Annotated in this window: 88 protein-coding genes, 1 tRNA gene and 2 pseudogenes (1 of these 91 running past the window's edge); 47 read left to right on the plus strand and 44 right to left on the minus strand. The window is 72.6% G+C overall.

Annotated elements, in window-relative coordinates; genetic code table 11:
• Positions 1-371 precede the first annotated feature (371 nt).
• From ACFWBY_RS06350 to ACFWBY_RS06405, 12 genes are all read left to right on the plus strand, one after another.
• A complete protein-coding gene (locus tag ACFWBY_RS06350) occupies positions 372-956 on the plus strand; it encodes a cysteine hydrolase family protein (protein ID WP_385341579.1) in 585 nt (194 codons plus the stop codon).
• Between the two features lie 43 nt (positions 957-999).
• Positions 1,000-2,025 (plus strand): hydrogenase expression/formation protein HypE, encoded by a 1,026-nt coding sequence (hypE, locus tag ACFWBY_RS06355; RefSeq protein ID WP_214948524.1) that lies wholly within the window; start codon positions 1,000-1,002, stop codon positions 2,023-2,025.
• A 20-nt stretch (positions 2,026-2,045) separates the two neighbouring features.
• Positions 2,046-4,415 (plus strand): carbamoyltransferase HypF, encoded by a 2,370-nt coding sequence (gene hypF, locus ACFWBY_RS06360; protein ID WP_385341581.1) that lies wholly within the window; start codon positions 2,046-2,048, stop codon positions 4,413-4,415.
• A gap of 4 nt (positions 4,416-4,419) precedes the next feature.
• The gene (locus ACFWBY_RS06365) at positions 4,420-5,754 is read left to right on the plus strand and encodes a diaminobutyrate--2-oxoglutarate transaminase family protein (RefSeq protein WP_385341583.1); all 1,335 of its coding nucleotides are present in this window, start codon (positions 4,420-4,422) and stop codon (positions 5,752-5,754) included.
• Positions 5,755-5,828: 74 nt separating this feature from the next.
• Positions 5,829-6,536, plus strand: a complete 708-nt coding sequence (locus ACFWBY_RS06370; protein ID WP_385341584.1) for a hypothetical protein — start codon at positions 5,829-5,831, stop codon at positions 6,534-6,536.
• Positions 6,523-7,893, plus strand: a complete 1,371-nt coding sequence (locus ACFWBY_RS06375; protein ID WP_385341586.1) for an MFS transporter — start codon at positions 6,523-6,525, stop codon at positions 7,891-7,893. Before ACFWBY_RS06370 ends, ACFWBY_RS06375 begins: the two co-directional genes overlap by 14 nt.
• 10 nt (positions 7,894-7,903) lie before the next feature.
• Entirely contained in the window at positions 7,904-9,232 is a 1,329-nt protein-coding gene (locus ACFWBY_RS06380; protein ID WP_385341588.1) for an amidohydrolase, read from the plus strand.
• Entirely contained in the window at positions 9,229-10,500 is a 1,272-nt protein-coding gene (locus ACFWBY_RS06385; RefSeq protein WP_385341590.1) for an acetyl-CoA carboxylase biotin carboxylase subunit family protein, read from the plus strand. Before ACFWBY_RS06380 ends, ACFWBY_RS06385 begins: the two co-directional genes overlap by 4 nt.
• 110 nt (positions 10,501-10,610) lie before the next feature.
• Positions 10,611-13,223: an ATP-grasp domain-containing protein gene (locus tag ACFWBY_RS06390; RefSeq protein ID WP_385341593.1), complete on the plus strand. Its 2,613-nt coding sequence runs from the start codon at positions 10,611-10,613 to the stop codon at positions 13,221-13,223.
• Positions 13,220-14,560: an MFS transporter gene (locus ACFWBY_RS06395; protein ID WP_385341596.1), complete on the plus strand. Its 1,341-nt coding sequence runs from the start codon at positions 13,220-13,222 to the stop codon at positions 14,558-14,560. The genes ACFWBY_RS06390 and ACFWBY_RS06395 overlap by 4 nt, the downstream gene beginning before the upstream one ends.
• Positions 14,557-15,822: a PLP-dependent aminotransferase family protein gene (locus ACFWBY_RS06400; protein ID WP_385341598.1), complete on the plus strand. Its 1,266-nt coding sequence runs from the start codon at positions 14,557-14,559 to the stop codon at positions 15,820-15,822. Before ACFWBY_RS06395 ends, ACFWBY_RS06400 begins: the two co-directional genes overlap by 4 nt.
• A 158-nt stretch (positions 15,823-15,980) precedes the next feature.
• Positions 15,981-16,355 (plus strand): nuclear transport factor 2 family protein, encoded by a 375-nt coding sequence (locus tag ACFWBY_RS06405; protein ID WP_385341601.1) that lies wholly within the window; start codon positions 15,981-15,983, stop codon positions 16,353-16,355.
• 126 nt (positions 16,356-16,481) lie between these two features.
• On the opposite strand, the gene ACFWBY_RS06410 is transcribed toward ACFWBY_RS06405, so the two are convergent.
• Complete coding sequence (locus ACFWBY_RS06410) at positions 16,482-17,018, minus strand: DUF937 domain-containing protein (protein WP_385343777.1); 537 nt, start codon at positions 17,016-17,018, stop codon at positions 16,482-16,484.
• A gap of 322 nt (positions 17,019-17,340) precedes the next feature.
• On the opposite strand from ACFWBY_RS06410, the gene ACFWBY_RS06415 reads away from it, so the two are divergent.
• Both ACFWBY_RS06415 and ACFWBY_RS06420 read left to right on the plus strand, forming a co-directional pair.
• The gene (locus ACFWBY_RS06415; RefSeq protein ID WP_385343780.1) at positions 17,341-19,584 is read left to right on the plus strand and encodes an ATP-dependent RecD-like DNA helicase; all 2,244 of its coding nucleotides are present in this window, start codon (positions 17,341-17,343) and stop codon (positions 19,582-19,584) included.
• Between the two features lie 182 nt (positions 19,585-19,766).
• Entirely contained in the window at positions 19,767-21,056 is a 1,290-nt protein-coding gene (locus ACFWBY_RS06420; protein WP_385343783.1) for a citrate synthase, read from the plus strand.
• Between the two features lie 412 nt (positions 21,057-21,468).
• On the opposite strand, the gene ACFWBY_RS06425 is transcribed toward ACFWBY_RS06420, so the two are convergent.
• The 3 genes from ACFWBY_RS06425 to ACFWBY_RS06435 form a co-directional block, all read right to left on the minus strand.
• A complete protein-coding gene (locus tag ACFWBY_RS06425; protein WP_385343786.1) occupies positions 21,469-23,787 on the minus strand; it encodes a heavy metal translocating P-type ATPase in 2,319 nt (772 codons plus the stop codon).
• A gap of 105 nt (positions 23,788-23,892) precedes the next feature.
• On the minus strand, positions 23,893-24,126 hold the full coding sequence (locus ACFWBY_RS06430; protein WP_385343789.1) for a heavy-metal-associated domain-containing protein: 234 nt from the start codon (positions 24,124-24,126) through the stop codon (positions 23,893-23,895).
• Positions 24,127-24,303: 177 nt separating this feature from the next.
• Positions 24,304-25,026: a TetR/AcrR family transcriptional regulator gene (locus ACFWBY_RS06435; RefSeq protein WP_385343792.1), complete on the minus strand. Its 723-nt coding sequence runs from the start codon at positions 25,024-25,026 to the stop codon at positions 24,304-24,306.
• A 130-nt stretch (positions 25,027-25,156) separates the two neighbouring features.
• Between ACFWBY_RS06435 and ACFWBY_RS06440 the strand changes: the two genes are divergently transcribed.
• Positions 25,157-27,397, plus strand: a complete 2,241-nt coding sequence (locus ACFWBY_RS06440) for an MMPL family transporter (RefSeq protein WP_385343795.1) — start codon at positions 25,157-25,159, stop codon at positions 27,395-27,397.
• Positions 27,398-27,534: 137 nt separating this feature from the next.
• Here ACFWBY_RS06440 and ACFWBY_RS06445 read toward each other — a convergent pair whose 3' ends face one another.
• The 3 genes from ACFWBY_RS06445 to ACFWBY_RS06455 form a co-directional block, all read right to left on the minus strand.
• Positions 27,535-27,735, minus strand: coding sequence for a MerR family transcriptional regulator (locus tag ACFWBY_RS06445; protein WP_358896182.1), 201 nt, complete (start codon positions 27,733-27,735; stop codon positions 27,535-27,537).
• A gap of 276 nt (positions 27,736-28,011) precedes the next feature.
• Positions 28,012-29,025: a Gfo/Idh/MocA family protein gene (locus ACFWBY_RS06450; protein ID WP_385343798.1), complete on the minus strand. Its 1,014-nt coding sequence runs from the start codon at positions 29,023-29,025 to the stop codon at positions 28,012-28,014.
• A 105-nt stretch (positions 29,026-29,130) separates the two neighbouring features.
• Positions 29,131-30,045, minus strand: coding sequence for a sugar phosphate isomerase/epimerase family protein (locus tag ACFWBY_RS06455; protein WP_385343801.1), 915 nt, complete (start codon positions 30,043-30,045; stop codon positions 29,131-29,133).
• A gap of 66 nt (positions 30,046-30,111) precedes the next feature.
• Here ACFWBY_RS06455 and iolC point away from each other — a divergent pair, with 66 nt between their 5' ends.
• Genes iolC through ACFWBY_RS06475 form a run of 4 tightly spaced genes read left to right on the plus strand, consistent with a single transcriptional unit; the run spans position 30,112 to position 35,456 of the window.
• Positions 30,112-31,140, plus strand: a complete 1,029-nt coding sequence (gene iolC / locus ACFWBY_RS06460) for a 5-dehydro-2-deoxygluconokinase (RefSeq protein ID WP_385343804.1) — start codon at positions 30,112-30,114, stop codon at positions 31,138-31,140.
• 7 nt (positions 31,141-31,147) lie between these two features.
• Positions 31,148-32,074, plus strand: a complete 927-nt coding sequence (iolB, locus tag ACFWBY_RS06465) for a 5-deoxy-glucuronate isomerase (protein ID WP_385343815.1) — start codon at positions 31,148-31,150, stop codon at positions 32,072-32,074.
• Entirely contained in the window at positions 32,071-33,945 is a 1,875-nt protein-coding gene (iolD, locus tag ACFWBY_RS06470) for a 3D-(3,5/4)-trihydroxycyclohexane-1,2-dione acylhydrolase (decyclizing) (RefSeq protein WP_385343807.1), read from the plus strand. Before iolB ends, iolD begins: the two co-directional genes overlap by 4 nt.
• An 11-nt stretch (positions 33,946-33,956) precedes the next feature.
• On the plus strand, positions 33,957-35,456 hold the full coding sequence (locus tag ACFWBY_RS06475; RefSeq protein ID WP_385343809.1) for a CoA-acylating methylmalonate-semialdehyde dehydrogenase: 1,500 nt from the start codon (positions 33,957-33,959) through the stop codon (positions 35,454-35,456).
• Between the two features lie 117 nt (positions 35,457-35,573).
• Here the strand turns inward: ACFWBY_RS06475 and ACFWBY_RS06480 are convergent, their stop codons facing one another.
• From ACFWBY_RS06480 to ACFWBY_RS06495, 4 genes are all read right to left on the minus strand, one after another.
• Complete coding sequence (locus ACFWBY_RS06480; RefSeq protein WP_385343812.1) at positions 35,574-36,593, minus strand: WxL protein peptidoglycan domain-containing protein; 1,020 nt, start codon at positions 36,591-36,593, stop codon at positions 35,574-35,576.
• A 234-nt stretch (positions 36,594-36,827) separates the two neighbouring features.
• Positions 36,828-38,120: a hypothetical protein gene (locus ACFWBY_RS06485; protein WP_385344531.1), complete on the minus strand. Its 1,293-nt coding sequence runs from the start codon at positions 38,118-38,120 to the stop codon at positions 36,828-36,830.
• Between the two features lie 454 nt (positions 38,121-38,574).
• Positions 38,575-39,828 (minus strand): S8 family peptidase, encoded by a 1,254-nt coding sequence (locus ACFWBY_RS06490; RefSeq protein ID WP_385344534.1) that lies wholly within the window; start codon positions 39,826-39,828, stop codon positions 38,575-38,577.
• A 541-nt stretch (positions 39,829-40,369) separates the two neighbouring features.
• Entirely contained in the window at positions 40,370-40,783 is a 414-nt protein-coding gene (locus tag ACFWBY_RS06495; protein WP_385344536.1) for a GNAT family N-acetyltransferase, read from the minus strand.
• A gap of 21 nt (positions 40,784-40,804) precedes the next feature.
• Between ACFWBY_RS06495 and ACFWBY_RS06500 the strand changes: the two genes are divergently transcribed.
• Positions 40,805-40,951, plus strand: coding sequence for a hypothetical protein (locus tag ACFWBY_RS06500; protein ID WP_385344539.1), 147 nt, complete (start codon positions 40,805-40,807; stop codon positions 40,949-40,951).
• A gap of 502 nt (positions 40,952-41,453) precedes the next feature.
• On the opposite strand, the gene ACFWBY_RS06505 is transcribed toward ACFWBY_RS06500, so the two are convergent.
• Positions 41,454-41,978 carry a hypothetical protein gene (locus tag ACFWBY_RS06505; RefSeq protein ID WP_385344542.1) on the minus strand — a complete coding sequence of 175 codons (525 nt, stop codon included), beginning with the start codon at positions 41,976-41,978 and terminating at the stop codon, positions 41,454-41,456.
• A 924-nt stretch (positions 41,979-42,902) separates the two neighbouring features.
• On the opposite strand from ACFWBY_RS06505, the gene ACFWBY_RS06510 reads away from it, so the two are divergent.
• A complete protein-coding gene (locus tag ACFWBY_RS06510; RefSeq protein ID WP_385344550.1) occupies positions 42,903-43,376 on the plus strand; it encodes a phospholipase in 474 nt (157 codons plus the stop codon).
• 204 nt (positions 43,377-43,580) lie between these two features.
• On the opposite strand, the gene ACFWBY_RS06515 is transcribed toward ACFWBY_RS06510, so the two are convergent.
• Positions 43,581-43,653 (minus strand) — tRNA-Arg (locus tag ACFWBY_RS06515).
• Positions 43,654-43,985: 332 nt separating this feature from the next.
• On the opposite strand from ACFWBY_RS06515, the gene ACFWBY_RS06520 reads away from it, so the two are divergent.
• From ACFWBY_RS06520 to ACFWBY_RS06540, 5 genes are all read left to right on the plus strand, one after another.
• Positions 43,986-45,602, plus strand: coding sequence for a dynamin family protein (locus tag ACFWBY_RS06520; RefSeq protein WP_385344552.1), 1,617 nt, complete (start codon positions 43,986-43,988; stop codon positions 45,600-45,602).
• Between the two features lie 4 nt (positions 45,603-45,606).
• Complete coding sequence (locus ACFWBY_RS06525) at positions 45,607-47,430, plus strand: GTPase (protein WP_385344544.1); 1,824 nt, start codon at positions 45,607-45,609, stop codon at positions 47,428-47,430.
• Positions 47,431-47,567: 137 nt separating this feature from the next.
• Positions 47,568-47,975 carry a single-stranded DNA-binding protein gene (locus ACFWBY_RS06530; protein WP_385344547.1) on the plus strand — a complete coding sequence of 136 codons (408 nt, stop codon included), beginning with the start codon at positions 47,568-47,570 and terminating at the stop codon, positions 47,973-47,975.
• Between the two features lie 188 nt (positions 47,976-48,163).
• On the plus strand, positions 48,164-49,459 hold the full coding sequence (locus ACFWBY_RS06535) for a thioester domain-containing protein (protein ID WP_385409632.1): 1,296 nt from the start codon (positions 48,164-48,166) through the stop codon (positions 49,457-49,459).
• Positions 49,460-49,716: 257 nt separating this feature from the next.
• Positions 49,717-51,216: a bifunctional phosphatase PAP2/diacylglycerol kinase family protein gene (locus ACFWBY_RS06540; protein ID WP_385341090.1), complete on the plus strand. Its 1,500-nt coding sequence runs from the start codon at positions 49,717-49,719 to the stop codon at positions 51,214-51,216.
• A 61-nt stretch (positions 51,217-51,277) separates the two neighbouring features.
• Here ACFWBY_RS06540 and ACFWBY_RS06545 read toward each other — a convergent pair whose 3' ends face one another.
• From ACFWBY_RS06545 to ACFWBY_RS06555, 3 genes and pseudogenes are all read right to left on the minus strand, one after another.
• Positions 51,278-51,823: a hypothetical protein gene (locus tag ACFWBY_RS06545; protein ID WP_385341092.1), complete on the minus strand. Its 546-nt coding sequence runs from the start codon at positions 51,821-51,823 to the stop codon at positions 51,278-51,280.
• Between the two features lie 764 nt (positions 51,824-52,587).
• Positions 52,588-53,833 (minus strand): annotated as a pseudogene (gene xerC, locus ACFWBY_RS06550) (tyrosine recombinase XerC).
• Positions 53,834-53,924: 91 nt separating this feature from the next.
• A pseudogene (locus tag ACFWBY_RS06555) lies at positions 53,925-54,155 on the minus strand (helix-turn-helix transcriptional regulator); the annotation flags it as partial.
• A 217-nt stretch (positions 54,156-54,372) separates the two neighbouring features.
• Here ACFWBY_RS06555 and ACFWBY_RS06560 point away from each other — a divergent pair.
• The 4 genes from ACFWBY_RS06560 to ACFWBY_RS06575 all read left to right on the plus strand — a co-directional run bounded on the left by ACFWBY_RS06560 (position 54,373) and on the right by ACFWBY_RS06575 (position 58,017).
• Complete coding sequence (locus tag ACFWBY_RS06560) at positions 54,373-54,921, plus strand: SMI1/KNR4 family protein (RefSeq protein WP_385341094.1); 549 nt, start codon at positions 54,373-54,375, stop codon at positions 54,919-54,921.
• A gap of 232 nt (positions 54,922-55,153) precedes the next feature.
• Positions 55,154-56,818, plus strand: coding sequence for an energy-dependent translational throttle protein EttA (ettA, locus tag ACFWBY_RS06565; RefSeq protein WP_385341096.1), 1,665 nt, complete (start codon positions 55,154-55,156; stop codon positions 56,816-56,818).
• Between the two features lie 18 nt (positions 56,819-56,836).
• The gene (locus tag ACFWBY_RS06570; RefSeq protein WP_385341097.1) at positions 56,837-57,304 is read left to right on the plus strand and encodes an acyl-CoA thioesterase; all 468 of its coding nucleotides are present in this window, start codon (positions 56,837-56,839) and stop codon (positions 57,302-57,304) included.
• Positions 57,301-58,017: a hypothetical protein gene (locus ACFWBY_RS06575; protein ID WP_385341099.1), complete on the plus strand. Its 717-nt coding sequence runs from the start codon at positions 57,301-57,303 to the stop codon at positions 58,015-58,017. The genes ACFWBY_RS06570 and ACFWBY_RS06575 overlap by 4 nt, the downstream gene beginning before the upstream one ends.
• A 36-nt stretch (positions 58,018-58,053) precedes the next feature.
• Here ACFWBY_RS06575 and ACFWBY_RS06580 read toward each other — a convergent pair whose 3' ends face one another.
• Positions 58,054-58,458, minus strand: a complete 405-nt coding sequence (locus tag ACFWBY_RS06580) for a globin (RefSeq protein ID WP_385341100.1) — start codon at positions 58,456-58,458, stop codon at positions 58,054-58,056.
• A 123-nt stretch (positions 58,459-58,581) separates the two neighbouring features.
• On the opposite strand from ACFWBY_RS06580, the gene ACFWBY_RS06585 reads away from it, so the two are divergent.
• Entirely contained in the window at positions 58,582-59,565 is a 984-nt protein-coding gene (locus ACFWBY_RS06585; RefSeq protein ID WP_385341102.1) for a methyltransferase domain-containing protein, read from the plus strand.
• Positions 59,566-59,593: 28 nt separating this feature from the next.
• On the opposite strand, the gene ACFWBY_RS06590 is transcribed toward ACFWBY_RS06585, so the two are convergent.
• From ACFWBY_RS06590 to ACFWBY_RS06655, 14 genes are all read right to left on the minus strand, one after another.
• A complete protein-coding gene (locus ACFWBY_RS06590; protein ID WP_385341104.1) occupies positions 59,594-60,691 on the minus strand; it encodes an FHA domain-containing protein in 1,098 nt (365 codons plus the stop codon).
• Between the two features lie 85 nt (positions 60,692-60,776).
• On the minus strand, positions 60,777-62,102 hold the full coding sequence (locus ACFWBY_RS06595; protein ID WP_385341106.1) for a VWA domain-containing protein: 1,326 nt from the start codon (positions 62,100-62,102) through the stop codon (positions 60,777-60,779).
• 26 nt (positions 62,103-62,128) lie between these two features.
• A complete protein-coding gene (locus ACFWBY_RS06600) occupies positions 62,129-63,835 on the minus strand; it encodes a protein phosphatase 2C domain-containing protein (protein ID WP_385341107.1) in 1,707 nt (568 codons plus the stop codon).
• Between the two features lie 3 nt (positions 63,836-63,838).
• Positions 63,839-66,700 carry a tetratricopeptide repeat protein gene (locus tag ACFWBY_RS06605; RefSeq protein WP_385341143.1) on the minus strand — a complete coding sequence of 954 codons (2,862 nt, stop codon included), beginning with the start codon at positions 66,698-66,700 and terminating at the stop codon, positions 63,839-63,841.
• A gap of 5 nt (positions 66,701-66,705) precedes the next feature.
• On the minus strand, positions 66,706-67,998 hold the full coding sequence (locus tag ACFWBY_RS06610) for a hypothetical protein (protein ID WP_385341145.1): 1,293 nt from the start codon (positions 67,996-67,998) through the stop codon (positions 66,706-66,708).
• Positions 67,999-68,069: 71 nt separating this feature from the next.
• Positions 68,070-69,155: a glutamate ABC transporter substrate-binding protein gene (locus ACFWBY_RS06615; RefSeq protein ID WP_385341109.1), complete on the minus strand. Its 1,086-nt coding sequence runs from the start codon at positions 69,153-69,155 to the stop codon at positions 68,070-68,072.
• A 5-nt stretch (positions 69,156-69,160) separates the two neighbouring features.
• Positions 69,161-70,567 carry a hypothetical protein gene (locus tag ACFWBY_RS06620; protein ID WP_385341111.1) on the minus strand — a complete coding sequence of 469 codons (1,407 nt, stop codon included), beginning with the start codon at positions 70,565-70,567 and terminating at the stop codon, positions 69,161-69,163.
• 265 nt (positions 70,568-70,832) lie between these two features.
• Complete coding sequence (locus ACFWBY_RS06625; protein ID WP_385341112.1) at positions 70,833-71,855, minus strand: N-acetylglucosamine kinase; 1,023 nt, start codon at positions 71,853-71,855, stop codon at positions 70,833-70,835.
• The gene (locus ACFWBY_RS06630; RefSeq protein ID WP_385341114.1) at positions 71,846-73,111 is read right to left on the minus strand and encodes a 6-phospho-beta-glucosidase; all 1,266 of its coding nucleotides are present in this window, start codon (positions 73,109-73,111) and stop codon (positions 71,846-71,848) included. Before ACFWBY_RS06630 ends, ACFWBY_RS06625 begins: the two co-directional genes overlap by 10 nt.
• A 6-nt stretch (positions 73,112-73,117) precedes the next feature.
• Positions 73,118-74,032, minus strand: a complete 915-nt coding sequence (locus ACFWBY_RS06635; RefSeq protein WP_385341116.1) for a carbohydrate ABC transporter permease — start codon at positions 74,030-74,032, stop codon at positions 73,118-73,120.
• A 1-nt stretch (position 74,033) separates the two neighbouring features.
• Positions 74,034-74,915: a carbohydrate ABC transporter permease gene (locus tag ACFWBY_RS06640; protein ID WP_385341147.1), complete on the minus strand. Its 882-nt coding sequence runs from the start codon at positions 74,913-74,915 to the stop codon at positions 74,034-74,036.
• Positions 74,916-75,041: 126 nt separating this feature from the next.
• The gene (locus ACFWBY_RS06645) at positions 75,042-76,376 is read right to left on the minus strand and encodes an ABC transporter substrate-binding protein (protein WP_385341118.1); all 1,335 of its coding nucleotides are present in this window, start codon (positions 76,374-76,376) and stop codon (positions 75,042-75,044) included.
• Positions 76,377-76,543: 167 nt separating this feature from the next.
• The gene (locus ACFWBY_RS06650) at positions 76,544-77,794 is read right to left on the minus strand and encodes an ROK family transcriptional regulator (RefSeq protein WP_385341119.1); all 1,251 of its coding nucleotides are present in this window, start codon (positions 77,792-77,794) and stop codon (positions 76,544-76,546) included.
• Positions 77,795-77,973: 179 nt separating this feature from the next.
• Positions 77,974-79,068, minus strand: coding sequence for a mechanosensitive ion channel family protein (locus ACFWBY_RS06655; protein ID WP_385341121.1), 1,095 nt, complete (start codon positions 79,066-79,068; stop codon positions 77,974-77,976).
• A 262-nt stretch (positions 79,069-79,330) separates the two neighbouring features.
• Here ACFWBY_RS06655 and ACFWBY_RS06660 point away from each other — a divergent pair, with 262 nt between their 5' ends.
• The gene (locus ACFWBY_RS06660; RefSeq protein WP_385341123.1) at positions 79,331-79,876 is read left to right on the plus strand and encodes an HNH endonuclease; all 546 of its coding nucleotides are present in this window, start codon (positions 79,331-79,333) and stop codon (positions 79,874-79,876) included.
• Positions 79,877-79,914: 38 nt separating this feature from the next.
• Here ACFWBY_RS06660 and ACFWBY_RS06665 read toward each other — a convergent pair whose 3' ends face one another.
• Positions 79,915-82,938, minus strand: coding sequence for a beta-N-acetylglucosaminidase domain-containing protein (locus ACFWBY_RS06665; protein ID WP_385341125.1), 3,024 nt, complete (start codon positions 82,936-82,938; stop codon positions 79,915-79,917).
• 200 nt (positions 82,939-83,138) lie between these two features.
• Here ACFWBY_RS06665 and ACFWBY_RS06670 point away from each other — a divergent pair, with 200 nt between their 5' ends.
• The 3 genes from ACFWBY_RS06670 to ACFWBY_RS06680 are packed head-to-tail and all read left to right on the plus strand — an operon-like array spanning position 83,139 to position 85,747.
• The gene (locus ACFWBY_RS06670; RefSeq protein ID WP_385341129.1) at positions 83,139-83,387 is read left to right on the plus strand and encodes a hypothetical protein; all 249 of its coding nucleotides are present in this window, start codon (positions 83,139-83,141) and stop codon (positions 83,385-83,387) included.
• A 12-nt stretch (positions 83,388-83,399) separates the two neighbouring features.
• A complete protein-coding gene (locus tag ACFWBY_RS06675) occupies positions 83,400-85,487 on the plus strand; it encodes a 4-alpha-glucanotransferase (RefSeq protein WP_385341131.1) in 2,088 nt (695 codons plus the stop codon).
• Between the two features lie 20 nt (positions 85,488-85,507).
• The gene (locus ACFWBY_RS06680; RefSeq protein WP_385341133.1) at positions 85,508-85,747 is read left to right on the plus strand and encodes a hypothetical protein; all 240 of its coding nucleotides are present in this window, start codon (positions 85,508-85,510) and stop codon (positions 85,745-85,747) included.
• Between the two features lie 85 nt (positions 85,748-85,832).
• Here the strand turns inward: ACFWBY_RS06680 and ACFWBY_RS06685 are convergent, their stop codons facing one another.
• A complete protein-coding gene (locus ACFWBY_RS06685; protein ID WP_385341135.1) occupies positions 85,833-86,390 on the minus strand; it encodes a MarR family winged helix-turn-helix transcriptional regulator in 558 nt (185 codons plus the stop codon).
• A gap of 116 nt (positions 86,391-86,506) precedes the next feature.
• Here ACFWBY_RS06685 and ACFWBY_RS06690 point away from each other — a divergent pair, with 116 nt between their 5' ends.
• The 3 genes from ACFWBY_RS06690 to ACFWBY_RS06700 are packed head-to-tail and all read left to right on the plus strand — an operon-like array spanning position 86,507 to position 89,345.
• The gene (locus ACFWBY_RS06690; RefSeq protein ID WP_385341137.1) at positions 86,507-87,454 is read left to right on the plus strand and encodes an EamA family transporter; all 948 of its coding nucleotides are present in this window, start codon (positions 86,507-86,509) and stop codon (positions 87,452-87,454) included.
• A gap of 48 nt (positions 87,455-87,502) precedes the next feature.
• Positions 87,503-88,432 carry a DMT family transporter gene (locus ACFWBY_RS06695; protein ID WP_385341139.1) on the plus strand — a complete coding sequence of 310 codons (930 nt, stop codon included), beginning with the start codon at positions 87,503-87,505 and terminating at the stop codon, positions 88,430-88,432.
• Between the two features lie 10 nt (positions 88,433-88,442).
• Positions 88,443-89,345, plus strand: a complete 903-nt coding sequence (locus ACFWBY_RS06700) for a LysR family transcriptional regulator (RefSeq protein WP_385341141.1) — start codon at positions 88,443-88,445, stop codon at positions 89,343-89,345.
• Positions 89,346-89,566: 221 nt separating this feature from the next.
• Here ACFWBY_RS06700 and pepN (ACFWBY_RS06705) read toward each other — a convergent pair whose 3' ends face one another.
• Complete coding sequence (gene pepN, locus ACFWBY_RS06705) at positions 89,567-92,143, minus strand: aminopeptidase N (RefSeq protein ID WP_385340789.1); 2,577 nt, start codon at positions 92,141-92,143, stop codon at positions 89,567-89,569.
• A gap of 138 nt (positions 92,144-92,281) precedes the next feature.
• Between pepN (ACFWBY_RS06705) and ACFWBY_RS06710 the strand changes: the two genes are divergently transcribed.
• On the plus strand, positions 92,282-92,779 hold the full coding sequence (locus tag ACFWBY_RS06710) for a DUF1203 domain-containing protein (RefSeq protein WP_385340791.1): 498 nt from the start codon (positions 92,282-92,284) through the stop codon (positions 92,777-92,779).
• Positions 92,780-92,865: 86 nt separating this feature from the next.
• Here the strand turns inward: ACFWBY_RS06710 and ACFWBY_RS06715 are convergent, their stop codons facing one another.
• The 3 genes from ACFWBY_RS06715 to ACFWBY_RS06725 all read right to left on the minus strand — a co-directional run bounded on the left by ACFWBY_RS06715 (position 92,866) and on the right by ACFWBY_RS06725 (position 98,296).
• Complete coding sequence (locus tag ACFWBY_RS06715) at positions 92,866-93,894, minus strand: aspartate-semialdehyde dehydrogenase (RefSeq protein WP_385340793.1); 1,029 nt, start codon at positions 93,892-93,894, stop codon at positions 92,866-92,868.
• A 244-nt stretch (positions 93,895-94,138) separates the two neighbouring features.
• Positions 94,139-97,456, minus strand: coding sequence for a S8 family serine peptidase (locus ACFWBY_RS06720; RefSeq protein ID WP_385340795.1), 3,318 nt, complete (start codon positions 97,454-97,456; stop codon positions 94,139-94,141).
• Between the two features lie 273 nt (positions 97,457-97,729).
• The gene (locus tag ACFWBY_RS06725; RefSeq protein WP_385340797.1) at positions 97,730-98,296 is read right to left on the minus strand and encodes a CGNR zinc finger domain-containing protein; all 567 of its coding nucleotides are present in this window, start codon (positions 98,294-98,296) and stop codon (positions 97,730-97,732) included.
• A gap of 150 nt (positions 98,297-98,446) precedes the next feature.
• Between ACFWBY_RS06725 and ACFWBY_RS06730 the strand changes: the two genes are divergently transcribed.
• Together ACFWBY_RS06730 and ACFWBY_RS06735 are read left to right on the plus strand one after the other, a co-directional pair.
• Positions 98,447-98,905: a VOC family protein gene (locus ACFWBY_RS06730; RefSeq protein ID WP_385340798.1), complete on the plus strand. Its 459-nt coding sequence runs from the start codon at positions 98,447-98,449 to the stop codon at positions 98,903-98,905.
• Complete coding sequence (locus ACFWBY_RS06735) at positions 98,905-99,819, plus strand: pyridoxamine 5'-phosphate oxidase family protein (protein ID WP_385340800.1); 915 nt, start codon at positions 98,905-98,907, stop codon at positions 99,817-99,819. The genes ACFWBY_RS06730 and ACFWBY_RS06735 overlap by 1 nt, the downstream gene beginning before the upstream one ends.
• Before the next feature lie 23 nt (positions 99,820-99,842).
• Here ACFWBY_RS06735 and ACFWBY_RS06740 read toward each other — a convergent pair whose 3' ends face one another.
• Together ACFWBY_RS06740 and pepN (ACFWBY_RS06745) are read right to left on the minus strand one after the other, a co-directional pair.
• Positions 99,843-100,802 carry a hypothetical protein gene (locus tag ACFWBY_RS06740; protein ID WP_385340802.1) on the minus strand — a complete coding sequence of 320 codons (960 nt, stop codon included), beginning with the start codon at positions 100,800-100,802 and terminating at the stop codon, positions 99,843-99,845.
• A gap of 154 nt (positions 100,803-100,956) precedes the next feature.
• The gene (gene pepN, locus ACFWBY_RS06745; protein ID WP_385340804.1) at positions 100,957-103,521 is read right to left on the minus strand and encodes an aminopeptidase N; all 2,565 of its coding nucleotides are present in this window, start codon (positions 103,519-103,521) and stop codon (positions 100,957-100,959) included.
• Positions 103,522-103,630: 109 nt separating this feature from the next.
• On the opposite strand from pepN (ACFWBY_RS06745), the gene ACFWBY_RS06750 reads away from it, so the two are divergent.
• On the plus strand, positions 103,631-104,278 hold the full coding sequence (locus tag ACFWBY_RS06750; protein ID WP_385340806.1) for a DsbA family protein: 648 nt from the start codon (positions 103,631-103,633) through the stop codon (positions 104,276-104,278).
• A 155-nt stretch (positions 104,279-104,433) separates the two neighbouring features.
• Here ACFWBY_RS06750 and ACFWBY_RS06755 read toward each other — a convergent pair whose 3' ends face one another.
• Together ACFWBY_RS06755 and ACFWBY_RS06760 are read right to left on the minus strand one after the other, a co-directional pair.
• Positions 104,434-105,090 (minus strand): superoxide dismutase, encoded by a 657-nt coding sequence (locus tag ACFWBY_RS06755; protein WP_385340807.1) that lies wholly within the window; start codon positions 105,088-105,090, stop codon positions 104,434-104,436.
• A gap of 94 nt (positions 105,091-105,184) precedes the next feature.
• Entirely contained in the window at positions 105,185-106,615 is a 1,431-nt protein-coding gene (locus tag ACFWBY_RS06760) for an amino acid permease (RefSeq protein WP_385340809.1), read from the minus strand.
• 165 nt (positions 106,616-106,780) lie between these two features.
• On the opposite strand from ACFWBY_RS06760, the gene ACFWBY_RS06765 reads away from it, so the two are divergent.
• Positions 106,781-107,563, plus strand: coding sequence for an SDR family NAD(P)-dependent oxidoreductase (locus tag ACFWBY_RS06765; protein ID WP_385340810.1), 783 nt, complete (start codon positions 106,781-106,783; stop codon positions 107,561-107,563).
• A 63-nt stretch (positions 107,564-107,626) separates the two neighbouring features.
• Here ACFWBY_RS06765 and ACFWBY_RS06770 read toward each other — a convergent pair whose 3' ends face one another.
• Complete coding sequence (locus ACFWBY_RS06770; RefSeq protein WP_385340812.1) at positions 107,627-109,024, minus strand: amino acid permease; 1,398 nt, start codon at positions 109,022-109,024, stop codon at positions 107,627-107,629.
• A gap of 282 nt (positions 109,025-109,306) precedes the next feature.
• Here ACFWBY_RS06770 and ACFWBY_RS06775 point away from each other — a divergent pair, with 282 nt between their 5' ends.
• A complete protein-coding gene (locus ACFWBY_RS06775) occupies positions 109,307-109,891 on the plus strand; it encodes a biotin transporter BioY (RefSeq protein ID WP_385340814.1) in 585 nt (194 codons plus the stop codon).
• Positions 109,892-110,005: 114 nt separating this feature from the next.
• Here ACFWBY_RS06775 and ACFWBY_RS06780 read toward each other — a convergent pair whose 3' ends face one another.
• Positions 110,006-111,445: an amino acid permease gene (locus ACFWBY_RS06780; protein WP_385340815.1), complete on the minus strand. Its 1,440-nt coding sequence runs from the start codon at positions 111,443-111,445 to the stop codon at positions 110,006-110,008.
• A gap of 228 nt (positions 111,446-111,673) precedes the next feature.
• On the opposite strand from ACFWBY_RS06780, the gene ACFWBY_RS06785 reads away from it, so the two are divergent.
• Both ACFWBY_RS06785 and ACFWBY_RS06790 read left to right on the plus strand, forming a co-directional pair.
• Positions 111,674-112,159 carry a ribose-5-phosphate isomerase gene (locus tag ACFWBY_RS06785; protein WP_385340816.1) on the plus strand — a complete coding sequence of 162 codons (486 nt, stop codon included), beginning with the start codon at positions 111,674-111,676 and terminating at the stop codon, positions 112,157-112,159.
• Between the two features lie 68 nt (positions 112,160-112,227).
• The gene (locus tag ACFWBY_RS06790) at positions 112,228-113,037 is read left to right on the plus strand and encodes an Fpg/Nei family DNA glycosylase (RefSeq protein ID WP_385340818.1); all 810 of its coding nucleotides are present in this window, start codon (positions 112,228-112,230) and stop codon (positions 113,035-113,037) included.
• A 22-nt stretch (positions 113,038-113,059) separates the two neighbouring features.
• Here ACFWBY_RS06790 and ACFWBY_RS06795 read toward each other — a convergent pair whose 3' ends face one another.
• Positions 113,060-114,295, minus strand: a complete 1,236-nt coding sequence (locus tag ACFWBY_RS06795; protein WP_385340819.1) for a GNAT family N-acetyltransferase — start codon at positions 114,293-114,295, stop codon at positions 113,060-113,062.
• 116 nt (positions 114,296-114,411) lie between these two features.
• Here ACFWBY_RS06795 and ACFWBY_RS06800 point away from each other — a divergent pair, with 116 nt between their 5' ends.
• A protein-coding gene (locus ACFWBY_RS06800; protein ID WP_385340821.1) for a PP2C family protein-serine/threonine phosphatase crosses the window boundary here: on the plus strand, positions 114,412-115,343 show its 5' portion. Its footprint extends 211 nt past the window's final position; the window shows 932 of its 1,143 coding nt (coding positions 1-932); it begins with the start codon at positions 114,412-114,414; the stop codon falls past the right edge of the window.

Here is a 115,343-nt window from a genome sequence, read left to right on the forward strand (position 1 = left end):
GCACCGCACCGCACCGCACCGCACCGCACCGCACCGCACCGCACCGCACCGCACCGCACCGCACCGCACCGCACCGCACCGCACCGCACCGCACCACCTGAACGTACGAGCACGCCCTCGCGCCGCCCTCGCAGCGCACTCGCACCGCACCTGACGCGCCTCAGAGCGCCCCTCCCCGCCGTCGGCGCCCCATCGGGGCCGCCCGGCACGGTGTCACCGTTCACGCCCCGCCACCGGCGGGCGGACCTCCCCTCCTGAAGACGGGCAGCGGCCCCACGGCCGCGCGGCGCCCGCACACACCCCGGCAGAGCGTGCTCCGGCGCGCCGCGAGCCGGGTCCATCCGACGCACCAGTCACCGAAGGGCACAGCCATGTCCAAGATCGCCGTCCTCACCAACGACCTCCAGTACGAACTGGTCGAGAAGAACCCCGAGCGCGTCGCCGCCGTCGACGCCGCCACCCCGCACTTCACCGGCTTCCTCGACGAGATGCGCCGCCGCGGGCACCACATCTTCCACCTGCAGCTCGTCAACGACCCGGAGGACCCGAACGCCGAGCGCTACGACGGCTACCTCCCGGTCCAGCGCGGCACCCACGGCGCCGACATCATCGAGGCGTTCCTCGCCCCCGAGGACGTCGTCATGGAGAAGAGCAAGGACTCGGGCTTCTACGAGACCGACCTGCACGACCGCCTCCAGGCCCTCGGCGTGGACACCGTCCTGATCACCGGCATGCAGACGCAGATCTGCGTCCAGACCACCGCCGCCGACGCCTTCTTCCGCGGCTACAACATCTGGGTCCCGACCGACTGCGTCGTCTCGGCCCGCCTCGACGACAAGCAGCGCGCCCTGGACTGGCTCGAGGGCTACTGCGCCACCGTGACCGACTCCGACGAGGTCCTGCGCGTCCTCGACGCCGAGGGCGGCCTGCCCCGCAAGAACATCAAGACCCCGTGACCGCGCCCCTCCCGGCGAAGCCCCTCTCCGCAAAGGAACCGGCATGACCACGAGCGTGGACCCCACCCAGTACATCGTTCTCGACCACGGCACCGGCGCGAAGCTGAGCCAGGACCTGGTGCAGCTCATCGCGCAGACCCTCGGCGACGTGTACGTCGGCATCATGGAGGACAGCGCGGTCCTCAAGATCGAGGGCGACCGCATCGCGATGACCACCGACTCCTTCGTGATCGACCCGCCGTTCTTCGGCAACGGGGACATCGGGAAGATCGCGGTCTGCGGCACCGTCAACGACCTGGCCGTGGCCGGCGCCCGGCCCAAGTACCTCACCCTCGGCATGATCCTGGAGACCGGGCTTCCCATACCCCGGCTGGTCCAGGTCCTGGAGTCGATCCGCGACACCGCCCGCGAGGCCGGCGTTCAGATCGTCGGCGGCGACACCAAGGTCGTCCGCAAGGGCGAGGCCGACCAGATCTACCTCAACACCGCGGGCGTCGGAGTCTTCGAGCGCGAGCCGCTCACCATGACCGACGTGCGCCCCGGCGACCGGGTGATCCTCAGCGGCCCCATCGGCAACCACACCGTCCACCTGCTCTCCATCCGCGAGGGCCTCGGCTTCGAACAGCGCGTGGACAGCGACTGCGCTCCGCTCAACGGCCTGGTCGACACGCTGCTCTCCAACGTCCCCGCCGGCGCCGTCCGCTCGATGCGCGACGTCACCCGCGGCGGCCTGACGGCCGTGCTCCACGAGTACGCCCACAAGCTCGGCCGCACCATCAGGGTCGCCCAGGACGACCTGCCCATCCAGCACGAGACCGCGATGGCCGCCGACATGCTGGGCATCAACCCCCTCCACTGCGCCAACGAGGGCTGCCTGGCGATCTTCGTGGACCCGGCCGCGGAGGCCGACGTACTGGCCGCCCTGCACTCCACCCCCTACGGCAAGCACGCCGTCGCCATCGGCGAGATCGCCGAGGACACCGAGGGCCTGGTGCTGCTGCGCGACAAGGAGGGTCGCGAGACCCAGCTGGAAGAACTGCTCGGCGCCGAACTGCCCCGGCTCTGCTGAGAAGGACCGAGGAGACCGCCATGAGCACCGAGCAGACCGCAGAGCCCGCAGTGGGGGCAGAGGAGTGGCGCATCCGCGTCACCGGCGTGGTCCAGGGCGTCGGCTACCGGCCGTTCGTCTACAAGCTGGCCCGTGAACTCGGCCTCTCCGGCTGGGTTCGCAACGACCCCGAGGGCGTGCTGGTGGAGGCGTCCGGACCGGTCGCCGCCCTCACGGAGTTCGCGGCCGGCCTGAGCGGCCGCGCCCCCGAACTCGCCCGGGTGGACGACGTACGTCCCACCCGGGGCCTGGCTCCGGGGAGCGTGCCCCCCGGCCCGTTCACCATCGTGCACAGCGAGCACACCGGAGCCCGGTCCGCACTGCTCCCGGCGGACACCCACGTGTGTGGCGACTGCCAGGCGGAACTTCGGGACCCGAAGGACCGCCGGCACCGCTACCCCTTCATCAACTGCACCAACTGCGGGCCCAGGTACTCCATCATCCAGGACCTGCCGTACGACCGTCCGATGACCACCATGGCCACCTTCACCATGTGCGCGGACTGCAAGAACGAGTACGAAGACCCCATGGACCGGCGCTACCACGCGCAGCCCAACGCGTGCCCGGAGTGCGGCCCCCGGCTGCTGCTCCAGGACCGCGAGGGGAACACGGCCGAAGGGGACGAGGCACTCGTCAGGGCCGCCCGGGTCCTGGCGGACGGCGGGATCGCGGCGATCAAGAGCGTCGGCGGCTTCCACCTCGCGGTGGACGCGACCAACGCGGAGGCCGTGGCCCTGCTGCGCGGCCGCAAGCGCCGCGACTCCAAGCCGTTCGCGGTGATGGTCCGCGACCTGGCCACGGCGCAGCGCCTGGTGGAGCTCTCCGAGGAGGAGATCGACATCCTGCGCTCGCCGGCCCGGCCGATCCTCCTGGCGCGCAAGCGCCCCGGCTCCCTCCCGGAGTCGGTGGCGCCCCGCAACCCCAACCTGGGGATCATGCTGCCGTCGGCACCGCACCACCACCTGCTGCTGGACGAGCCCGGCCTCGAAGCCCTCGTCGCCACCAGCGGCAACATCTCCGGCTACCCCATCGCCTACCGCAACGAGGAAGCGCTGGAGCAGCTCTTCGAGATCGCGGACGTCATCCTCTACCACGACCGCGACATCGAGATCCGCGTGGACGACTCGGTGGTCCGCCTCTCGGACCACCCCGAACTCGACAAGCCGCTCCTCCAGTTCATCCGGCGGGCCCGCGGCTACGCGCCCTACCCGGTGGACGTCGGCCGCGAGGTGGCCCCGGTGGTCGCCCTCGGAGCCGAACTGAAGACGACCGTCGCCCTCACCAACGGGTCCCAGGTCTTCCTCAGCCAGCACATCGGCGACCTCAAGAACGACGAGACCTTCGCCGCGCACCACCGCACCGCCCGGCACCTGGCGCAGCTCTACGCGCTGAAGCCGGAGATCACCGCGCACGACATGCACCCGCAGTTCCGCTCCACCCGCGCCGCCCTCGACGACGACGGCACAGGCCCGGCCCTGCCCACCGTCGAGGTACAGCACCACCACGCGCACATGGCCTCCTGCATGGCGGAGAACCACGTGAGCGGCACGACCCTCGGCGTCATCTTCGACGGCTTCGGCTACGGCGAGGACGGCACGGTCTGGGGCGGGGAGTTCCTCCTCGGGGACTTCGCCTCCTACCGCCGGGTCGGCCGGCTGCGCAGGCTGCCGCTCATCGGCGGGGACCAGGCCGTGCGCGAACCCATCCGCACGGGATACGCGCTCGCCCTGGACGCCTTCGACGGCGACCCGGACCTGGCCCTGGCGGGGTTCCCCGCCCTCGCCGACCTCGACGGGCAACGGCGCCAGGTCTTCGCCAGGATGGCCGCCCGCGGCATCAACTCCCCGCCGACCTCCAGCATGGGCCGGCTCTTCGACGGGGCCGCCGCCCTGGCCGGAGTGTGCTCCAAGGCCGAGTACGAGGCACAGGGCCCGATCGAGCTGGAAGGCCTGCTGGGCCGCGACGCCGCCCGCGAGGTGGCGCCCGACTACCGCTTCGGGGCCTACGAGGCGGACGGCCTGACCGAGGTCGACCCGCGGCCCGTCATCCGGGCCATGGCCGCCGACGTCGCCGCCGGGCTCCCCACGGAGCGGATCAGCCGCAGGTTCCACACGGCCGTCGTCGAGATGGTCCGGGAACGCTGCAAGGCCCTGCGGGAGGAGACCGGGGTCAACCAGGTCGCCCTCTCCGGAGGCGTGTTCCTCAACGAATTCCTGCTGCTCAACTGTCTGACCGGGCTGACCGCCGACGGTTTCGACACCTACGTCCAGCGGCTCGTCCCGACCAACGACGGGGGGATCGCCCTCGGCCAGGTCATGGTCGCCGACGCCCGCTCACACCTGAGGAAGTGAAGACGTGACCACCCTCACGCCGGACGACATGTACACCTTCGTCAAGGACCGCGAGTCGGGCGCCAGGACCTACGCCAACGCCTTCGGCCAGATCCTCACCGAGGGCCGCGGCGCGCGGATCCGCGACGGACACGGCCGCGAGTACCTGGACTGCCTCGCGGCGGCGGGCACCCTCGCCCTGGGGCACAACCACCCCGAGGTGCTGCGCGCGGTGGCGCAGTACCTCGCCTCCGGTCAGGTCCAGCAGGCGCTGGACCTGACCACCCCCGCCAAGTACGAGTACCTCCACGCCCTGTACGCACGGCTGCCGGGCACCATGTCCGACCACTTCAAGACGCAGTTCTGCGGGCCGGCGGGCACCGACGCCACCGAGGCGGCCATCAAGCTCTTCAAGACCGCCACCGGCCGCCGGACCGTGATGTCCTTCCACGGCGCCTACCACGGGATGACGGCGGGCGCGCTCGCCCTCACCGGCAACCTGGGCGCCAAGGAGTCCGTGCCCTCCCTCATGCCGGACGTCCACCACCTGCCCTACCCGTACGACTACCGGTGCCCGTTCGGGATCGGCGGGGAGCAGGGCGTCCAGGCCGGCCTGACCTACCTGGAGCGCCTGCTCACCGACCCGGAGAGCGGCATCACCAAGCCGGCCGCCATCTTCGTCGAGGCGGTCCAGGGCGAGGGCGGGGTCATCCCCGCACCGCCGGCCTGGCTGCGGGGGCTGCGCGAGATCACCGCCCGGCTGGACATCCCGCTGGTCCTCGACGAGATCCAGGCGGGCTTCGGGCGCACCGGCACCATGTGGGCCTTCGAGGAGTCCGGGATCGAGCCGGACGCCGTCCTGGTGTCCAAGGCGGCCGGCGGCGGCTTCCCGCTGTCGATGCTGCTCTACCACGGCAAGTACGACTCCTGGTCTCCCGGCGCCCACGCGGGCACCTTCCGCGGCAACCAGATCGCCCTGGTCGCGGGACTCGCCGCGATGCGGGTCACGGAAGCCGAGGGCCTGATCGAAAAGGCCGCCGCCAAGGGCGAGTTGATCGCCGAACTGCTGGGCCGGCTGGCTGCGGGCCACCCCGAGATCGGGCAGGTGCGCGGCCGGGGCCTGATGTGGGGCATCGAGATCGTCGACCCGCTCGGCCAGGCCGACGCGCTCGGCACGCTGCCCGCCGACGGAGCCCGCGCCAAGCGCCTCAAGCGGGCCTGCCTGGACCACGGACTGCTGCTGGAGAGCGGCGGCCGCCACGGCGCCGTGCTCCGCCTCCTGCCGCCACTGATCATCACCGAGGACGAGATCCACGAGATGGCGGCGGCCCTGGAGAAAGCTCTGATCGACTGCGCCTGAACCGCAACGGCCGGTTCGGCACGGAAGAGCACGGATCCGCGAGCGACGGATCCACGAACGCGAGGACAGGGAACATGACCACGGGAACGAGCAGCGGTCAGTGGCGGGTCGACTTCGACGCGGAGGTCGTCTTCAGCAACGGCGGCGCCTTGCAGACCCAGGGATTCCGGCTGGACATCCCCGGTGACGACATCGGCGACGGCGAACTGGGCGAACTGCTGGTGCGCCACCTCGGACTGCTGATGGTCGGCAGTACGAAGATCACGCGCCGGGAGCTGATCCAGGAGCCCCACAAGGGCTCCCGCAACACCGTCGCCCCCGGCGCGGGCCGCCGCACCGTCGACCTGACCGGCCCCGCGACCAAGCCCGCCTGGCCCGGGGCACCCGGCGGCGCACCGGGCCTGGCCGGCCTGGTGGACCTGCCCGTGGTCCTGCTGCGGCTGCTCGGAGCAGGGCAGCCGGTCGCCGACCGGCTCGCGCTGGCCCCCTTCGACCTCGCCGGACACGCGGTGGTGGTGCAGACGGGCCGCGCGGCCGGCCCGTACCTCACCGAGGACGCGGTGGCCCTGCTCGCCGCACAGGGCGCGGCCCTCGTGGCCACCGACAGCCGCCACGGCGAGGGACCCGCGGCCCGGGCACTGGCAGCCGCCGGCCTGCCCGCCCTCACGGGCCTGACCGGCCTGGAGGCGCTCCCGGCGACCGGGGCCCGGCTGCACGCCGTGCCGTTCCCCGGCGACCACACATTGATCAGGGTCTACGGAGTGACAGATGACCAGCACTAAGCAAGCCGGCGTCCCGGCGGCCGGCGCGGTGGGCACCACCGCGCCGGGCCGGCGCCCCCGCAGGGAACTGGCCGCGGCCACCGTCGGCTCCGTCGTCGAGGCCTATGACTGGACCATCTACGGCATCCTCGCCCCCTACTTCGCCGAGGCCCTCTTCCCCGGCTCCTCGCCCACCGCCAAACTCATCGCCGCCTACCTCGGCTTCGCCCTGGGCTTCCTGGTCCGGCCCCTGGGCAGCGTGCTCATCGGCCGCCTCACCGACACCCGCGGCCGGCGCTACGGACTGACCCTCACCGTCGGCCTCATCGCGGCCGGCTCCCTGTTCCTGGCGGTCATACCGGGCTACGCCTCCATCGGCCTGGCCGCTCCGCTCCTGGTGGTCGGCGCCCGGCTGGTGCAGGGCCTCTCGGTGGGAGCGGAGAACCCGAGCGTGGCCGCGTACGTCACCGAGACCGCCCCCGCCGGACGCCGCTACTTCTACAGCGCCGTCTCCTACGGGGGAGTGGTCCTGGGCAGCGCCCTGTCCTTCATCGTCATGAACGTCCTGCTCGGGGTGTTCGGGGAGGGCGGGGTCGAGGACGGCGGCTGGCGCTTCGGCTTCGTCTTCGGCGGACTGCTCGGCCTCACCGCCCTGTGGATCCGGCGCGGCGCGGCGGAGAGCGCCGTCTTCACGGCCGCCGCCCGCGACTCCGGGCACACCCCCGTGGCTCCGGTCGGCGCGGCGGCCCCTCCCGCCGCCGCGAAGGCACCGAGCCCCTGGCCCGTCCTGAAGTCCCATCTCGGCCGTCTCGCCGTGGTCTTCGCCATCACCTCCGGCGCCACCACCGCCTTCTACTTCGTCACCGTCGACTTCCCCTCCTACGCGGACAGCGTCGGCGCCGCCACCAAGGAGGAGACCTCCGCGGCCCTGCTCCTCGGCATGGTGGCCCTGCTCGTCACGATGCTCGGCGGCGGCAAGGCAGCCGACCGGTTCGGCGCGCTGCCCGTCCTGCGCACCGGATTCGCCGGGCTCGCCCTGGGCACCGTGCCGCTGCTGGCGGCCATGGAGTCCGGCCGGGTGCCCGTCCAGCTCGTCACCGTGGTCCTGCTCTTCCTGCTGGGCCTGCCGCTCGCCGTGAGCAACGTCTTCGCCGGGCAGCTGTTCCCGCCGGCCGTGCGCGCCGTGGCGGTGGGTCTGCCCACCGCGGCCGCGATCAGCCTCTTCGGCGGCACCTTCCCGATGCTCGCGGAGCTGCTGCGGTCGGCGGGACTGGGCGGGTGGCTTCCGTGGTGGCCCGCACTGACCGCCGCGGCGGCGCTGGCCGCCTCATGGGGTGTACGCGAGCACCCCATGTCCTCCGTAACCCCTCATGCCTGAGAAGGACGACATGACTGCACTGCTCGAAGGTCTCGACTCACTGCTGCCGGCCCTGGAGGCCGACTACCGCGAACTGCACGCCCACCCCGAACTCGCCTTCCAGGAGAAGCGGACCGCCGCCCTCGTCGCCGAGCGGCTCGCCGCACAGGGCGGCTGGGAGATCACCACCGGCGTCGGCCGCACCGGCGTGGTCGCGGTCCTGCGCGGCGGCGAGGGCCCCGTGGTGATGCTGCGCGCCGACATGGACGCGCTGCCCGTCAAGGAGGCCACCGGACTGCCGTACGCGAGCACGGAGACCGCCACCGACGAGACGGGCGCCGAGGTCCCCGTGATGCACGCCTGCGGTCACGATCTGCACGTGGCCGCCCTGATCGGGGCCTGCGACCTGTTCGCCCGCAACAGGGACGCCTGGCGGGGCACCGTCGTCGCGGTGTTCCAGCCGGGTGAGGAGAGCGGCTACGGCGCCCGGGCGATGGTCGACGACGGCCTCTTCGAGCGCTTCCCGCGCCCCGACGTGATCCTCGGCTCGCACGTCGGACCGGGCCCGGCCGGGCTCATCGCCACCTGCCCCGGCACGGTCATGGGCGCCACCGACTCCATCACGGTCAAGCTCTTCGGGCGCGGCGGCCACGGCTCCAAGCCCGAGGCGGCGGTGGACCCCGTGGTCATGGCGGCCTCGCTGGTCCTGCGGCTCCAGACGGTCGTCTCCCGCGAGATCGCCGCCCAGGAACCGGTGGTGCTCACCGTCGGCAAGCTGCAGGCCGGCACCACCGCCGCGGTCATACCCGACACCGCCGAGCTCGGCATCAACGTCCGCACCAGCTCCGCGCCGGTCCGCGAGAAGGTCATCGCGGCCATCGAGCGCCTCGCGCGCGCCGAATCGGCGGCCGCCGGCGCGACGGCCGACCCGGAGATCACCTCCGTCTACCACCTGCCGATGACGGTCAACGACCCGGCGAGCGCCGAGCGCGTCGCCCAGGCCCACCGCGACCACTTCGGGGCCGGCGCCGTGATGACCATGGGGCCGACCACCGCCAGCGAGGACTTCGGCCTCCTCGCCACCGCGGCCCAAGTTCCCTCTGTGTACTGGTTCTACGGCGGCCTCGACCAGCAGGCGTTCGGGGAGGCCTTCGCGGCCGGCCGGCTGGAGGACCTCCCGCAGAACCACTCGTCCACCTTCGCGCCCGTCGCCGGGCCCGCGCTGTCCGTGGGCGTCCGCACGATGGCGACGGCGGCCCTGCCCTGGCTCGCCGCCGGAGCCGCGGACGCGACCGGCGCCGCCGGCGCGGTCGACGGAGCCGGCCCGGACGCGGCGGGAGAGGAGGGCGAGCGCGCGTGAACGGCGACCGCCCCCACATCCTCGTCCTGCACCGCTGGCGGGACACCCACGCCCACTACACCGACTACCTCGACCACGGATCCGCCCACGTCACCTACGTGAGCACCGAGCTCGGCCGCGCCTCGCTGCCGCCCGCCGCCGCGGCGGTGACCACCGTGGGCCTCACCGACGACCTGCCCGCCGTCCGCGCGGCCGTCACGGCACTCGTCGCCCGCTTCGGCACCCCGGCGCGGCTGGTCGCCCTCAACGAGGGGGACCTCGACACGGCCGCGCTGATCCGCGAGGAGTTCGCGATCCCCGGCCAGACCACCGCCGAACTGGCCGTCTTCCGCGACAAGCTGACGATGTGCCGCACCGCGGCGGCGGCCGGCCTGCCCGTACCGGCTTTCGCCCCGGCGCCCGACCGGGCCGCCGTGCTCGCCTTCGGCGAAGCCCACGGCTGGCCGCTGGTCGTCAAGCCGCACCGCGGCACCGCCAGCCGGGGGGTCGTCCGGGTGGACTCCGCCGCGGAGGTCGCCGCCGTCCCGGGACTGGCCGCCGCGCTGGCCGGCGAGCCGTACCTCGTGCAGAGCTACGTCGACGGGCCGATCCTGCACATCGACGGCCTGTGGGAGGGCGACTCGCTGGGCAGCTGGACGGTCTCGCGCTACGTCGGCGGCACCTGCGCCGACTTCACCCAGGGCACCTGGCTCGGCTCCGTCGAGGAGGACGACCCGGCGCTGCTGGAGGCGACGGAGGCCTTCGCCGCGGCCGTGGGCGCGGCCCTCGGCGGCTCCCGGCCGTGGGTCTTCCACCTGGAGGCCTTCGTCACCCGGGCCGCCGACGGCGGGCCCGCGCTGGTCTTCCTCGAATGCGGGGCCCGGGTGGGCGGCGGCGAGATCCCCTTCACCTGGCGCGACGTCCACGGCGTCGACCTGATGGCCGCCGCCGTCGACATCCAGCTGGGTCTGACCCCGGTCCTGCCTCCCCTGAAGACCGGCGAGGTCGGCGGCTACCTGCTGCTGCCGCTGCCGGTCCCCGCCCCCTGCCGGGTGGAAGCCGCCGGCTGGGCGGCGGCGCCGCCCGAGCCCGCCCGCCTCCCGTACGCCGTCCTGCACACCCCGGTCGGCGCGGTGGCCCCCGCGATCAGCGGCTACGAGCACGTGGGCACCCGTTTCCGCTTCCGGGGCCCCTCCACCCGCGAGGTCGAGGCGGCCATCACCGAAGCCGCGAACGGTTTCCGGCTGACCTGCGTACCGGCCGCGGAGCCGCCCGCCCCGCAGAACTGACACACGACGCGCCGCGCGGAACAGCCCGCGGCGCGTCCCTCCCCGCACCCCCTGTCTTGCCGGGGCCAAGGCACCACGCCCCGCACCGAAAGGAACCCACCGTGGTCTTCATGAGCACCGAACGCCGACGCGTCATCCTCGTCGGCAGCCGCATACGCCAGTACCGCGAATACGCCCTGGCCTCCCTCGCCCGGCACTACGAGGTGACGCTCGTCGCGCCGGAGGCGCCCACCTGGCAGTCCCGCTACGTGGAGACCCACCGGATCGCCGACACCACCGACGCGGCCAAGCTGTACGCACCCGTCGCCGACCTGCGGGGCGAGGTCGCGGACGCCGCGATCGTCACCTGGGACGAGTGGTCGCTGGTCGCCGTCTCCTCGGTCGCCAAGAAGCTGGGCATGCGGGCCATGGACCCGGCCGCCGCCCGCGTCTGCCGGGACAAGTACGCCACCCGCCAGGCCCTGGAGGCGGCCGGCATGGCCGCCGTCCGCTACATCCCGGCCACCACCGAGGACGAGGCCGTCGCCGCGGCCGAGGCCATCGGCTTCCCCGTGGTCGTCAAGCCCCGCACCCTCGGCGGCAGCTTCGGCGTGATGATGGCCCGCGACGTGGACGGCCTGCGCAAGGCCTTCCGGCTCGCCTCCACCAGCCGCCTGCGCGGCGCCGGCACCACCGCCTCGGTACTGATCGAGGAGTTCGTCGAAGGCCCCGAACTCAGCGTGGACAGCGTCGTCGTGGACGGCGTCGCCACCCCCGTGGCCGTGGCCCGCAAGCGCCTGGGCGCCCACCCGTACTTCGAGGAGGTCGGCCACCTCGTCACCGACTGGCGCGACGAGCCGTGGGCCGGGGCCGTCACCGAACTGGTCCAGGGATCCCACCGCGCGGTCGGCGTCGACTTCGGCGTCACCCACACCGAACTGCGGGTCGCCGCGGACGGCCCGCGGCTGATCGAGCTCAACGGCCGCCTCGGCGGCGACCTCATCCCGCACTTGAACCACCTGGCCACGGGCGTGGACCTGCCGCTGGCCGCCGCCCGGATCGCCTTCGAGGAGATCCCCGACATCACCCCGACGCGTGCCAAGAGCGCCGAAGTCCGCTTCCTCTACCCGGCCTACGACGGAGCCGTCGACCGTGTCGTGCTGCCCGCCCCCGAGGACGTCGAGGACCTGGTCGAGGCGGTCGCGCTGGTGGAGCCCGGCGACGAGCTGCTGCTCCCGCCGCGCGGCCTGACCCCGCGCTCCGCCGCGCTCATCGCGGTGAGCGACACCCCCGCCAAGACCCGCCGCGCCCTGGACCGGGCCGAGGAGCTCTCCCGTACCGAGGTCTCCGGGGTCGCCGCGCACCGGCTGGGCGCCCGCGTGGAGAACGCCGTGACCCGCCGCTTCTTCGACCACGAGCGCACCGCCCGGCGGATGACCGTCTCCGGTGTCCGGGGCGTGGAGCGGTTCCGCACCGGCGCCGGCGGCGGCGAGGGCCTCAACCGTCCCGTCTTCCTCAGCGCGAGCGACGTCGCCACCCTGGAGCGCGACCTCGGCGGCCTCTTCGAGCTGCTGAAGGCGGTGCCCGCCCGGCTCTTCGACGGCGACCTGCGCGCCTTCGCCCGGGCCGTCGGAATGTCCCCGACCCAGGCCGACCTGGTCCTGCGCGGCTCCTCCGACGAACTCGCCCCGCTCTCCCGCGCCGATCTGTACCGCGAGACCGGCGGTTTCCGCGTCATGGAGCTCAACACGGGTTCCTCGCTCGGCGGCTGGCAGATGGGCGAGTTCGCACGGGCCCTGGTCCAGGACGAGGAGTTCGTGAAGTTCGCGGACGCCGAGGGCCTGGTCTACCCCGACCCGCTCGCCCGCATCACCGAGGTGCTCCGCCGCCAGGCACCCTCCCTGGAAGGAGTGGAGCGCCCGCTGCTCGCGATCACCGACTGGCCCGAGGGCTTCGAGAAGTCCAAGTGCTGGATGGATTTCGTCGTCCCCGCCTTCGAGCGGCTCGGTTTCGAGCCCGTCGTCTGCCACCTCGGCGACTTCACGTACGAGGCCGGCAACGTCCTGCACCGGGGCCGCAAGGTCGATGTGGTCTACCGGATGTTCCTGCCCGGTGAAATGCCGGACGAGCCCCGCACCTACGACCTCGTGAACCCCCTGCTGGACGCCGTCGAGGCGGGCGGCGTCGAGCTCTTCGCCCCGCTGGACTGCGAGCTGTACGGCAACAAGGGCAGCCTGGCCATGCTCAGTGACGAGCGCAACCGCGGTGTCTTCACCGAGGAGGAGCGCGAGCTGATCGACCGGATCCTGCCCTGGACCCGGTTCGTGCGCGACGAGAAGGTCACCTTCGACGGCGAGAAGATCGACCTGCTGCCCTACGCCATCGCCAACAAGGACCACCTGGTCCTCAAGCCCACCCTCCTCTACGGCGGCGTCGGCGTCACCCCCGGCTGGACCACCGACCAGAAGGAGTGGGTGGCCAAGCTCCGCCAGGCCACGGACGGCCCGTACGTCCTGCAGCACCGCCTGCTGCCGACCACCGAGCGCTTCCTCTCCGAGGACGGCGAGAGCTGCGAGGACATGGCCGTCGCCTACGGGACCCTGATGGTCGACGGACGGTACGCCGGCACCCTCGCCCGTGGCGTCACCGACCCGGCCGTGGGCATCGTCAGCATGCTGCGCGGCGCCCAGATCGGCTGTGCCTTCCACGTCGACCCGGCCGCCGGGGTGGTGGACGCGAAGTGACCGACATCGGGAACGGGGCCGCCGAGGCGCTGGAGGAGGCTCCGGCCGGCCCCCCGGCCGGCGCCGGCGGCTCCACGCTCTGGCGGGACCCGGAATTCCTCAAGTTCTGGTCCGGGGAGGCGATCTCACAGGTCGGGGCCCAGGTCACGACCCTGGCGCTGCCGCTCACCGCGGTCCTCACGCTCGACGCCAGCTCCTCCCAGGTGGGCTTCGTCAACGCGGCCTCCTACGCCCCGTTCCTGATGGTCACCCTCCTGGTCGGCGTGTGGGTCGACCGGGTGCGGCGCAGGCCGCTGATGATCATGGCCAACGTGGGGCGGGCACTGCTGGTCAGCGCGGTGCCGCTGCTGGCCGTGCTCGACCTGCTCCGCATCGAGTACGTCTACGTCGCCGCGCTGCTCGTCGGCACCCTGACGGTGGTCTTCGACGTCTCCTACCAGTCGTACTTACCGACCCTGGTCGGCAAGGAACACTTGGTGGAGGGCAACAGCAAGCTCCAGGGCACCAGTTCGCTCGCCCAGATCGGCGGCCCCGGACTCGCCGGCCTGCTCGTCGGCTGGGTCACCGCCCCCTACGCGCTGCTGATCAACGGGATCTCGTACCTGGTGTCCGTGCTCACCCTGCTCGCGGTACGGCGCGCCGAACCGGCGCCGGTGCCCCAGCAGGAGCGGACCGGCATCCGGACGAGCATCAACCAGGGCGTCCGCATCATCTGGGACAGCGCCCACCTGCGGGCCTGCGCCCTCCAGTCCGGGCTGTACAACCTGTGCTGGATGTCGCTCCAGACCGTCTTCGTGCTGTACGCGGCCCGCACGCTCGGCATCTCGCCCGGCGGCATCGGCCTGCTGCTCGGCACCGGCGCGGTCGGCTCCCTGGTCGGCTCGATGTTCGCGCAGTGGCTCAAGCGCAGGATCGGGCTCGGCCCGGCCATCCTGGCGGCCTTGCTGCTGTGCTGCCTGGCCCCCGCCGCCATCCCGGCCGCTCCGGCGAACGGCGGCGCGCTCTCGCTCGCCCTGTTCGTCGCAGCCTTCGCGCTGATCGGCGCCGGCGGCACCATCGCCAACATCCACATCATCAGCCTGCGCCAGTCCATGACCCCGGACCACCTGCTGGGCCGGATGAACGCCGGCTACCGGTTCGTCTCCTGGGGCACCCTCCCGCTCGGCGCCCTGCTGGGCGGCTGGCTCGGTGACCTCATCGGGCTGCGGGAGACCTTGTTCGTCACGGCCGCGGTCTTCCTGACCGCGGTCCTGGTGGTCCTGAAATCGCCGGTGTGGCGGCTGAAGGACTTCCCGGCGCAGATCGGCGCGCAGCCGAGGAAGGTGGAGGCAAGGTGACCCCCGTGACCCCGGTGACCCCGGTTCCGTCCGTGACCCCCGTGGCGCGGCCGGGCACGGCCGGCGGCGGCATCGAGAGCCTGCTCGCCCGCCGGACCGGCTGGGGCCGCTCCGACGCGGTGAGCCGGATCCTGGCGGCCGCCGCCGCGCCCGGTGTGCTCTCGATGGCCGGGGGCATCCCGGCACCCGACAGCTTCCCCGTGGCCCGGCTCGCCGAGGCCGCGGAGCGGCTGTTCGCCGGCTCCGCCGTGCGGGCGCTCCAGTACGCCCCCACCGACGGCATCGCCCCGATGCGCGAGGTGATCGCGGCGCGGGCCACCGCGACCGGCGCCCCCGTCACGCCCGACCGGGTGATGGTCACCGCCGGCAGCCAGCAGGGCCTGGACCTCGTCGCCCAGACCCTCATCGACGAGGGCGACGAGGTGGCACTGGACGACCCCAGCTACCTGGGCGCCGTCCAGGTCTTCCGGCGGGCCGGAGCCCTGCTGCTGCCGGTGCCGGGGGACGCGGACGGCATGCGCACCGACGTACTGGAGCAGCGTCTCGCCGCCGGTGCCCGGCCCAAGCTGGTCTACGTCGTACCGCACTTCCACAACCCGACCGGCGCGGTGCTCTCCGAGGAGCGGCGCCGCCACCTGGCCGCGCTGGCAGAGCGGTACGGCTTCCTGGTCGTCGAGGACGACCCGTACGGCGACCTCGCCTTCGAGGGCCGCCGACTGCCGTCCACGGACGTCCACAGCGACCGGGTCGTCCGTCTGATGAGCCTGTCCAAAACGGTCTGCCCGGGACTGCGCGTGGCCGGCCTGGTCGCCCCGGCCGGGCTGATCGGGGAGCTGATCGCCGCCAAGCAGTGCGGTGACCTGCAGACCAACACCTTCGGCCAGTACCTGCTCGTCGACCTGCTGGGAGACCCGGAGTTCCTGCCGGCCCACCTGGCCGGGCTGCGCACGCTCTACGGCGGGCGGGCGCGCGACATGGAGGCGCTGCTGCGCGAGCGCCTGCCCTGGCTGGACTTCGAGCGCCCGCGCGGCGGCCTCTTCTTCTGGTGCCGGCTGACCGACCCCCGCGTCGGCTCGGACGCGCTGTACGAGCACGCGCTGGCGCAGGGCGTGGCCATCGTGCCGGGTACTCCCTTCTGCATCGAGGAGGACGGCTCGCGCGTGCTGCGGCTGTCCTTCGCCTCCCTGGACGACGCGCAGCGCCAGGAAGGCGTCGCCCGCCTGGCCACGGCCTGGGAGAAGGCCCTGGCCGACGGCTCCTGACGACCGCCCCGCCTCCGGCGGGGGCCCATGGACGTTTCCGCACGCGCAGTACCCACGGGTGACCCCCGGCCGCACGACCCGCACCGCGTGACAACCCGCCCGGTGCGCATCCGCACAGTCCGCATCCCGCACTGTCCGCACCCTGAAGGAGCATGGCCGTGACAACCACGTCCCCCGCACCGGTGACCGCCGACTTCCTGGTGGCCCGGCTGTTCCAGGTGATCGACACCCGCTCGTGGGACCGGCTCGGCGAGGTCTTCTCGCCCGACGCCGTCTACGAGCGCCCCGGCTATCCGCCGCTGGAGGGCCTGGAGCGCATCCGCCGCTTCTACGAGCACGAACGCATCATCACCTCGGGCGCTCACGAGGTGAGTCAGGTGACCGGCGGGCTGGCCGCGGCCGCCTGCTGGGGGCGCTTCAGGGGAGCCGACAAGGACGGCACCGCCCTGGACGAGGCCTTCGCCGACACCTACCTCGTCCGCGACGGCAGGATCGAGCACCGCAAGACCTTCTTCTACCGTCCCGCGATCTGACGCAGGGCCGGGTGGGTCCGGCTCTGCGTCGGGTCCGGACCGCCGGGGGGCGGCCCGGACCACCGCGCCCGACCCGGCCCCGACGCTCGGGGCCGGGTCGGCCGCAGGGGTGAACGCGCGGCGGTACTACTTCCTGCCGCCGCCGAGGATCTGGCCCAGCAGGTCGCCGAGGCCGCCACCGGAGGACGCCGCTCCCGGGGCCGCGCCCGCCGCTCCCGGGGCCGCGCCCGCCCCGGCCTTGCTTGCGGCCGCGCGCTTGGCGAAGACGGCCAGCAGCACGGGGATGAGCATCTCGATGACGCGGGCCACGGTGGGCGCGGGAATGCCCGTCTTCTTGGAGACCGCGTTGGCCACGGGCTTGCTCACCTTGGCGAGCACCCCGGCCATCATCCCGCCGCCGAGCAGGCCGCCCAGGCCGCCGCCGAGGGTGGCCACGCCTTCCAGCGGGGGCTCGGCCACTTCGGCGAAGGCCTGGCGGACCTCGTTGCCGTCGTCGTCATCGGCGCCGGCCTTCTGGCGGAGGTCACCGGTCATCGCTCCGACCGTGGTCGCCACGGTGTCACGGGCGCCGTTCGCGTCGGTACCGAGGAGTCCGGCGATCTCGGTCAGCCGGTCGTCGCCGAGTTCGCTCAGCACGTCGTCCTGGATCGAAGGTTCGCTCATGCCGGAAACGCTACTTCTGAGGTGATTCACCGGCACCTCGGGTAGCGCCGGGATCACCCTTGGGTAATGGAGGAGTAAAGGTGTGGATCCGCGTGCAACCACGGGCGGTGGTCGCGGGTCGTATGGTGCGTCGGCACTTCCGGGGAGGGATCTGGGGGGATCGGGAAGTCCGACGAGGGAGGGGTAACCGTGAGGGGGTCCGGCCGGAAGGCCGGACCCCCTTTCGGTTCTCCGGAGCCTGGAAAGGACCGGCGCGGCGCCCGCCGGGGGGAGTTGTCCCCAGGTCCGCCGGGCTGTCGGCACCGGACGGTAGCGTCGTGCCATGACTACCAACGCGACGACGTCGTCGGCCGTGGTCGAAGGGGTGCTCGAGCGCATCACCTACGCCAACGAGGAGAGCGGGTACACGGTCGCCCGGGTCGACACCGGCCGCGGCGCCGGCGACCTGCTCACCGTCGTCGGGTCCCTCCTGGGGGCCCAGCCGGGCGAATCGCTGCGCATGGAGGGCCGTTGGGGCTCGCACCCGCAGTACGGCAAGCAGTTCACCGTCGAGAACTACTCCACGCTCCTTCCCGCGACCATCCAGGGCATCCGGCGCTACCTCGGATCCGGCCTGATCAAAGGCATCGGACCGAAGATCGCCGACCGGATCGTGGAGCACTTCGGCACCGACACCCTGGACGTCATCGAGGAGCAGCCGAAGCGGCTGATCGAGGTGCCCGGCCTCGGCCCCAAGCGGACCAAGCTGATCGGCGCAGCCTGGGAGGAGCAGAAGGCCATCAAGGAGGTCATGGTCTTCCTCCAGGGAGTGGGCGTCTCCACCTCCATCGCGGTGCGCATCTACAAGAAGTACGCCGACGCCTCCATCTCCGTGGTGAAGAACCAGCCCTACCGGCTCGCCGCCGACGTCTGGGGCATCGGCTTCCTCACCGCCGACCGCATCGCGCAGGCCGTCGGCATCCCGCACGACAGCCCGGAGCGGGTCAAGGCCGGCCTCCAGTACGCCCTGTCGCAGTCCACCGACCAGGGGCACTGCTTCCTGCCCGAGGACCGGCTCATCGCCGACGGGGTCAAGCTGCTCCAAGTGGACACCGGGCTGGTCATCGACTGCCTGGCGGAGCTCGCCGCCGACCCGGAGGGCGTCGTACGGGAACGGGTGCCCGATCCGCAGGGCGGCCCGGACCTCACCGCCGTGTACCTGGTGCCCTTCCACCGGGCCGAACTGTCACTGGTCGGCCAGGTGCGCCGGCTCCTCCACGCCGACGAGGACCGGATGCCCGCCTTCCAGGCCGTGGACTGGGACAAGGCCCTGGGCTGGCTGGCCGGACGGACCGGCGCCAAGCTGGCCCCCGGGCAGCGGGACGCCGTCCGCCTCGCCCTCACCCGCCGGGTCGCCGTCCTCACGGGCGGCCCCGGCTGCGGGAAGTCCTTCACCGTCCGCTCGATCGTGGAGCTGGCCCGTGCCAAGAAGGCCAAGGTGGTCCTCGCGGCCCCCACCGGCCGTGCGGCCAAACGGCTGGCCGAGCTCACGGGGGCCGAAGCCTCCACCGTGCACCGGCTCCTGGAACTCAAACCGGGCGGGGACGCGGCCTACGACCGGGAGCGGCCGCTCGACGCGGACCTGGTGGTCGTGGACGAGGCCTCGATGCTCGACCTGCTGCTGGCGAACAAGCTGGTCAAGGCGGTGGCGCCGGGCGCGCACCTGCTGCTCGTCGGGGACGTGGACCAACTGCCCTCGGTCGGCGCCGGCGAGGTGCTGCGCGATCTGCTCGCCGAGGGCGGACCGGTTCCCGCCGTCCGACTGACCACCATCTTCCGCCAGGCCCAGCAGTCCGGTGTGGTCACCAACGCGCACCGCATCAACACCGGTCTGCCGCCGATCACCGACGGGCTCCCCGACTTCTTCCTCTTTCCCGAAGAGGACACGGAGGAGGCGGGGAAGCTTGCCGTCGATGTCGCCGCACGACGAATTCCAGCCAGATTCGGGCTCGACCCGCGGCGCGACATCCAGGTCCTGGCACCCATGCACCGCGGCCCGGCCGGCGCCGGCAACCTCAACGCCCTGCTCCAGCAGGCCATCACCCCGGCCCGGCCGGACCTGCCCGAGAAGCGTTTCGGCGGCCGTGTCTTCCGAGTGGGTGACAAAGTCACCCAGATCAGGAACAACTACGAGAAGGGCGCCAACGGCGTCTTCAACGGCACGGTCGGCGTGGTCACGGGCCTGGACCTGGACGAACAGCGCCTGACGGTGTGCACGGACGAAGACGAGGAGGTGGCCTACGAGTTCGGCGAGCTCGACGAGCTCGCCCACGCGTACGCCGTGACCATCCACCGGTCCCAGGGAAGCGAATATCCAGCGGTCGTGATCCCGGTCACCACCGGCGCTTGGATGATGCTCCAGCGGAATCTGCTCTACACGGCGGTGACCAGGGCGAAGAAACTGGTCGTCCTGGTCGGGTCCCGCAAGGCTCTCGGCCAGGCGGTGCGTACCGTTTCCGCAGGCAGGAGGTACACAGCCGTGGCTCCCCGGCTCTCCGGACGCATACCGGTGGGAAACATCACCTAAATGATCGATCATTTGGGGTATCCGCCGCCGTGCGCAGCGGGCAGGATGAGCAGGCTGAAGGCACTCAGTGCCGTCAAAAACACCAAACCCCGACCCCGAGTGCACTCACCCGTGCCAAATGGGGGAAGGTAGAGGCAGTCAGGGCACCTCGAAGAAGAGGCACTACGTCGGTGAGGGATGACGTGAGCGACAACTCTGTAGTACTGCGGTACGCGGACGGTGAATACACCTACCCGGTGGTCGAAAGCACCGTGGGCGACCAGGGCTTCGACATTGCGAAGCTCCGGGCTCAGACCGGGCTGGTCACCCTGGACAGCGGCTACGGAAACACCGCCGCCTATAAGTCCGCCATTACCTACCTCGACGGTGAGCAGGGCATCCTGCGCTACCGCGGATACCCGATCGAGCAGCTGGCGGAGCGCTCGACCTTCATCGAGGTCGCCTACCTGCTGATCAACGGGGAGCTGCCGACCGTCGACCAGCTCGCGTCGTTCCGCAACGAGATCACCCAGCACACGCTGCTGCACGAGGACGTCAAGCGCTTCTACGACGGCTTCCCGCGTGACGCGCACCCGATGGCGATGCTGTCCTCCGTGGTCAGCGCCCTGTCGACGTTCTACCAGGACAGCCACAACCCCTTCGACGAGAAGCAGCGCAACCTCTCGACGATCCGGCTGCTGGCCAAGCTCCCGACGATCGCTGCGTACGCGTACAAGAAGTCGGTCGGCCACCCGGTGGTCTACCCGCGCAACGACCTCAGCTACGTCGAGAACTTCCTGCGCATGACCTTCTCCGTGCCGGCCCAGGAGTACGACCTGGACCCGGTCGTGGTCGCCGCGCTCGACAAGCTGCTGATCCTGCACGCGGACCACGAGCAGAACTGCTCCACCTCCACCGTGCGTCTGGTCGGCTCCTCGCAGGCGAACATGTTCGCCTCGATCTCCGCCGGCATCTCGGCCCTGTGGGGCCCGCTGCACGGTGGCGCCAACCAGTCCGTTCTGGAGATGCTCGAGGGCATCAAGAACGACGGCGGCGACGTCGACGCCTTCATCCGCAAGGTGAAGAACAAGGAAGACGGCGTCCGCCTCATGGGCTTCGGGCACCGCGTCTACAAGAGCTTCGACCCCCGGGCGAAGATCATCAAGGCGGCGGCGCACGATGTCCTCTCGGCGCTCGGCAAGGACGACGAGCTGCTCGACATCGCGCTCAAGCTGGAAGAGCACGCGCTGGCCGACGACTACTTCGTCGAGCGCAACCTCTACCCGAACGTCGACTTCTACACCGGCCTGATCTACCGGGCCATGGGCTTCCCGACCGAGATGTTCACCGTGCTCTTCGCGATCGGCCGCCTGCCCGGCTGGATCGCCCAGTGGCACGAGATGATCAAGGAGCCCGGCTCCCGCATCGGCCGCCCGCGCCAGATCTACACCGGCGAGGTCCTGCGCGACTTCGTCCCGGTCGAGGCCCGCTGACCCGAGGCTCTCGCCGCGGCGCCCCCCGGCGCCGCGGGAACGCGGCATCCGCGGTCCAAGGAAAAGCGCCCCGCCATCGATCCCCCCACGGGTCGAAGGTCGGGGCGCTTTCCTTACCCCGGAACGGATTCCCCCCACGGGACCCGGACCGGGTGTCTGTGTGGAGCGCGCGCGGCGCGCTCCGGTGTCTGCCGGGACCCGTACGGGTCGGGAGGGCCGCTCCAGGCTTCCCCGGGGCACGCGTCCCGGCCGGCTGATGCCACGGGTGTCCCCCAAGACCCCCGCGAAACGCCCCCAGACGTTCCCTTGCACCGCACCATTAGACCCACTGGGCTGCCCGATGGTTACGTTGCGATCACTGTGATCTGCGTCTCCCGTGAAGGAACTGTGCGCGATGTGCGAAGGGGGCTCACTAGCGGAACGAGCGCAGCCGCAGGCTGTTGGTCACCACGAAGACCGAGGAGAAGGCCATCGCGGCCCCCGCGATCATCGGGTTGAGCAGCCCGGCGGCCGCCAGCGGCAGCGCCGCGACGTTGTAGCCGAAGGCCCAGAACAGGTTGCCCTTGATGGTGGCCAGGGTCCGGCGGGAGAGCCGGATCGCGTCCGCCGCGACCCGCAGGTCGCCCCGTACGAGGGTCAGGTCGCCCGCCTCGATCGCGGCGTCCGTTCCGGTGCCCATCGCGAGGCCCAAGTCGGCCTGGGCCAGCGCGGCCGCGTCGTTGACGCCGTCGCCGACCATGGCGACCGTACGGCCCTGCGCCTGCAGCCGGCGTACGACGTCCACCTTGTCCTCGGGCAGGACCTCGGCGATGACCTCGTCGATGCCCACCTCGCGGGCCACGGTCTCGGCGACGGCCTTGTTGTCGCCGGTCAGCAGGACCGGGGTCAGTCCTAGGGCCCGCAGCCGGGACACCGCCTCGGCGCTGGTCTCCTTGACCGCGTCGGCCACGGTCAGCACCCCGCGCGCCTCCCCGTCCCAGGCCACCAGGACGGCGGTGGCGCCCGCGGCCTCGGCGGCGGCCTTGGCGGCGGCGAGGGGGGCGGGCAGCGGGATCGACCGGTCGGCCAGCAGTTTCTCGCGGCCCACCAGGACGGCGTGTCCGTCGACGACGCCCTGGACGCCGAGGCCGGCGAGGTTCTCGAAGCCCTCGGGGACGGGCAGTTCCCCGGTCCTTCCGGCGGCGCCGGCGGCGATGGCACGGGCGATCGGGTGCTCGGAGGCGTGCTCCAGGGAGCCGGCCAGGCGCAGCAGCTCGGTCTCGTCGACGCCCTCGGCGGCGTGCACGCCCGACAGGGTCATCCGCCCGGTGGTCACGGTCCCGGTCTTGTCCAGGACGACGGTGTCCACGCGGCGGGTGGACTCCAGCACCTCGGGGCCCTTGATCAGGATCCCGAGCTGAGCCCCCCTGCCCGTGCCGACCATCAGCGCGGTCGGCGTGGCCAGGCCCAGGGCGCAGGGGCAGGCGATGATCAGGACGGCCACGGCGGCGGTGAAGGCGGCCGTGGGGTCGTCGGTGAGCAGCAGCCAGGTCACCCAGGTGCCGAGGGCCAGGACGAGCACCACCGGTACGAAGATCCCGGAGATCCGGTCGGCGAGGCGCTGTACCTCGGCCTTGCCGTTCTGCGCGTCCTCGACGAGCTTGGCCATCCGGGCGAGCTGGGTGCCGGAGCCGACGCGGGTGGCCTCGACGACGATGCGGCCGGAGGCGTTGACGGTGGCCCCGGTGACGCCGTCGCCGACGGTGACCTCGACCGGGACCGACTCGCCGGTCAGCATGGAGGCGTCCACGGCGGAGCTGCCCTCGACGACGGTCCCGTCGGTGGCGATCTTCTCGCCGGGCCGGACGACGAACCGGTCGCCGACGGCGAGCGAGCTCACGGGGACGCGCACCTCGGCGCCGCCGCGCAGGACGGCCACGTCCTTGGCGCCGAGGTGCATCAGCGCCTTGAGGGCCGCGCCGGCCTTCCGCTTCGAGCGGGCCTCCAGGTACCGGCCGAGCAGGATGAAGGCGACGACGCCCGCCGCCACCTCCAGGTAGATCGCCGAGGCGCCGTCGGTGCGCGAGGCGGTGAGGTCGAAGCCGTGCCGCATGCCGGCCATTCCGGCGTGGCCGAAGAACAGGGCCCACAGTGACCAGGCGAAGGCGGCCAGGGTGCCGACGGAGACCAGTGTGTCCATGGTCGCGGCCCCGTGCCGGGCGTTGGTCCAGGCGGCCTTGTGGAAGGGCAGCGCCCCCCAGACGACCACGGGGGAGGCGAGGGTGAGCGAGAGCCACTGCCAGTTGTCGAACTGCAGGGCCGGGACCATCGCGAGCAGGACGACGGGCAGCGCGAGGGCGGCGGAGACCAGGAGGCGCTGGCGCAGCGCGGCGAGCTCGGGGTCCGGTACCTCCTCGTGCCCTGCTTCCCGCCCGCTCTCCGGCTCGGGCCCGGGCTCCGGCGGCGGCGGGGGCTCCTCGGCCGTGTAGCCGGTCTTGACGACGGTCGCGATGAGGTCGGCGACCCGGACGCCTTCGCCGTAGGAGACCTTCGCCTTCTCGGTGGCGTAGTTCACCGACGCGCTGACCCCGTCCATCCGGTTCAGCTTCTTCTCGATGCGGGCCGCGCAGGAGGCGCAGGTCATCCCGCCGATGGTCAGCTCGACCTCGGCCGGGGCCGCGGTGGCCGTCGCCTCGTCCGCGGCCGTGCCGGGCGCCGCTATGGGTCCGTCGTGCACTGTGCTGCTGCTCATGATCCGGGCTCCAGGGGGTGGGCCGGGCCGTACGGGACCAGTATGAGCCGGCCGGTACGGCCCGGCGGGGCTGTGCCGAAGACAGGCGTGCCGAAGAGGAGGTGCTCAGGCCTGGCCGGTGAGCTCGTATCCGGCCTCGTCGACGGCGGCGCGCACCTCGGCCTCGTCGAGCGGGGCGGCCGAGACCACGGTGACCTCGCCGGTGGCGGCGACGGCCTTGACCGAGCTGACGCCCGCCAGGGCGGAGAGCTCGGAGGTCACCGCACCCTCGCAGTGCCCGCAGGTCATGCCCGTCACCCGGTAGACGGTGGTGGTCTGGGTGTCCGTGTCGGCGCTCATGTCGTTCTCCTCTTCAAGGGCGTTTCCGGGCGCCGGAAGGCGGCGGATCGCTCCACCGTCCTCCCGACACTCGAAGACTATACCCCTAGGGGGTATCAACGCGAGCGTCGTCGGGCCTTCTTCGGGCGCGGGTCGCAGTCCGGCCGGCCGAAGGCGGGAGCCGAATGGGCGAGAGGGTCAGTCGGGAAGGGGTGTGGTGATCATCGGGTCCAGGTAGCGGAGCAGGACGGTCTTCAGCTCCGCGACGTAGGCGGCCCGCTCGGCGCCCTCGCTGGCCAGGATCAGCTCGAGCGAGGTTTTGACGATGCCGAGGACCATGTGCGCGACATGGGTGAGATCGGCGGGGGCGGTGGCTGAGGCCTGCGCGGCTCTGCCGGCCGGGGTGGCGGTCCCGGAGGCGACGCAGGCGCGCAGCACCTCCTCGACGCGGGTCAGCATCCCGGTGTGGAGCTCGTCGTGCTCCTGGGCGATCCCGGGGACGCCCGAGCCGTGCATGAGCGCCCAGAAGGCCGGGTTCTCGCAGTTGAAGGCGATGACGGGGTCCAGGACCGCGTCGAGCAGCTCGGGCAGCGGCCGGTCGAGGTTCTCGGGGAGGAAGGCCTGGCCGTGCGCCTCGTGGGCGCGCTGGAGCAGTTGGCCGCCCAGCTCGACGGCGATGGCCTCCTTGTTCGGGAAGAACTGGTAGAGCGTGCCCGGGGACACGCCGGCCTCGCGGGCGATGGCGTTGGTGCTGGCGGCGGCGTAGCCGGTGCGGCAGAACACCCCGGCGGCCGCCGCCAGGAGCTGGGCGATCCGGCGCTCCCCGCGGGCCTGGCGGCGGCGGGGCGCCGTTCCGGCGGCCGCTTCCGGGGTCCGTTCGTCCGCTTTGTCCGCGCTTTTGGTCCGCGAGGTCTCCCGCATGTCCAATCCCTTGCTCCCGTGGGTGATTGACAAACGCGAGTACTCGCTCGCATTCTTGGAAAACGCGAGCGACTGCTCGTGTTTGCCAGTCTAAGTGGCCTGGCAATCACGGTGAAGGGGACACCGAGTCATGTCCGAAGTCAAAAAACCGCCGCCGCCCGGGGAGGGCGGCCGGTGGACCCGGCTCGTCACCGCGCGCCCGAGGCTCTCGCTGCTCCTCGCGCTGCTGGTCACGGCACTTGCCGTCTTCGCGGGCGGCGGCGTCGCCGATCGTCTGGGCAGCGGAGGTTGGGAGGACCCGGGAGCCCGGTCCACCTATGCCACCGAGGCCCTGGAGCGAGAGTTCCCGGGCTCGCAGTCCAATCTGCTGCTGCTCGTCGACGCGGGAGCCGGGGTGGGGCCGGCCGGGGTGGACGACCCCGCCGTGGCGGCCGAGGCGCAGCGGCTGGCCGCGGAACTCGCCGCCGAGCAGGGGGTGATCGGCGTCGGCTCCTACTGGCAGACCCAACTGCCCGCCCTGCGCTCCACGGACGGCAGGCAGGCCCTCGTCGTGGCCCGGATACCCGGCGACGACAAGGCGGTCAATGCCGTCCTCGACCGGATCGCCCCGCACTACCGCGGCGAGCACGGTCCGGTGGAGGTCTCCCTCGGAGGGCCGGCCGCCGTCCAGCGCGAGGTGACCACCACCATCCAGGAGGACCTGCTGCGCGCCGAGCTGATCGCCCTGCCGGTGACGCTGGTCCTGCTCGTCCTCGTCTTCGGCAGCGCCGTCGCGGCCCTGCTGCCCCTCGGTGTCGGCATCGTGGCCATCATCGGGACCAATGCCGTGCTGCGCGGTCTCACCGAGTTCACCGACGTCTCCGTCTTCGCGCAGAACCTCACCACCGCGCTCGGCCTCGGACTAGCCGTCGACTACGCCCTGTTCATCGTGCGCAGGTTCCGCGAGGAGCTCGCCGCCGGACGCGACCCGGTGGCCGCCGTCGGGGCCACCCTGCGCACCGCCGGACGCACGGTGCTGTTCTCCGCTCTGACCGTCGCCGTCTCCCTCTCGGCCATGCTCTTCTTCCCGATGTACTTCCTGCGCTCCTTCGCCTACGCGGGGGTCGCGGTGGTGCTGCTCGCCGCGGCGGCAGCGCTGATCGTGCTGCCCGCAGCGCTGGTACTGCTCGGACACCGGGTCAACTCCCTCGACCTGCGGCGGCTGTGGCAGCGGGGCGGCGCGGCCCGGAAGACCGCGACCCCGGTCGGGGACGGGCAGGGCTGGGCCCGGCTGACGTCTCTGGTGATGCGTCGGGCCCCGGTGTTCGCCCTGGCCACCACGGCCGCGCTGCTGCTCCTCGGGATGCCGTTCCTCGGAGTGCAGTTCGGCACCGTGGACGACCGGCAACTGCCGAAGACCGCCGAATCGCATGTGGTGCAGCAGCAGATCCGCGAGGGCTTCGCGGGCGCCCCCGGAGGCGCGCTCACCGTGCTGACCGAGGGCGCGTCCGGCGCCGCTCTCGACGGCTACAAGCGGGAGGTGGAAGCCCTGCCCGGAGTCGTGAGGGTGGACGGACCGGTGAGCGCGGTGTCCGGCGAGGCGTACGCCTACTTCTCGGTGCTCACCGAGGGGGAGGCGGTGGGCCAGGGTGCCCAAGACCTGGTCGGCCACGTCAGGAAGGTGGAGGCCCCCTTCGAGACCTCCGTGACCGGACAGGCCGCCGTGCTCGTCGACGCCCGCAATGCCATAGCCGAGAAGCTGCCCCTGGCCCTGGCCCTCGTGGTGGCGGCGACTCTGCTCCTGGTCTTCCTGCTCACCGGCAGCCTGCTGATACCGCTCCAGGCGGTACTGCTCAACGCGCTGAGCCTGACGGCGATGTTCGGGGCGGTGGTCTGGGTCTTCCAGGAGGGGCACCTCTCGGGACCGCTCGCCTTCACCTCCACGGGGGACATCGAGACCACCCTGCCCGTGCTGATGTTCTGCATCGCCTTCGGGCTCTCCATGGACTACGGAGTGTTCCTCATATCCCGGATCAAGGAGGAGTACGACCGGACCGGGGACCACGAGGGCGCGGTGCGCACCGGCTTGGCCCGCACGGGCGGTCTGATCACCGCGGCGGCCGTGATCCTGGCCGTGGTGATGGTCGCCATCGGCAGCTCGCGGGTGACCAACACCAAAATGCTGGGCCTCGGGATCGCGCTGGCCGTGCTGATGGACGCGATGGTCGTCCGGAGCCTGCTGGTACCGGCGGTCATGAAGCTGACCGGCAAGGCCACCTGGTGGGCGCCGGCGTCTCTGCGCAGGGCGCACGAGCGGTTCGGTCTGAGCGAGGGGGAGCCGGCCGTCCCGGCGGCCGTAGTGCCGGAGCCGATACCCGCGGCCGGCCGTTGAGTCGCCGGTCCTCCGGCCCGGTGGGCCCTTCCGGTCACAGCACTGGCCGCCGGCCGGGAGCCGCCGGCCGGACAGCATGGTCGGAGCCTGTGCGGACGGGCCCGGGAGGGTCCCGTCCGTGGTCCGCAAGCCGGGGGTCACTCCTCGCGGCGTCCCCGGTTGCCGGGCCGGCGGGCCACCCAGGCGCGGATGGTGTCGGCGTACCAGTAGGGCTTGCCGCCCTCCACGTGGTCGGGCGCCGGCAGCAGCCCGTGCTTGCGGTAGGAGCGCACGGTGTCCGGCTGGACCCGGATGTGAGCGGCGATCTCCTTGTACGACCACAGCTGTCGGTCGCTCATCCTCGACACCTCCTTGTCCACGCCGCGGGGCCGGCCGGGAGGCCGTCGGGGGAGCCGGTGCGTGGACACTGACGATCACTCGGTTGTGCCCGGAGAACGACCGACGGTGAGGGCGGGGGAGGGCCTGTCGACCGGCTGTGACGGAAAACCCGTGTAATGCGGATATGCGTGACACGAAGGCGACCCCTGTGACACACACGGCACACAACGCGCATGCGTAGGTACCAGGAACAACCGGCACATATGGAACACGCGGCACCGCCGGGCAGGCCGGGCTCAGCGGTAGAGGACCGGCCGTTCCACCTGCTCCACGAGGGTCCGTACACCGCTGCGCGCCGCGGCGAGGCCCGCCTCGGAGACGGCCGCCGCCGCGTAGCCGTCCCACGCGTCGGGGCCGTCCACCCGGCCCCGCGCGGCCGCCGTGATCCAGTTCCGGAGCTGGCGGTCGTAGGCGTCGGCGAACCGCTCCGTGAAGTCCTGGTCGATCTTCCCGCCCCACCGGCCCGCCGACTGGACGACCATCGCGTGGCCGTCGCCGATCCGGGCGCTGCCGGACTCGCCGACCGCCTCGCACTGCACCTGGTACCCGAAACCGCAGTTGACGAAGATCTCGACGTCCACGACGGCGCCGCCCGAGGTCTCCAGGAGGACCAGGCGCGGATCGCGCAGCCCCTCGGGGGCGGCGGAGGTGGGCGTCGGGGAGAGCACGGTCACGGCCGTGATCTCGTGGCCGAGCAGCCAGCGGGCCGCGTCCACCTCGTGCACGACCGAGTCACTGATCAGCATGTCGCTCGTGAAGAAGGAGGGGGAGGAGGCGTTGCGGTGCCGGCAGTGCAGGAAGAGCGGCCGCCCGATGCCGCCCGCGTCGAGCAGCTCCTTGAGCCGGGTGTACTCGGCGTCGTAACGCCGCATGAAGCCCACCTGGACGAGCCTGCGGCCGTGGCGCGCCTCCGCCTCCATGATCCGCAGGGCTCCCGCCGGATCCGGGGTGAGCGGCTTCTCGCAGAGCACCGGCAGCCGCCGTTCCAGCGCGAGCATGATCGCCTGCTCGTGTGCGGGCCCGGGCGAGGCGATGAGTACGGCGTCCACCCCGGGCGCGGCTATCGCGGCCGCCGGATCGGTGTGGGCGCTCGCCCCCTCCAGCCCGGCCGCGACCTCCTTGACCCGGTCCCCGTCCGGGTCGGCCAAGGCCACCACCCGGGCTCCGCCCACCGTCCGCCCGAACCGGCGGACGTGGTCGGAGCCCATCTTCCCGGTGCCGATGACGGCGATGCCGAGCGTGCTGGTCATGTTCTGTTCCTCCGTGATGAGTCGGTCGGCGGGGCTTCGCAGGGCTTCGGGCAGGGCTTCGGACGGCTGGCCCCGGCCGACAGGCTTCGGACGGCGGGACTTCGGTCAGCGGGCGCCGCAGGAGCGCAGGTAGTCGCGGGTGCGGCGGGCGATCGGCAGCGGGCGCTCGGGCGGGCACGGGTACATGTCCTGCTCGACGATCGCGAACAGGTCCACTCCGAGCCGCTGGGCGGCCGCCAGCACCGGTTCCAGCGCGGGCACCCCCGCCGGCGGCTCGCACATCACCCCGCGCGCCACGGCCGGCCCGAAGGGCACCTGGCCCGCGACGACTTCGGCGAGGATCCGGGGATCCACCTGCTTGAGGTGGAGGTAGCCGATCCGCTCCGCGAAGGTCTCGATGGCCTGGACGCTGTCGCCGCCGCAGTACGCGTAGTGACCCGTGTCCAGGCAGAGGGAGACCAGGGCCGGATCCGTCGCGTCGAGGAAGCGGGCCACGTTCTCGGGGGTGTCGATGTGTGTGTCGGCGTGCGGGTGCACGACGATCCGCAGCCCGTACCGGTCCTGGACCTGCCGCCCCAGCCGCTCGGTCTGAGTGGCGAGTTCACGCCAGGCGGCGGGCGTGAGCGTACGGTCCTCCAGCACCTCGCCGGTCTTGTCGTCCCTCCAGAAGGCCGGGATCACGACGAGGTGCGCCGCCCCCACGGCGCGGGTGAGCTCCGCGATCCGCGACACGTGCTCCCAGGTGTCCTCCCACACGGCGGGCCCGTGATGGAGTCCGGTGAAGACGGTTCCGGCCGAAACCCGCAGGCCCCGCTTGGCCACTTCGTCGGCGAGCCGGGCGGGATCGGTGGGGAGGTATCCGTACGGGCCGAGCTCGATCCACTCGTACCCCGCGTCCGCGACCTCGTCGAGGAACCGCTCCCACGGGGTCTGCGCCGGATCGTCGGGGAACCAGACCCCCCAGGAATCCGGAGCCGAACCGATGCGGATACGGGTCAACGCGGGCGGTGAGGACGTCATGCGGCCACCTTAAAGTGCGAGGCTCGAAGGGACGGGGAGCGTGCGGTCGGCAGGAAGGGTGTGGTGATGGCTACGGATCCGGTGGCGTTCGACCTGATCACGATGGGGCGCATCGGGGTGGATCTCTACCCCTTGAAGACGGGCGTACCGCTCGGGGAAGCCGACACCTTCGGAAAGTTCCTGGGCGGTTCGCCCGCCAACGTGGCGGTCGCGGCGGCACGGCTGGGGCGGCGGACGGCTCTGATCAGCCGGACCGGCGCGGACCCCTTCGGGGCGTACCTCCGCTCGGAGCTGCGCGGTTTCGGTGTGGACGACCGGTGGGTGGGGGAGGTGGCGGCCTACCCGACGCCGGTGACCTTCTGCGAGATCTTCCCGCCGGACGACTTCCCGCTGTACTTCTACCGCTACCCGAAGGCCCCGGACCTGGAGATCGGCGCCCCCGAGCTGGACCTCGACGCGGTCCGGGCCGCCCGCGCGTTCTGGATGACGGGTACGGGGCTCAGCGCGGAGCCGAGCCGCACGGCCACGCTGGCCGCGCTGGAGGCACGCGCGAAGACCGGGATGACGGTGTTCGACCTGGACTGGCGGCCGATGCTGTGGCCCTGCGAAGCCGGGGCCGGAGCGGGGTCCGGAGAAGGGGCCGGGTCCGGAGAAGGGGCCGGGTCCGAGGCGGCGGGGGCGGGCGAGTGGTACGGCCGGGCGCTCGGGCTGGCCACGGTGGCCGTGGGCAACGCCGAGGAGTGCGCGATCGCCACCGGCGAGACCGAGCCGTATGCGGCCGCGCGGGCCCTGCTCGCGGCGGGGGTGGAGCTCGCGGTGGTGAAGCGGGGCCCGCGGGGGGTCCTGGCCGTCCACCGCGACGGAACGGTGGCGCAGGCGCCTCCGGTGCCGGTGACGGTCGTCAACGGGCTCGGCGCGGGCGACGCGTTCGGCGGAGCCCTGTGCCACGGACTGCTCGCGGGATGGGAGTTGGAGCGGACGATCCGCTACGCGAACGCGGCCGGGGCGATCGTGGCCTCACGGCTGGCGTGCTCGACGGCGATGCCGTTCGCGCACGAGGTGGAGGAGGTGCTGGGCCGTGCCGGTGGTGTCTGAGCGGGCGATGGAGTGGACGGGACTGCTCGTGCTCGACCTCGAGCCGGGGGAGGTGTACGCGCACACGTGCGGGGAGTCGGAGTGGATCGTCCTCCCGCTGGCCGGCGCCTGCGCGGTCCGCTGCACGGAGCCGTTCCCCCAACGCCGAGATCCGGCCCCGCCGGTGTCCGGGGCGGAGGATCCTGGGGGCGCCAACCCCGCCAACCCCGCCAACCCCGCCAACCCCGCCAACCCCGCCAACCCCGGCAGCGGACCGCAGGTCTTCGAACTGCACGGGCGGACCGGGGTGTTCGACGCCGTCACCGATTTCGCCTACCTGCCCCGGGACGGACACGCCGAGATCACCTCTCCCGGAGGGGGACGCTTCGCGCTCGCCGGGGCGCGGTGCGAGCGGCGACTGCCCGCCCGGTACGGTCCCGCCCGACAGGTCCCGGTGGAGCTCAGGGGCGCCGGTCAGTGCTCCCGCCAGGTCAACAACTTCGCCGCCGCCGACGCCTTCGTCTGCGACCGGCTCATCGCCGTCGAGGTACTGACCCCCGGCGGGAACTGGTCCTCGTACCCGCCCCACAAGCACGACGAGCACCGGCCCGGTGAGGAATCCCGGCTGGAGGAGATCTACCACTACGAGATCCGCGGGCACGCGGGAGCGCCCGGACTCGGATATCAGCGTGTCAGCCCCTCCCCGGCGGGGAAGACCGACATCCTCACCGAGGTGAGGACCGGGGACACCGTGCTCATCCCGGACGGCTGGCACGGTCCGTCCATCGCCGCGCCCGGACACGACATGTACTACCTCAACGTCATGGCGGGGCCCGGCCGCACCCGGGAGTGGCTGATCAGCGATCACCCCGATCACGGCTGGATCCGCTCCACCTGGACCGGTCAGGACATCGACCCCCGGCTGCCCTTCTACCGCGCGGAGGACCCCGTATGACGATCAGGCTCACCGTCGCGCAGGCCCTCGTCCGCTTCCTCGCCCGCCAGTACACCGAGCGCGACGGACGACGGCAGCGGCTGATCGCCGCCACCTGGGGGATCTTCGGTCACGGGAACGTCGCCGGCATCGGGCAGGCCCTGCTGGAGACCGGCCCTGAGGAGATGCCGTTCCTGCAAGGGCGCAACGAACAGGCCATGGTGCACGCCGCCGTCGGGTACGCACGGCAGAGCGGGCGGCTGTCCGCGCACGCCGTCACCACCTCCATCGGGCCCGGGGCGACCAACCTCGTCACCGGGGCCGCCCTCGCCACCGTCAACCGGATCCCGGTCCTCCTGCTGCCCGGGGACGCCTTCGCCACCCGGCCCGCCGACCCCGTGCTCCAGCAGCTCGAGGTGCCCTACGCGGGCGACGTGTCCGTCAACGACACGCTGCGCCCCGTCTCCCGCCACTTCGACCGGATCACCCGTCCCGAGGCCCTGATCCCCGCCGCCCTCCAGGCCGTGCGGGTCCTCACCGACCCCGTGCAGACCGGCGCCGTCACCCTCGCGCTGCCGCAGGACGTGCAGGCCGAGGCGTACGACTGGCCGGAGGAGTTCTTCGCCGAGCGCGTGTGGGGCGTACGCCGGCCCCGGCCCGACCGTACGGAGCTCGCGCGCGCGGCCGAGGCCCTACGGGGCTCCGCGCGGCCGCTGGTCATCGCCGGTGGCGGGGTCCGGCACAGCGGGGCGCAGGCGGCCCTGGCGGAGTTCGCGCGGGCCACGGGGATTCCGGTGGCCGTCACGCAGGCGGGCAAGGGGGTGCTCCCGTGGGACCACCCCGCCGACGTGGGCGGGATCGGGCACACGGGCACGGCCACCGCGGCCCGCCTGGCCCGCGAGGCCGATCTGGTGATCGCCGCCGGGACCCGGCTCACCGACTTCACCACCGCCTCCTCGACGCTCTTCCAGCACCCGGACGTGCGGTTCGTCGGACTCAACCTGGACCCGTACGACGCCCACAAGCTCGCCGCCCACCCCTTGGTCTGCGACGCGCGTGCGGGCCTGGACGAGCTCCGGGCCGAGGTCACCGGGTACCGGGTGGACCCCCCGTACGAGGCGGCGTACAAAGAAGGGAAGGGGGCGTGGGAGCGGCGGGTCGACCGGGCCTTCGCGGCTCCCGACGAGGACGCCGTACCGACCCAGGCGCAGGTGCTCGGGCTCCTCGACGCCCTCGTCGACGGCGACGACATCCTGATCAACGCCGCCGGCTCGCTCCCCGGAGACCTGCACAAACTGTGGCGGGCCCGCTCCGCCGACCAGTACCACGTCGAATACGGCTACTCCTGCATGGGCTACGAGATCCCCGCCGCGATCGGAACCGCCCTCGCCGCGCCCGGCCGCCCGGTGTGGGCCCTGGTCGGCGACGGGACGTACCTGATGAACCCGACCGAGATCGTCACCGCCGTGCAGGAGGGGATCCCCATCAGGGTGGTGATCCTCGACAACCGCGGATACGCCTCCATCGGGGGCCTCTCGGACGCGGTGGGCGGTGAGGGGTTCGCGACCGCGTACCGCTTCCGAGCGGCGGACGGTTCGTACGGCGGCCCGCCGCTGCCGCTGGACCTGGCAGCCAACGCCGCCTCCCTCGGGATGGCCGTGATGCGCGCCCACACCATTGGTGACCTGCGGAAAGCCCTCGCCGAGGCGCGAGTGGCGGACCGTCCCACATGTGTCTACGCGCAGACCCGAACACCCGACACTGTGTCGGGCCCACCCCCGGCACAGGCGTGGTGGGATGTTCCTGTGGCTGAGACCGCGACCCGTGTGTCGGCGGTGGAAGCCCGCGAAGAGTACGACCGGCAAGCCGCGCATCGACGTCGCCATCTGTGAAGGAGCAAGGCATGAAGACCGTCAACCACTGGATCGGTGGCAAGACCGTCGAGGGCGCTTCGGGCAACTACGGCCCGGTCACCGACCCGGCCACCGGCGAGGTCACCACGCAGGTGGCCCTCGCGTCCGCCGCCGAGGTGGACGCCGCCGTACAGGTCGCCAAGGAGGCGTTCCTGTCCTGGGGCCAGTCCTCGCTGGCCGCCCGCACCAAGGTGCTGTTCGCCTACCGCGCCCTGCTGGACGCCAACCGCGACGCCATCGCCGACCTCATCGTCGCCGAGCACGGCAAGGTGCACTCGGACGCGCTGGGCGAGGTCGCCCGGGGCCTGGAGATCGTCGAGCTGGCCTGCGGGATCACCGTGCAGCTCAAGGGCGAGCTGTCGACGTCCGTCTCCAGTCGCGTCGACGTCTCCTCGATCCGCCAGCCCATCGGCGTCGTCGCGGGCATCACCCCCTTCAACTTCCCGGCGATGGTGCCGATGTGGATGTTCCCGCTGGCCGTGGCCTGCGGCAACACCTTCATCCTCAAGCCGAGCGAGAAGGACCCGTCGGCCGCCGGCCTGCTCGCCCGGCTGGCCTCCGAGGCCGGTCTTCCGGCGGGCGTGCTGAACGTCGTCCACGGTGACAAGGTCGCCGTCGACGCCCTGCTCTCGCACCCCGACGTCGCGGCCGTCTCCTTCGTGGGCTCGACCCCGATCGCCCGCCACATCCACACCACCGCCTCCGCCAACGGCAAGCGCGTCCAGGCCCTGGGCGGCGCCAAGAACCACATGCTCGTGCTGCCCGACGCCGACCTGGACGCCGCCGCCGACGCGGCCGTCTCGGCCGCCTACGGCTCGGCCGGCGAGCGCTGCATGGCCATCTCCGCCGTCGTGGCCGTCGGCTCGATCGCCGACACGCTGGTGGAGAAGATCCGCGAGCGCGCCGAGAAGATCAAGATCGGGCCCGGCAACGACCCGCTCTCCGAGATGGGCCCGCTGATCACCGCGGCCCACCGCGACAAGGTCGCCTCGTACGTGAAGGGCGCGGCCGCGCAGGGCGCCGACGTGGTCCTGGACGGCACCGGCTACACGGTGGAGGGCAACGAGAACGGCCACTGGATCGGCCTCTCGCTGCTGGACCACGTCAAGACCGACTCCGACGCCTACCGCGACGAGATCTTCGGCCCCGTGCTGTGCGTGCTGCGCGCCGAGACCTACGAAGAGGGCCTGGCGCTCATCAACGCCTCGCCCTACGGCAACGGCACCGCCATCTTCACCCGCGACGGCGGCGCCGCCCGCCGCTTCCAGCTGGAGGTGGAGGCGGGCATGGTCGGCGTCAACGTGCCGATCCCGGTGCCGGTGGGCTACCACTCCTTCGGTGGCTGGAAGGACTCGCTCTTCGGCGACCACCACATCTACGGCAACGACGGCATCCACTTCTACACGCGGGGCAAGGTCGTCACGACCCGCTGGCCCGACCCGGCGGACGCCCCGACCGGCGTGGACCTCGGCTTCCCCCGCAACCACTGACCGGGCGCACGCCCCGTTGGCCCGGGGGCACCACAGCGCCCCGGGCCCGCTGAGACACTCGCCCCCCGCAACCCTCACCGCGGGGGGCGAGCACGTTTGCGTCCCGGGCCCTGCCGGTCAGCGCACTTCAGCCAGATCTTCGGTTCCCTCCGGCTGCTCGGAGCCGCTGCGGCGGCGTCGGCGCAGCACCCAGCCGGTGATCGCGGCGCCCGCCAGCACCAGGAGCACGCCCAGCGCGGGCCACGGCACGGCGAGGAACTCCGCATCGGATACGGAGACGAGGTCGGGGTAGGCCGAGGCGCCGGCGGTGATGTCGACGGTGACCCAGTCCGACTGCGGCGCGTCCGCCCAGTCCTCCGTCAGCTCGATCCGCTGGCCCGGCAGCAGCACCAGCTTCAGCTCGCGGGCCGGCCGGTCCAACACCCGGCGGCCGAACAGGCCCTCGGCGGAGACCGCCACCTTCGGCTCGACGACCACGTTGCCCCGGTTGACCAGGGAGTACGAGATCCTGGCGCGGGCGTCCTTGACCCAGGGCAGCAGCGGCGCCGCCCGGCTCACCCTCACGTCCTCCACGCTCAGCCCGGGAGTCACCGGCCCCGGAACCCGGAAGTAGAGCCGGGCGCCGACCTGGCGCTTGACCCCGACCTTGACCTTGCCCTCTTCCTGGACACCCTCCACGGCGGTGTTGAGGGCGACGATCCCGCCCACGTGGTCACCGGGCGTCGCGTCCGCGGGGACCTTCACGGAGAACGGGAAGTCCTTGCGGCCCTTGGGCGGCACGGTCACGGTCGTCTTCGTCTCGGGCGGCAGCGCGATCCAGGTGCCGACGTCCGCGGGCTTCGTCTCGACCGGCAGCAGCGCGAAGGCGCCGCCCACCGGGGTGTTCACGGCATCGGTGGCGAATATCCGGAACGTCAGCTCCTTGTCGGAGGAGTTCACGATCGTCGCGCTGTCGCTGACCGTGGTGCCGGCCGAGCCCTGGTGGAAGAAGTACGCGCGGTCGGTCATCGCCGCGCCGGCGGGCGGGGTCGGGAAGACGCCCCAGGTGCCGTTGTCCGCGGCCGCCGCGGGCAGGGCCGGGAGCAGCAGGGCGGCGAGGCCGAGGAGCAGGCCGAGGAGGAGGGTGCGGGTGCGCATGGGCGGTTCTCCAGTCGGGCCGGACGGGGGAGGGCGGAAGGGCGTGGGTCCCGGGGGTGCGCGGAAGGGTGGGGGGGGGGGGGGGGGGGGGCCCCCCCCCCCGGGGGGGGGGGGGGGGGGGGGGGGGGGGGGGGGGGGGGGGGGGGGGGGGGGGGGGGGGGGGGGGGGGGGGGGGGTGGGGGGGGGGGGGGGCGGGCGCCCCCCACCACCCGGGGTTGGAGCGGGGCCGTGCGGTCAGGCGATCGAGAAGGTGACGACCGACTGGTAGGTGTCCGCGAACATGAACGGCGGGAGCTGGATCATTCCGGCTCCGCCGATCTCGAACTCGCCACCGGTCAGGTTCTCGCCGCCCGCACTCTGGGAGGCGATCTTCATCGGGGTGTCGGAGATCGCGCCGGGCGCACCGGCGGTGCAGGTGCTCGGGCTGTCTGCGTTGGTCACCTTGCAGGTCGGCTGGATGCCGATCTGCGCCTTGGTCATCGAGTGACCGGTGACCTCGTTCAGGAACGGCGTACGGGTCGCCGAGACGTCCCAGCCGAGGGTGCCGCCGCGGAAGTCCTGTACGGCCATGGCGGTGAACTGGCCCACCACCGACTGGGCCTTGCCGTTGATGGTGACCTTGCCGAAGTCCACGGCCGGGTTGCCGGCCTGCGGGCCGATGGCCAGCGGACCGGGCAGGACCTCGACGTCGACCGGGTTCTTCACGCCGGGCTGGTCGACGACGAAGACGAAGGCCTTGTACGGGGTGATCGAGCCGTCGATCCTGATCTCGTCGGCGGCCTTGGTGACGACGAGGTCGCAGGTCGCGGCGCCGGCCGCGGTGGCCGTGCCGGTACCGGCGTCACCCGTCGCGACGCCGCCCTTGAGCGCGGAGCAGGTGACCGCGCCGGCCGGGAAGTTGGCGCCCGTGACGGTGACCGCAGTGCCGGCCTTGCCGCTGTTGGGCGTCAGCTTGGTGGTGATCGGGTCCTTCGGCAGGGCCTCGACGACGACCGATCCGAGGGAGGCGCTCGGGCGCGGATTCGGGGTGCAGGTGGTGGTGAAGACCGAGCCGCCGAGGTTCGCGTCGGTCACCGACAGGTTCAGGGCCACGTTCACCGTGGTGCCCTCGGTGCCGTCCGGGATCTTGATGGTGCCGGAGAAGGCGGAGGGGTCGAGCGGCTGCCCGGCGACCACAGTGACCGTCTCGGGCGGGCTGACGACCGTCTGCAGGGTCGAGCCGACCGCGAGGGTGATCTTGGACGTGTTCACCGTGGTGACGGAGAAGCCCGGAATGACCGGGCTCGCACCCGGGTCGATGGTGATCGGGACCACGTCGCCGGCCTTGGCGCCGTCGGGCAGGGTGATCGTGTAGGGCTGGATGCCCGAGGCGCCGGCCTGGGGCGGCGGTGCGACGCAGTCCACCTGGACGGGCGTCGTCTTGGTCGCGGCCTGCGCGGTACCCGACAGACCCACCACGGCGCCCGTCAGGGCGAGGGACAAAGCGCCCGTCCCGGCCAGAACTCTTCGTCGAAACGTTGTACTCACTGGGTCGCGACTCCTTCGTCATACGAACCCTCCCCCCACCCGCTGTGTGGGGGAGGCCGAGCCGGTGCGGTGGCCGACATTGACGCGTCGCGGTGATGAGAAGTCAATGGCTTGCTTTCGCCTGAAGCACACAGAAATTGATGTGCCATCAGACCGGGTGGGCGGGGGGACCGGAAACCGACCGGCCGGTGGGTTGTGCGGGTGGGGCGGGTGGGTTCGCCGGAGGGGTTCGCTCCGGCTCTGAGCTGGGATTTTGACGCCGACCGGGCGGGCGGCGGGTGGGGCCGCCCGCCGCCTTCACCGGCCCGTCCCGGCCGCCTTCGGCCGGCTCCTACCGTGCCCCCGCGGTCGCCCCGCCGCCGCGTCGTCGTCTCCCGTGGCCTCCCGTTGTCTCCGGTTGTCTCCCGTTGCCTCCCACCGACGGACGGGCACCGCCGGCGGGTTCGCCGCGCCGCTACAGGCCGCCGGCCGGGACGTGGAGCAGCAGGTTCGGCGTCCCGGCCGGCAGGGCGGCGATCCGGTCCCGTACGGAGTCCCGTAGGAGGATTTCGGCCACCTGCGCCGGGGTCTTGCGCGGGCCGCCGGCCGCCAGACCCTGCGCGAGGACCAGCGCGGCGGCGCCCGCCGCGTGCGGAGCGGCCATCGAGGTGCCGGAGGCCCGCGCGGTGGCCGTGGCGGAGCCCTTCCAGGCCGAGGTGACGGCGACGCCCGGGGCGGAGATGTCCACGCAGGAGCCGTAGTCGGAGAAGGAGGGACGCCGGTCCTCGGCGTCGGTCGCTCCCACCGTGAGCGCCTGGGGGACGCCCGACGGGGAGCCGGTGCAGGCGTTCTCCGCGGAGTTGCCGGCGGCCACGGCGAAGGTGATGCCTGCCGCGACCGCCCGCGTCACGGCCCGGTTCAGGGCGAAGCTGTAGCTGCCGCCCAGGCTCATGTTCGCGACGGCCGGGGTCGCGGGCGACTTGAGGGAGTCCTTCACCATCCAGTCGATACCGGCCGTCATCGCCGACAGGCGTGCATCGCCGCGGCAGTTCGCGACCTTCACGGCGACGAGCGAAACGGCCTTCGCGACCCCGTAGGAGGCCCCGCCGACGGTTCCCGCGACGTGCGTGCCGTGTCCGTTGCAGTCCGTGGCGCCTTCCAGGAACACCGCGTTGGCGCCCCAGCGGGCCCGGCCGCCGAACTCCTGGTGCAGGGTGTTGATCCCGGTGTCCAGAATGTACGCGGTGACCCCCTGCGCCGTGGCCGGGTACGTGTACGAGCCGTCGAGCGGGAGTGCTCGCTGGTCGAGCCGGTCCAGCGACCAGGGCGCGGACGCCTGCACGAGGGGCTGCGCGTCTGCGGCGCCGGTCGGGGCGCCGCCGATCCGGAACAATGCGTCGGGCTCCACGGAGGCCACCCTGGGGTCGGCGGCGAGTTCGGCGGCGCGGGCGGCGGTGGTGCGGACGGCGAAGCCGTTGAGGGCGGCGTCGTAGACGGTCCCCACGCGGTCGCCGGCGGCCTCGGCCTCGGCGGCGAGGATGTGGGTGGAGGCGAGGGCGGCGGCGCGGGACGCCTGGTCCTTGAGGACGACGACGTAGGCGTCGGTGGCGGCGCTGGCGGTGGCGGCGGCGGTGGCGGTGGCGGCGTTGGCTTCGGCGGCGTACGGCGGCAGGGCGGTGGCCACCGCCAGCAGGGCGGCAGCCGGGAGCAAGGAGGTGAATGCGGTCATGCGGCCGATGCTCGGCGAGGCGCGGGCCGACCGCGCGGAGGGTGCGCCGACTGGCCCCACGACACGCCGCCGCACGAGCGACGGGGCCGGAGCCCGGTGCGCCGGGCCGGGCCGCGGTCGGGCTGGGGAGGGGCGGGCCGGTCGGGCGGGTCGGGCGGGTCGGGCGCTGAGTTGGGGTGGGCCGGCCCCGGTCGGGCGGGTCGGCTGGGCCGGTCGGTCGGGTCGGCTGGGCCGGTCGGGCTGGGTTGGCCTGGTCTAGCCAGGCCGGGCGCGGCGGGTGGGACGGCTGGGCTGAGGCGGGGCGGGTCGGGCGCGGGGCCGGCCCGGGGCTGAGCGGGCCGGGCCCCGGGCCTAGTGCCGTGCCGGGAAGGTGTGCCGGGTCCGGTGTTCAGTGCGGTACATCTCCTCCAGCTACCGCTGGGAGGTGCCCCGGGGCTGAGGGCCGTGGCTCGTACCGGACGTACTTGCGTGGTCCGACACCGCCGCGAGGTGCCGTGCCGGGCGCCGCGACCCGGACCTCCCGGTCACAGCACCAGGCCGTCTAGGGGGCGATGGGCCAGCCGCGCATGGCGAAGAGGCCCTCGTCGCTGGCGCCGGCCGCCTCGTAGGTGGCCAGCGCGGCATCGTTGTCCGTGTCGACGCCCACCCACATGCCGTAACAGCCGCGCGACTGCGCCTCGGCGGCGAGTGCCTTCGTCAGCGCGCGGCCGATGCCGCGCCGGCGGTAGCCCTCGTCCACGGAGAGCTCGTACAGGCACATCTCGGTGCCCTTGTCGGGGTGGCTCATCTCGATGCCGGAGACCATCCCGGCGGGTACTCCGTCCACGTAGGCGATGAGCATCAGGTGCCCGGGGGCGTCGAGGAACCGCTGCGACCAGTCGGGGCGCACGGGCCCGTCGAAGAGTCCTTCCGCGGCCTGGAGTTCGGCGGGGGTGCGGGCGGGGCGGATGTCCATGGCGGTGACCATAACGGCCCGATGGCCAGCGGCGAGCATGATGTCGACACGGCGTGGCGGGGTACGCCGGAGCCGCTCCGCAGGGCACTCGCACTCGCACTCGCCCTCGCCCTCGCCCTCGCCCTCGCCTATGCGTCGCCGGCGGCCTGGCGGTGGCGGCGGTCCTGACGGATTGCGACGGCAAGGTGATCGCCGAGGGCCGTAACAAGGCGTACGGGGACGGACCAGGAACCTGCCCCCCGCGGTACACCGCTCGTCCCCGCCGTGATGAACGCCCTGGCGGCCACGCGCACCGACTGAGACCCGAGCGCGGCGAGGCTCTGGAGCACCCAGGAGCCGTGCGCCAGGTGCGCGGCGGCTGCCGGGTTCACGGGCGTTGGCCGGATCCGCTACCCGGCCCCGAAGCCGTGGGCCCTGGCGACCGGCTTCGGCGAGGATCCGCCCCGGGAGCCGGGGCGCGGCTTCGCCCGTCGGCAGGGCTGTCCGCGGCGGCCTCGGTGCAGGATCGGCTGCGCCCGCTCCGGGTCGGCGTCACGGGACTGGCGGCGACACGCGAGCTGCGTACGGGCAGAGCCCGCCCCTGAGCCCTGCCGCGGTTGCCGGCCGCGGTTGCTCCGGAGCCCGTGCCCGGCCGTGGCCTTGGCCTTGGCCGCGGGGCCCGTACTCCGGATCAGCGGGCGCCGCGCGACGCCTGCTGGACCGGGGTAACGTCCCGCATCCTCGCTCCGGGGGACGGGGTGCCGTCGGACCACGCGTAGACCTCCTTGCCCCGCACCGTGACCTGGTACTGGTAGTGGTCGCGGCACTCGGGCCGCTCCTCCTCCTGCGTACCGGCCGGCCACCATTTGGCGGCGAGCTTCCTTTCCGACGGCTTCTTCGTTATGCCCGCCGGGCACTGCGGGCCGTTCAGCGGGGTGGCGCCCAGACTGAACCGGATCAGCCGGGCCTTGCCGTCCGTCCGCGCCTTTATTCGCACGGCGGTCGCGTCCTTCGGCACCCACTCCGGCAGCATCCATCTCGGCTCCCCGCGGGTCGGGGCGTCGGCCGCCGTCGCGAAGCGCATGCCCTTCTCCTTGAACACGCGGTCGTCGATCGTGTCGGTCAGGGGATTGGGCGGGAGGTTGGGCAGGGCGATGGCGGCGGTGGCGAGGACTCCCACGGTGGCGGCGGCGATGACGAGAGGGCGGCGGTTCATGTGTACGAGTATTCGCGGTGCGGGTTGTAACCCGCGTCCCTCCCGGGTACGAGCCGGAACTCTGCCGGAAGGGTGACATCGACTCATACCTGAGTCCTGTCTCGGTTCTGCGGCAGAGGGGGCGTGATCGCTCGCACGAGCTCACATCCGACCCCTCCAACCTCGATTCGGGGGAGTTGCTCGGCGCGATGTCCTGTGGGCCGGGCTTCGGCTCCTGTCAGCCGGGGCTCACCGCCTGCGGGGTGTCGCGGCGGTCGCCGTCCTTGTACCAGGGCGCTCGGGTCAGCCGGGGAAGATCCAGGGCAGGCGAGCCGGTGACTCTCAAGTCCCTTGCGAATCAGACGACCTGAGGGTGACGACGACGAGACGGGTGCGCGCGGACGATGGATTCATGTTCCTTCCCGCCTTGCGCAACCTCCGCGTCCACAGAATCCGCCTCCTCATGACCGCCCTCGCCGCCCTGCTCGCCGCCGCGTCCGCCTCCGCCACCGAGGTCTCCCCAGAGGCGGGCCGCCGCGCCGGACAAGGACGAACACCCCTCAGGAGGCCGCAATTGGGCGCGCTCCGCCGGCAACTGAGCACCTGGGAAGGCCTGCACGGACCAGCTACACCTCAGCACCGAGGCCGCGACCCGGCCGCCGGGTGCGAGGTGGACCAACGTGCTGGACGCGACCAACGCCCAGTAGTACCCGTAGGCTTCCGCCCTCGCCCCGGCGCCGGACGGGCGCATGTCCTGCCCCGGCACCCGCGGTGGCGCGCGTCGTTAGACGGTGCGTGCGCCGACGCCCCACCCCAACCGCCGCCCCTGCCCAGGCCGTCAACGTGGCCTCGGCCCCTGCCCAGGCCGTCACCCTGGCCTCGGCCCCTGCTCAGGCCACCACCCCAACCGCCGCCCCTGCCCGGGCCGTCACCCTGGCCTCCGGCCTGGCCCCTGCCCGCGCGCTCTCCCTCACGCGCGCCGCCGCTGCCACGGTGCTCGCGGTCTCCGCTGCCCTGGCCTTCGCTCCGCCCGCGTCCGCCGCCGCCGCGGTCCCGGCCGACAAGCCGCACGTGCTGACCGGCTGGACCCAGGGGAGCGGCGCCAGTTACGAGTCCTGGACCGCGGCGCGCGAGCACCGGGACGGGTGGCAGGCGTACGGCTTCGACTGGTCTACGGACTACTGCACGACCTCCCCGGACAACCCCTTCGGCTTCCCCTTCCGTATGGCATGCGCCCGCCATGACTTCGGTTACCGCAACTACAAGACGGCGGGGGAGTTCACAGCCGTCAAGTCCCGGCTGGACGGCATGTTCCACGCGGACCTGAAGCGGGTCTGCGCCCACTACTCCGGCGCCCGGAAGGTCTCATGCGACGGCACCGCGTGGACTTACTACCAGGCGGTCAAGGCCTTCGAGTAGCCGGCCGCGCCCCGAACGCCCCGCGCGCCTCCAACGCCCCGCGTGCCCCGGCAAGCCCGTCGTGCCGGGTGCGTGAAAGCCGACCCGACGGGCCGGACCGGTGGCCGGATGCGCTTACGCCGTCGCTACCGCAGCCTCGCTAGGTTGCCCTGACCTGCACAAAAGCCCTCCCCGGAGGGAGGGCTGGGAGTGGGACGTGAAGAGTGCCCCCGGCAGGACTCGAACCTGCGGCCAAGTGCTTAGAAGGCACCTGCTCTATCCACTGAGCTACGGGGGCCGGAAGGTGGCCGTGGTGGCCTGGAGCCCCTGGGTGGGGGTGGGACTGTGGTCCGTGCCGGGTCAAGGATAGGGCTCCGGTTGCCTTGTCCCGGTTGCTTCACTCGCGTGCCACGATGTGGAGGTTCGGTGAAGCGGTCCCGATAATCGCAGGCAGGTGCGATTCTCGCACCGCTTTTGCGTCGTGGCGCGCTGGGTGTTGTGCACTCGTTATGCCTGCGCCCCACTCGTCCGCACTGTCCAGGATGTCCCGCTGGAGTCGCGGTCGGCGCGCAGAGGACGTATAAGCTTCAAAAATGGTCCTAAATTGGGCATTCTTCGCATGTGGTGACCTTGGATGTTCGGCCTCAGCTGCTCGATGCCCTGTCCGCCCTGCGCGACCGGGTCGCGTCCGTGCGTCTGCCGCTGCCCTTGCCCGGCGCTCCCCGCGCCCGCCAGACCAGAGCCGAGCTGCTCGCGCAGCTCGACGACTACCTCGTACCCCGGCTGAAGGCGCCGGAGGCGCCGCTGCTCGCCGTCGTCGGCGGGTCCACCGGAGCCGGTAAGTCCACCCTCGTCAACTCCCTCGTAGGGCGCCAAGTGAGTGAGGCCGGGGTACTCCGGCCCACGACGCGCACCCCCGTGCTTGTCTGCCATCCGGATGATCATCACTGGTTCGCCGGGATGCGCATCCTGCCCGATCTGATGCGCGTCTGGGCTCCGCAGGGCGAGGAGGAGCCCCTGCCGAACACCCGCAGGATCCCCCGCAAGCAAGCGAACGGCCACGGGTCCGCCACTCGTGAGGTACGCATCGAGACCGTGTCCACCCTGCCCCGCGGCCTCGCCATCCTCGACGCCCCCGACATCGACTCCCTCGTCGTCGACAACCGGACGCTCGCCGCCGAACTCATCTGCGCCGCCGACGTCTGGGTCATGGTCACCACCGCCTCGCGGTACGCCGACGCCGTGCCCTGGCACCTCCTGCGGACCGCCAAGCAGTACAAGGCCACCCTCATCACCGTCCTCGACCGGGTCCCGCACCAGGTGCTCGCCGAGGTCTCCCGGCAGTACGGGGCCCTGCTCACGCGGGCCGGGCTGGGCGACGTACCCCGCTTCACCGTTCCCGAGCTGCCCGAATCGGCCGGCGGCGGCGGGCTCCTGCCCGCGAGCGCCGTCGCGCCGCTGTTCGCCTGGCTCGCCCACCACGCGCAGGATCCGGCCGCCCGCCAGTACGCCGTCGGGCGGACGGCGCTCGGCGCGCTCGATTCCCTCGGGCGCAGGATGCCGGAGCTCGCTTCGGCGGTCGCCGCCCAGCACGCTGCCGCCGTACGGCTGACTTCCGCGGTCGAAGACGCGTACAAGAGGGAGGGCAAGAGGGTCCGCAACCGGCTCGACCGGGGCGCGGTACTCGCCGGCGACGCGCTGACCCGCTGGCGCGGCTACCCGCTCGACACCAGCGCCGACGAACTCCTCGACTCGCTCGCCGAATCCCTCGCCGCCCTCCTCCAGTGCGCCGTGGCAGCCGCCGACGAGCGGATCGCCGACGCCTGGCGGCGCGAGCCCGCCGCGGGCGCCGTCGTACTGCCCGCCCCCGATCGGGAGGCGGCGGAACGTATCGGCATGGCGGTACGGCGCTGGCGGCGCGTGCTGGAGGAACTCGCCGAGGAGGAGGTGGCGCGGCTGGAGAAGCAGCCCGCGCCCGACCCGGACGGGGTCGCCGCCCTGCTGGTCGCCGCCCTCCTCGGAGGCAAGCGGGCCCGCCCGGCGGGGGAGAAGCTCGCCGAGCGGATCGGCGTACAGGCCGCCGTACGCCTGCGCGACCGGGGCGGCGAACTCGTCGGCGAACACCTCGACCAGGTGTTGCGTGCCGAACGCGACCGCCGCCTCGCCCCCATCGAGGCGCTCGAAGTGAGCCCCGAACCCCAGGCCGAGCTGATCGCCGCCCTGTCCCTATTGCAGAAGGAGAGGTGACGCGGTGACCGCCCTGACCGACCGCACCGACGACCGCTGGGACGACGGACTCATCGCGCGCTCACGCCCCCCGGCCGCCGACGAGGGGCCCGTGAGCGGCGAAGATGAAGAAGGGGACGACGCACTCGTTCGGGCGGTCTCCGGCGCCGCGAACGACAGCGGCAAGGCGCCCGCTCCGCCGCTCAGCCCCGAGAACCAGGCGCTGCGCACGCGCCTCGAGGCGCTGCGCCAGCTCGTCGGGCTGTCCAGGACCCGGCTCGACGGCAAGACCCTCGCCGAGGCCGGACGGGTGCTGGACGAGGCGGCGGCGCGCCGCGGACTGTCGGCGCAGCACACGGTCGTCGCCATCGCCGGCGCCACCGGAAGCGGCAAGTCCACCCTCTTCAACTACCTCGCCGGAGTGCAGATCTCCGAGACCGGCCTGCGCAGGCCGACGACCGCCGCACCCATCGCGTGCAGCTGGTCCGACGGCGCGGCGGGCCTGCTCGACCGGCTGGAGATCCCCGGACGGCTGCGCCGCCGTCCCCGCGAGACCGCGGAAGCCGAGGCCCTGCGCGGCATGGTCCTCGTCGACCTGCCCGACCTGGACTCGGCGGTCGGTGCCCACCGCGACCACGTGGACCGGGTGCTGGCGCTGGTCGACGCCGTGGTGTGGGTGGTGGATCCGGAGAAGTACGCGGACGCGGTGCTCCACGAGCGGTACCTGCGACCGCTGGCGGGGCACGCGGAGGTGACCTTCGTCGTGCTGAACCAGGTGGACCGGCTGCCCGGAGAGGCCGCGGACCTGGTACTGGACGACCTGCGCCGGCTCCTCGACGACGACGGGATCGCCCTCGGCGAGCACGGCGAACCCGGAGCCACCGTCCTTGGGATTTCCGCTCTTACGGGTGAAGGAGTCGCGGAACTGCGCGAGCTCCTCGGACAGTTCACCCAGGAGAAGGGCGCCGCGACCCGGCGGATCTCCGCCGACGTCGACAAGGCCGCCGCGCGCCTGCGCCCGCTCTACGTCGCCGACGGCCACCCCGGGCCGGAGATCGGCGAAACGGCGCGCGCCGAGTTCGAGGACCGGCTCGCCGAGGCCGTCGGGGCGTATGCGGCCGGACTCGCCGCCGAGCGGGCATGGCGGCGCAATGCCGGAAGGGCGTGCGGGACACCGTGGTTGCGCCTGTGGCGCTGGTACGAGAGCCGGCGCGCCCCGCGCACGCTGGCCGGCCTGGCCGCCCTCGCGGCGATCGGACGCTCGCCGTTGGCCGCCGAACCACCGGTCGAGGAGGAGGTGACGGCCCGCCAGCGCGTCGAGCAGGCCGTGCGGACCGTTGCCGACGAGGCGGTCCTCGGCCTGCCCGACCCGTGGGCACAGGCCGTACGGGAGACCGCGGTCCGCGGCGCCGAGGGGCTCCCGGAGGCGCTGGACGAGATCGCGGTGACCCTGGGCACCGCGGTCACGCTGCCCAGCGCCAAGCCGCCGCGGCCCTCCTGGTGGCCGGCGGCCGTGCTCGCGCAGGCGGCCATGACGCTGCTCCAGATCTACGGCGGGCTCTGGCTGGTCGGACAGATCGCCGGGGTCCTGGAGCCGTGGCTGATGCCGCCGGTGCTGCTGATGGTGGCGGGCATCGTCGGCGGACCGCTGGTGGAGTGGGCCTGCTCGATCGGGGCCCGGGGCCCGGCGAGGCGGTACGGGCAGGACGCGGAGCGGCGGCTGCGGCAGGCGGCGGCCGGCTGCGGCCGGGCCCGGGTGCTGGAGCCGGTGGCCGCCGAGCTTCTGCGCTACCGGGAGGTGCGCGAGCAGTACGCGACGGTGGCGAGGTTGTCCACAACCCGCCAGTAATCCACAGGCTCCGGCGGACTCCGGCGGACCGGTCCAGCATGGTCGTACCTCGTGCGGATGGTCCGGACGGGTACGGAATGCGGGTCGGGCCGGCGCTTCGTCGAGCGCGCGGCCGCGGCTCCGGGAGGACGGCCGGGATGAATGACACCCAGGTGACGCTGGTCGGTTACGTGGCCACGCAGATCGACTACAAGGAGACGGCGAGCGGTCCCGCCGCCCGCTTCCGCTTCGCGGTGACCCCGAGGTACTTCGACCGGAAGAAGGAAGCCTGGGCGGACGCGCCCACCAGCTTCTACACGGTGTGGGCCCGACGCGGCCTCGCGGTGAACCTCGCGGGATCCGTTTCCGTCGGCGAACCGCTGGTGGTGCACGGGCGGCTGCGGGTGCGCGAGGACCCGCCCGACGGGGAGGGAAACAAGCGGTTCTCGGCGCAGATCGACGCGACCGCCATCGGGCACGACCTGAACCGCGGCACGGCGGCCTTCCGGCGGGTCGTCAGGACGGACACGCCGCTGATGGGTACTCAGAAGGCGGCGGTGGTCTGAGTGTTCGAGGAGGCTAGGATTCCCCGGTACTCACGGGCACCTGGGCCTTCGGCCCGAAGGGGAAGACTGTGTCGATTGCCGTTCCCGCACCCTCCGTTCCTGCTCCCGCTCCTGTTCCGGCTCCTTTCACCGATCCTGTTACCGCTGTCGCTCCCGCTGTTGCTCCTGCTATCGCTCCCGGTGTCGCCGTGCTCGTCACCCCGGCCGTCGTCGCCGCCGCGGCGCCGGCTCCCGGTACGGACTTCGCCTCCGCCCGGGCTCCTGCGCCCCCGCGCGCCACGGCCGGCACGGCCGTACGAGGCGCCGCGCGGCGCCCGCTCACGATGGCGCTGCTCGCCGCCGCGCTGGCGGCGGCGCCGGGAGCCGGGGCGGCCGCCGCCGGAGGCCCGGCCGCGTCACGGGCGCCGGAGGGCGCGAGCGCCGTGCTGGACGGGCTGAAGACGTACGGACAGGCGGTCCTGCGCGGCGCGGACGGCTCGGTGCGGCAGATTCCTGCCGGGCTGTACGAGATGCGGGTCGACGGCGGCGGGATGCTCCAGACGTACGGCGTCGGGGTCGCGGGCAACGCGCAGCCCCAGACCCGGTACACGGAGAGCGGGTGGAGGGGTACGCCGCTCGCCGGGAACGACGAGGCGGGCCGGATCCGGTGGGTCCTGGAGCACTCCTACCCCCAGCTGAACGATCTGGCCGGGCTCGCCAAGGCGGCGGGGGCGGCCTCGCTCACCGCGGAGAGCGCGGCGGCCGGCACCCAGGTGGCCATCTGGCGGCTGGCGGACGGCGTGCGCGTGGAGGCGGCCGACCCGCAGGCGGAGAAGCTGGCGGACTACCTCCAGCGGGAGGCGGGCCGGCTGCCGGAGCCGCCGGCGTCGCTCGCGGTGGACCCGGGCGAGGTGTCGGGGCCGCTGGGCACCCGGATCGGGCCCGTCACCGTGCGGACGAGCGCGCACGGCGTGAGCGTGACCCCGGACGCCGCGGCCGCGGCCATGGGCGTGCGGGTGGTGGACGCCGAGGGACGGCCGGTCTCCGTCGCCGCCAACGGCAGCGAGCTGTACTTCGAGGTGCCGGTGGGGACGCCGGACGGCACCGCCTCGGTCACCGTGCGCGGCTCCACCCGGGTACCGGTGGGGCGGGTCTTCACCAGCGGGGTCCCGGCCCAGGTCCAGATCGTCGCCGGGTCCAGCGAGTCCGCCGCCGCGGCCACGGCGACGGCGCGTTGGCCGCAGCCGCCCGCCGTCAAGCCGGACGGTGCCCCGGCCACGGGCGCGGCGGTGACAACGCTCGGCGGGCTGTCCGCACCCGCCCCGGCGGCGGGCCCGGACACCTCGGAGGAGCGGCTGGCCTCCAGCGGCAGCTCGGCGGCCACGCCGGTGATCGCCTCCCTGGCGGTGGGCCTCGTGGTCTTGGGAGGCCTGGTCGTCCTGCTCCTGCGCAAGCGCCCCCTGGAGGAGGACCTCGCCCCCCGGCGGGGTCAGGCACCCGAGTAGCGAAGGCTGACGGCCGGGACGGTCACGGTCACGGTGGCGGAGGCAGGACGGGGACGGGAAACGAGGGCTAAGAGCGGGAGCGGTGACGGCACCGGGAGCGGTGGCGGAACAAGAAACGGGAACAAGACCACGAACGGGCACGGGTACGGGCACGGGTACGGGCACGGGTACGAGTACGGACACGGGCACGGGCACGGCCTGAGGGCCGGGTGGCGGCGGAGCCGGTTCGGATGCCGACGCGCGGGTAGGGGCGGTAAATGGCTGATCAAGAGCTGACATGGCAAGGAGCGGTCGTGCGGGGGGACCGCTGGCTGTTCGACGTGGTGGCCCGGCGGCACTGGCCGGGGGCCGACCGGGTGCTCCCGCGGCTAGGGCGGGCCGCGAACCACGGGGTGCTGTGGGGCGGGACCGCCGCGGCCATCGCCGTCCTGGGCTCGGCCGGAGCCCGCAAGGCCGCCGTGCGGGGGCTCGCCTCCCTGGCGCTCGCCTCCGCCACCATCAACACCGTCGGCAAGTGGTCCGTACGTCGGCCGCGCCCCCTGCTGGACGGGGTGCCCGCCGTGCGGCAGCTCACCACGCAGCCGCGGACCACCTCCTTCCCCTCGGGGCATTCGGCGTCCGCGTTCGCCTTCACCGCCGGGGTGGCCCTGGAGTCCCCGGTGTGGGGCGCCGCGCTGGCGCCGGTCGCCGCCTCCGTCGCCTTCTCGCGGGTGTACACGGGGGTCCACTACCCCTCCGACGTACTCGCCGGCGCCGCGCTGGGGGTGGCGGCCGGACTCGTCGTACGCCGCCTCACACGGGAGGCCGAACAGGCCCGGATCGTGCCGGGTGACGAGCGTCCGGCCCCCGCCGCGCCGGCGCTGCCCGACGGCTCCGGGCTCACGATCGTCGTCAACACCGGATCGGGCACGGCTGCCGCCGCGGGGCTCGATGTGGTGCGGGAGCGGCTGCCCAAGGCCGAGGTCGTCGAGTGCCAGGGGTCGGAACTCGCCGCCGAACTCGCCTCGGCTGCCGCCCGGTCCGCCGTGCTCGGCGTGTGCGGCGGCGACGGTACGGTCAACGCCGCCGCCACCGCCGCGCTGCGCGCCGGGATCCCGCTGGCGGTCTTCCCCGGCGGCACGCTCAACCACTTCGCGATCGACCTCGGCCTCGTCGGCGCCGAGGACACCTGCCGGGCCGTGGCGGCCGGACACGCCGTCCACATCGGCGTCGGCCGCTTCACCCCGGGCCCCGGCACGGGCGGCCCGGACGCCGAGGACACGAGGGCCGGGTACTTCCTGAACAACTTCAGCATCGGGGCCTACCCGGAGCTGCTGGGACACCGGCTCCGCTGGGCGCCCCGGATCGGCGGCGGCCCCGCCGCCCTGCTGGCGGCCTGGCGGGTGCTGCGCGCCCAGCGCCCCGTGCGGCTCACGCTGGCCGGTCGCCCGCGCAGTGTCTGGCTGCTCTTCGCGGGCAACGGCACTTACCAGGGGACGGGTCCGGCGCCCCGCTACCGCAAGAGCCTGGGGGAGGGCCTGCTCGACGTCCGGCTCGTCTACGGCGGCGGCCGCCCGGGCCCCCGCATGCTCGCCGCCGCGTTCGCGGGGCCGCTGAGCCGCTCACCCGTCCATGCCGCGACCCGGCTGCGCAGCCTGCGCGTCGGTGACATCCCGGCCGGGACCCCGCTCGCCTACGACGGCGAATACGCGCGCGCCCCGCGAGCCCTCGTCCTGGACGAGCTGCCGGACGCCCTCACGGTGTACCGCCCGCGCTGACACCCCGCGCCCCGGCCCCCGGAGCGCCTCCCGAACGAGGCACCGGCCCGGGCCGCACCCCTCAGGCCTCCACACCCAGATCGGCCCGCATCGCACCCCGCATGCCCTCCCAGCGTCCGGTGAGCGCGATGAGCTCGGCGTGGAGCTCCTCGAACGAACCGTGCGGCTCGGGTTCCCCCTCCGCCAGGCGCATCGTGCGGGCGTAGGTCCCCGCCATGGCCCTCGTCATCAGGTCCAACTCCACGAGCACGGCGGCCGAAGCGATCATCTGGGCCTCCGCGAAGGCGGCGTGGTGGGCGTTGCGGGCCTCCTCCACCGCCTCCCGCTCCTGCGGGTCGACCTGCTCCCGGTGCACGACCCACAAGAAGTACATGAGGGCGATCCGGTAGCGCCGGTACGCGGCGTTCGCCGCCGTGTAGCACTCGCGCCGACGGTCCAGGTCCGCCAGTTCCCGCTCCCGCACCCACCGTGTGTGGGCGACCTGCTGCTCCCGCTCGAACTGCGCGGCCTGCACGCGGCCCAGCATCCGCTGGGACAGCAGCGTCGCCAGCAGCGTCCCGGCCACGCCGACGACGGCGGCGCCGAGCGCGATCAGCCCGTTGCCCATGGTTCCCCCTCGGCCGCGGCGCCCGGCGACTCCCCGTCCCACGTCATCCTGCCGTGCCGTACGGGGCTCCGGGGGCCCTTTCGCGGACCCGGTCCGGGGGAGCGGGCGGCGGGTCCCGTCCACCCCGGCCCAGGCGGGGTGCCGGGTGAGGAGCCCCGAGCGGACGTGCGCCGGACGGCACGCGCCCGGTGCGGCCCCGCGTCGCGGGAGCCCCGCGGCCGGTGCCCAGGTCAGGGCCCCGGGACCATACGGGTTTCCCCCGAGGTGTGTACGTCAGGCAATGTGGGGTGTTACTGGCCACTGGATCACGGAAAACTGCCCCGCACCTGCGGCGGAACCGCGATCGGGGGGCCGTCTGATGCCGCCTGGGCCGTCTGTGGGCCGTCGGAGGAGACCATCTGCGCCTCGGCAAAGGAAGCGTGCATCGAGTGACGTGCGTCTTCCAAGGCCGTCCGTGCCTGCACAGTGACCTCCCCCTTGTGAACAAGCCACAGATACTTCATGAGTTCGATGCGGTAGCGGCGGTAGCCAGAGTTTGCGGTCACGTAGCAGTCACGCCGCTTGCCTAGTTCTACGACCTGTTGCTTGCGGGCCCACCGGGTAGTGGCCGCACGTTCTTGACGTTCGAAGCGGTTCGATTCGGCGCGTGTGACAAGCCGCTGCGACAGGATGGGGGCGAGGAGAGTGCCCGCTACAGCGATTGTTGTGCCTGCGAGTGCACCAAGGTGCTGTCCACGATTCCCTCCGAAGGGTCGGCCCTGCACTCAGCGCAGCGCCATCGGTTCTTCTGCCTCTGAGAGGACGCTGTCGACCGCCCTCCGGGTTCGGCCCTGACTGCTTGGCATCAAGTGCGTACAGACCTTGAGTGTGAACCCGGGATCGCTGTGCCCCAGGTACGTACTGAGCGCCTTGATGCTCTCCCTAGCGTCCAGGAGCACGGACGCGTAGAAGTGCCTTAGGGCGTGCATCCCGTGCTCGCGGGCCGACGCGTACCGCTCGCCCTTCTCGGGCTCCGGGATGATGCCGGCCGCCGCGAGCGCGGGCTTCCATGTCTGGTCGTTGAAGGCGCTCCGCCAGACCGCGTTGCCCGCCGTACTGGTGAAGACCAGCTCCTTGGTCAGCGGGGGCCCGTCCGGCGTTAGCCACGGAAGGGTGACCTTGACCGGAGGGAAGCACCGCATGTGCTCCGTGAGCGCGTGCGTGACCGTCTTGGGCAGGGGAACGTCACGGACCTTCCCGCGCTCCGGCGGAGCGAAGACGAGCGTCCCGTGCACGCGCTTGACCTGGAAGCCGACGTCAGCCAGCCCGTGAGGAAGCCGATCTCATCGAGGGGCAGTCCGAAGATCTCTCCCTGCCGCAGCCCGGAGCCGCTCCCGAGGGCCGCCATGGCGCGGTACTGAGCAGGCAGTCCGGTCCGCACCCGAACAACTGCTCCGCTGTCCAGGGCTTCACTCGGGAAGCACGGCTTGGGGCGACTTGACCGACGTGGCTCGGCACGGGTTCTGCCGGAGGATCCCGTCGTCCACGGCCGCGTTCAGGACCGAGGGCGCGTTCTCGAAGATCGCCCGCCGGTAGTTCGCGGACAGCGATGCTCCGGGCAACTCGCCGAGCCAGTCGCGGATGTGCGCGGGCTGGAAGGAACCGAGTGGGCGGGTGCCGATGTGGGGGTAGGCGTGCAGCCGGAGCCGCGACTCAACCGCCGTACGGCTGACCTCGTCCGAAGTCAGCTTGGACACCCGCTTCTCGGCGAGCTGCTGGAAGGTGATGCGGCCAGCACGAGGATCGCACGTACTGCCCGCGCGCCATGTCCGCCTCGACCTGGGCGAGCCACTGGTCCGCCAGGCGCTTCTCACGGTCACGGAAGGACTTGCTCTTCTCGGTGCCGTCGGGACCGATGTATCGGGCTCGGTAGCGCAGTCCGGTGCCGTGGCGGTCGGTCTTGATGCGGACGGGCTTGCCGCTGGCGTTGACTTCGGTCTTGTACCAGCGGTCTTGGATGTGGCCTGCCACGTTGGTGTGCCTTTCCGGGTGTACGGAGCGAGGGCGGGCACGCGTGGGCCCGCCCTCGGCGGTTGTGGTGGGGGTAAGCGGCTTGGCTGAGGTCCGCCCGTTTCTGTTCAGCGATCCAGGCGTAGACCTCGGCGGGGTCGTACCGAACGTGCTTGCCGATCCGGAATCCGGGCGGTCCGGTGCGCTTCTTGCGCCACTGGTAGACGGTCTCCAGTGGGACGTCGAAGAGTTCGGCGATGTCGTCGGGTGTGAGGTACAGGTCGGGGAGTCCGCCGCGCAGCGTGGCGCGGGGGTCGGGTTGATCGGCCACGGTGCTCTCCACACGGATGTCAGCGGGGCGTGGGCATTGGGAGATGCGGGCGGTGGCGGATGCTTTGGCCTCGCTCGGGCCGTCGGATCGCCAGGCGTAGGGCGTCTCTTTCGGATCTTGAGGCTCCGGAGGTGGAGCCCCGGAGATTCGCTGCAGAGCCTGGCTTCGTAGGTTGGGCCCTCGGATACGACGCGCCGCACGATGCGGGCGGCGGGACGAAGGGTGGGACATGCGCGGGACGGACGCGGTGGCGGCGCTTGCCGAGCTCATGCCGGTGACTCACGGGGTTGACGAGCGGGTCGACTGGGGTGAGGTCGAGGCGGCCTGGGGGACCCGATTCCCCTCGGACTACGTCTGCTTCATGGAGGTGTACGGGTCTGGCGTGATCAGCGACGGGATCAGCGTTCTGCTGCCGTCACTGCAGGCTGACGGGTACCCGTACACGGCAGGCCCAGGCCTGCAGGACGAGACGGAGATCGCTCGCGAGACCTGGGAGATGTGCTGCGACGACGCCGACTTCGAGGTGGACCCCGGGTCCATTCTGGCGTGGGGCGTGACGTCGGGCGCGGACATCTACTGCTGGGTGACCACGGATGACGACCCGGATCAATGGCCTGTCCTGATATGCGGAAGGCACACCAGCCCCGAGATGCAGTTGCACCCCCTCGGGATGGCCGAGTTCCTTCGTAGGCTCCTGAGCGATACGGCCTTTCGACAGGGGAAGATCAGCATGGACCTGCAGGACGAGGCGTCCTTCGTCAATTGGCGGAACCGCTAGGGCCGCCACCTGCAAGAACGGGCCGTCGGCCGCTTGCCGCCGGGCCGTCCCCGGGCCGTCAGAGGGGGGCCGGAGACGGCCAAGGGCGACGAATGACGGCCACGACCGTCAGGTCCCCCTCCGGTCGGTGCCCAGGTCAGGGCCCCGGGACCGTACGGGTTTCCCCCCGGGGATGGACGTCAGGCAAGATGGGGTGTATCTGCCCACCCATCGATCTGCCGGACGGTTTCTCTTGGCTGAGTTCATCTACACCATGCGCAAGACGCGCAAGGCGCACGGCGACAAGGTGATTCTTGATGACGTCACCCTGAACTTCCTGCCCGGCGCGAAGATCGGTGTGGTCGGCCCGAACGGCGCCGGTAAGTCCACCGTGCTCAAGATCATGGCGGGTCTGGAGCAGCCGTCCAACGGCGAGGCCTACCTGTCTCCCGGCTTCACCGTCGGCATCCTCATGCAGGAGCCCAAGCTCGACGAGTCGAAGACGGTCCTGGAGAACGTCCAGGACGGCGCTGCCGAGATCATGGGCAAGCTGAGGCGCTTCAACGAGGTCGCCGAGGAAATGGCGACCGACTACACCGACGCGCTCATGGACGAGATGGGCAAGCTCCAGGAGATCCTGGACCACGCCAACGCCTGGGACCTCGACGCCCAGCTCGAGCAGGCCATGGACGCCCTGGGCTGCCCGCCCGGCGACTGGCCCGTCACCAACCTCTCCGGTGGCGAGAAGCGCCGTGTCGCGCTCTGCAAGCTGCTGATCGAGGCCCCGGACCTGCTCCTCCTCGACGAGCCCACCAACCACCTCGACGCCGAGTCGGTGAACTGGCTGGAGCAGCACCTCTCGCAGTACAAGGGCGCCGTCGTGGCCGTCACCCACGACCGGTACTTCCTGAACAACGTCGCCGAGTGGATCCTCGAGCTCGACCGCGGCCGCGCCCACCCGTACGAGGGCAACTACTCCACCTACCTGGAGAAGAAGGCCACCCGCCTCAAGGTCGAGGGCCGCAAGGACGAGAAGCGCCAGAAGCGCCTCAAGGAAGAGCTGGAGTGGGTCCGCTCCAACGCCAAGGGCCGTCAGACCAAGTCCAAGGCCCGCCTCGCCCGCTACGAGGAGATGGCTGCCGAAGCGGACAAGATGCGGAAGCTGGACTTCGAGGAGATCCAGATCCCGCCGGGCCCGCGTCTGGGCTCGATCGTGGTCGAGGTCAACAACCTCTCCAAGGCGTTCGGTGAGAAGGTCCTGGTCGACGACCTGTCCTTCACGCTGCCGCGCAACGGCATCGTGGGCATCATCGGCCCGAACGGCGCCGGCAAGACCACGCTCTTCAAGATGCTCCTGGGCCTGGAGGAGCCGGACTCCGGCTCGGTCAAGGTCGGCGAGACCGTCAAGATCTCGTACGTCGACCAGAGCCGCGCCAACATCGACCCGAAGAAGTCCCTCTGGGCCGTCGTGTCGGACGAGCTGGACTACATCAACGTGGGCCAGGTCGAGATGCCGTCGCGCGCGTACGTCAGCGCCTTCGGCTTCAAGGGTCCGGACCAGCAGAAGGCAGCCGGCATCCTGTCCGGTGGTGAGCGCAACCGCCTGAACCTGGCGCTGACGCTCAAGGAGGGCGGCAACCTGCTGCTCCTCGACGAGCCCACCAACGACCTCGACGTCGAGACCCTGTCCTCGCTCGAGAACGCGCTCCTGGAGTTCCCGGGTGCGGCCGTGGTCATCTCCCACGACCGGTGGTTCCTGGACCGGGTCGCCACGCACATCCTGGCGTACGAGGGCGAGTCCAAGTGGTACTGGTTCGAGGGCAACTTCGAGTCGTACGAGAAGAACAAGGTCGAGCGGCTCGGCGCGGACGCCACCCGTCCGCACCGCGCCACCTACAAGAAGCTCACCCGAGGCTGAGGGCTGAGGTCGCAGGCCATGGCCAGACACCACTACCGATGCCCCCTGCGCTGGGCGGACATGGATGCCTTCGGGCACGTCAACAACGTCGTCTTCCTCCGCTATCTGGAGGAGGCGCGGATCGACTTCATGTTCCGCCTCGCGCCGGGGGAGGGCAGTGAGTCCTTCACGGGCGGTTCCGTCGTGGCCCGCCACGAGATCGACTACAAGCTGCCCCTCGTGCACCGCCACGAGCCGGTGCTCATCGAATCCTGGGTGACCCGGATAGGTGCCGCGTCCCTGACCATCCGCTACGAGGTCAAGGACGAGGCAACCGCGGAGAGCCCGGAGACGGTCTACGTGCGCGCCGAGACCGTCGTCGTGCCGTACAACCTCGTCGAGGGGCGGCCCCGCCGCATCACGGCCGAGGAGAAGCTCTTCCTCCAGGAGTACCTGGACGAGCCCGCGACCGGCTCCGCCGCGACCGCCAGGGGCATCGCGGCATGAACGAGCAGCTGCACTTCGCCGATTCCGGGGAGGCGGCGGACCTCGCCGCCTTCCTGGGCCGGCTGGTGCACTACGACCGCGCCGCCGCCGTCCGCCTGCAGGCGCAGGCCGGCGGCGGCGCGCTCGCCGTCTTCGGGCGGCCGCCGTCCTTCGACGTGCTGGCCATCCGCACGGTGCGGCTCGCCGCGCCCGTCCCGGCCCCGTTGGACCTGACCGTTTCCGCCGGCGAGCTCCTGGAGTCCGTCGACGAGGGCCGGGAGGCCGGCGCCGTCGTCCCCGCGCCCGTCACCGGACCGCCCTGGGCCGGGGTGCTCCCGCCCCGCGCGGGCTGGCGGCAGGTGTCCGGGCTGCCCGGCCCCGAGGCCGTGCGCGAGGCCCTGACGGCCGCCGTCGCCGAGTTCCGGGCCCGTGACGAGGCCCTGCCCCCGCAGCACCGGACCCGCTCCGAGCGCGACCGCATCGGCCGTGAGATCTGGTCCCGCACGCTGGGGGACACCGAGCTTCCGCTGCGCGCCGCGCACGCCGCGCAGTCCCTGGGTTTCCTGCGGCCGGTACGGTCCCCCGTGCCCGCCGCCGCCACCGCCCCCACCGGCGCCCCCGAGCCCCTCGCGCTGTTCGCCGCCGGGGGCTGGCTCCGGCTGCGCACCCCGTACGGCTCGATCGCCGCGCGCCGCCCCGGCGGCCTCGGCGCCCTCCTGGTCCGGCCGGTCTAGTGCTGTGACCGGACCGCCCACGGGGTCCCGGCCGGGCTAGCCCGCGGTGTTGATCATCGACGCGGCGGCGTACGTCAGGTAGCGCCACAGCTGCGCCTCGTGCTCCGGCGCGAGGCCGAGCTCGTCCACCGCGACCCGCATGTGGCGCAGCCACGCGTCGTGCGCCGCGGAGTCCACCTGGAACGGCGCGTGCCGCATGCGCAGGCGGGGGTGGCCGCGGTTCTCGCTGTAGGTGTTCGGGCCGCCCCAGTACTGCATCAGGAACAGTGCGAACCGCTCCTCGGCCGGGCCCAGGTCACCCTCCGGGTACATCGGACGCAGCAGCGGGTCCTGCGCGACGCCTTCGTAGAAGCGGTGGACCAGGCGGCGGAAGGTGGCTTCGCCGCCCACCAGTTCGTAGAAGGTCTGCTCCTGGACCGTGCCCCGCGGAATCTCATTCACCCGACCATCGTCTCAGACGCCCGGACGGAGGACCCCGGTCCTAGGACCCCTGTCCGTGACGGCCAAAGAGCCGCCGGGGGCCCCGGGGTCGCCCGGGGACGCCGTCCGCAGGACAGTGGAGACATGGGCGCAGACGCCGGTGTACGCGACGCACGGGAGACCGCGCACGCGGCCCAGGTACGGGAGCTGACCACCGCCGGGGTGCTGGAGGATCCGGCCTGGCGGGCGGCCTTCGCCGCCGTGCCCCGGCACGTCTTCGTCCCGTACTTCTACACCGGCCGCGGCGCCGGCAACGAACGGATCTGGTCCGAGGACCCCGACCCCGAGCGGCGGGCCCGCTGGCTGCGCGGGGTCTACACCGACGCCCCCCTCGCGACCCGGCTGCGCGACGGCGAGCTGGTCTCCTCCAGCAGCCAGCCGTCCCTGATGGCCAAGATGCTGGAGGCCCTGGACGTGCGCGACGGGGACGACGTGATGGAGATCGGCGCGGGCACCGGCTACAACGCGGCCCTGCTCTGCCACCGGCTCGGCGACGACCACGTCACCACGGTGGACCTGGACGAGGAGATCACCGAGTCGGCCCGCTCCCACCTGGCCCGGCTCGGCTACCGGCCGGCCGTCGTCACCGGAGACGGGGCGCGCGGCTGCCCCTCCCGCGCCCCGTTCGACCGGATCCTGGTGACCTGCACGCTCCCGCGGATCCCGTACGCCTGGCTCGGCCAGTGCCGGCCCGGGGCGCGCATCCTGGCCCCGCTGTCGACCGGCCTGATCGCGCTGACGGTGCGCGACGCCGGGCTCGCGGAGGGCCGCTTCCTGCACACCCCGGCGTACTTCGTGCCCCTTCGCGGGGCCACGGCGGCGCCGCCGGACACCTACGGGATGCCCCAGGGGCTCCCGTACGAGCTGGTGGAGAACGAGCGCTTGCAGTTCATGCTGGTGCTGACGTCGGGCGCGCTGCACCCGAGGGAGGCGCTGGACCTGTGGCGCCGCGAGGACCGGCCGTCGCGCGAGCGGTTCGGGGTGACCGTCAGCGCCGAAGGGCAGTGGTCGTGGCTCGACGACCCCCAGGGGCCCTACGTGTGGCCCCTGGGGGAGACGAGCGGCTGAGCCGGGCCCGGGCGGCCGTCCCGCGCGCTCAGCCGCGCCGGACGGTGATCGTGGTCCAGGCGCCGACGTGGACGCGGTCGCCGTCACCGAGGGGGACCGGCACGTAGGGCTGGATCGACTCCTCGCCGCCGTTGATGGTGGTGCCGTTGGTGGAGTTCTGGTCCACCACTGCCCAGCTGCCGTCGGGCTGCTGGACGAGCACCGCGTGCTGGTGCGAGACGCCCGGGTCCTCCGGGGGCACCGACAGGTCGATGTCGGGGGACTCGCCCGTCGAGGCACGGCGTCGGCCGATGGTGATCTGACCGCCGGTGAGCGGCAGGTGCTGCTCGGGCGAGTACGCGGGCAGGCTGAGCCCGGCGGCCTCGGGGCCGCTGCGGTGCATCATCGCCGTGAAGTACGAGCGGTCCGGGCCGATGGTGGCGGTCCAGGCGCCGCCGCCCTGGGGCCGGGGCGGGAAGGGCTGGTGGGGCTGCTGCTGGTGCTGTTGCGGCTGCTGGTGCTGCGGCTGCTGGTACTGCGCCGTCTGGTACGACTGCGGCGGCTGCTGTTGCCGGCGCTGCTGTTGCTGGGGCTGCTGTTGCTGGGGCGGCGGGGGCTGCTGCTGGTACTGCGGCTGCTGGTACTCCTGGTGCGCCGGGGGCGGCAGCATCCAGTCGTCCTCGCGCTGCAGCGGCTCAGCCGGGCGGTTGACCCGCGAGGGCCGCGAGCCCTGGTAGTCGAAGTGGTCCTGGGAGTACGCGGGCGGGGCCGGGGGCGCGCCCGGAGAGGGCGGCGGCGGGCCGGGGGTCCCCCCGGGGCCGGGGCCGCCGTGCGTGCCGGGAGCGCCCGTGCCGCTCTGGCCGCCGCGACCGGCGCCCGGTCCCGCGTCCGGGGCGAGCGGCGTGTAGGAGGTCGCCGTACGCGTCAGGAAGTTGTACCGGCACTCCTCGCAGAACGGGGCCATGGCCTCGCGCGGGGTCCGGCACTGCGGGCAGAGCTCGGCCTGGGCGGTCGGCTCGCCTGTGGGAGGGTAGCCGTAGCCGTAGGAGGGCGCCCCGGGGGTGCCCGTAGGAGCGGCCATGCGGTGGCCGCAGACCTCGCACCAGTCGTCGGAGGCGGACTGGTGCCCGTTCGGGCAGGTCGGCATCGCGGCGCTTCCTCCTTTTCCCGCCCGGTCGAGGCAGGGTTCCTTCTTCGTCTTTGGCTTCTTCAGCCTGCACCCAACCGGATAGTCAGGCTTTCTTCACTCGAACGGTTTGGGTCGAACGCGTTTCAAGGGTCATTTCGTCCGCGTCGGCGACCTTCGCCTTCAGCCGCACAGTACCCGCAGCCGCATCGACGACATCGACCACCTTCGCCAAGAGCTTCGCGGTGTCCGCGTTGCCCGAGGCGCTCGCCAGCTGAACCGCGCGGCCCAGCTTGGCGGTGGCGCCGCCGACATCACCCAGTTTGCGGGCTTCCAGGCCCTGCTGGATAGCCTGTGCGAGCTCCGCTTGACCGGTGTAGTGGGCCACCTGCGGATTGATGGCGGTGGACGAGGCGAGATCGGCCGTCCACACGGCGCGGACCAGGCCCTGGGCGAGGACGTCCGGCGCCTCGCCCGCCGCCCCCGGCCTGACGATCGAGGCGCGGGCGGCGAGCATCTCCTGCCCGATCGCCGCACTCGGGACCCGTACGCACACGTGGTACTCGCGGGACTCGTCACCCCACGAACCCGTCGGATAGTCCCCGGCGCGCGGGCCCGCCTGCGTACGGCGGTCCGTGAGGTCCTGGACGGCCGGCGCGACCTGCTTGACGTACTGGATCTCCACGCCCACCGGGGTCCACAGGCGCAGCGCGACGTCCGCGACCTCCTTGCCCATGACCTTCTCCATCATGTGCGTGAAGTCCTCGGTCAGGTGGGCCGGGTCGGCGACGATGTCGGCGGTGCCGAGCAGCGCGCTCGCGATCCCGGTGACCTCCTTGACCTCCCAGTCGGTGCCCACGCCCCGGGCGTCGCACGTGAACCGGCCCGCGCAGGCGTCGAGGGTGGCGCGCAGCACGGCCGGCTCCTCGTGCTCGTTGCGGCCGTCGGTGAGCAGGATCCCGTGCCGGATCGAGGCGCCGGCTCCGCGCAGCAGGCCGTCGGCGAGGCGGAGCCAGGTGCCGATGGCGGTGCCTCCGCCGGAGGAGAGCCCGCGCAGGGCCTCCTTGGCCTGGGCCCGGGTGGCCGCGTCGGCGACGGCGAGGCGGCCCTGGCCGGGGTAGACCTCCTTGGCCACGTGCGTACCGGCGATCACGGCGAAGGCCGTGCCGTCGCGGAGGGTGTCGACGGCGGCGGCGGTTGCCTCGCGGGCTCCGCGCATCTTGTCCGGCGGGTACTCCATGGAACCCGAGCAGTCGACCATGATCACGACGGCGGCGCCGCCGGGGACCACGGCGGTCCGGGTGGCGGCGGCCCCGCCGGTCGAGGTGACCGTGACGATGGCGTGGACGTCGCGGCCGCCCTCGGGGAGGAACTCGTTCTGGTACACGTCCACGCTGAAGCGCGGGGCGCTCGGCTTGGCGAAGTTCGCCATCGGTCGGTGCTCCTCGGGGACGGTGATCAGGCCTGGGCCTGCGGGGCGGCGGGGCTCGCGGTCGTGCTCCGCGGCGGCGCGGAGAAGGGGATGAGGGCCACCGTGACGTTGTCGTGCCCGCCGCCGTCGAGCGCGTGGCCGACCAGCACCTGCGCGCTGTGCAGGGGCCGGACGGCGGCGTCGGCGGGCAGCACCTGGGCCATGTCCCGCGCGGACTCGGCGTAGTTCCACAGTCCGTCGGTGCAGACCACGATCACGCCGTCGTGGTCGGGCTTGAAGGTGGCCGTGTGCGGTTCCAAGTCGTAGGCGTCGGCTCCGAGCCAGCCGGTGATGGCGTGGGCGCGGACGTCGGCGTAGGCCTCGGCCTCGCCCATCAGGCCCGCCGCGACCATCTGGGCGGCCCAGGAGTCGTCCTCGGTGAGGCGGCGGGGAAGCGCGGCCCGGTCGTCGGGGACCCAGTAGGCACGGCTGTCGCCGACCCAGCCGATGGTCAGCAGGTCGCCGCTGACGACGGCCCCGACCAGGGTGCAGGCGGGGGCGTTCTGGGCACCGGGCACCTCGGGCGCGAGGGCGTTGACCGCGGCCGCGGCGGCCAGGATCGCCTCGTGCATGGCCTCCTGCGGGTGGGCGCCGCGCGGGAGGGCGTCGAGCAGGGCCTCGTTGGCGGCGCCGGCGGCGGCGGCGGAAGCCTCGTCGGGGCGACTGGCGGAGGACACGCCGTCGCAGACGATGGCCACGGTGGCGGCGGAGCCGTCGGGCAGTGCCGTGGCCGCCACGGCGAAGGAGTCCTCGTTGCGGTGGTGGCGCAGCCCGCGGTCGCTGACGGCGGCGACGCTGCCGAGTTCCTCCTCGAGGTGGTCCCGCTCCCGGGGCTGCGCGTGCCCGCAGTGCTCGCAGTACCCGTCGGTGTCCACCCGCCCGGCGCGGCACGCGACGCAGGTCTTCCCGCCGCCCTCCGGCTCACCGCCGTACGGGGCCTCGTGCGCGGAGCCGGGGCCCTGCGGGGCGCTGTAGGGCGGTTCGTGGCCGTCGGCCGCGCCCTCGGAGGGCACCGGGTCCGTGGAACCCGAACCGGAAGCGGGGCCGGCGCCGGGACCCGGGCCGTACGGGGCTCCCGGCTCCGGAGCGGCTCCGGAGGCTTCGTGTCCCGCCGACTCGTACCGGGCTCCGCCCGAGGAGCCGGTTGCGCCCGCGGGGCCCGCGGCGCCCTGGCCGAGGGGGACGGTCGGCCCGTAGGGGTCCGAGCCGGCGCCGTACGGGGCCGCGCCCGCAGGCTGCCGGCCTTGCGCGGCGGGGCCGTCGTACCGTTCCTGCCCGCCGGCGCCCGGGCCGTCGTACCGTTCCTGCCCGCCGGCACCCGGGCCGTGGCCGGCCGTGGCCGGACCGGTCCAGCCGTCGGGGCCGGAGGCCAGAGTGGGGGCGGCGGTGGAGGTGCTGCCCCAGCCGGGCGCGGCCTCGCCCGACGCGTACCCGGTCGCGGCCGGCTCGCCGTATCCGCCGGGCGCGAAGGCGCCGGAGGACACGGGCGCGAGGACCTCGCCGGGCTCCGGGCGGCCGCGCGAGGCCGGGACCCCGGCCGGCATTGCGCTGGACGGGGCCGCCGGGGCCGCCGGTGTGGCCGGTCCAGCGGGGGCGGAGGCCGTGAGGGCGTATCCGCAGAGGCCGCAGAAACGGTCACCCTCTTCCAGGGGTTCCGCGCAGCTGGGGCAGCCCGACGGCCGATGCATCGACATCAATCACACCCACGTCCGTGGACGGAAACGGTTTGCCCGCTCCACCAGTTCGATCCTCTCCTCGCCCCGCTGTGCCAGCCGTGCCAGCACGCGGAACGAGCGCTCCAGGCCGAAGCGCAGCCCCCGCTCGTCCAGTTGGCAGCCGAACAGCGAGGTACCGCCGGGGTCGGAACCCCGGCTACCCGACAGTACCCAGTCCAGCGCCGAGCCCAGAACTTCCGCCCTCAGTCGCTCGTGGCGCACCGAGTCCAGGCCGAGCCTGCCCAGAGCCTCCACCTGCGCGGCGGTCGCCGTCAGATCGGGCAGCAGGGCGTCCTCGGGAGACCGGTCGCGCAGGCGTGCCCGTACGGCCGCCACCCGCGCGGCGGTGTAGTGGATCGACGCCTCCGGTACGGATTCCAGCGTGCGCACGGCTCCGCCCCGGTCCCCGGCGGCCAGCTGCACCCGGGCCAGCCCGAACGCCGCGCCGACGAAGCCCGGATCCGTGGCCCACACCAGGCGGTAGTACTCGGCGGCGTTGTCCAACTGCCCCAGGACCTCGGCGCACAGGCCCAGCGCCAGCTTCGGCGCCGGCTCCCCGGGGAAGGCGTCGTACACGGCGTCGAAGGACAGTGCCGCCGTGGCGTCCTCCCCGACGGCCAGTGAAGCGATGCCGCGGGCCCACACGACCCGCCAGTCGTCCGGGTGCAGTGCTTCCAGCGCGGCCAGCGCCTCGCGGACCGCGGGTGCGTCGGCCTCGCCCAGTTCGAGCCGGGCCCGGAGCTCGCGCAGCCGCACCTCGGCGGAGTCGGCCGGCGCGGAGCGGAGCGCGGCCAGCAGGTCGCCCGGGGCGGAGGCCAGCAGACCCGCCAGGAAGCCGGCATTGGGGTCGGCGGAGTCGACCAGCGGCACCGGCAGCGCCAGCGCGGCCTCGCGGGTGTCCAGCGTCGACAGCTCCGGCCTCCGCAGGGCGGCCACGGCGGAGGGCGGTGCCACCGCCGCCGGGGGCCGGCGCGGGGCGGGGACGGCCGGAGCGGCGGCCTTGTGCGTCGACGTGGTCATGAGACCGGTCGCTCCGTGGCCGGCGACCGGTGCGGCCGAGGGGGCGACCAGCGGGAGGGAGGCAGGTGCCCCCGGCGCGACCGCCGAAGCAGGAGCGGAGGCGTAACCAGGACCGGGACCGGGAGTGGAGCCGTAACCAGGACCGGGAGCCGAGGCGCAATCAGGAGCGGAGCCCGGACCGGGGGACGGTCCCGTGCCCGGAGCGGAGGACGGTCCGGGACCCGGGACGCCGGCCGCGGACCCCGCCGTGCCGGAGCGCCGGGACACCCCCCACCGCTTCGCGGTCCGCCCGCCGAGCCGGGACACCTCCGCCTGCGGCTCGTCGGTGAACAGCCGGTCGTCCGGCACGCGCAGCTCCGGCCCGAACAGCGTAGAGACCTGCGGCCTCGGCCGGCCCGTCTGGAGCGCGACGACCTCCCGCAGCACCCCCGTCAGCTGGTCCGCCATCTCCTGCGCCGACGCGAACCGCCGGCCCGGATCCGGGTCGGTGGCCCGTACCAGCAGCCGGTAGAACGATTCGTACCGCCCGAACACCTCGATGTGCTCCGGGTCCGGCAGCGAGTCCACGAAGACGTTCGTGTAGCCCTGGAAGTCGAAGGTCAGGACGGCCAGCGTGCGCGCCACCGTGTACAGGTCGGAGGCGACCGAGGGGCCGACGTCCGCGACCTCCGGTGCCTGGTAGCCCACGGTGCCGTAGATGGCCGACTCCTCGTCGTCCATCCGCCGCACCGCGCCCATGTCGATCAGCTTCAGCTGGTCGGCCTGCTGGATGGCGTTGTCGACCTTGAAGTCGCAGTAGAGGAGGTTCCTGCTGTGCAGGTGGCCGAGCGCCTCCAGTGCCTCGATGCCGTAGGCGCACGCCTGCTCCACGGGGAGCGGATCGCGCCGTCCGTCCGTCCGCCGCCGCTCGTTGGCGATCTCCTTGAGCGACTTGCCGCCCACGTACTCCATGACGATGTACCCGTCCAGCGAGCCGGTCCGCTGGTCCAGGTGCTCCACGAAGTTGTAGATCCGCACGATGTTGGAGTGCTCGATCTCCGCGAGGAAGCGCCGCTCCGAGATCGCGGCCGCCATGGCGTCCTGGTCCCCGGTGTCGAGCAGGCCCTTGAGCACCACCCACCGGTCCGAGACGGCGCGGTCCACCGCGAGGTAGACCCATCCGAGGCCGCCGTGGGCGAGGCAGCCCGCGACCTCGTACTGGCCGTGGACGAGATCGCCGGCGTGCAGCTTGGGCACGAAGGAGTACGGGTGCCCGCACTTGGTGCAGAAACCTTCCGTCCGTCCCTGCCGCTCACCGCGCGCCCGACCCACCGGGGCACCGCAGTCGGAGCGCGAGCAGAACCGCTTGCGCTCCGGGACCTCCGGATTCTCCAGCACCGCGGCCGAAGGATCCGGACGCGGCACCTCCGGAACGTTGACCAGCCCGGCCCCGAGCCGGCCGCGGCCCGAACCGGAGGCGGCCGAGCCCGAACTGCGCACCGACACCGACCGGGTGGACGCGGCGCCCGAGAGGGCGCGCGACAGCCGGCCCGACACCGAGCGCCGGGAGGAGGACGAGCGCGAGGACCGGGAGGCCCGCGAGGAGGCCGAGGAAGCGGACCGCCCGGATCCGTGGGACGCCCGGGACCCCTGAGATCCCTGGGAACCCTGCGAATCACGGTGGCGCGCCGCGCTCGTCATCCCCGTCGGTACCGACACCAGCTCCTCGGCGCCCGCCGCGACCGCTCCGGCCGGCGCCAGCCCGCAGGTGCCGCAGTACAGCTCGCCGCCGCCCATGTCCTCATAGGACCCCGGGCAGCCGGAGCGCATGCACGCCGTTCCGATCAGACTCACGCGTCCCCCTCTCCCGGCCCGACGGGCCACTCCCGATCCACTCGCGACTGCTGTTGCTGTTCTTGCTGCTGCGGGACCAGGGTCTCGGCCGCCGCCCGCTGGTAGCGCAGCACGGCCTGCTCGGCGGCCCGCAGGTCGCAGGGCGCGCTCCACAGCATCCGCCGGGCCGTGTCGTACCGCTCCATGAGCAGCGGGTCCTGCGCCATTCCGTGCCGGGCCACCTTCGCCTTGTAGGCGTCGAGCCGCCCGCGCAGCTCCGCCCGCACCGCCAGCGGGGCCGTCACGGCCGTCAACGACTCACGGGCCCGGAGCAGTTCCTCCTCGGCCCGCCGCTCCAGCGACTCCAGCAGCGGCGACAGCCGGTGCCACTGGGACCGGCGCCGGTACTCGGCGGCCGCCGACAGCTGCTCCTGCAGGGCCGTCGGCGGACCGCTCACCGCGGGCACCTCGGACGCCGCGATCTTCGCCAGGACCTCGCCGCGCGCCACCCGGGCCTCCGCGAGGGTCCGGTCGGCCCGGGAGAGCACGTCACGCAGGCCGATCAGCCGCTGCTCGGAGTCCTGCCGGACGGCCAGCACCGCCTCGACCTCCCGGCGTACGTCCTCCAGCGCGAGCGCGGCCCGGTCGTACCGCCTGGTGTCGGGCCGGCCGCCGCCCGGTGCCGAACTCCCCGCTACCGGGACCCAGAACGCCAGCGGGTCCTCGATCACCCGCGCCCGCAGCTCCGTCAGCTCGGCCGTGATGGCCTCCAGGTCGTCCCCCGAGGGGTGTTCCCCGGGGCGGACCCCCACCGAGTGGGCGAGCGTGCGCGTGCGGTGCAGTTCGGCGGAGAGCAGGTCGATCCGGGCCGGCAGCGCGGACCACACCGAGTCGGCGGCCACCACCACGTCCAGGGAACCGGCGTACAGCTCGTTCATGCGGGCCACCAGCTCGGCGAGGGAGAACCGCTCCGCCAGCTGTGCGCCCTCGACCGCGGCCCCGGCGATCAGCACCCCGGGCCCGCGCAGCCGGTCGGTCAGCTCGACCAGGTCCTCGCGGCTCGGCCAGCGCCGCCGCTCCCGGATCTGGCGGGCGGCGGCCAGCGCCCCGCTGTAGGCGTCGAAGTAGCGCCACAGCCGGGTGATGGCCGCGTCCGCCACGGCCCACCGCTCCTTGGTGACCCCGGTCAGTCCGGCGCCCTCCAGGAGGCGCCGCCCGGCGTGGTCCTGGAGCGCGAGCAGCGAGGTCTCGACCGCCTCGTGCTCAGCGGCCAGCCGGGCCAGCGCGCGGTCCACGCCGTCCCGGTCCATCACTGCCGATCCAGCTTCCACCGGCCCCGCCTTCGGTTTCGTGACATCGGGCTCAGAATCCGCCACCGGCATCAGTCCCGGTACTTGGGCGCGGGCGGTCCGCTCACGCCGGGCAGAACGGGCTTCAGGTGGGTCTTGTAGGCGTTCATCCACGGGCTGTCCTCACCGCCCGAACGGTAGTCCTCCAGCACCTTGTTGACCCGGCGTACCAGGTCGCCGGCGTCCTTGTTCATGGCCACCCCGTAGAACTCCCTGGTGAACGGGGAGCCGACGAGCTGGATCGAGGGGTCCTGCGCGGCCTGGCCGGCGGCGAGGGCGTTGTCCGTGATGATGCCGTCCACCTCGCCCAGCTGGAGCCGGACCAGGCAGTCCAGCTGGTTGGGGACGCTGACGGGGACGGATCCGTACGACTGGGAGGCCAGTGCCGCCTCCGCCGTGGAACCGGCCGCCGTGCAGATCCTGCGGTCCTTCAGCGAGGCGTCGTAGCCGGTGATCGCCGAACCCTTGGGCACCAGCACCTGCTGCCCCGCCTCGAAGTACGCCGTCGAGAAGGCGACGTCCTCCAGCCGCTTGCAGTTGATCGTCATCGTCCGCACGACGATGTCGACGGTGTTGTCCTTGAGCGCGGGGACGCGCTGGCTCGTGGGGATCGCCCGGTAGATGACGGCCTTCTCGTCGCCCAGGATGTCCTTGGCGATGGCCTTGACCAGGGCGATGTCGAAGCCGTCGAGCTGGCCGGCCGGATTGCGGTAGCCCCATTTGAAGCTGTTCTGGTCCACGCCCGCGACGAGGTGGCCCGCCGCGCGGATCCGCTGGATGGCCGGCCCGTCCAGGCCGCCCGGGCGCAGGCTCGCCTCGGGGTCCTGGCAGGTGTCGCCGGGAGCCAGCGGGGCGACGGCCGTCCTGGCCGGCTCGCGCACCAGGGACGGGTGACCCGGGCCGCCGGGGGCCGCCTGGGCCAGCGGCAGCAGCACGGCCGCCGCCGTCAGCGCGCAGGCCACGGCCATCGCGGCGACCCCGCCCCAGCCGCGCAGCCGGCCCGCGAGCCGCCCTACGCCGCCGGGCTCGCACTCCGCTTCCGCGCCGTGGACCCCGGCGGGTCCGGTGGCCCCGGCGCGCGCGGAGCCCTCGTCCTCGTGCCTCGACCGTCCCGGCATCGCGCTCACCTGTACTCCGAAAGCCTGCGCCCGATGCCGAGCAGAGCGGCCACCGAGCCGACGACCGCCAGGGCCGCCGTGCCTGTCAGCAAACCGTCGAGCGCGCCGAGCCCGTCCCGCGCCGCCCGGGTGAACTCCCGCTGCTCGTGGACCACGGCCTGTTCCAGCGAGGCGTCCACCGTGTCGAAGGCCGCCCCGCTGTACTCCTTGTGGTCCTTGTCCCCGATGACCTGCCCGAGAGCGCCCTGGTAGTCGCCCTGCAAGTCCGTCTGCCGCGCGGCCGTGTGCAGTTCCTTCCACCGCTTCACGCCGTCGGTGGCTCCGGCGACGGGAGTGCGGCCCGCCTCGTCGTCGGCCAGCTTCGACGCCGCCGCGAGTCCCGTTTCCAGCAGCTCCATGTCGTGGGTGAAGTCCACGTCGTACTTGTCGGACTTCTTGTCTTCCGCCAGTACGGCGCCGCGCGAGATCAGCGTCAGGTTCTCGTTCGCACGCGCCCGGAGCGAGGCGATCCGAGCGTCGTTGAGCACCTTGAGGGACTCCTGTCCGTCCGTCCGTGCCTCGCTCAGCCCCGACCGGGCGACCGTGTGGCCCGCCGCGAGCCACAGCAGGACCGCCAGCGAGGCGGCGGTCGCGGCGACGAGCCCGTGGTTCAGGACGCGGTTCGTACGGCGGTAGTTGCGCCGCTGGGCCCAGACCAGGGCGGCCAGCGCGAGCAGACCCGCGCCGAGCGAGGCCAGCGGCACCGCGCGGGCCTCGTCGTAGTCCGTGTAGAGCCGGCCGGTCTCCGCCTCGTAGAGCCGCTGCGCGGCGGGCAGCAGCTGGGTGCTCATCTGCTCGTTCGCGTAGCGGAGGTAGGCGCCGCCCAGCGGCAGGCCCTGCTTGTTGGTGGCCCGTGCCTGCTCGATCAGGCCCGTGTAGCGGGGCAGCTGCTCGCTCAGCAGGGTGATCTGCGCGCGCGAGTCCTCGCCGGCCCCGGTGTTCGCGGCCGCGCTCACCAGCAGCCGGGACGCGTTGGCTATGTCCTTCTCGTAGCGCCGGCGGACCTCGCGCGGCTCGTCACTGCCGGCGAGGAAGCCGCTGGAGGAGGCCGTGTCGGCGTCCGCGAGGGAGCGGTAGATGTTCGCCGCGTCGGCGCTCAGCGGCTGGCTGCGGCCCACCACGTCGTCGGCGGAGGTGACCCGGCCGGAGATCTCCCAGAAGGCCACCGCTCCGAACAGCAGGACCAGCGCGGCCAGGACCGCGCCGATGATCCGCAGCCGGCCGGGCTCGGTCGTGGCGGCGGCGCGCAGCCGCTCCACGCCCTCGGCCCAGGCCGTGCTCCGTCGGGGCAGCCCGTCGGGAGGCGGCGCGGGCGGCCCGGAGGGCGGCACGACGCCGCCTTCGGGCGCGGGCGCGCTTGATGTGATGGCCACCGTGACCTCCCCCTCGGTCCTTCGTGCTCCGCAGCAGTATGGCCTTAGTGACGGTGGACCACAGCACCGGTGCTGGATCGGGCACGATCCGCCCCGGTCCATCCCCCTGTCGGGGCACGATCCGCCCGGTCCGTCCCCCTGTCGGAACCCGGTCCGCCCCCGGCCGGGCCCCTGTCCCCCTTCAGCCGCCCGCCAGGACCCCTGCCGTCACCCCGTCACCGTGAATACGCCCCACCGGCCGCCGTGGTTCCTCAGGACCCGGGGTTCATCCGAAATGGGCACGCAGCTTCCCGAAGGCCTCGGGCGGAGCCCCGAGCGCGTCCAGTCCCAGCAGTCCGGCGCCCAGCACCGGCGGGGCCGTCACCACCGACAGCCGGGCGTACGGGGCCCGCTCGGCGAGCAGGTCCCCGATCCGCCCGTTCAGCTGCGGATGCCGGGCGGCCAGCACGCTGCCGCCCAGCAGTACGGGTGCCTCCTCGTCCAGCAGGCCGAGCCTGCCCAGCGCCACCGAGGCCAGTGCCACCACTTCCTCGGCCTGCCGCTCGATGAGGGCCGCGGCGACCGCGTCGCCGGCCGCGGCCACCGCGAACAGCACCGGCACCAGCTCGTGGACGCGGCCGGGCGCGATCGTGCCCAGGTGCACCGCCTCGATGAGTCCGTACATGGAGTCCAGTCCGAAGTGGTCCGGCAGGGCAGCCGCGAGCTCCGTCGGTCCGCCGCGCCCGTCCTCGGCGCGCGCCGCCCACCACATGGCTTCGAAGGCCAGTCCGCCTCCGCCGCCCCAGTCGCCGGAGATCTGCCCGAGCGCCGGGAACCGGGCCGTGCGCCCGTCGGGCAGCATGCCCACGCAGTTGATGCCGGCCCCGCACACCACCGCGACCCCCCGGGGGCCCGCGGCGCCGGTCAGCCCGGCCCGCAGGATCGCGAAGGTGTCGTTGCGCACCTCGGTGGCCGCGCCCCAGCCGCGCGCGGCGATGGCGTCCGCGAGCCGGCGCTCCTCCACCGGCAGGTCCGCGTTGGCCAGACAGGCAGCGACCCGGGAGGCGTACGGGACACCGGGCGCGAGCCGCGGCAGTCCGGCGGCACCGACCGCCTCCGCGACGGCTTGCCCGAGGACGTCCACCGCCGCCTCCACCCCGACGCGCGGGGGCTGGAAGCCGCCCGCGCGCCCGGTTCCGAGGACCGTGCCGTCCGCGGCGATCAGCGCCACGTCCGTCTTGCTGTTGCCCGCGTCGACGGCGAGGACCGCCGCGGCCGCCGGCGGGGGAACGGGCCGGCTCACGCCCATGCCAGGTGCTCCTTGTTGTGCGCGAGGAGCCGGTCCGTCAGCCCCTCGGCGAGGTCGAACTGCCCCACCAGGGGGTGCGCCAGCAGGGCCTTGAAGACCCGCTCGCGGCCGCCGCGCAGCGCCGCCTCCAGCGCGAGGTCCTCGTAGGCCGTCACGTGCGCGACGAGCCCCGAGTACAGCGGGTCGAGCCGGGGTACGGCCAGCGGCGCCGGTCCGGAGCGGTCCACCCGGGCCTGCACCTCGATGACCGCGTCGTCGGGGAGGAACGGCATGGTCCCGTTGTTGAGCGTGTTGACCACCTGTACGGCGCTGCCGCCGTCGCCCAGCAGGGCCGCGGCCAGGTCCACCGCCGCCTCCGAGTAGAAGGCCCCGCCCCGCTTGGAGAGCAGTTCCGGCTTCTCGTCGAGCGCGGGATCCCCGTACAGGCCGAGCAGTTCCTTCTCCATCGCCGCGACCTCGGCGGCCCGCGAGGGCTTGGTCCCGAGTTCCCGGACCACCTCGTCGTGCGCGTAGAAGTAGCGCAGGTAGTAGGAGGGCACGGCGCCGAGCCGGTCCAGCACCGCGCGCGGAAGGCGCAGGTCCGCGGCGATGGCCTCGCCGTGCGCGGCGATCAGCCCCGGCAGCAGGTTCTCGCCCTCGGGGCCGCCCTTGCGCACCCCGAGCTCCCAGGTGAGGTGGTTGAGCCCCACGTGGTCGAGGTGGATGTCGGCCGGTGTCAGGTCCAGCATCGCGGCGAACCTGCGCTGGAAGCCGATGGCGACGTTGCACAGACCGACCGCCTTGTGCCCGGCCTGCAGCAGGGCACGGGTGACGATCCCGACCGGGTTGGTGAAGTCGATGATCCATGCGTCCGGGTTGCTGCGCCGGACCCGTTCCGCGATGTCGAGCACCACCGGCACCGTGCGCAGCGCCTTGGCGAGACCGCCCGCGCCGGTGGTCTCCTGGCCGACGCAGCCGCACTCCAGCGGCCACGTCTCGTCCTGGAGCCGGGCCGCCTGACCGCCGACGCGCAGCTGGACCAGGACCGCGTCGGCGTCGGCGACGCCCGCGTCGAGGTCGGAGGTGGTGGTGATGCGGCCCGGGTGCCCCTGCTTGGCGAAGATGCGCCGGGCCAGGCCGCCGATCAGCTCCAGCCGTTCGGCGGCCGGGTCGATCAGCACCAGCTCGCCGATGGGCAGGGTGTCGCGCAGCCGCGCGAACCCGTCGATCAGCTCGGGCGTGTAGGTGGAACCGCCGCCCACCACTGCGAGTTTCATGGTCATTCAGCCTTTCACTCCGGTCAGGGTGACGCCCTCGACGAATGCCTTCTGGGCGAAGAAGAAGAGGACGATCACCGGTGCCATGACCAGCACGGTCGCCGCCATGGTCAGGTTCCAGTTGGTGTGGTGGGCGCCCTTGAAGGACTCCAGCCCGTAACTGAGCGTCCAGGCGGCCGGGTTGTCGGACGCGTAGATCTGCGGGCCGAAGTAGTCGTTCCAGGCGCAGAAGAACTGGAACAGCGCGACGGCGGCGATGCCGGGCTTCGCCATCGGCAGGACCACCCGCACCAGGGTGCGGAACTCGCCGCAGCCGTCGACCTTGGCGGCGTCCAGGTACTCGTCGGGGATGGTCAGCAGGAACTGGCGCAGCAGGAAGATGGAGAAGGCGTCGCCGAAGGCCATCGGGATGATGAGCGGCCACAGCGTCCCGGACAGGTCCAGCTGCTTGGCCCAGAACAGGTACATCGGGATGACGACCACCTGCGGCGGCAGCATCATCATGGCGATCACCAGCAGCAGCGACAGCCGCCGGCCGCGGAAGCGGAACTTGGCGAGCGCGTAGGCGACGGGCACCGAGGAGACGACGGTCAGCAGGGTTCCGAGGCCCGCGTAGAGCAGGGTGTTGCGCCACCAGGTCAGGAAGCCGGGGGTGTGCCACACCTTCGCGTAGTTGCCCCACTCCCAGCTGTGGGGCCACAGGTCGCGGGTCAGCGCCTGCTGGTCGCTCATCACCGAGGTCAGGAAGAGGAAGACGAACGGCAGGACGAAGAAGAGTGCCGCCGCGACGCCGAGGGAGTGCACGGCGACCCAGTGCAGGGCCGCCCGGCGGCGCGCGGTGCGCACGGCCCGCGCGGAATCCGACGTACCGGAGGCGGCGGGACGCGGGGCCCGCTTCGGGCGGGTGAGGGTCTGGCTCATGTCAGTCACCTGCCTCGATCAGGCCGCCGCGCCGCCGCATGAGCAGCGCGGTGAAGGCCATGGAGAGGGCGAACAGCACCAGGGCGACCACGCATGCGGTGCCGTAGTCGAAGCGCTGGAAGCCGGCGTTGTAGATGACCTGGGGCAGGGTCAGCGTGGACTTGTCGGGGTAGCCGGGCTCGAACTGCTGGCCCGAGCCGCCGATCACGCCGGCCGCCACCTTCCCCGCCACCAGGGGCTGCGTGTAGTACTGCATGGCCTGGATGACCCCGGTGACCACCGCGAACAGGATGATCGGCGAGATGTTCGGCAGGGTGATGTGGCGGAAGCGCTGCAGCGCGCCGGCGCCGTCCAGTTCGGCGGCCTCGTACTGATCGCGCGGTACGTCGAGCAGTGCGGCCATGAAGATGACCATCAGGTCGCCGACCCCCCAGACCGCGAGCGCGGTCAGCGCGGGCTTGGACCAGTCGGCGTCCGTGAACCAGCTGGGCGTGGGCAGTCCGACCGCGTCCAGCAGGGTGTTCACCGGGCCGGTGCCGGGGTTGAGCAGGAAGACGAAGGCCAGGGTCGCGGCCACTGGCGGGGCCAGGTAGGGCAGGTAGAACAGGGTGCGGAAGATGCCCGTGCCGAGCTTGATCTTGGTGATGAGCAGGCCGGTGCCGAGGCCGAAGACGACCCGGCAGGCGACCATCACCACGACCAGCCACAGGGTGTTGCCCATGGCCGGCCAGAACATCGGGTAGTCGGAGAACACGTAGGACCAGTTGTCCAGCCCGTTGAAGACGGGCGGACGGAAGCCGTCGTACTTGGTGAAGGAGAAGTAGACGGTCGACAGGAGCGGGTAGGCGAAGAAGACGCCGAACCCGATCAGCCAGGGCGACATGAAGGCCGCCGTGCGCAGCGCCGACCTGCGCCGTCTCGCCCGCAGCTCGGGGGAGGGGGAGGGCGGGGGCGGGGGCGACGCGGAGGGGGAGGGCGAGGGAGGGATCGCGGTCGCGGTCATCAGTGGCTACTTCGCCTTCGCGATGTCCGTGTCGATCTGCTGGTCGGTCTTGGCGAGACCGGCCGCGAGGTCCGCGACGTCCCCCTTCTCGACCCCGTACGCGAAGTCCGTGAAGGTCAGCTGGTAGGTCCCGCCGTCGGCCTGGGCGGGGGTGGTGCTCGACTTCGGGTGCTTGGCGATGTCGATGAACGTCTTGAACTCCGGGCTCACCTGGAGCTTGGGGGAGTCCAGCGCGGCCAGCGTGGAGGGCACGTTGTGGATGGCGTTGGCGAACTCCACGACCGCGTCGGTGTCGGTCGTCATGTACTTCGTCAGTTCCCAGGCGGCGTTCTGCTTCTGGCTCTTCGCGGAGATGCCCATGATCGTGCCGGAGAGGTAGCCCTTGCCGTAGTCGCCGACCTGGTCGTCCGGCACGGGCAGGGGCGCGGTGCCGATCTCGAAGGCGACTCCGGCCTCCTTCGCCATGGACGCGCGCCACTCGCCGTCGATCTGCATCGCCACCAGGCCCTTGTGGAAGGGGTGCTCCGCGCTCCACTCGTCGCCGAAGGTGTTGCGGAACTTCTCGAGCTTCTCGTAGCCGCCGAGCTTGGCGACCAGGTCCTTCTGCGCCGTCAGCATCTTCGCGAAGGCCGGGTCCTTGGCCAGGTTCGACTTGCCGTCGGCGCCGAAGTACGACGGACCCCACTGGGCGGCCAGCCGCATGGGCGTGGTCTCGTAGCCGTGGAAGGTGGGCATCAGGCCGAGCTGCTCGTACGAGTCGCCCTTGGCCACCGTCAGCTTCTGCGCGGCCTCGACGAACTGGCTCCAGGTCTTGATCGGTTCGGTGATCCCGGCGGCGGCGAAGGCGGTCTTGTTGTAGACGAGGCCGTACGCGTCGTTCAGCAGCGGCAGCGAGCACTGGTTGCCGTTGAACTGGGTGTACTCCATCAGGGTCTTGGGGAAGACCTTCGCCTTGTCGATCCCGGACTTCTCCAGGAGGGGGTTCAGGTCCGCGAACGCGCCGGTGTTGCAGAACTTGCCGACGCTGTCCGTGGTGAAGGAGGAGACGACGTCGGGGGCCTTGTCCCCGCCCGCGCGCAGCGCCTGGTTGATCTTGTCGTCCGTCATGTTGCCCGTGACGTTCACCTTGATGTTCGGGTGCGCCTTCTGGAACCGGGCGATGTTGTCCTCGATGGCCTTGATCTCGCTCGGGGCGGACCAGCCGTGCCAGAAGTTGAGGGTGACTTCCTTGTTCGGGTCGTCGGCCGCGGTGTTCGCGGTGGAACCCGTACAGGCGGTGGCGAGTACGGATATCGAGGCGACGGCGACGGCGGCGGCGGTCAGACGGCGGGTTCTGGGCATGACGGAGTCACTCTCTGCGCGGGGGACTTCCTGGAGGGGTGTTGCGGGCGGGCCGTACGGGGCTCCGCGCGCTACGGGGCTGCGCGTGGGACGGTGCGTGCGGCCGGTGCGGAAGGTACAGGAGACGGGTAGCGGTTCGGGGCTGCGGTCGGCGGGGCGCCGCGGGTTCAGCGGCGCGAGGTGTCGAAGACCTCGTCGCGGGTGGCGGCCAGCGCGCTCTCCAGTGCCCCGCGCAGCACGGGCCGTTCCCGTACCTCGCCGGTGACCAGCAGGGGCCGGGACGGTGCGAGGTCGGCGAGCTCGGCTTCGAGCAGTCCGCGCAGCGGTTCCCCGCCCGCGATGGTCAGCGCGCCGGAGAGGATCACGACCTCCGGGTCCAGTACGGCGACCAGCGAGGCGAGGCCGGTGGCGAGCGCGGTGGCGTACTCCCGCAGGAGCCGCAGGTTGGCCCCCTCGGGCGCGGCGGCCGCCTGGGCCAGCAGCGCGGCCGCCGCTTCGACCATCGCCCCCGATTCGGCCCCGTGCACGGCCCCGTGCACCGACTCCGGGCCGGAGGCCCCGGCGGGCGGCGCCTCGATGCCGAGGCGGGCCGCCATCCCCGGCAGCACCTGCGCCCCGGCCAGTTCCTGGTAGCCGCCGGAGTTGACCCGGGTGACCTGGCGGACCAGCGGGTGGCCGGCGACCGGCAGGAAGCCGACCTCTCCGGCGCCGCCGGTCCAGCCGCGGTGCAGCCGGCCGCCGAGCACGAGGGCGGCGCCGAGGCCCTCCTCGTTCCACAGCAGGACGAAGTCCTCGTGGCCGCGGGCCGCACCCAGACGCTGCTCGGCGACGGCGGCGAGGTTCACGTCGTTCTCGTACTCCACCGGCATCGGCAGGGCCGCCGCCAGCTCGTCGAGGAGCGTGGGCGACTGCCAGCCCGCGAGGTGGTCGGCGTAGCGCAGCACCCCGGTGCGGGGGTCGAAGGAGCCCGGGGTCGCGATGACCACCCGGTGGATGTCGCCGACGTGCAGCCCGGCGTCCTTGACGGCCTCGCCGAGGGCGCGGGTGACCTGCGCGACCGGCCCGGTGCCCCGCACGTGCGGGAGTTCGTGGCTGCCGATCACCTCGCCGGAGAGGTCGGCGACGGAGGCGAGGATCCGGCCCGGGGTGACGTCGAGTCCGGCGACGTGCGCGGCCCGCGCGTTGACGGCGTAGAGCTGTGCGTTGGGGCCGGGGCGGCCGGTGGCGGTGCCGGTGGCGACGACCAGGCCGGCGGCCTCCAGACGGGCGAGCAGCTGGGAGGCGGTGGGCTTGGACAGCCCCGTGAGGTGCCCGATCCGGGTCCGGGACAGCGGACCGTGCGTCAGCAGGAGCTCGAGGGCGGCCCGGTCGTTGAGGGCGCGCAACAGGCTGGGCGTACCGGGGGTGGCGGCGGGCATGGGGTGTTTTCTCCCTCACCGAGGTGAACTGTTAGGTAAGTTTCCTATTCGTGTGTGAGCCGTGTCAATGGCGGCGCCCATACCGTCCCGCCGGCGTCGTACGCGCCGCTGCCCCCGCAGGTCGGCCTGCGGGGGCAGCGGTTCGCTCGTGGGGCGGGTGCTACTTCGTGGTGCGGGTGCTACTTGGTGATGCGGGGGCCCGAACCCGGACCGCCGGCGGCCGACGGGATCGGCACGGTCGCCAGGGACTGCGGGGAGGCCGGGTTCGCCAGCGCCGACGGCGGCGCGACCGCTGCCGCCGGATCCGCCGGAGCCTCTTCCTCGTCGGCCGCCGCCAGGCCCCCGACGATCCCGATGCCCGCGACGTCGAAGGCCTCCTTGATCCGCCAGCGCAGTTCGCGCTCCACCGCGAACTGCTGGCCCGGCATCGTCTTCGCCGACACCTTCACCGTCATCGACGCCAGGAGCACCTCGTCCAGGCCCAGTACCTCCACCGGACCCCAGAGCCGCTCGTCCCACGGGGACTCCTTGGCGATGCTGTCGGCGATGTCCTGCACCACCTCGCGGATGCGCGAGAGGCTCTCGGTCGGCTTGACCTGCACGGCCACGCCCGCCGTGGCCCACCCCTGGCTGAGGTTGCCGATCCGCTTGATCTCGCCGTTGCGGACGTACCAGATCTCCCCGTTGTCGCCGCGCAGCTTGGTGACCCGCAGACCCACCTCGACGACCTCGCCCGAGGCCACCCCGGCGTCGATCTTGTCGCCGACGCCGTACTGGTCCTCAAGGATCATGAACACGCCGGAGAGGAAGTCGGTGACCAGGTTGCGGGCGCCGAAACCGATCGCCACACCGGCCACACCGGCGCTCGCGAGCAGCGGACCCAGATTGATGTCGAGCGCACCGAGGACCATCAGCCCGGCCGTGCCGAGGATCAGGAACGAGGCCACCGAACGCAGGACCGAGCCGATCGCCTCGGACCGCTGGCGCCGCCGCTCGGCGTTCACCAGCAGACCGCCCAGGGCCGTGCCCTCCACGGCCTCCGCGCCGCGGTTCATCCGGGTGATCAGCTTGGTCAGGGACTTGCGGACGACCGAGCGCAGGGCGAAGGCGATGACCAGGATGAGCAGGATCCGCAGGCCCAGGTACAGCCATCCGGCCCAGTTCTCCTCGATGAAACTGGCCGCGTTGGTGACGCTCTCGTGAGTCTCTCTGATCGTCGTGGACGCGTCCGGGGTGTCGGCTGCGAGGGGTAGCAGGGCGGCATGCCTGGGCACGGCGGGAACCTCCAGATGTAGCGTCCTGCTCGCGGAAGGGTGGGTGCGAGCAGACCATCCACCCTAACGGGGCACTCGCCCTAGCTTGTTGCAGTGTTCGAGGGAGAGACCAGACTCACGCGGGGAGGAAGGCGGGTGTGGTCGAAAACACCTCGGACCCGTTACGGGCGCGTGGTGGCGCTTCGACCAGCCGTAAGGGGAGACTGGAAAGCAGATCGTCCCGGCGCGAGCCACGCGCCGCCGGCGTACAAGGAGGCAGTCCGTGCCGCACGTCCTGGTCCTCAACGCGTCGTACGAGCCCCTCGGCGTCGTACCGCTCCGTCGCGCGCTCGTCCTCGTCCTGGAGAACAAAGCGATCTCCCTGGAAGAATCCGGCGCCTTTCTGCACAGCGCGACAAGGGCCGTCCCCGCGCCCAGCGTGGTACGGCTCAAGCGCTTCGTGCGGGTCCCCTACCGGGGGCCCGTTCCGCTCACCCGCCGCGCGCTGTTCGCCCGGGACGGCGGCCGCTGCATGTACTGCGGGGCCGTCGCCACCAGCGTCGACCACGTCGTCCCGCGCAGCCGGGGCGGGCAGCACGCCTGGGACAACGTCGTCGCCGCGTGCCGCCGCTGCAACCACGTCAAGGCCGACCGGCACCTGGTCGACCTGGGCTGGCGCCTGCGGCACGATCCGGCTCCGCCGTCCGGACTGGCCTGGCGGATCATCGGGACGGGGCACCGGGATCCCTGCTGGATGCCGTACCTCCAGCCGTACGGGGCGGAAGCCGCGCTCGACCGCATCGGAATCCCGGCCGCCGCGGCCTCCTGACGCGCCCCGCCCCCCGCCCGGCGGCGCCCCGACCCCGGTTACGGGGCCACGGCGAAGGCCTCCGCCCGCAGGAGGCTGCAGCCGAAGCGCGTGGCCCGGGTCTCGCACGTGACGCGGACGAAGCGGGCCGGCGCCGCCGTCGGATCCAGGTGGACGGTGTCCTCCCCGCCGCGGGAGGCCACCGTCGCCGACGGGTGCCAGGAGACGCCGTCCTCGGAGGTCTCCACCCGGAACCGGGACGGGTACGCGTCCTGCCACCACAACCGCAGCAGGCCGACGCGGGCCGGTCCCGGGAGGAGTTCGGCCTGCCACCAGGCCCCGTCCACCGCCGGGGACGACCAGCGGGTCGCGGGGGAGTCGTCGAGCGCCGCCGAGGCCGGGAACTGCGGGGTCTCGTCGGCCGAGGACGAGGCCCTGGCGTGGCGCAGCAGGTTCGGCCCCGCCGTCCGGGGGAAGGCCCGCACCTTCAGGACGCGGGTCTGCGAGCCGAAGGCGACCGGGACCTCGTAGGTGCCCGGGGCGGTGCCGGCCGCCACCGTGACGTCCACCGGGAGGGTGACCGTCGTACCGCGCGGGGCCACCGCGGTGGCGGGCAGGCGGACCTCGATGCCCTTCGGAGGCGCCGCCGACAGGGCGCCCCGGACCTCACCGGGCCGCAGCGCGGACAGCGACGCGCGGACCCGCTGCGCGGCGCCGCCGATCTCCGCCTCCACGGTGTCGGCCAGCTCGAAGCGGGCTTCGGGGCCGTCAGCCGTCCACGGGACCACCCCGTGCACGGCCGGAGCGGTGCCCGACCAGACGAGCCGGACCGCGTCGGCCCGCAGACCGCCGACGTCCGCCTGGGTCCAGCCGGAGGCCGCCGCTTCGGCGACCTCGCGCCAGCCCTCGCCCGGTACGTGCGCCTCGATCACCGCGCCCCGGCTCCCGGGCGGCAGCGGGTCGGTCATGACGGTCACCGTCGAGACCGGGCGTGCGGTGGACAGCCGGACCGTCCAGGAGTCCGGCGCGCGGGAGACCGTGCCGGGCGTCTCGCGGGCCGCGCCGGTCCAGGCGTCGGCCTCGGCCCGGGCCCGGGCGAGGAAGGGGTCCAGCACCGCCTTGTCCACCCGGACGTCGACGGCCGCGCTGTCGGACAGTGCCTGGAGATCGGCCGAGAGGAGCCGCGACGCCTGCCAGGCCGCCGCGCCGTCGCCGCGCGCCTGCGCCTGCAGGACATCGAGGGCCAGCTCACCGGCGGCTCCGTAGCGCGCGAGCCGCGACAGCCAGGGCCCCGCCTCCTCGGCGAGGCCGGGCAGCCGTCCGGGTGCCTCGCGCAGGACGCGGAAGGCGGCCCGCAGCCGGTCTCCGGCCGCCGGGTCGCCCGCGCCGCGCGCCCGCCAGAACTCCTCGGCCAGGGGAGCCAGGTACGCGGACTCCGGCTGGGCCAGGCCCGACGAGGCGTTGTTGCCGGCCAGCGCCGCCAGCGCCTCGCGGGCTCCCCGGTCCGGGCCGGCGAGCTCGGCGACGGCCGCCGCCCACGACGCGGCGGCCCGGTAGCCGCGCGGGTTCCAGGTGAAGTCCGCGGCCGTGAACAGCGGGATGCGCGAGAGCGCGGCCTGGGGCATCGCGTTGGCCAGTACGGCCGCCGAACCGCCGGCCACGGCCGGGTCCCGGCCCGTGTAGGGGCCGAGGAAGATCCGGTCCGGATCCCAGTCGTTGACGGGGTAGTTGTCCATCGTGACCAGCGGGTGCCCGAGCGCGGAGCGCGCACCCGCCAGCTCCTGCCCGGTGATCGTGCGCGGCAGTACGCCGACGCCCGTCCATGCCACCTCGACGCGGCCGTCCAGCGCTCCGGCCAGAGCCGTCCGGTAGGCCGTCGCGCCCTCCTGGTAGTACTCCGTCGGGAGCAGTGACAGGGCGGGCGCCCCCGGATAGCGGCCGGCCAGGTACCCGGCCAGCTCCCCGGCGACCTCCGCGTGCGCCTTCGCGGCCGCCGCCGGGCCCTTGCCGTACCGCTCCCGGTCGGCCCGGCAGCCCCACTCCGTGTAGCTGACGTCCTGGAACTGCACCTGGAAGGCACGGAACCCGAGGTCCCACATCGCGTCCAGCTTGCGCGCGAGGGCCGCCCGGTCGGCCGCCGAGGACAGGCACATCGACTGCCCCGGCGCGACCGCCCACGCCAGCACGACCTTGTTGGCGCGTGCCCGCTCGGCCAGCGTCCGCAGCTCCGCCGCGCGCTCCGCCGGGTAGTCCCGGCGCCAGTCCGTCGTGCGGAACGGGTCGTCGCCGGGGGCGAGCAGCAGCCTGTTCTGCTTGGTGCGGCCCATGAAGTCGACCTGCGCGAGCCGCTGTGCGGCCGTCCACGCGGTTCCGTAGAACCCCTCGGTGATCCCCCGTACGGGCGCGGACGGCCAGTCCCGCACCAGGACCCCGGGCACCTTCCCGCCGCCCTGGGCCAGCAGCTGACGCAGCGTCTGCGCCGCGTGGAACGGCCCGTCCTCGCCGACGCCGGCCAGCGCGACCGTGTCCCGCCCCTCGGCCCTGCCCACCGCCAGCCGGTAGCCGCCGGCCGGCAGATCGGCCGCCGCGGTCGCGCCCAGCAGCCCCAACGCCCGCTCGGCGCCGGGCCCCTGGAACCGTACGACGGGGACCAGCGCGGGCAGCGGCTCCGTGTCGGCCCGCTCGTGCAGGGTCCGTACGCCCGCCTCCCGCAGGGCTTCCCGGACCACTTGGGCGGCGTACGGGTCCGCTCCGGCGGGCAGCACGAGCACGGCCTCGGTGCCCAGCGGCACCTCGCGCGCCGGATCGGCGGCCATGGATTGCGGCCGCGGCCACACCGCGGGCCCCTCGGTGGCGTCGCGCCCGGGAGCGGCGCCGGGGCCGGGTGCGGGGGCGCCCGAGGGAGCGGGCGAGGGGTCGAGGAGGGGCGCGGCCGCACCGGCAGCGGTGGGCCCACCGGGCGTTCCCGGCGCGGCCGTCGCGGCGAAGGCGCCGGGCGGACCGGCGGTCACGGAGCCGCCCAGCAGCGTCCCTATGACGGCGACGGCCGCGGCCGTCGCGCGCTTCCTGCCCCCGAGCTGCACGCAGCCTCCTCGTCCCGGGTCGTCCCCCGACCGTACGAATGGGCCCGACCCCACCATCCGTACGGCCGGGTGTCAACGCCGGTGGGTGATCTGGCCGGGATCGGCCAGGAATGCGGTGCGTCCGACTGGGTATGGCTGCGGTGTTCTCCGGCGGTGTTCCATGTTCCTGACCGATCCTCACGCACAAAGGAGTGCCTGCCGTGAACACCGAGACCCCGAACACCGCCACATCCGCCCCCGCCCCGGCAACCGCCCAAGCCACCAAACGGCTCCCTCCGCTGGCCCACCTGCCGGCGCAGGCCGGACCGTGCGAAGCGCCCCTGACCAGCGAGCCCTCGCTCGCCGACGCCGCGCACGCCCCCCTGACCAGCGAGCCCCCGCTCATCTGCGAGGCCCCGCTGACCAGCGAGCCGACCACCTCCGCCGCGGCTGCCGCCGCGGGTGATTAGACAAGGAATCCGATGGACGACCTCGCCCGGCTGGCGGCGCTGTACGGCGTCGCCACCACCTACCAGCCCGCCGAGGACGTCACCGTCCGGGTTCCGGAGGCCACCATCGCTGCCGTACTGCGGCAGCTGGGGGCGGACACCGGTACCGCGGAGTCCGTACGGGCGGACCTGGCGGTGGCCGAACACGACGCGGCGTACCGGCTGTTGCCGCGGGTGCTGGTGTGGTGGGCCGGGTCGAGGGCGCCCGTGGAGCTGACCGCGCTGCCCGCGGGCACCCGCACGCGGCTGGAGCTGGAGGGCGGCGGGGTGACGGAAGCCGCCACCGGGCCGGCGGGGGCGGCCTCCGGGCCGGCGGGGGCGGCCTCCGGGCCGGCGGGATCCCGCACCGGGCCCGCGGGGGTCGCCGCGGGGCTGCCGGGGGAGCCGCCGCCCGGCGTGCACCAGGTGCACGCCGAGGCCCCCGACGGCCGTACCGCGACCGCCACTCTGATCGTCGCCCCCGACCGGGCCCCCGCCGCGCCCGAGCGGACCCACGGGCTCCTCGTCCAGCTGTACTCGCTGCTCTCGGAGCGCTCCTGGGGCATGGGCGACCTCGCGGACCTGGCGGAGCTGGCGGGTTGGGCGGGCCGGGTGCACGGGGCAGGCTTCGTCCAGGTCAACCCGCTGCACGCGGCGGTGCCCGGCACCCCGACCGACCCGTCCCCGTACCGGCCCTCCTCGCGCCGCTTCCCCGACCCGGTGCACCTGCGGATCGAGGACGTGCCCGAATACGCCGACAGTCCGGACCGGGCCGCCCTCGCGGAACTGGCGGAGCGGGGAGCGCAGTTGCGGCGCGAAGTGCTGGAGAAGGGGGCGCTGATCGACCGGGACGCCGTCTGGGCCCTGAAGCGGGCCGCCCTGGAGCTCCTGTACGCCGTCCCGCGCGCCCCCGAGCGGGAGGCGGCCTACGGGGACTTCCGCGCCGAGCAGGGCGCCGAGCTGGACCGGCACGCCGCCTGGTGCGCGGCGCACGCCGGGGAGGACCCGAAGGCCCGGGCGGACTTCCACCGCTGGCTGGTCTGGCTGACGGACACCCAGCTCATCGCCGCGCAGCGGGCCGCCAAGGAGGCCGGGATGGCGGTCGGCATCGTGCACGACCTGGCCGTCGGGGTGCACCCCGCGGGTTCGGACGTCCGGGGTTCGCGGCACTACGCCGAGGGCGTCTGCGTCGGAGCCCCGCCCGACGCCTTCAACGCGCGCGGGCAGGACTGGGGGCTGCCGCCGTGGCGCCCCGACACCCTCGCCGCCACCGGGTACGAGCCCTTCCGGTCCCTGCTGCGCGGGGTGTTGCGCTCCGCGGGCGCCCTGCGCATCGACCACGTCATGGGACTGTTCCGGCTCTGGTGGATCCCCGAGGGGGCCCCGCCCGCCGAAGGCGCCTACGTCTCGTACGACGGGGAGGCCATGCTCGCCCTGTTGGTCCTGGAGGCACACCGGGCCGGCGCCCTGGTGATCGGCGAGGACCTCGGCACCGTGCAGCCGGGGGTCCGTCAGGCTCTGGCCCGGCGCGGGGTGCTGGGCACCTCGGTGCTCTGGTTCGAGCGGGACTGGGGCGGCGACGGGGAGCCGCTGGAGGCGGAACGCTGGCGCGCCGACTGCCTGGCCACCGCCACCACCCACGACCTGCCGCCCACGGCCGCCAAGCTGTCCGGCACCCATGTGGAACTGCGCGACCGGCTCGGCCTGCTGACCCGCCCGCTGGAGCGGGAGCGCGCCGAGGACGCGGCCGACACCGCGCGCTGGATGGACGTACTGGAGGACCTCGGGCTGGACACCAAGGGCGAGGAGGCCGCCGTACGGGCGCTGTACGGGTTCCTGGCGCGCACCCCGGCCCGGATGGTCGGGGTCTGGCTGCCCGACGCGGTGGGGGACCGGCGGCCGCAGAACCTGCCCGGCACCTGGGACCAGTACCCCAATTGGCGGCTTCCGCTCGCCGATGCGGAGGGCCGGCCGCTGACCTTGGAGGCGCTGGTCGCGTCGCCGCGCGCGAACGCCCTGCTGAGCGCGGTGCGGGACGGAGTGCGGACCCGTACGGCACCCCCGGGCGCGCGGGTCGTTTAGGTGTTCGCTACGTTTGCACCGTGGACAAGAAGAACGCTCTGCGCGCCGGCGCCGTCACGGCCGGAACGACGCTGATGATGCTGCTGATGACGTCTCCCGCCCTCGCGGTCACCCGCGACGACGGCGACGACCCGGGCCCGGGCCTGAGCATTGCCGAGACGCTGGGCCTCTACGTGGCCCTGCCGATCGTGCTGTTCCTGGTCATCGCCGGTCTGGTGATCGTCGGCGACAAGTCGCGCGACCAGCCGAAGGAGAGCTGACCCCTCCGGGGGTTCGCTCCACTCGAAACTTCCGGGGCGCCGGGGGTCCGCACGGACCCTCGGCGCCCTGTCGTACCCGGAGCCACTACGGGGTCCCCGCCATCACCTTGCGCAGCAGCGCGATGAGGGCCGCGACCTCCGCCTCGTCGAGGCCGGTGAGCGCCGCGCGCTGTACCGCCAGACCCGCCTCGACCGCCTCGTCGATCAGTGCGAGCCCGCGGTCCGTGATCGTCACCTGGAGCCCCCGCCGGTCGTGCGGATCGGGCTTGCGGCACAGCAGCCCCGCCTTCTCCAGCTTGTCCAGCCGTCCCGTCATGCCCCCCGTGGTGAGCATCAGCGTGGCCGACAGCTGGCGGGGCGAGAGCGTGTACGGGCTTCCGCTTCGGCGCAGCGTGGCGACGACGTCGAACTCCCCGCGCGCGATTCCGTACCGCGAGTAGGCCCGCTCCATCTCGTCGCCCATGGCCCTGGCGATCCGGAAGATCCGGCCGAAGACGGCCATGGGCGTGGTGTCCAGGTCCGGACGGACCACCGCCCACTGGTCGGCGATCGCGTCGACGGGGTCCTTGGCGGGCGCGGTCACGGCGTCGGCGGCGGGCTCGGTCGGGCGTTCGCCCGCGGGCGCGGGCTGGGGCTCGGTCATGGGCGCAGTATCCGGCTTCCGCTTCTCCCTTGGCAAGAAAGTAGCTTGTTGGCAAGTAGCTTAGTGCTAAGCTACTTGCCAGCAAGCTACTCGTTCCCGCCGGAGGAGCATCCGCCATGAAGCGCGTCGCCGTCATCGCCCTGACCGCCCTGGCCCCCGTCTCCTGGGGCTCCACATACGCCGTGGCCTCCGAACTCCTGCCGCCCGACCGGCCCTTGTTCACCGCGGTGATGCGGGCCCTGCCCGCCGGACTGCTGCTGACCGCCCTCGCCCGGACCCTTCCCAAGGGCCAGTGGTGGTGGAAGTCCGCCGTCCTGGGCGCACTCAACATCGGCGCCTTCTTCCCGCTGCTCTTCCTCGCCGCCTACCGCCTGCCCGGCGGGGTCGCGGCCGTCCTCGGGGCCGCCGGCCCGCTGTTCGTCGTGGGACTGGCCGCCCTGCTGCTCGGGGAGCGGGCGCGGCCGCGGACCGTGCTGGTCGCCATCGTCGGAGCCCTCGGTGTGAGCATGGTCGTGCTGACCGCCGAGGCGGCGCTCGACCTGATCGGGCTCGCCGCGGGCGTGGTCTCCTCGGCCTCCATGGGTGCCGGCACCGTCATGACCAAGCGCTGGGGGCGGCCCGAGGGTGCCGGGCCGCTGGCGATGGCCGGCTGGCAGCTCACCGCGGGCGGACTGATGATCATCCCGATGGCCGTACTGGTGGAGGGGGCGCCGCCGGCGCTCGACGCGAAGGCCTACCTCGGCTACGGCTACATGATGCTGATCAACACCGGAATGGCTTACTGGCTCTGGGTGCGCGGCATCGGGCAGCTCACCGCAACCTCCGTCACCCTGCTCGGCATGCTCTCCCCGCTGACCGCCGCCGTCATCGGATGGGCGGCCCTCGGGCAGGCGCTGTCGCCCGTGCAGGTGGTGGGCATGGTGATCGCCCTCGGGGCGACCGTCGCGGGTCAGGTCGTGGCCGGGGCGCCGCGGGCCGGGACCGAGGCCCGATCGTTCGATTCTCCTGAAGGAACCGATCGCAATGTTTCGATGGACCTGACGGGTGGCCCGGTGCGACGGTAGGTCCTGCGACCCGCCCCAGACCCGAAGGAGAGACACACAGTGGCCGTCATGGACCGCGCCCGTACCGTTTCGCAGACAGAGCAGCCCGCCGGCGCGGACACCCGTGCCACCAAGGGAGCCACCGGCCTCGGCGTGCTCCTCGCCCTGCTCGCGACGGTCGTCTGGTCCGGCAGCTTCGTCGCCACCCGGGGCATGGCGGACAGCATCCCGCCCGTGCAGGCCGTGTTCTGGCGCTGGACCATCGCCGCGGTCGCCGTCGCCCCCTTCGCCGCCAGGCAGGCCTGGCGGCAGCGGGCCCTGATCCGCGGGCACTTCGGCTACATCGCGCTGGCCACGCTCTTCGGCGTCGCCCTCTACAACACCCTCGTGCACCAGGCCGGACTGACCACCTCGGCCTCCAACATGGGCATGATCATGGCCGCGGCACCGGTCGTCATGGCCCTCTACGCCCGCCTCGGCGGCGAACGGCTCGGTCCCCGGCGCACCTTCGGACTGGCCCTCGCGGCCCTCGGCGTGCTGCTCCTGGTCGGCAAGGGATCGATCCGCTTCGACTTCGCCGCGGGCGACCTGTGGATGTTCGGCGCCGCCCTGTCCTTCGCCACGTACAGCGCGCTCCTCAAGCGCAAGCCCGCCGAACTGGGCGGCCTCACCTTCCTGATCAGCACCTTCGTCCTCGGCGCGCTGATGCTCGCCCCCGCGTACGCGATCTCCCTCAGCGTCCAGGGCGGCTTCCACGCCACCCCCTCCGCCGCCGGAATGCTCCTCTACGTCGGCGTCCTCTCCTCCGCCGTCGCCTTCTTCGCCTGGAACAAGGCCGTCTCGATAATCGGCGCCGCCCGCGCGGGAGTCGTCTACTACCTCCAGCCGGTCTGCGTCGCGGGCCTCGGCTTCCTCCTCATCGGCGAGCGGACCGGCCCGGCGCAGCTGCTGTGCATGGCACTCATCCTGGGCGGCGTGGGCCTCGGGGCCCGGCGGTAGGTTCGGCCCCATGACCGAGTGGGACATCAAGAAGCTGCGGATCCTGCGGACCCTCGCCGACCAGGGGACCGTGACCGCGACGGCCGGGGCGCTGCACATGACGCCCTCGGCCGTCTCGCAGCAGCTGACCAACCTCGCCAGGCAGCTCGGGGTCCCCCTGCTGGAGGCCCAGGGCCGACGGGTCCGCCTCACCGACGCCGCGCACCTCGTACTGCGGCACGCGGAGGCGGTCTTCGCCCAACTGGAGCGGGCCGAGGCCGAACTGGCCGGGTACGTGGCCGGGGAGGCGGGAGAGGTCCGGATCGGGGCCTTCTCCACCGCCGTACCGGTCCTCGTCGTCCCGGCGGTCGCCGCGCTGCGGCTCTCGCACCCCGCGGTGGAGGTCCGCGTACGGGAGACCGAGGCTGCCGAGTCCTACGAGCTGCTGTCCGCCGGGGTCGTCGACCTGGCACTCTCCCTCGCGGCCCACGCCCCGACCGCCCGGGACCCCCGCTTCACCCGCACGACGCTGCTGGAGGACCCGCTCGACGTGGCCCTGCCCCCGGCGCACCCGCTGGCCGGCGCGCCGGAGCTGCGGCTCGCGGACCTGTCCGGCGACCCGTGGATCTACGGCGGCAGCGGCCCCTGGTCGCAGATCACCCGCAGCGCGTGCGAGGCGGCCGGCTTCGTCCCCGAACAGGCCCACTCGGCGTCCGGATGGACCGCGATCCTGGCGATGGTCGAGGCGGGGATGGGGGTGGCGCTGGTCCCGCGCATGGTGGCGAGCCGCGCTCCGGGCGTCGCCGTCCGCGTCCTGTCCCACGACCGGCCCACCCGGCACGTCATCGCGGCCCTGCGCCGGGGCTCCGAATCGGCCCCGGCGGTGTCCCACGCGCTCGCCGCTCTGCGGAACGTCGCCGTCGCACGGGGGTAGTGGCTGCCGTGGGGCGGGGGTAGCCGCTGCGCGGCGCTTTCCCCCATCCGGCCCCCGTCCCGGAACGGGCCCCCGTCCCGGAACCGGGCGCCGGCCCGGCCCGGGCCCTCGAACGCCGGCGGGCCGAAAGATGCCGCGCAGCGGCACCTCTCGACCCGCCGGCGTTCGAGGCGCCGCTGCTGCGGCAGAGCCCCGGCAGCGGCGCGAGCCGGTCGGACGGCCTAGGCCAGGGCGTCCGCTGCCTGGGCCTTCAGCGCGCGCTCGACGCCCGCGCGGGACTCCGAGACCAGGCGGCGCAGGGCCGCGTTCGGCTCGGCCGAGGCGAGCCAGGCGTCCGTCGCCGCGAGGGTCTCCGGGGAGACCTGGAGGGACGGGTAGAGCCCCACCGCGATCTGCTGGGCGATCTCGTGGCTGCGGGTGTCCCAGACCTCCTTGACCGCCGCGAAGTACCGCGCGGTGTACGGGGCGAGGAGCTCACGCTGGTCGGTCTGGACGAATCCGCCGATCACCGCCTCCTGCACCGCGTTCGGGAGCGAGTCGCCCTCGACGACCGAGGCCCAGGCCTCCGCCTTGGCCTCCGCCGTCGGACGCGCCGCCCGGGCGGTCGCCGCGTGGCGCTCGCCCGCAGCCGTCTTGTCCCGCTCCAGCTCGGCCGCGATCGCCGGCTCGCCGGCGACGCCCGTGGCGACCAGGCGCTCCAGGAACGCCCACCGCAGCTCGGTGTCGACGGCCAGGCCCTCGATCTCCGCCGCGCCGTCCAGCAGCGCCGACAGGTAGGTCAGCTGCCCCTCGGTGCGGGCCGTCGCCGCGAAGGCGCGGGCCCAGGCCAGCTGGTGGTCGCTGCCCGGCGCGGCAGCGCGCAGGTGCTCCAGGGTGGCCTCCGTCCAGACGGCCAGGCCCTGCTCGCGCCACGCCGGGTCGGCGTACAGGTCGACCGCCAGCTTCACCTGGCGGTGCAGCGACTGGACGACGCCGATGTCCGACTCCTTGCCGATGCCCGACAGGACGAGGGCGAGGTAGTCGCGGGTCGCCAGCTCGCCGTCGCGGGTCATGTCCCAGGCCGAGGCCCAGCACAGGGCGCGCGGCAGCGACTCGGTGAAGTCGCCCAGGTGCGCGGTGACGTTCTCCAGCGAGACCTCGTCCAGGCGGACCTTGGCGTACGACAGGTCGTCGTCGTTCAGCAGCACGACGGCCGGCCGGGTACGGCCCACGAGCTCCGGTACGGCGGTGAGGCCGCCGTCGATGTCCAGCTCGATCCGGTCGGTGCGCACCAGTTTGCCGTCGGCCAGGTCGTACAGGCCGACCGCGATGCGGTGCGGCCGCAGGACCGGCTCGCCCTTGGCGCCGACGGGCAGCGCCGGGGCCTCCTGGCGGACGGCGAAGGCGGTGATGACACCCTGCGCGTCCGTCTCGATCTCCGGGCGCAGGATGTTGATGCCGGCCGTCTCCAGCCACGCCTTCGACCAGGCGGTCAGATCGCGGCCGGAGGTCTCCTCCAGGGCGCCCAGCAGGTCGGACAGGCGCGTGTTCCCGTACGCGTGCGCCTTGAAGTACGCCTGCACGCCCTTGAAGAAGGCGTCCATGCCGACGTAGGCGACGAGCTGCTTGAGCACCGAGGCGCCCTTGGCGTACGTGATGCCGTCGAAGTTGACCAAGACGTCGTCCAGGTCACGGATGTCGGCCATGATCGGGTGCGTGGACGGCAGCTGGTCCTGCCGGTACGCCCAGGTCTTCATGGAGTTGGCGAAGCTCGTCCACGCGTGCGGCCACTTCGAGCCCTCGGCGTAGGCCTGGCAGGCGATCGACGTGTACGTCGCGAACGACTCGTTCAGCCACAGGTCGTTCCACCACTCCATGGTGACCAGGTCGCCGAACCACATGTGCGCGAGCTCGTGCAGGATCGTCTCGGCGCGGACCTCGTACGCCGCGTCCGTCACCTTCGAGCGGAAGACGTACTGGTCGCGGATGGTGACCGCGCCCGCGTTCTCCATCGCACCCGCGTTGAACTCCGGCACGAAGAGCTGGTCGTACTTCGCGAAGGGGTAGTCGTAGGCGAACTTCTCCTGGAACCAGGCGAAGCCCTGCCGGGTCACGTCGAAGATCGCGTCGGCGTCGAGGAACTCGGCGAGCGAGGGCCGGCAGTAGATGCCGAGCGGGACGGACTGCCCGCCCGGACCCTCGTAGGAGCTGTGCACCGCGTGGTACGGGCCGACGATCAGGGCCGTGATGTACGAGGAGATCCGCGGGGTCGGCTCGAAGACCCACACGTTGTCCTTGACGTCCGAGGCCTGCGGCGTCGGCGAGTTCGAGATGACCGTCCAGCCCTCGGGGGCCTTCACGGTGAACTGGAACGTGGCCTTCAGGTCCGGCTGCTCGAAGCTGGCGAAGACCCGCCGCGCGTCCGGAACCTCGAACTGGGTGTACAGGTAGGCCTGCTCGTCGACCGGGTCGACGAAACGGTGCAGGCCCTCACCGGTGTTGGTGTAGGCGCAGTCGGCGACGACGCGGAGCTCGTTGGCTCCGGCGGCGAGGTGGGCGAGCGCGATCCGGGAATCCCGGAAGACGGCGGCCACGTCCAGGGCCTTGCCGTTGAGGACGACCTCGTGCACGGCCGGCGCGACCAGGTCGATGAAGGTCTCGGCGCCGGCCTCGGCGGACTGGAAGCGCACGGTGGTCACGGAGGGGTACGAGCCGCCCTCCTGCGCTCCGCTGAGATCGAGCTCGATCTCGTACGAGTCGACACTGAGCAGCTTTGCGCGCTGCTGAGCCTCTTCACGGGTCAGATTCGTGCCAGGCACGCGTTCATCTCCTTCGATGGTGACGGTGCCCGCCATCCTTCCACGCGGTCCGGGCCAGCGCGCCGGAGTAATCCACCGGCGAACGCGATGTCCGATTTCCGCCAGCTTCGTCGGGCCCGGCCGCGCACAGTGGACCGCATGACCGCTCACACCGTGCTTCCCATCGCCCCTGACGTCCTCGCCTCCCTGCGCGCCATCGACGACGCCGGGCGGCCCTGCCTGCCCTACGAGGACTCCGAGGGCGGTGCCCCGCTCCGCTGCTGTCTGCGCCGCAGCGTCCCGGGCGAACGGATCGCCCTCGTCTCCTACGCCCCGCTGCGCCGCTGGGCCGCGGAGACGGGGGCCGACCCGGGCGCCTACGACGAGCAGGGCCCGGTGTTCGTCCACGCGGGCGACTGCGGCGGACCGGCCGCGGGGGCCGGCCTCCCCTTCGCCCAGCCCGGCGCCCTGCGCACGGCTCGCCGTTACGACGCGGCGGGCCACATCCTGGGCGGCAGCGTCCTGGCTCTCGCCGAGGACCCGGAGGCGGTGGTCGACCGGGCGCTGACGGAGGCCTTCGCGGACCCGCGGACCGCCCTCGTCCACGTCCGCGCGGCCGAATTCGGCTGCTACCTCTTCGAGGTCCGCAGGGCGTAGGGCCCGCCGGCCCGGTGATCCCGGCCCGAAGACGAAGGGGCGGCGCCGTGACGGCGCCGCCCCTTCGTCCCGTGCGCGTGCGCGGATCAGCCGCGCAGCTCCTCGGCGACGAGCTCCGCGATCTGGACCGCGTTCAGCGCGGCACCCTTGCGGAGGTTGTCGTTCGAGAGGAACAGCGCGAGGCCGTTCTCGGCGGTCTCGTCGGCGCGGATGCGGCCCACGTACGAGGCGTCCTTGCCGGCGGCCTGCAGGGGGGTCGGGATCTCCGAGAGCTCGACGCCCGGAGCGTCCTTCAGCAGCTCGTAGGCGCGCTCGACGCTCAACGGGCGGGCGAAGCGGGCGTTGACCTGCAGGGAGTGGCCGGAGAAGACCGGCACGCGCACGCAGGTGCCCGAGACCTTGAGCTCCGGGATCTCGAGGATCTTGCGGGACTCGTTGCGGAGCTTCTGCTCCTCGTCCGTCTCGAAGGAGCCGTCGTCGACGAGGTTGCCCGCGAGCGGGACCACGTTGTAGGCGATCGGCCGCTGGTAGACCTGCGGCTCGGGGAACTCCACCGCGCCGCCGTCGAAGGTCAGCTGGTCGGCGGCCTCGGAGACCGCGCAGGCCTGGCCCTTCAGCTCGGCGACGCCCGCCAGGCCCGAGCCGGACACGGCCTGGTAGGTGGTGGCGATCAGCGAGGTCAGGCCGGCCTCGTCGTGGAGCGGGCGCAGCACCGGCATCGCGGCCATCGTGGTGCAGTTCGGGTTGGCGATGATGCCCTTGGGACGGTTCTTGATCGCGTGCGGGTTGACCTCGGAGACGACGAGGGGGACGTCGGGGTCGCGGCGCCAGGCGGAGGAGTTGTCGATGACCACGGCGCCCTGCGAGGCGACCTTCTCGGCGAGGGCCTTCGAGGTGGAGCCGCCCGCGGAGAAGAGCACGATGTCCAGGCCGGAGTAGTCGGCCGTGGAGGCGTCCTCGATGGTGATCTCGCGGCCCTCCCACTCGAGGGTCGAGCCGGCCGAACGGGCCGAGGCGAAGAGGCGCAGCTCGTCCACCGGGAACTTGCGCTCGGCGAGGATGCCGCGCATGACTCCGCCGACCTGTCCGGTGGCTCCGACGATTCCGACCCTCACGGTGACTCCTTCTGGTACGTACAGCTGGTGCAAGCCTGCTCCATCATGCGTGCGACCCCGGGCCGCTTGTCCAATCCATTGTCCGTAGTACGGACGGGCCCCGGGCGTCGCGGGCCGGGGGCCGCTTCGACGACGGGCGCGAGGGGCAGCGGAAAGGGCGGGCACCCGATCGGGTACCCGCCCCTCCGCCGTGTGGTCACACGGTCATGCGGTCATGCGGTCCTGCCGTCACACGGTCGCTCCGTTACGGGAGGACCTTCTCGATCTGCACGCTGCCGGTGCCGGCGGCGGTGCCGCGGGCGTTGAGCAGCTTGACCTCGCCGAAGAACTGGCGGCCCTCCGGGGCGGCGCTGTTGACCAGCACGTTCGCGGAGACGGACGCCGAGGCGCCGTTGGCGAGGTTGACCGCGGCGGCCTCGTCGACCTGGACGGTGCCCAGGGCGGCCGAGTAGTAGACGTCGCGGTAGTCGTACGTGGTGGAGCCGGACGGGATCGCGTAGCCGAACACCTCGACGGTGTAGGTGCCCGCGGCCGGGTTGACGAGGCTCACGGCCTCCTCGGAGTCGCCGTCGGCGGAGGAGGCGACCTTGACGCCGTCCTTGTAGACGTCGAGGTCGAGGTCCGCGGCGGTGTCGGAGACCTTGCCGATCGCGATGTCGAGGCGGGAGACGCCCTCGCCGATCGTGACCTCGGTGGTGTGGGTCTCACCGGCGGCGATGGTCGGCTTGGCGACCTTCGCGGAGCCGAGCGGGCCGCCCTGGAGCTTGCCCCCGGAGATGGCCGCACCGTCGTTCTTCACGGTCCACTGGACCGGCGCCGGGGTGCCCTGCTTGACCTCGGGCAGGACCTTGACCGCGGGGTCGAAGGCCGCGCCGAGCACGGAGACGTCCAGCTTGAAGGGGTTGTCGAGCAGCGGCGACGTACGGCGCGACTCGACCTCGATCTCCCAGACGCCCGGCTGCGGGTTCGGGTAGGACCGCAGGTCGGGGCGGCACTGGTTCGCCGGGTTGTCGTAGTTCGGGTAGCACTGGGTCGTCGCGCTGTCCTCGACGCCCACACCGTACGGGTGGATCGAGATGAAGCGGGTCTGGCTGCCCGGCTTCAGACCGCCGAGGGCGACCTCGAGGGTCTTGGCGCCCGCGGGGACGGTCACGAAGTACGACTTGTGGCTGTTGCGCTGCACGGACGAGGTGTCCGAGTAGGAGAACGACGGCTTCGCCAGCGGGGTGGAGACCACGACCGTGGAGAGGATCTGCTTGTCGATGCCCTCGGTGGAGGGGTCGTCGAGCTGCAGGATGCCGCTGTGGACGCCGGCCGACTTGGCCTTCGCCTCGACCTTGATGGTGACCGGCTTGTTCAACGGCAGGGTGACGTAGTCGTAGTCCGTGAGGAGCTTGAACGTACCGTCGTTGTTGCGCCAGCTGAGCTTGTGCGGGGTGCCGTACTTGACGCCGGTGGTGCGCGTCACGACGACGTTGTAGACCTTCTTCTGGCCGACCTTCAGGCCGCCCTCACGGTCGTAGACGCCGGTGCCGAAGCCCGGGGTCTTCAGGAACTGGTCGATCGCGGTGTCGACCGGCGCCGAGACGGTGAACTCGTTGGCCTTCGCGCCGCGCTGGATGGACTCCCACGCGCCGGGGATGTTGATCATGCCCGCGCCCTGGGCGTGCGCCGGGACGTCGTCGATCTTCTTCGCGCTGCTGGTGAGCGCGATGCGCAGGGTCGCCGGGGTGAGGGCGATGTTCTGCTGCTTGGCGGCCGAGATCAGCAGGGCGCTGGCGCCCGCCGCCTGCGGCGAGGACATCGAGGTGCCCTGGAGCATGCCGTAACCGGCCGGCAGGGTGTAGCCCGCCTCGGCCACCGGCGCGCCGGGCAGCCAGGTCTGGATGGAGTTGATCGACGCGCCGGGGGCGGTGATCGTCGGCGTGAAGCCGCCGTCCTCACGCGGACCGCGCGAGGAGAAGGGGAACATGTTGTACTTCTTGCTCACGGCGGAGCCGTAGTTGGCCGCCCAGGTCTCCTTGGAGACCGCCGCGCCCACGGAGACGACCTTGTCCGCGAGACCGGGGTCGCCGATGGTGTTGATACCGGGGCCCTCGTTGCCCGCCGAGATGACGAGCTGGACACCGTAGGTGTCGATGAGGTTCTTGTAGAGCTCGGAGCGCGCGTTGTTGCCGTCGTTCAGCGCCGGCAGGCCGCCGATCGACATGTTGACGATGTCCACGCCGCGGTTGACGACGAGGTCGATCATGCCCTCGGTCAGCGCGATGTTGGTGCAGCCGCCGGACCAGGAGCAGGCGCGCGAGGAGACGATCTTCGCGCCGGGCGCCTCGCCGTTCATCGCGCCGCCGAAGAGGCCGTTGGCGGCGGTGATGCCCGCGACGTGCGTGCCGTGCTCGGACTCGATGATGCCGATGTTGACGAAGTCGGCCTTCTTGCCGACCCAGTCACCGCCCAGCGGGTCCATCGGGACGTCCTTGCGGATCTCGATCACGAACGGGATGCGCTCGGCGACGTCGGTCGCCGGGTTGTCCGTGCCGAAGTAGCCGATCTGGTAGCCGTCCTTGTACGGCTTCATCGGCTCGTTGTTCGTGAAGTCGCCGTCCTGGTCGGTGTCGACGCGGACGGTCCCGGCGACCGGGTCGTAGAGCATGCCGAACCGGTCGGTGGTGTCCCCGTCCCGGTTGACGTCGCCCTTCATGTCACCGGTGGCGGTGATCGACTCGGTGAAGCGGCTCCACTGGAACGAGCCCTCAGGGGCCTTCCAGCTCGCGCCGCCCGCGGTGAACGTGCCACCGGTCACCGGGGTGATCTGCGCCCGCCAGGTGGCGTCGGCGTCCGCGAGCGGGTCGGTCGCGGTGACCCAGTCGACGATCTTGCGCTCGCCGGTGGTGGTCTTCTGGAGCGCCGGGTGGCCGATGTCCACGCCCGAGTCCAGGACGCCGATGGTCACCCCGCGGCCGTCGGCCTTCGGGTTCTTCTTGAGGAAGTCCAGCGCACCGGTCTCGAAGGACGGGTTGTACGGGTTCTTCGCCGGGGTGCTCTTGTCCGGCCCGGGGTATGCCCCGGCGGCGGTCTTCTGGACCGCGGCGGTCGCGCGGTCCGCGTCCGGACGGGGGTCCGGCAGCTGGATCTCGTGCCGCAGGTCGATGCCGTGCACGGAGGACAGCTTGGCGGCCGCCTTCAGCGCGCCCTCGGCCTTGTCGGTCGGCAGGGTGGCGCGGACGTAGCCGAGCTTGTCGTACGTCTGGCCGACCGAGGCGCCCTGGACGTCGTCGAGCTGCTTCGCCACCTGCTGGGTCTCGCCGGGGGCGGTCGCGAGCATGACGGTGACGGTCTTCTCGCCCTTGGACTTGGCTTCCTGCAGCAGTTCGACGTCAGCCGAACCGAGCTTCTGGTCAGCCGTTTTGACCGCCGGGTTGGGCGTGGGGGCATCGGCGGCGGTGACCGCGAAGGCGGGCATGGCGCCGCCCGCCGCGAGGGCGGCCACCAGGCCGGCCGCGGCCGCGACGCGCACGGCGCGCCGGGTCGCGGATATGGAGCTGGGGGAGTCGAGGGTCATCAGCATCCCTGGCTAAGTGAAAGATACGGTCCGGATTTCGGTGCCGGATGACCGGTCAGCCTCGCGCAAGTGACAGCTCTTTGGGGAGGGTTGTCACTGACCGAGACCTGCCGTGGCGGATTCCCGCCAGAGTGCCGGATGCGCCAGAAGGCCCGTACCGGGATGATCCGGTGCGAACCTTCTGGGTGAAAGATTGATTTATAGACTTCCCGACCATCCGTCAGGGTCGGGGCCCGGCCCGGTCTCAGATCGGGTGTGACAACTTCGGGGCGTTCAGCGCTCGCGCGTGCGCGCGTAGTGGCGGGAGGCTTTCGCCCGGTTTCCGCAGGCCGACATCGAGCACCAGCGCCGGGTTCCGTTGCGCGAGGTGTCGTGGAAGTGCAGTACGCACGTCTCGGAGGCGCACTTGCGGATCCGGCCGGGGTCGGATCCGAGCAGTTCCAGGTAGTCGCGGGCGGCCGTCCAGGCCGGACCCCAGGACGGGTCGTCGAACTCGGCCCGCTCGCCGGGGCCTTCGGCGGTGAGGGTGGCGCGGATCCGCCCGTGTTCCAGGACGGCGTCGACCAGGGCGCGGGCGCTCTCGTCGGCCGGGTCGGCGATGGCGCGGGCCAGCGACTCGCGGGCGGTGAGCAGGTGGACCAGGGTCGCGGCGTCGGCGCGGAAGCGGCCGGCCAGCCCGGCGCTCTCCAGCCAGAGCGCGAGCCCCTCCACGCGGGTGAGGCCGAAGGCCCCGGCGAAGAGGTCGACCTGTTCGCCCTCGTGCATCCAGCGCGTGTTCACCAGGTCCAGGGCCACCGGTTCGCCGGTCAGGGGGCGGGGGTCCGCCGCCGGTGTCGCCATCTCGCGTTCCTCCGGGTCTGCCGAACTAACCCTCTAAGGGTACGTGACCGGTTGACTCCATCGAGACTAACCTTTAAATTAAAGATAGAGGGTTAGAACACGGAGAGATCGAAAAGCCCCATGAGGGGCTGCTGTCGAAAGGGGGCGGCCATGACGGCTGTCATCAGCAAGCTGCGCACCGGCCACATCGGGCTGAGCGTCACCGACCTCGCGCGGTCGCTCGCCTTCTACCGGGACGCCCTGGGGTTCGAGGTGCTCGGCGAGGGCGGGGAGGGCGGCGGCGCCCACGCCTTCCTCGGCCAGGGGGACGAGCTGGTCCTCACGCTGTGGCAGCAGGCCGAGGACGGCTACGCGCCGGGCACGGCCGGACTGCACCACCTCGCGCTCTCCACCGACGGCATCGAGGAGGTCCGGGCGTACGAGGAGCGGCTGCGGGGCCTGGGCGTCGACTTCAAGTACGAGGGGGTCGTCTCCCACGCGGAGGGCTCGGCCTCGGGCGGGATCTTCTTCCACGACCCGGACGGCACCCGCCTGGAGATCTTCGCGCCGACCGGCGCCGGAGGCTCCGACGCCCCCACCGCGGGGGCCCCGACCTGCGGGTTCTTCTAATGTCCGGGCACTCCGGACACTCCGGACATTCCGGGTACCACTGGGGTTCCCTCGCCGTCCAGGACCGGGTCGGCGTCCGCGAGCACGCCGTCCACGTCGGCCGTTCCATCACCCCGTACATCAAGGAAGTGGCCGGGGTCTTCCTGGAGCTGCAGCCGCACCTGGTCGTCGGCGCCTCCGACGCCGGCGGACGGCTGTGGGCCTCGATGCTGACCGGCGCCCCCGGCTTCGTGCGGGCCACCGGGCCGGACCGGATCGCGGTCGCCGGCGGGGTGCCCGAGGGGGATCCGCTGGCCGAGGCGCTGGCCACGGCGGGCACCCGGGTCGGGACCATCTCCCTCGACCCGCGCACCCGGCGCAGGATGAGGCTCAACGGAACCCTGGATCCGGCCCCCGGCGGGTTCGCGGTGGCGGCCGAGGAGGTCTTCGCCAACTGCCCCAAGTACCTCCAGAAGCGGCAGCCGGTATCGCTCGCCGCCGAAGGGGAGGGTGTCCTGTGGCGCGGAGACGCGCTCACCCCCGGCCGGATGCGGGCCGTGCGCGCCGCCGACACCTTCTTCGTCGCCACCACCGCCGGGGAGGACGGGGCGGACGCGAGCCACCGGGGCGGGATGCCGGGCTTCGTCGAGGTGCTCTCGCCGACCGAGCTCGTCTGGCCGGACTACGCCGGCAACGCGATGTTCCTGACGCTGGGGAACCTGATGGCGGACCCGCGGGCCGGGCTGCTGTTCCCGGACTGGGAGAGCGGCGAGCTGCTGCAGCTCAGCGGGCGGGCCGAGCCCGAGTTCGGGGCGGACGGGGAGCGGCGGGTCCGCTTCCGGGTCGACGCGGTGGTCCGCAGCGCGCACCCGGGACGGCTGCGGTGGAGCGCCCCGGAGTACTCGCCGGCCAATCCAATGGCCCCGGCGCCGTAGCCGCCGCCTTCGCCGCCGCAGCCTCACCTGGGCAGTACGACGAGGTAGGCGGCGGGCTCCCGGTCCCCGGACGCCGTCAGGGCGGTCCGCAGGACCGCCGCCTGCTGCTCGGGCCAGTCGCGGAGCTTCTGCGGGGTGACGTGCAGGACGGTCACACCGCACCGCTCCAGCGACTCGCGCTTGCGGACCGACTCCGACCATTCCTCGTCCTCGCCCTGGCGCGGGGCCCGCGTGTCGATCTCCACGGCGACCGCCTGCTCGGGCCAGTACGCGTCGACCCCGCCCAGGTGCGGGCCGCCGGGCAGCCGCAGGTCCACGTTCCAGACCGGCTCGGGCAGCTCGAAGCCCCGTACGAGCTGGTACAGCCGGTCCTCGGCGATGGCCCGGCCCTCCGCGAGCAGCGACTCGACGGCGTCCACGACGTGCGGCCGGTTCAACAGCCGGCCCACCGTCAGCTCCCGCACCACGGCGGCCGGTTCGCAGTGCCCGGCGCGCACGGCCTCGCTGAGCAGCCGGCGGACCGTGCCGGCGTCGGAGAGCTGGGCGACGGCGTCGGCGACGGCGCGGGCCACCGGCGCGACGGGGAGCCCGGTGACCTCCACCGGGCGGGGCGGGGTGTGCGCCCGCACGATGCGGACCTGCCCGGTGGACCGCAGGCGGCGGGTGTTCGGTACGAGGACGTCGATGTGGGGCAGGCCGAGCAGGGCGGGAGCCGAGGAGAACCGGTACAGCGCGAGGGCCGCCAGCCCGGTGATCATGACTTCGCCGCCGCGCCGCCCCGCGTAAAGGAGGGCCGCGTGCAGCCGCTCCTCGCTCGTCGCGGGGCCGGGGTGGAGCAGGAACACCCCGGGCAGGATCTGCTGCCAGGGCCGCCCGGCGGCGTCGGAGGCGGAGACGCCGTGCTCGCGGAGCTGGGCCAGCGTGAGCACGCGGGGGCGGCTGCCGGTGAGGTGGGCGAGGGGGAGGGGCGCGTTGTGGTTCATGACGCGGTGATTCCCTCAGGCCACGGCCTCGCTAACCCCTGTTACACATCCGTCGGCAAATCGGGACAAGACGGGGCTAAAGTACGGGCGTTCGACTGCCGATGGGATGCGCCGGTGCCGGCTTCCGGAGACCCGCCCCGGAAGCCGGCCGGGCCTACCTGCCTTCGCCCGCCGTCGCGTCGCAGATCTGCGCGCGCAGCGCCCTGGCCAGGTCGTCCCGGGACTCCAGGACCAGCCGCCGCAGAGCGGGTGCGGCATCCGCGTGTGCCGACAGCCAGGCGTCGGTGGCGTCCACCGTCGCCCCGGAGTCCTGGAGCGAGGGGTACAGGCCCTTCACGACGTCCATGGCGATCTGGATCGACCGGTCCGCCCACAGTCCTTCGACAGCGGCGAAGTAGCGCTCCGCGTACGGCGCCAGCAGCTCCCGCTGGGAGGGCTGCTGCATCCCCGCGATCGTGGCCTCGACCAGCGCGTTCGACAGCGCGTCCGACTCCACCACGGCCGCCCACGCCTGGTCCTTGACCGCGGCCGACGGCCGCGCCGCCAGGCAGCGCACCTGGTGCCGCTTGCCCGATGCCGTGTCGTCGCGCGCCAGTTCGGCGGCGAGGACGTCCTCGGCGATCGCGCCGTGCGCGGCCAGCGGCAGCAGGAAGTCCCAGCGCAGCTCCTGGTCCACCTCCAGCCCGTCGATCCGGGCCGAGCCGTCCAGGAGCCCCAGCAGCAGCTGGAAGTCGCCCTCGGTCGCGGCGCCCGCCGCGAAGAAGCGGGCCCAGGTGAGCTGGTGCTCCGACCCCGGCTCAGCGAACCGCAGTTCCTGCAGCGCGCACGCCGCCAGCACCCGGCCGCCCTGCTCCCGCCAGTCGTGCGCCGCATAGTGGTTGACGGCGGTCAGCGCCTGCGAGTGCAGCATCTGGAGCACGCCGACGTCCGTCTCCCGGCCCGCGTGGGCCAGTACGAGCGAGACGAAGTCCCGCGCCGGCATCAGCGCGTCGCGCGTCAGGTTCCACAGAGCCGACCAGCACAGCGCGCGGGTCAGCGGGTCCGACACCGAACCCAGGTGCGTGCGCAGCGTGTCCAGCGACACCGGATCGAACCGGATCTTGCAGTACGTCAGGTCCTCGTCGTTGACGAGCACGAGGGCGGGCTTCTCCTGCCCCGCCAGCTCGCCGACGACCGTCCGCGCCCCGGCCACGTCCGCCTCGGCCCGCGCGTAGCGGACCAGGGAGCCGTCCGGGTCCAGCCGGTACAGGCCCACCGCGACCCGGTGCGGGCGGAGCTCCTCGCCGTCCTGGAGCACCGCCAGCTCGGTCACCCGGCCCCCCGCGTCGCAGGTCACCGCCGGGGTCAGCGCGTTCACGCCCGCCGTCTGCAGCCAGGCCCGCGACCATTCGGCCATGTCGCGCCCGGAGACCTCCGCGAGCACCGACAGCAGGTCGTCCAGCGTGGTGTTCCCGTACGCGTTGGCCTTGAAGTAGCGCCGCGCCCCGTCCAGGAACGCCTCCCGGCCCACGTACGCCACGAGCTGCTTCAGCACCGCCGCGCCCTTGGCGTAGGTGATGCCGTCGAAGTTCAGCTTCGCGTCCTCCAGGTCACGGATGTCGGCCGTGATCGGATGGGTGGACGGCAGCTGGTCGGCCCGGTAGGCCCACGCCTTGCGGCTGTTGGCGAAGGTGACCCACGCCTGGTCGAAGCGGGTCGCCTCGACCAGCCCGAAGGAGCCCATGAAGTCCGCGAAGGACTCCTTCAGCCACAGGTCGTCCCACCACTTCATGGTGACCAGGTCGCCGAACCACATGTGCGCCATCTCGTGCAGGATGACGTTCGCGCGCCGCTCGTAGGAGGCCTGCGTGACCTTCCCGCGGAAGATGTACTCCTCGCGGAAGGTCACCATCCCCGGGTTCTCCATGGCGCCCAGGTTGTACTCCGGCACGAACGCCTGGTCGTACTTCCCGAAGGGGTACGGGTAGTCGAAGATCTCGTGGAAGAGGTCGAAGCCCTGCTTCGTCACGAGGAAGACGTCGTCCGCGTCGAAGTGCTTGGCCAGCCCCTTGCGGCACATCGCGCCGAGCGGGATCGTCAGGTCCCCGCGCGTGTAGGTGTCCGTCACGTAGTGGTACGGACCCGCGACCACGCACGTGATGTAGGTGGAGATCGGCGCGGTCTCGGCGAAGCGGCGGGTCAGGCCCTCGCGGGACTCCTCGGCGCCGTTGCTCCAGACCTGCCAGCCCTCGGGCGCGGTCACCTCGAAGCGGTACGGGGCCTTGAGGTCGGGCTGCTCGAAGTTCGCGTACACCCGCCGGGCGTCGGCCGGCTCGTACTGGGTGTAGAGGTAGACCTCGCCGTCCTCCGGGTCCACGAAGCGGTGCATGCCCTCGCCGGTCCGGCTGTACGCGCAGTTGGCGTCCACGACCAGGACGTTCTGCGGGGCCAGGCCTTCCAGGGCGATCCGCGAGCCGTCGAAGACGGCGGCCGGGTCCAGCTCGCGCCCGTTGAGGGTGACGGAGTTCACCGAGGGGGCGATGAGGTCCGCGAAGGTGGAGGCCCCCGCGTCGGCGGCCCGGAAACGGACGGTGGTCACCGAGCGGAAGGTCCGGGGACCGTCGGCCGGTTCGGCCTCGTCCACCGCGGACCTCAGATCGAGGACCACCTCGTACCCGTCGACGGACAGCAGCTCGGCCCGCTCGCGGGCCTCGTCACGGGACAGATTCTCTCCGGGCACGTGCACTCCTTCGTGCGTGATCGCGATACCTGACCGAATCCTCCCACGGGGAATGAGTGTGCGGTCAGGGCGGTTGGGCAGGGAGGAACGTTCCGATCTGAGGAGAGACATGGCTGATACGCAGGTGCGCGAGAAGACTCCTGTCGACTTCTGGTTCGACCCGCTCTGCCCCTGGGCCTGGATGACGTCCCGCTGGATGCTGGAGGTCGAGAAGGTCCGCGACGTCGAGGTCCGCTGGCACGTGATGAGCCTCGCCGTACTGAACGAGGACAAGCTCGACCAACTGCCCGAGCACTACCGCGAGCTGCTCGGCCCCAAGGGCTGGGCGCCGGTCCGCGTGGTCGTCGCCGCGCAGCAGAAGTTCGGCGACGAGATCACCGGCAAGCTCTACACCGCGCTCGGCACCCGCTTCCACAACGGCGGCACGGGTCCGACCCGCGAGGCGATCGCCGAGGCGCTGGCCGAGGTCGAACTGCCCGCCGAGCTGATCCACTACGCCGACTCCGACGAGTACGACGAGGTGCTGCGCGCCTCGCACAACGACGGCATCGACCGGGTCGGCCAGGAAGTCGGCACCCCGGTGATCTCGGTGCCCGGCGCCGACGGCGAGGAGGTCGCCTTCTTCGGCCCGGTCGTCACTCCCGCTCCGCGCGGCGAGGCCGCGGCCCGCCTCTGGGACGGCACGCTGATGGTCGCCTCCATCCCCGGCTTCTACGAGATCAAGCGCACCCGTACGCAGGGCCCGATCTTCGACTAGTCCACCTCTGGCGGAGCGTTGCCCGACGGCTCCGGGGAGGACTGGACACGGAAGACCCCCGCGAGTCATGTCCTCGCGAGGGTCTTCCGGTGGACACGCCCGCAAGTGAAGGTTGAGAAGACGATCACGAGGCGGACGGGCTGGGGTGGCGCCGGTCAGCCCTTGACGGGGATCAGCAGCGGGGTGTTCGCCTTGGCGTCGGCGTAGCGCTTGGCCACGTCCTGCCAGTTGACGACGTTCCACATCGCCTCGATGAAGTCCACCTTCTGGTTCTTGTACTGAAGGTAGAAGGCGTGCTCCCAGGCGTCGAACACGAGGACCGGTACGGAGGCCTGGCCGACGTTGCCCTGGTGGTCGTAGATCTGCTCGACGATCAGGCGGCCGCTGATGGGCTCGTACGCGAGCACGCCCCAGCCGGAGCCCTGCGTCGCGGAGGACGCGAAGGTCAGCTGCTTGCGGAACTTCGCGAAGGAGCCGAAGGACTCGGTGATGGCGTCCGCGAGGTCGCCCAGACCATCGGCCGCGGTGGGCTCGCCGCCGCCCTCGCCGGTCTTCGGGCTGGCCATGTTGTGCCAGTAGATGCTGTGCAGGATGTGGCCGGAGAGGTGGAAGGCGAGGTTCTTCTCCAGGCCGTTCAGCGCGGCCCAGTTCTCCTTCTCGCGCGCCTCCTCCAGCTGTTCCAGCGTGGTGTTGGCGCCGGCGACGTAAGCCGCGTGGTGCTTGTCGTGGTGCAGCTCGATGATCTGCGGGTTGATCACCGGCTCGAGAGCCGCGTAGTCGTAAGGAAGCTCGGGAAGCGTGTAGACGGCCATGCGTGTGATCCGGTCCCCTCGGCGTGACAACTGCTTATTGCAACCAATGCGCAATTGCACGCTAGCAGCATCTTTGCCGGGACTCACATAAGGGTCACCTCTCTGCCGCTTCGCGCGCCGCCGCCCGGCGCTGCACGACGTAGCCCGTGACCGCCAGCGCGAGCGTCAGGCCTCCGGTGAAGACCACCTGGAGCCGGGTGTCCTCGCTCATGGCCATCAGGACCAGGACGCCGGCCAGGCCGGCGACGGCGACCCACGTCAGGTACGGGAACCCCCACATCCTGACGACCAGCTTCCCGGGCGACTCCCGCTCCGTCCGGCGCCTCAGCAGGAACTGCGAGACGGCGATGAAGCCCCAGACGACGAGGATGACGCCGCCGACCATGTTCAGCAGCCAGGCGAAGAGGGTGTCCGGGTACCAGTACGACAGCAGGACGGTGACGAAGCCGAAGCCGCAGGAGGCGAGCACGGCGCGGCGCGGCACCCGGCCGGTCACCTTGCCCAGCGCCTTGGGGCCCTGGCCGCGGGCGACCAGGGAGTAGGCCATGCGCGAGGCGCCGTAGACGTTCGCGTTCATCGCGGACAGCAGGGCGATCAGGATGACCACGTTCATGACCTGGCCGGCGTGCGGGATGCCCAGGTGGTCCAGGGTGGCCGCGTACGGGCCGTCGGCCGTGACGGCCGGGTCGTTCCACGGCAGCAGCGTGACGATGACCAGCATCGAGCCGACGTAGACGACCGCGATCCGCCACATGGTGGTCTTCACCGCCCCGGCGACGCCCTTGACCGGATCGTCGGACTCGGCGGCGGCGATGGTGACCGTCTCCAGGCCGCCGTAGGCGACGACGGAGGCGAGCAGGCCGACCAGCAGCCCGTCCACACCGTTGGGCAGGAAACCGCCGTCGTGGAACAGGTTGGCGGAGCCGGGGGAGTCGGCGCCGGGCAGCACGCCCATGACGGCCAGTACGCCCAGGCCCAGGAAGAGCCCGATCGCGCCGATCTTGAGGGCGGCGAACCAGAACTCGAACTCGCCGAAGTGGGAGACGGCGGCCAGGTTGGTCCCGCAGAACACCGCCATGAAGACCAGCACCCACATCCACGAGGGAGTGCCCGGGAACCAGCCCGTCATGATGTGCGCCGCACCGATGGCCTCGATGGCCACGCCCACGCACAGCAGCGTCCAGAACATCCATCCCGCGGTGAAGCCGGCCCACGGGCCGATGGCGCGGTCCGCGTGCACCGAGAAGGAGCCGGAAGCGGGATTCGCCGCGGACATCTCGCCGAGCATCCGCATCACGAACATCACGAGCAGTCCGGACGCGGCGTACGCGAGCACGATCGAGGGCCCGGCGGCCGCGATGCCGGCGCCGGAGCCCACGAAGAGGCCCGCGCCGATGACGCCGCCGAGGGCGATCATCGAGAGGTGACGCTGCTTGAGTCCGTTGCCGAGGGGGGAGGATCCGTCGGATCCGTCGGATCCGGGGGTGCTCTGCCGCTCGGGAGGGGTCAGGGTGCTCTGGCTCATGGAGGAGGTGCCTGTCCGATGTGCGGGGGGACGGGAGGGAGTGCCCCAGTCTCACCCGTGTCCGATCATCGGACAGACTGCGTCCGTTATTCGGACAGCCGGATGACCGGCCGTGATCATCCCCGTACGCTGGTGAACCGCACCGGAGTGTCGACGGAGGCTCGAATGGACCACGGAATACGGGAATTGGCCGCGACGGGACGGGGGGTACTGGTCACCGGAGCCTCCCGGGGCATCGGACGGGCGATCGCCACCGCGTTCGCCGAGCAGGGCGACCGCGTCGCGGTGCACTGCACGGCCCGCGGGCCGGACGCCGAGCGGACGCTCGCGGACCTGCCGGGCGGGGGACACGTCCTGGTCGCCGGCGACCTCACCGACCCGGCGCGCGTGGAAGCCCTCGCCGCCGAGGCGGACCGGGCGCTCGGCGGGATCGACGTGCTCGTGAACAACGCGGCCGTCATGGTCGCGCACCCGCTGCCCACGACCTCCTACGCCGACTGGCAGGCCGCCTGGCGGCAAACGGCCGCGGTCAACCTGTTCGGCACGGCCAACCTGTCCTACTGCGCGGCCCGCCACATGATCGACGGCGGCCGCGAGGGACGCGTCGTCAACATCGGCTCGCGCGGCGCCTTCCGGGGCGAACCCGACCACCCCGCCTACGGCGCCACCAAGGCCGCCCTGCACGCGCTCGGGCAGTCGCTCGCCGTCTCCCTGGCCCCGCACGGCATCGCGGTCGCCTCCGTCGCACCCGGCTTCGTGGCCACCGAACGGGTCGCCGGCCGGCTCGACGGAGAGGAAGGCGAGCGGATCCGGGCGCAGAGCCCCTTCGGCCGCGTGGGCACCCCGGGGGAGATCGCCGCTGCCGTGCTCCACCTGGCCTCCCCCGCGGCGCGCTGGAGCTCGGGCGCGGTCCTCGACGTCAACGGGGCCTCGTACCTGCGCACCTGACGCACGAAGGCCCCCGCGCGGTCTGCGCGGGGGCCTTCGCGGGGGCCTTCGCGGGGCGGGAGGTCAGGACTTCGGGGCGCGCAGCTCCCGGATCCACGCCACGAGCAGTACGGCCGCGGCCGCGCCCGAGGACCACAGGAGCTGCGGGCGCGCCGAATCGTCGAGCAGCATCAGGACCAGCACCGCGGCCATCCCGACCAGCGCCGCCCACGTCGCGTACGGGAACAGCCACATCGGAAGCGTCAGCCGCTCCGGCATGTCCCGCTCGATCCTCGCCCGCAGCTTCAGCTGCGAGACCGCGATCAGCGCCCACACGAAGAGCAGCACCGCGCCCACCGCGTTGAGCATGTAGAGGAAGATCGTGTCCGGCCACAGCAGGTTCAGCACGACCGAGACGAACCCGAACGCCACCGAGGCGAAGACGGCCCTGCGGGGCACCCCGCCGGGCGACACCTTTAGCAGGGCCTTCGGGGCCTCGCCCCGCTCCGCCAGCGAGAACACCATGCGCGAGGACCCGTACAGGTTCGCGTTCAGAGCCGACAGCAGCGCCACGAAGATCACGATGTCCATGATCTGGCCGGCGGCCGGGATGCCGATGGTGTCGAGCACCGCCACGTACGGGCTCTGACCCGGCTTCAGCGAGTCCCACGGCAGCAGGGTCACGATGACCAGCATCGAGCCGACGTAGAAGAAGAGGATGCGCCACACGGCGCTGCGCACCGCGCGGGCCACGGACTTGGCCGGGTCGTCCGACTCGGCGGCCGCGATGGTGACGACCTCCAGGCCGCCGAAGGCGAAGACGACGGCCAGCATGCCCGCGACCACGCCGCTCGCGCCGTTCGGGAAGAAGCCGCCCCGGCCGGTCAGGTTGGCCGTGCCGACCGCGCTCGTGTCGGGGAGGAATCCGAAGACGGCGAGGGTGCCGAGGATCAGGAACAGCACGATGGCGGCGATCTTGAGGGCGGCGAACCAGAACTCGAACTCGCCGAAGTTCCGCACCGCTGCCAGGTTGCTCACGGTGAAGACCACCATGAAGAGGAGCACCCAGACCCACTGGTCCACCGAGGGCAGCCAGCCGTTCGCGATCTTCGCCGCGCCGGTCGCCTCCACGGCCAGCACCACGACCAGCAGGAACCAGTACAGCCAGCCCGCCGAGAAGCCGGCCCAGCGGCCGAGCGCCTTCTGCGCGTACACGGAGAAGGAGCCGGAGGCGGGCATCGCCGCCGACATCTCGCCGAGGGCGCGCATGACGAGCATCGCGAGGACGCCCGCGAGCAGGTACGAGCAGATGATCGCGGGACCGGCGATGCCGATGCCGGCTCCGGAGCCGACGAAGAGTCCGGCGCCGATCACGCCGCCGAGTCCCAGCATGGTCAGATGGCGCTGCTTGAGGCTGTGGCTCAGGGGTTCCGGAGGGAGCTCGCCCGTGCTGTCGGGCGGGTCGGGCAGGGGGTCGCGCATGAGGGGTGCTCGTACTCTCTGTGGCCTGGCGGCGGTGGGGGATCCGCGACAGTTGGAGGGACCCTACAGTCTCACTGGAGAGCGCCCGCCAGAGCAAAACGGACGTGTCATCGGTTGTGGCTCGTGATGCGGATCACTTCAACTCGGGTGTGAAGCGTGATCTTTGTCTGTTCTCCACCAAATCGGGGAGTGCGGCTTTGTTCCGGGCGACGCTGATGGCGCCCCGGGCCCGGGACTAACGTCGGTGATCGTCCTGTCGACACCACCTCCCGCGGAGTCCCGATGAGCACTGCTTCCGTCTCCTTCCGGCCCGGCGCCGTCCTCGCCGACCTGCTGCCCGCGAGCCGCGTCCGCGACATCACGCTGGTCACCGGCGGAGCCGCGCTCACCGGCCTGGCCGCGCAGATCGCCGTACACGTCGACGGCCTGGCCGCCCCGATCACGGGGCAGACCTTCGCCGCGCTGCTCGTGGGCACCGCGCTGGGCGCCGGCCGCGGCTTCCTCTCCCTGGCCCTCTACACCCTGGTCGGCATGGCCGGCGTGCCGTGGTTCGCGGGCGGCTCCTCCGGCGCGGGCGGCGCGACCTTCGGGTACGTCCTCGGCATGCTCCTGGCCTCGACCGTCGTCGGCGCCCTCGCGCGGCGCGGCGCCGACCGCTCCGTCCCGCTCACGGCGGGCGCGATGGTGCTGGGCTCCGCGATCGTCTACGCCGTCGGCGTCCCCTACCTCGCGCTGGCCACCGGGATGTCCTTCGGCGCGGCCGTCGCGGGCGGCCTGACCCCGTTCCTGATCGGCGACGCGCTCAAGGCCGCGCTGGCCATGGGCCTGCTGCCGGCCGCCTGGAAGCTGGTGGGCCGCCGCGGCTGACCGCGCGAGGCAGGCCGCACGCACGGCAGCCCCGGACCGCTTGCGGCGGTCCGGGGCTGCTGTCGTCGTGCTCGGCGCGCCGCGTTCAGGGCGTCGCGCCCGGGGGCGCCGTGCTTACGCGGAGAGGCGCGCGGCGGCCTTGCGGCGTACGTCGCGGACCACACCGATGGCCAGCACCACGGCAGCGACCAGCAGGGACAGCAGGACGGTCTCGCGGTTGTCCTTGTCGTAGACCATGTAGCCCAGGACGAAAGTGATCATCGCGGCGGTGGCCCAGGTCAGGTACGGGAAGAACCACATCTTCACCGTCAGCTTCTCCGGAGCCTCGGCGACCAGGATCTTGCGCATCCGCAGCTGGGTGAGGCAGATGACCAGCCACACGAACAGCGCGATCGCGCCCGAGGCGTTCAGCAGGAAGCTGAAGACCGTGTCCTTGAAGGCGTAGTTGAAGTAGACGGCGACGAAGCCGAAGACCACGGAGCCCAGGATCGCGGCCTTCGGAACGCCCCGCTTGGTCACCTTGGCGAAGGCCTTCGGGGCGTCGCCCCGCTCGCCCAGCGAGAACGCCATGCGGGAAGCGGTGTAGAGCCCCGAGTTCAGGCAGGACAGCACGGCCGTCAGCACGATCACGTTCATGATCTGGCCGGCGTGCGCGATGCCGATCGAGTCCAGGGCGGCGACGTACGAGCCCTTCTCGGTGATCGACTTGTCGTTCCACGGCAGCAGCGTGAGCACGATGAAGATCGAGCCCAAGTAGAAGACGCCGATGCGCCAGATCACCGAGTTGGTGGCCTTGGTGACCGCACGGCGCGGGTCCTCGGACTCGCCGGCGGCCAGCGTGACGATCTCACTGCCCATGAAGGAGAAGACGACCATCAGCACACCGGTGAGGACCGAGCCCCAGCCGTTCGGCACGAAGCCGCCCGTGTCGGTGAGGTGCGCGAAGCCGGCGCCCGGGTTGTCCGATCCCGGCAGCACGCCGAAGACGGCCAGCATGCCGATGATCACGAAGCCGCCGATGGCGACCACCTTTATGCCGGCGAACCAGAACTCGAACTCGCCGTACGAGGCGACCGAGCCGAGGTTGGTGACCGTCAGCACGGCCATCACGATCAGCGCCCAGGCCCACTGCGGGACGGCAGGGACCCAGCCTTCGAGGATGACGGCGCCGGCGGTGGCCTCCACGGCCAGGACGACGACCCAGAAGAACCAGTAGAGCCAGCCGATGGAGAAGCCGGCCCAGCGGCCGAGCGCCCGGTCGGCGTAAGCGGAGAAGGAGCCGGAGTTGGGGCTCGCGGCGGCCATCTCGCCCAGCATCCGCATGACGAAGACGACCATCGCGCCGACCAGCGCGTAGGAGAGCAGGATGGCGGGGCCGGTCTTGGCGATGCCTCCGCCGGAGCCGACGAAGAGGCCGGCGCCGATGACACCGCCGATGGCGATCATGGACAGATGGCGGTTCTTGAGACCGGCCTTCAGACCGTCGGAGGGCTGGCCGTCGCCGGGGTTGCCGGTGGGGTCGCCTGCCTTCTGAAGGGTCGTCGTGGAACTCATGAACGAATCCTTAGGTTCTCGGGGCGCTCGGGTTACGAGCCCCGGCATTCAAACCCGACACCCGGACAAGACGGAAGACCCTGTTCCGGATAGTTGCCCAGGGCTCAGAGTCGATGACCTTGGTCCTGGCATGTCTCATCTGGGTTGTTTGGGTTTACTTGAGCTTGAGAAGTGACTTACGCGACACCCGCTGCGGGGCGGCGGGCGTCCTCGTGCCACACTCGAGGCATGCGCGTGTACCTCGGATCCGACCATGCCGGCTTTGAGCTCAAGAACCACCTGGTGGACTGGCTCAAGAACAACGGCCACGAGCCCGTCGACTGCGGGCCCCACATCTACGACGCGGTGGACGACTACCCGCCGTTCTGCCTGCGCGCCGCGGAGCGGACCGCCGCGGACGCCGACGGCCTCGGCATCGTGATCGGCGGCTCCGGCAACGGCGAGCAGATCGCCGCGAACAAGGTCAAGGGCGTCCGCGCCATCCTGGCCTGGAGCGTGGAGACCGCGAAGCTCGGCCGGGAGCACAACAACGCCAACGTCATCTCCGTCGGCGGCCGGATGCACACGCAGGACGAGGCCGTCGCCTTCATCGAGGCCTTCCTGGCGACGCCGTACTCCGGCGAGGAGCGCCACACCCGCCGCATCGACATGCTCTCGGACTACGAGACCACCGGCGAGCTCCCCCCGATCCCGGCGCACCACCCGCAGGGCTGATCTTCCTTCCGGCCGTGCCGCCCCCCGGGGGGTGGCACGGCCGTTCCATTTCCACGAGGAGTTCCACCGTGCCCGAGGGGCATACGATCCACCGCCTCGCCGAGGACCACCTCCAGCGGTTCGCCGGGTGGAAGGTCGCCGTCAGCAGCCCCCAGGGGCGGTTCGCCGACAGCGCGGCCCTGCTCGACGGGCGGGTCCTGAACGGCGTCGACGCCCACGGCAAGCACCTCTTCCTGGGATTCGAGGAGAGCGGCTGGATCCACGTCCACCTCGGGCTGTTCGGCAAGTACGCGCTCGGCCCCGCACCGGCCCCGCCGGCCACCGGCACGGTCAGGCTGCGCCTCGCCAACGACGACTACTTCTCCGACCTGCGCGGCCCCACCACCTGCGCGTGGATCACGGACGAGGAGAAGCGGGCGGTAAGCGACCGGCTCGGCCCGGACCCCCTGCGCGGGAGCGACGACCCGGAACGCGCCTGGGCCCGGATCTCCCGCTCCCGCACCACCGTCGCCGCGCTGCTCATGGACCAGAAGGTCGTCGCGGGCGTCGGCAACGTCTACCGCGCCGAGGTGCTCTTCCGGCACGGTATCGACCCGTACCGGCCCGGCAAGGACCTCGCGCGGGCCGAGTGGGACGCGATCTGGGCCGATCTGGCGCTGCTCATGCGCGACGGCGTGCGCAAGAACCGCATCGACACCGTCCGCGACGAGCACCTGCCCGAGACCATGGGCCGCCCGCCGAGGGTGGACGACCACGGCGGAGAGGTGTACGTCTACCGGAGGGCGAACATGCCCTGCCACATCTGCGGGCGCGAGATCCGCACCGCCGCTCTCGCCGCCCGCAACCTCTTCTGGTGCCCGGGCTGCCAGGTCCGCTAGGACCCAACGGCGAGGCGGCGGCTCAGAACCCGTGGGACAGCCACGGGGCCACGTCGCCGGTGAAGGCCCGCGAGGCCTCCGCCAGGGCCCCCGGGTGCAGCTCGCGCACCCGGCCGGCTCCGGCGAGCGAGGTCAGGGTGACCCCGCCCAGGTACGCCGAGCCGAGCTCGCCGACCGACAGCTCCAGGTCCGCCGCCGCACCGGTGCGCGTGCAGGAGGCCGGCCCCCCGGCCGCGGCCGTCAGTCGCCACCGGCCCGTGTTCCACGGGCAGAACCGGTCCTCGACGTCGAGGACCACGTCCAGCGGGGCCCCGTAGCCACGGGCCTCCAGCGCCGCCGGCAGGTCCACCAGCCGCACGTGCAGCGCGTCGCGCCGGCGCACCTGGCTCCGCCTTACGTCGCTCACCAGGTGCAGGAGGGGATCGTCCACCGGGCGCCCGTACGCCCGCACCCGCCAGGCCAGGTCGATGCCGAAGACGTAGCGCCACAGCGCCGCGTACGCGGCCGGATCCAGCGCGTCCAGATCGCGCACCTGGACCTTGCCGTCCGAACCGGTCTGCTCCCAGTCGGGCTTGACCTGATAGCGGGCGTACCCGACGACCTCGCCGTCCGGCCCCTCGGCCACCACGCACTTCAGCGCGGAGGCTCCCTCCCGGCGCGACGGCGGGTCCACCAGCGCCTGTCGCTCCCAGCCGGGCTGCCGGGCCGGCATCCCGGGCCGGCCCGCGACCAGCGCCGCGTAGACCCGCTCGCAGTCGGGCAGCGCCTTCCGCGGGTCGACGAGCCGCAGTCGTATGTTCTCGGTCCCCGGCGGCACGGAGAGGCGTACCCGCGTGGTGTCGATGTCGACGGACACCGAGTAGGTGGCCGTGCCGTAGCCGAAGCGGCCGTAGATCGCCGGATCCGATGCCGTCAGCACGGCGAGCGGTTCACCACCCGCCCGGATGTCGTCCAATTGGCGGCGCATCAGCGAGGTGAGCACGCCCTGCCTGCGGTGGGTCGGGGAGACGCCCACCATCGTGACGCCGCCCGCGGGGACGAGCGCCCCGCCCGGCACGGAAAGCCGGAAGGAGAAGGCCCCGGCCGAGCCCACGCACGTCTCACCGTCCCAGACAGCGAGGGAACGGTCCGTCTCGGTCAGGGACTTGTACAGTTCCCGCTCCTCCGGAGACTCGGGCACCCCGCCGAACGCCAGTTCCAGGTGGTCATACCAGACATCCCACTCATCAGCCTGCAATACGCGCGTCTCAAGAGCCATGCGGCCATCCTTACCAGGGCAATCCGTGCTGGTCGATCTCTTTTCGGTCGCCGAGGGGCCCATCTCCGGGGGTACCCCTGCGCGCGCACAGCCAGGATGGATAGGGTCCCGAAGCAATGGCCGGAGCACATGTGGAGACCCTCCTGGCCCGGACGCGCATGCTGTCGCACCGGGCGCGCACCGCCCTGCGCAAATCCGCCGTCGACTACTTCCGCGGCGACGCCTCCGACTGGCTCGCATTCGGCGGCCTGCTGCTCACCGTCCCGGCCATCGCCTGCGGCACGCTGATGCTGCCGGTGTGGTTCTCCCCGTCCGCGCTCGTCCTGCCCATCGTGGCCGGCGGCCTGCTGCTGCGCCCCGCCAGCCTGCTCGCGCTGTACGCGGCCTCCGCCGCCGCGCTCATCGTCGAGGCCCTCGTCCTCGGCCCGTACAACCAGGGCCCCGCCCGGGTCACGCCCGGCACCGTGCTGGTCGTCGCCGCCTGCGGATTCTTCGGACTGGTCATCGCCCAGTTCCGCAGCCGCGTCGGCGTGCCCTGGCGACGCGGCGGCACCATGCTCTTCGACCTGCGCGAACGCATCAGGGTCCAGAGCAAGCTGCCCCCGCTGCCGCGCGGCTGGCACCGCGAGATGGCCCTGCGCCCGGCGGGCGGCCAGTCCTTCTCCGGCGACTTCGTCGTCGCCGCCCGCACCAACGGCGGCCGCACCCTGGAGATCGTCCTCACCGACGTCTCCGGCAAGGGCATGGAAGCCGGCTCCCGCGCCCTGCTGCTCTCCGGCGCCTTCGGCGGACTCCTCGGCGCCCTGCCCCCGCACGGCTTCCTGCCCGCCGCCAACGGCTACCTCCTGCGCCAGGACTGGGACGAGGGCTTCGCCACCTCCATCCACCTCGTCCTGGACCTGGAGACCGGCGACTACGAGCTGCTGTCCGCAGGCCACCTGCCCGCCCTCCAGCGCTGCGCCGGCACCGGACGCTGGCGGGAGGTCTCCGGCGAGGGCCCGCTGCTGGGCGTCTACGACGGCGCCGAGTTCGAACCGGCCCGCGGCAA

The sequence above is a fragment of the Streptomyces sp. NPDC060049 genome, assembly GCF_042736715.1.
GTDB lineage: Bacteria > Actinomycetota > Actinomycetes > Streptomycetales > Streptomycetaceae > Streptomyces.

What these genes read in the sequence shown, in the direction of transcription:
- ACFWBY_RS06350 (WP_385341579.1), top strand. Translation starts at nt 372, where the DNA reads ATGTCCAAGATCGCCGTCCTCACCAACGACCTCCAGTACGAACTGGTC.
- hypE (WP_214948524.1), top strand. Translation starts at nt 1,000, where the DNA reads ATGACCACGAGCGTGGACCCCACCCAGTACATCGTTCTCGACCACGGC.
- hypF (WP_385341581.1), top strand. Translation starts at nt 2,046, where the DNA reads ATGAGCACCGAGCAGACCGCAGAGCCCGCAGTGGGGGCAGAGGAGTGG.
- ACFWBY_RS06370 (WP_385341584.1), top strand. Translation starts at nt 5,829, where the DNA reads ATGACCACGGGAACGAGCAGCGGTCAGTGGCGGGTCGACTTCGACGCG.
- ACFWBY_RS06375 (WP_385341586.1), top strand. Translation starts at nt 6,523, where the DNA reads ATGACCAGCACTAAGCAAGCCGGCGTCCCGGCGGCCGGCGCGGTGGGC.
- ACFWBY_RS06380 (WP_385341588.1), top strand. Translation starts at nt 7,904, where the DNA reads ATGACTGCACTGCTCGAAGGTCTCGACTCACTGCTGCCGGCCCTGGAG.
- ACFWBY_RS06390 (WP_385341593.1), top strand. Translation starts at nt 10,611, where the DNA reads ATGAGCACCGAACGCCGACGCGTCATCCTCGTCGGCAGCCGCATACGC.
- ACFWBY_RS06410 (WP_385343777.1), bottom strand. Translation starts at nt 17,018, where the DNA reads ATGAGCGAACCTTCGATCCAGGACGACGTGCTGAGCGAACTCGGCGAC.
- ACFWBY_RS06415 (WP_385343780.1), top strand. Translation starts at nt 17,341, where the DNA reads ATGACTACCAACGCGACGACGTCGTCGGCCGTGGTCGAAGGGGTGCTC.
- ACFWBY_RS06425 (WP_385343786.1), bottom strand. Translation starts at nt 23,787, where the DNA reads ATGAGCAGCAGCACAGTGCACGACGGACCCATAGCGGCGCCCGGCACG.
- ACFWBY_RS06430 (WP_385343789.1), bottom strand. Translation starts at nt 24,126, where the DNA reads ATGAGCGCCGACACGGACACCCAGACCACCACCGTCTACCGGGTGACG.
- ACFWBY_RS06435 (WP_385343792.1), bottom strand. Translation starts at nt 25,026, where the DNA reads ATGCGGGAGACCTCGCGGACCAAAAGCGCGGACAAAGCGGACGAACGG.
- ACFWBY_RS06440 (WP_385343795.1), top strand. Translation starts at nt 25,157, where the DNA reads ATGTCCGAAGTCAAAAAACCGCCGCCGCCCGGGGAGGGCGGCCGGTGG.
- ACFWBY_RS06445 (WP_358896182.1), bottom strand. Translation starts at nt 27,735, where the DNA reads ATGAGCGACCGACAGCTGTGGTCGTACAAGGAGATCGCCGCTCACATC.
- ACFWBY_RS06450 (WP_385343798.1), bottom strand. Translation starts at nt 29,025, where the DNA reads ATGACCAGCACGCTCGGCATCGCCGTCATCGGCACCGGGAAGATGGGC.
- ACFWBY_RS06455 (WP_385343801.1), bottom strand. Translation starts at nt 30,045, where the DNA reads ATGACGTCCTCACCGCCCGCGTTGACCCGTATCCGCATCGGTTCGGCT.
- iolC (WP_385343804.1), top strand. Translation starts at nt 30,112, where the DNA reads ATGGCTACGGATCCGGTGGCGTTCGACCTGATCACGATGGGGCGCATC.
- iolB (WP_385343815.1), top strand. Translation starts at nt 31,148, where the DNA reads ATGGAGTGGACGGGACTGCTCGTGCTCGACCTCGAGCCGGGGGAGGTG.
- iolD (WP_385343807.1), top strand. Translation starts at nt 32,071, where the DNA reads ATGACGATCAGGCTCACCGTCGCGCAGGCCCTCGTCCGCTTCCTCGCC.
- ACFWBY_RS06475 (WP_385343809.1), top strand. Translation starts at nt 33,957, where the DNA reads ATGAAGACCGTCAACCACTGGATCGGTGGCAAGACCGTCGAGGGCGCT.
- ACFWBY_RS06480 (WP_385343812.1), bottom strand. Translation starts at nt 36,593, where the DNA reads ATGCGCACCCGCACCCTCCTCCTCGGCCTGCTCCTCGGCCTCGCCGCC.
- ACFWBY_RS06490 (WP_385344534.1), bottom strand. Translation starts at nt 39,828, where the DNA reads ATGACCGCATTCACCTCCTTGCTCCCGGCTGCCGCCCTGCTGGCGGTG.
- ACFWBY_RS06495 (WP_385344536.1), bottom strand. Translation starts at nt 40,783, where the DNA reads ATGGACATCCGCCCCGCCCGCACCCCCGCCGAACTCCAGGCCGCGGAA.
- ACFWBY_RS06500 (WP_385344539.1), top strand. Translation starts at nt 40,805, where the DNA reads ATGGCCAGCGGCGAGCATGATGTCGACACGGCGTGGCGGGGTACGCCG.
- ACFWBY_RS06505 (WP_385344542.1), bottom strand. Translation starts at nt 41,978, where the DNA reads ATGAACCGCCGCCCTCTCGTCATCGCCGCCGCCACCGTGGGAGTCCTC.
- ACFWBY_RS06530 (WP_385344547.1), top strand. Translation starts at nt 47,568, where the DNA reads ATGAATGACACCCAGGTGACGCTGGTCGGTTACGTGGCCACGCAGATC.
- ACFWBY_RS06540 (WP_385341090.1), top strand. Translation starts at nt 49,717, where the DNA reads ATGGCTGATCAAGAGCTGACATGGCAAGGAGCGGTCGTGCGGGGGGAC.
- ACFWBY_RS06545 (WP_385341092.1), bottom strand. Translation starts at nt 51,823, where the DNA reads ATGGGCAACGGGCTGATCGCGCTCGGCGCCGCCGTCGTCGGCGTGGCC.
- ACFWBY_RS06560 (WP_385341094.1), top strand. Translation starts at nt 54,373, where the DNA reads ATGCGCGGGACGGACGCGGTGGCGGCGCTTGCCGAGCTCATGCCGGTG.
- ACFWBY_RS06570 (WP_385341097.1), top strand. Translation starts at nt 56,837, where the DNA reads ATGGCCAGACACCACTACCGATGCCCCCTGCGCTGGGCGGACATGGAT.
- ACFWBY_RS06575 (WP_385341099.1), top strand. Translation starts at nt 57,301, where the DNA reads ATGAACGAGCAGCTGCACTTCGCCGATTCCGGGGAGGCGGCGGACCTC.
- ACFWBY_RS06585 (WP_385341102.1), top strand. Translation starts at nt 58,582, where the DNA reads ATGGGCGCAGACGCCGGTGTACGCGACGCACGGGAGACCGCGCACGCG.
- ACFWBY_RS06590 (WP_385341104.1), bottom strand. Translation starts at nt 60,691, where the DNA reads ATGCCGACCTGCCCGAACGGGCACCAGTCCGCCTCCGACGACTGGTGC.
- ACFWBY_RS06595 (WP_385341106.1), bottom strand. Translation starts at nt 62,102, where the DNA reads ATGGCGAACTTCGCCAAGCCGAGCGCCCCGCGCTTCAGCGTGGACGTG.
- ACFWBY_RS06600 (WP_385341107.1), bottom strand. Translation starts at nt 63,835, where the DNA reads ATGTCGATGCATCGGCCGTCGGGCTGCCCCAGCTGCGCGGAACCCCTG.
- ACFWBY_RS06610 (WP_385341145.1), bottom strand. Translation starts at nt 67,998, where the DNA reads ATGGACCGGGACGGCGTGGACCGCGCGCTGGCCCGGCTGGCCGCTGAG.
- ACFWBY_RS06615 (WP_385341109.1), bottom strand. Translation starts at nt 69,155, where the DNA reads ATGCCGGGACGGTCGAGGCACGAGGACGAGGGCTCCGCGCGCGCCGGG.
- ACFWBY_RS06625 (WP_385341112.1), bottom strand. Translation starts at nt 71,855, where the DNA reads ATGGGCGTGAGCCGGCCCGTTCCCCCGCCGGCGGCCGCGGCGGTCCTC.
- ACFWBY_RS06630 (WP_385341114.1), bottom strand. Translation starts at nt 73,111, where the DNA reads ATGAAACTCGCAGTGGTGGGCGGCGGTTCCACCTACACGCCCGAGCTG.
- ACFWBY_RS06635 (WP_385341116.1), bottom strand. Translation starts at nt 74,032, where the DNA reads ATGAGCCAGACCCTCACCCGCCCGAAGCGGGCCCCGCGTCCCGCCGCC.
- ACFWBY_RS06640 (WP_385341147.1), bottom strand. Translation starts at nt 74,915, where the DNA reads ATGTCGCCCTGGCTGATCGGGTTCGGCGTCTTCTTCGCCTACCCGCTC.
- ACFWBY_RS06645 (WP_385341118.1), bottom strand. Translation starts at nt 76,376, where the DNA reads ATGCCCAGAACCCGCCGTCTGACCGCCGCCGCCGTCGCCGTCGCCTCG.
- ACFWBY_RS06650 (WP_385341119.1), bottom strand. Translation starts at nt 77,794, where the DNA reads ATGCCCGCCGCCACCCCCGGTACGCCCAGCCTGTTGCGCGCCCTCAAC.
- ACFWBY_RS06675 (WP_385341131.1), top strand. Translation starts at nt 83,400, where the DNA reads ATGGACGACCTCGCCCGGCTGGCGGCGCTGTACGGCGTCGCCACCACC.
- ACFWBY_RS06685 (WP_385341135.1), bottom strand. Translation starts at nt 86,390, where the DNA reads ATGACCGAGCCCCAGCCCGCGCCCGCGGGCGAACGCCCGACCGAGCCC.
- ACFWBY_RS06690 (WP_385341137.1), top strand. Translation starts at nt 86,507, where the DNA reads ATGAAGCGCGTCGCCGTCATCGCCCTGACCGCCCTGGCCCCCGTCTCC.
- ACFWBY_RS06695 (WP_385341139.1), top strand. Translation starts at nt 87,503, where the DNA reads ATGGACCGCGCCCGTACCGTTTCGCAGACAGAGCAGCCCGCCGGCGCG.
- ACFWBY_RS06700 (WP_385341141.1), top strand. Translation starts at nt 88,443, where the DNA reads ATGACCGAGTGGGACATCAAGAAGCTGCGGATCCTGCGGACCCTCGCC.
- ACFWBY_RS06710 (WP_385340791.1), top strand. Translation starts at nt 92,282, where the DNA reads ATGACCGCTCACACCGTGCTTCCCATCGCCCCTGACGTCCTCGCCTCC.
- ACFWBY_RS06720 (WP_385340795.1), bottom strand. Translation starts at nt 97,456, where the DNA reads ATGACCCTCGACTCCCCCAGCTCCATATCCGCGACCCGGCGCGCCGTG.
- ACFWBY_RS06725 (WP_385340797.1), bottom strand. Translation starts at nt 98,296, where the DNA reads ATGGCGACACCGGCGGCGGACCCCCGCCCCCTGACCGGCGAACCGGTG.
- ACFWBY_RS06730 (WP_385340798.1), top strand. Translation starts at nt 98,447, where the DNA reads ATGACGGCTGTCATCAGCAAGCTGCGCACCGGCCACATCGGGCTGAGC.
- ACFWBY_RS06735 (WP_385340800.1), top strand. Translation starts at nt 98,905, where the DNA reads ATGTCCGGGCACTCCGGACACTCCGGACATTCCGGGTACCACTGGGGT.
- ACFWBY_RS06740 (WP_385340802.1), bottom strand. Translation starts at nt 100,802, where the DNA reads ATGAACCACAACGCGCCCCTCCCCCTCGCCCACCTCACCGGCAGCCGC.
- ACFWBY_RS06750 (WP_385340806.1), top strand. Translation starts at nt 103,631, where the DNA reads ATGGCTGATACGCAGGTGCGCGAGAAGACTCCTGTCGACTTCTGGTTC.
- ACFWBY_RS06755 (WP_385340807.1), bottom strand. Translation starts at nt 105,090, where the DNA reads ATGGCCGTCTACACGCTTCCCGAGCTTCCTTACGACTACGCGGCTCTC.
- ACFWBY_RS06760 (WP_385340809.1), bottom strand. Translation starts at nt 106,615, where the DNA reads ATGAGCCAGAGCACCCTGACCCCTCCCGAGCGGCAGAGCACCCCCGGA.
- ACFWBY_RS06765 (WP_385340810.1), top strand. Translation starts at nt 106,781, where the DNA reads ATGGACCACGGAATACGGGAATTGGCCGCGACGGGACGGGGGGTACTG.
- ACFWBY_RS06770 (WP_385340812.1), bottom strand. Translation starts at nt 109,024, where the DNA reads ATGCGCGACCCCCTGCCCGACCCGCCCGACAGCACGGGCGAGCTCCCT.
- ACFWBY_RS06775 (WP_385340814.1), top strand. Translation starts at nt 109,307, where the DNA reads ATGAGCACTGCTTCCGTCTCCTTCCGGCCCGGCGCCGTCCTCGCCGAC.
- ACFWBY_RS06780 (WP_385340815.1), bottom strand. Translation starts at nt 111,445, where the DNA reads ATGAGTTCCACGACGACCCTTCAGAAGGCAGGCGACCCCACCGGCAAC.
- ACFWBY_RS06785 (WP_385340816.1), top strand. Translation starts at nt 111,674, where the DNA reads ATGCGCGTGTACCTCGGATCCGACCATGCCGGCTTTGAGCTCAAGAAC.
- ACFWBY_RS06795 (WP_385340819.1), bottom strand. Translation starts at nt 114,295, where the DNA reads ATGGCTCTTGAGACGCGCGTATTGCAGGCTGATGAGTGGGATGTCTGG.